The 111333-nt window shown below is 65.1% G+C and carries 110 protein-coding genes, 1 pseudogene and 1 riboswitch (1 of these 112 only partly in view); of the genes and pseudogenes, 74 read left to right on the plus strand and 37 right to left on the minus strand.

Annotation, left to right across the window (positions count from 1 at the left end; all coding sequences use genetic code 11):
• From urtE to ACE10X_RS05165, 15 genes are all read left to right on the plus strand, one after another.
• Positions 1 to 439, plus strand: the 3' portion of a protein-coding gene (urtE, locus tag ACE10X_RS05095) for an urea ABC transporter ATP-binding subunit UrtE (protein ID WP_024581870.1). 257 nt of this gene lie to the left of the window's left edge; the window shows 439 of its 696 coding nt (coding positions 258-696); its start codon lies off the left edge, out of view; the stop codon is at positions 437 to 439.
• 49 nt (positions 440 to 488) lie between these two features.
• Positions 489 to 1325, plus strand: coding sequence for an urease accessory protein UreD (locus ACE10X_RS05100; protein ID WP_038387567.1), 837 nt, complete (start codon positions 489 to 491; stop codon positions 1323 to 1325).
• A 27-nt stretch (positions 1326 to 1352) separates the two neighbouring features.
• On the plus strand, positions 1353 to 1655 hold the full coding sequence (locus tag ACE10X_RS05105; protein ID WP_028342275.1) for an urease subunit gamma: 303 nt from the start codon (positions 1353 to 1355) through the stop codon (positions 1653 to 1655).
• Positions 1656 to 1664: 9 nt separating this feature from the next.
• Positions 1665 to 1970 carry an urease subunit beta gene (locus tag ACE10X_RS05110; RefSeq protein ID WP_038387566.1) on the plus strand — a complete coding sequence of 102 codons (306 nt, stop codon included), beginning with the start codon at positions 1665 to 1667 and terminating at the stop codon, positions 1968 to 1970.
• A gap of 67 nt (positions 1971 to 2037) precedes the next feature.
• Entirely contained in the window at positions 2038 to 2487 is a 450-nt protein-coding gene (locus ACE10X_RS05115) for an endonuclease domain-containing protein (RefSeq protein ID WP_304557463.1), read from the plus strand.
• 176 nt (positions 2488 to 2663) lie between these two features.
• Entirely contained in the window at positions 2664 to 3218 is a 555-nt protein-coding gene (locus ACE10X_RS05120) for an HD domain-containing protein (RefSeq protein ID WP_038386108.1), read from the plus strand.
• A gap of 1 nt (position 3219) precedes the next feature.
• Positions 3220 to 4935 carry an urease subunit alpha gene (gene ureC / locus ACE10X_RS05125; protein ID WP_028342272.1) on the plus strand — a complete coding sequence of 572 codons (1716 nt, stop codon included), beginning with the start codon at positions 3220 to 3222 and terminating at the stop codon, positions 4933 to 4935.
• A 110-nt stretch (positions 4936 to 5045) separates the two neighbouring features.
• Positions 5046 to 5345, plus strand: coding sequence for a putative quinol monooxygenase (locus ACE10X_RS05130; RefSeq protein WP_024581875.1), 300 nt, complete (start codon positions 5046 to 5048; stop codon positions 5343 to 5345).
• 24 nt (positions 5346 to 5369) lie between these two features.
• Positions 5370 to 5669: a putative quinol monooxygenase gene (locus ACE10X_RS05135; protein ID WP_028342270.1), complete on the plus strand. Its 300-nt coding sequence runs from the start codon at positions 5370 to 5372 to the stop codon at positions 5667 to 5669.
• Positions 5670 to 5676: 7 nt separating this feature from the next.
• Positions 5677 to 6294: an urease accessory protein UreE gene (locus ACE10X_RS05140; protein WP_038386109.1), complete on the plus strand. Its 618-nt coding sequence runs from the start codon at positions 5677 to 5679 to the stop codon at positions 6292 to 6294.
• Positions 6275 to 7012: an urease accessory protein UreF gene (locus ACE10X_RS05145; RefSeq protein WP_038386110.1), complete on the plus strand. Its 738-nt coding sequence runs from the start codon at positions 6275 to 6277 to the stop codon at positions 7010 to 7012. Before ACE10X_RS05140 ends, ACE10X_RS05145 begins: the two co-directional genes overlap by 20 nt.
• Before the next feature lie 172 nt (positions 7013 to 7184).
• Complete coding sequence (gene ureG, locus ACE10X_RS05150) at positions 7185 to 7823, plus strand: urease accessory protein UreG (protein WP_028334695.1); 639 nt, start codon at positions 7185 to 7187, stop codon at positions 7821 to 7823.
• A gap of 398 nt (positions 7824 to 8221) precedes the next feature.
• Positions 8222 to 9883, plus strand: a complete 1662-nt coding sequence (locus ACE10X_RS05155; RefSeq protein WP_038386111.1) for an HWE histidine kinase domain-containing protein — start codon at positions 8222 to 8224, stop codon at positions 9881 to 9883.
• 179 nt (positions 9884 to 10062) lie between these two features.
• A complete protein-coding gene (locus ACE10X_RS05160) occupies positions 10063 to 11091 on the plus strand; it encodes a cytochrome-c peroxidase (RefSeq protein ID WP_051003091.1) in 1029 nt (342 codons plus the stop codon).
• Between the two features lie 504 nt (positions 11092 to 11595).
• Entirely contained in the window at positions 11596 to 12579 is a 984-nt protein-coding gene (locus tag ACE10X_RS05165) for a hypothetical protein (RefSeq protein ID WP_038386112.1), read from the plus strand.
• A 20-nt stretch (positions 12580 to 12599) separates the two neighbouring features.
• Here ACE10X_RS05165 and ACE10X_RS05170 read toward each other — a convergent pair whose 3' ends face one another.
• Positions 12600 to 12965, minus strand: coding sequence for a methylamine utilization protein (locus ACE10X_RS05170; RefSeq protein ID WP_038386113.1), 366 nt, complete (start codon positions 12963 to 12965; stop codon positions 12600 to 12602).
• Positions 12966 to 13181: 216 nt separating this feature from the next.
• Here ACE10X_RS05170 and ACE10X_RS05175 point away from each other — a divergent pair, with 216 nt between their 5' ends.
• Positions 13182 to 16091, plus strand: a complete 2910-nt coding sequence (locus ACE10X_RS05175) for an EAL domain-containing protein (protein ID WP_038386114.1) — start codon at positions 13182 to 13184, stop codon at positions 16089 to 16091.
• 88 nt (positions 16092 to 16179) lie between these two features.
• Here ACE10X_RS05175 and ACE10X_RS05180 read toward each other — a convergent pair whose 3' ends face one another.
• Complete coding sequence (locus tag ACE10X_RS05180) at positions 16180 to 16728, minus strand: sigma-70 family RNA polymerase sigma factor (protein WP_016847265.1); 549 nt, start codon at positions 16726 to 16728, stop codon at positions 16180 to 16182.
• A complete protein-coding gene (locus tag ACE10X_RS05185; RefSeq protein WP_018269610.1) occupies positions 16728 to 16931 on the minus strand; it encodes a NepR family anti-sigma factor in 204 nt (67 codons plus the stop codon). The genes ACE10X_RS05180 and ACE10X_RS05185 overlap by 1 nt, the downstream gene beginning before the upstream one ends.
• 270 nt (positions 16932 to 17201) lie before the next feature.
• Between ACE10X_RS05185 and ACE10X_RS05190 the strand changes: the two genes are divergently transcribed.
• Entirely contained in the window at positions 17202 to 18014 is an 813-nt protein-coding gene (locus ACE10X_RS05190) for a response regulator (RefSeq protein WP_016847263.1), read from the plus strand.
• Between the two features lie 84 nt (positions 18015 to 18098).
• Here the strand turns inward: ACE10X_RS05190 and ACE10X_RS05195 are convergent, their stop codons facing one another.
• On the minus strand, positions 18099 to 19298 hold the full coding sequence (locus tag ACE10X_RS05195; protein ID WP_375764063.1) for a cytochrome P450: 1200 nt from the start codon (positions 19296 to 19298) through the stop codon (positions 18099 to 18101).
• 115 nt (positions 19299 to 19413) lie between these two features.
• On the opposite strand from ACE10X_RS05195, the gene ACE10X_RS05200 reads away from it, so the two are divergent.
• The 3 genes from ACE10X_RS05200 to ACE10X_RS05210 all read left to right on the plus strand — a co-directional run bounded on the left by ACE10X_RS05200 (position 19414) and on the right by ACE10X_RS05210 (position 21340).
• Positions 19414 to 20136, plus strand: coding sequence for a TetR/AcrR family transcriptional regulator (locus ACE10X_RS05200; protein ID WP_244435872.1), 723 nt, complete (start codon positions 19414 to 19416; stop codon positions 20134 to 20136).
• Between the two features lie 124 nt (positions 20137 to 20260).
• Complete coding sequence (locus ACE10X_RS05205) at positions 20261 to 21142, plus strand: DMT family transporter (RefSeq protein ID WP_375764064.1); 882 nt, start codon at positions 20261 to 20263, stop codon at positions 21140 to 21142.
• Between the two features lie 57 nt (positions 21143 to 21199).
• Positions 21200 to 21340: a hypothetical protein gene (locus ACE10X_RS05210; RefSeq protein ID WP_155258615.1), complete on the plus strand. Its 141-nt coding sequence runs from the start codon at positions 21200 to 21202 to the stop codon at positions 21338 to 21340.
• Positions 21341 to 21366: 26 nt separating this feature from the next.
• On the opposite strand, the gene ACE10X_RS05215 is transcribed toward ACE10X_RS05210, so the two are convergent.
• A complete protein-coding gene (locus tag ACE10X_RS05215; RefSeq protein ID WP_038386118.1) occupies positions 21367 to 21609 on the minus strand; it encodes a hypothetical protein in 243 nt (80 codons plus the stop codon).
• A 322-nt stretch (positions 21610 to 21931) separates the two neighbouring features.
• Between ACE10X_RS05215 and ACE10X_RS05220 the strand changes: the two genes are divergently transcribed.
• From ACE10X_RS05220 to crcB, 3 genes are all read left to right on the plus strand, one after another.
• Complete coding sequence (locus ACE10X_RS05220) at positions 21932 to 22126, plus strand: hypothetical protein (protein ID WP_038386119.1); 195 nt, start codon at positions 21932 to 21934, stop codon at positions 22124 to 22126.
• A 59-nt stretch (positions 22127 to 22185) separates the two neighbouring features.
• A riboswitch (Fluoride riboswitch) is annotated at positions 22186 to 22246 on the plus strand.
• A gap of 68 nt (positions 22247 to 22314) precedes the next feature.
• Entirely contained in the window at positions 22315 to 22488 is a 174-nt protein-coding gene (locus tag ACE10X_RS05225) for a hypothetical protein (RefSeq protein WP_157788034.1), read from the plus strand.
• Positions 22485 to 22871, plus strand: coding sequence for a fluoride efflux transporter CrcB (gene crcB, locus ACE10X_RS05230; protein WP_304557464.1), 387 nt, complete (start codon positions 22485 to 22487; stop codon positions 22869 to 22871). Before ACE10X_RS05225 ends, crcB begins: the two co-directional genes overlap by 4 nt.
• A 191-nt stretch (positions 22872 to 23062) precedes the next feature.
• Here crcB and ACE10X_RS05235 read toward each other — a convergent pair whose 3' ends face one another.
• Positions 23063 to 23317, minus strand: a complete 255-nt coding sequence (locus ACE10X_RS05235; RefSeq protein ID WP_375764065.1) for a hypothetical protein — start codon at positions 23315 to 23317, stop codon at positions 23063 to 23065.
• Positions 23318 to 23514: 197 nt separating this feature from the next.
• On the opposite strand from ACE10X_RS05235, the gene ACE10X_RS05240 reads away from it, so the two are divergent.
• The 5 genes from ACE10X_RS05240 (at position 23515) to ACE10X_RS05260 (ending at position 26887) form a co-directional block, all read left to right on the plus strand.
• A complete protein-coding gene (locus ACE10X_RS05240; protein ID WP_038386121.1) occupies positions 23515 to 23736 on the plus strand; it encodes a hypothetical protein in 222 nt (73 codons plus the stop codon).
• 168 nt (positions 23737 to 23904) lie between these two features.
• A complete protein-coding gene (locus ACE10X_RS05245; protein WP_038386122.1) occupies positions 23905 to 24585 on the plus strand; it encodes a transglutaminase family protein in 681 nt (226 codons plus the stop codon).
• Between the two features lie 20 nt (positions 24586 to 24605).
• Positions 24606 to 25556 carry a DMT family transporter gene (locus tag ACE10X_RS05250; RefSeq protein ID WP_244435873.1) on the plus strand — a complete coding sequence of 317 codons (951 nt, stop codon included), beginning with the start codon at positions 24606 to 24608 and terminating at the stop codon, positions 25554 to 25556.
• Positions 25557 to 25639: 83 nt separating this feature from the next.
• Positions 25640 to 25822 (plus strand): hypothetical protein, encoded by a 183-nt coding sequence (locus tag ACE10X_RS05255; RefSeq protein ID WP_016842983.1) that lies wholly within the window; start codon positions 25640 to 25642, stop codon positions 25820 to 25822.
• Positions 25823 to 26494: 672 nt separating this feature from the next.
• A complete protein-coding gene (locus ACE10X_RS05260; RefSeq protein ID WP_038386124.1) occupies positions 26495 to 26887 on the plus strand; it encodes a hypothetical protein in 393 nt (130 codons plus the stop codon).
• A 173-nt stretch (positions 26888 to 27060) separates the two neighbouring features.
• Here the strand turns inward: ACE10X_RS05260 and ACE10X_RS05265 are convergent, their stop codons facing one another.
• The 3 genes from ACE10X_RS05265 to ACE10X_RS05275 form a co-directional block, all read right to left on the minus strand.
• Positions 27061 to 27501, minus strand: coding sequence for a hypothetical protein (locus ACE10X_RS05265; protein WP_038386125.1), 441 nt, complete (start codon positions 27499 to 27501; stop codon positions 27061 to 27063).
• 166 nt (positions 27502 to 27667) lie between these two features.
• On the minus strand, positions 27668 to 28003 hold the full coding sequence (locus ACE10X_RS05270) for a YqjD family protein (protein ID WP_375764066.1): 336 nt from the start codon (positions 28001 to 28003) through the stop codon (positions 27668 to 27670).
• A gap of 113 nt (positions 28004 to 28116) precedes the next feature.
• Positions 28117 to 29229, minus strand: coding sequence for an AI-2E family transporter (locus tag ACE10X_RS05275; protein ID WP_038386126.1), 1113 nt, complete (start codon positions 29227 to 29229; stop codon positions 28117 to 28119).
• A gap of 210 nt (positions 29230 to 29439) precedes the next feature.
• Here ACE10X_RS05275 and ACE10X_RS05280 point away from each other — a divergent pair, with 210 nt between their 5' ends.
• From ACE10X_RS05280 to ACE10X_RS05290, 3 genes are all read left to right on the plus strand, one after another.
• Entirely contained in the window at positions 29440 to 30249 is an 810-nt protein-coding gene (locus tag ACE10X_RS05280) for a L,D-transpeptidase (protein WP_038386127.1), read from the plus strand.
• A gap of 281 nt (positions 30250 to 30530) precedes the next feature.
• Positions 30531 to 31163 (plus strand): DUF2865 domain-containing protein, encoded by a 633-nt coding sequence (locus tag ACE10X_RS05285; protein ID WP_038386128.1) that lies wholly within the window; start codon positions 30531 to 30533, stop codon positions 31161 to 31163.
• A gap of 112 nt (positions 31164 to 31275) precedes the next feature.
• The gene (locus tag ACE10X_RS05290) at positions 31276 to 31431 is read left to right on the plus strand and encodes a Thivi_2564 family membrane protein (RefSeq protein WP_085970696.1); all 156 of its coding nucleotides are present in this window, start codon (positions 31276 to 31278) and stop codon (positions 31429 to 31431) included.
• 399 nt (positions 31432 to 31830) lie between these two features.
• Here the strand turns inward: ACE10X_RS05290 and ACE10X_RS05295 are convergent, their stop codons facing one another.
• From ACE10X_RS05295 to cysD, 3 genes are all read right to left on the minus strand, one after another.
• On the minus strand, positions 31831 to 33993 hold the full coding sequence (locus ACE10X_RS05295) for a malate synthase G (RefSeq protein WP_038386129.1): 2163 nt from the start codon (positions 33991 to 33993) through the stop codon (positions 31831 to 31833).
• A 146-nt stretch (positions 33994 to 34139) separates the two neighbouring features.
• Positions 34140 to 36059, minus strand: a complete 1920-nt coding sequence (gene cysC, locus ACE10X_RS05300; protein WP_304557465.1) for an adenylyl-sulfate kinase — start codon at positions 36057 to 36059, stop codon at positions 34140 to 34142.
• A gap of 63 nt (positions 36060 to 36122) precedes the next feature.
• A complete protein-coding gene (cysD, locus tag ACE10X_RS05305; RefSeq protein WP_038386140.1) occupies positions 36123 to 36917 on the minus strand; it encodes a sulfate adenylyltransferase subunit CysD in 795 nt (264 codons plus the stop codon).
• Between the two features lie 247 nt (positions 36918 to 37164).
• On the opposite strand from cysD, the gene cysG reads away from it, so the two are divergent.
• The 14 genes from cysG to ACE10X_RS05375 all read left to right on the plus strand — a co-directional run bounded on the left by cysG (position 37165) and on the right by ACE10X_RS05375 (position 51795).
• Positions 37165 to 38616 (plus strand): siroheme synthase CysG, encoded by a 1452-nt coding sequence (gene cysG / locus ACE10X_RS05310; protein ID WP_038386133.1) that lies wholly within the window; start codon positions 37165 to 37167, stop codon positions 38614 to 38616.
• On the plus strand, positions 38613 to 38930 hold the full coding sequence (locus ACE10X_RS05315; RefSeq protein ID WP_028334721.1) for a DUF2849 domain-containing protein: 318 nt from the start codon (positions 38613 to 38615) through the stop codon (positions 38928 to 38930). The genes cysG and ACE10X_RS05315 overlap by 4 nt, the downstream gene beginning before the upstream one ends.
• Before the next feature lie 12 nt (positions 38931 to 38942).
• On the plus strand, positions 38943 to 40598 hold the full coding sequence (locus tag ACE10X_RS05320; protein WP_038386134.1) for a nitrite/sulfite reductase: 1656 nt from the start codon (positions 38943 to 38945) through the stop codon (positions 40596 to 40598).
• Entirely contained in the window at positions 40585 to 41100 is a 516-nt protein-coding gene (locus ACE10X_RS05325) for a DUF934 domain-containing protein (protein WP_016845212.1), read from the plus strand. Before ACE10X_RS05320 ends, ACE10X_RS05325 begins: the two co-directional genes overlap by 14 nt.
• Positions 41097 to 41825: a phosphoadenylyl-sulfate reductase gene (locus ACE10X_RS05330; protein ID WP_038386135.1), complete on the plus strand. Its 729-nt coding sequence runs from the start codon at positions 41097 to 41099 to the stop codon at positions 41823 to 41825. The genes ACE10X_RS05325 and ACE10X_RS05330 overlap by 4 nt, the downstream gene beginning before the upstream one ends.
• A gap of 204 nt (positions 41826 to 42029) precedes the next feature.
• Entirely contained in the window at positions 42030 to 43019 is a 990-nt protein-coding gene (locus ACE10X_RS05335) for a sulfate ABC transporter substrate-binding protein (RefSeq protein ID WP_038386136.1), read from the plus strand.
• A 71-nt stretch (positions 43020 to 43090) separates the two neighbouring features.
• Positions 43091 to 43876 (plus strand): sulfate ABC transporter permease subunit CysT, encoded by a 786-nt coding sequence (gene cysT / locus ACE10X_RS05340; protein ID WP_035632094.1) that lies wholly within the window; start codon positions 43091 to 43093, stop codon positions 43874 to 43876.
• 8 nt (positions 43877 to 43884) lie between these two features.
• Positions 43885 to 44847 (plus strand): sulfate ABC transporter permease subunit CysW, encoded by a 963-nt coding sequence (gene cysW / locus ACE10X_RS05345; RefSeq protein WP_375764067.1) that lies wholly within the window; start codon positions 43885 to 43887, stop codon positions 44845 to 44847.
• Entirely contained in the window at positions 44837 to 45886 is a 1050-nt protein-coding gene (locus ACE10X_RS05350) for a sulfate/molybdate ABC transporter ATP-binding protein (protein WP_375764068.1), read from the plus strand. Before cysW ends, ACE10X_RS05350 begins: the two co-directional genes overlap by 11 nt.
• Positions 45887 to 46283: 397 nt before the next feature.
• On the plus strand, positions 46284 to 46781 hold the full coding sequence (locus ACE10X_RS05355) for a CAP domain-containing protein (protein WP_016845206.1): 498 nt from the start codon (positions 46284 to 46286) through the stop codon (positions 46779 to 46781).
• A 163-nt stretch (positions 46782 to 46944) separates the two neighbouring features.
• Positions 46945 to 48114, plus strand: coding sequence for a DUF3734 domain-containing protein (locus tag ACE10X_RS05360; protein ID WP_038386137.1), 1170 nt, complete (start codon positions 46945 to 46947; stop codon positions 48112 to 48114).
• 12 nt (positions 48115 to 48126) lie between these two features.
• Positions 48127 to 48915 (plus strand): 3-hydroxybutyrate dehydrogenase, encoded by a 789-nt coding sequence (locus ACE10X_RS05365; protein WP_038386138.1) that lies wholly within the window; start codon positions 48127 to 48129, stop codon positions 48913 to 48915.
• Positions 48916 to 49192: 277 nt separating this feature from the next.
• Entirely contained in the window at positions 49193 to 50590 is a 1398-nt protein-coding gene (locus tag ACE10X_RS05370) for an FAD-binding oxidoreductase (protein ID WP_051003094.1), read from the plus strand.
• A gap of 23 nt (positions 50591 to 50613) precedes the next feature.
• Positions 50614 to 51795 (plus strand): CynX/NimT family MFS transporter, encoded by a 1182-nt coding sequence (locus ACE10X_RS05375; protein WP_304557466.1) that lies wholly within the window; start codon positions 50614 to 50616, stop codon positions 51793 to 51795.
• A gap of 84 nt (positions 51796 to 51879) precedes the next feature.
• On the opposite strand, the gene ACE10X_RS05380 is transcribed toward ACE10X_RS05375, so the two are convergent.
• Both ACE10X_RS05380 and ACE10X_RS05385 read right to left on the minus strand, forming a co-directional pair.
• On the minus strand, positions 51880 to 53283 hold the full coding sequence (locus ACE10X_RS05380; protein ID WP_375764069.1) for an oligosaccharide flippase family protein: 1404 nt from the start codon (positions 53281 to 53283) through the stop codon (positions 51880 to 51882).
• 248 nt (positions 53284 to 53531) lie between these two features.
• On the minus strand, positions 53532 to 54371 hold the full coding sequence (locus ACE10X_RS05385) for a protein-disulfide reductase DsbD domain-containing protein (protein WP_038386145.1): 840 nt from the start codon (positions 54369 to 54371) through the stop codon (positions 53532 to 53534).
• Between the two features lie 136 nt (positions 54372 to 54507).
• Between ACE10X_RS05385 and ACE10X_RS05390 the strand changes: the two genes are divergently transcribed.
• Complete coding sequence (locus ACE10X_RS05390; RefSeq protein WP_028342624.1) at positions 54508 to 55164, plus strand: YqgE/AlgH family protein; 657 nt, start codon at positions 54508 to 54510, stop codon at positions 55162 to 55164.
• A 580-nt stretch (positions 55165 to 55744) separates the two neighbouring features.
• On the opposite strand, the gene ACE10X_RS05395 is transcribed toward ACE10X_RS05390, so the two are convergent.
• On the minus strand, positions 55745 to 56632 hold the full coding sequence (locus ACE10X_RS05395; protein ID WP_038386146.1) for a TauD/TfdA family dioxygenase: 888 nt from the start codon (positions 56630 to 56632) through the stop codon (positions 55745 to 55747).
• Positions 56633 to 56733: 101 nt separating this feature from the next.
• Positions 56734 to 57513 (minus strand): SDR family NAD(P)-dependent oxidoreductase, encoded by a 780-nt coding sequence (locus ACE10X_RS05400; RefSeq protein WP_038386147.1) that lies wholly within the window; start codon positions 57511 to 57513, stop codon positions 56734 to 56736.
• Between the two features lie 181 nt (positions 57514 to 57694).
• Between ACE10X_RS05400 and ACE10X_RS05405 the strand changes: the two genes are divergently transcribed.
• Together ACE10X_RS05405 and ACE10X_RS05410 are read left to right on the plus strand one after the other, a co-directional pair.
• Positions 57695 to 58429 (plus strand): SDR family NAD(P)-dependent oxidoreductase, encoded by a 735-nt coding sequence (locus tag ACE10X_RS05405; RefSeq protein ID WP_038386156.1) that lies wholly within the window; start codon positions 57695 to 57697, stop codon positions 58427 to 58429.
• Positions 58430 to 58598: 169 nt separating this feature from the next.
• Complete coding sequence (locus ACE10X_RS05410) at positions 58599 to 58976, plus strand: CsbD family protein (RefSeq protein ID WP_028334740.1); 378 nt, start codon at positions 58599 to 58601, stop codon at positions 58974 to 58976.
• Between the two features lie 242 nt (positions 58977 to 59218).
• Here ACE10X_RS05410 and ACE10X_RS05415 read toward each other — a convergent pair whose 3' ends face one another.
• Both ACE10X_RS05415 and ACE10X_RS05420 read right to left on the minus strand, forming a co-directional pair.
• Complete coding sequence (locus tag ACE10X_RS05415; protein WP_375764070.1) at positions 59219 to 60916, minus strand: SGNH family hydrolase; 1698 nt, start codon at positions 60914 to 60916, stop codon at positions 59219 to 59221.
• A 324-nt stretch (positions 60917 to 61240) separates the two neighbouring features.
• Entirely contained in the window at positions 61241 to 62620 is a 1380-nt protein-coding gene (locus tag ACE10X_RS05420) for a lytic murein transglycosylase (protein WP_051003095.1), read from the minus strand.
• 223 nt (positions 62621 to 62843) lie between these two features.
• Here ACE10X_RS05420 and galU point away from each other — a divergent pair, with 223 nt between their 5' ends.
• The gene (galU, locus tag ACE10X_RS05425; RefSeq protein ID WP_016845617.1) at positions 62844 to 63719 is read left to right on the plus strand and encodes a UTP--glucose-1-phosphate uridylyltransferase GalU; all 876 of its coding nucleotides are present in this window, start codon (positions 62844 to 62846) and stop codon (positions 63717 to 63719) included.
• 261 nt (positions 63720 to 63980) lie between these two features.
• Here galU and ACE10X_RS05430 read toward each other — a convergent pair whose 3' ends face one another.
• On the minus strand, positions 63981 to 64937 hold the full coding sequence (locus ACE10X_RS05430; protein WP_028342619.1) for a hydrogen peroxide-inducible genes activator: 957 nt from the start codon (positions 64935 to 64937) through the stop codon (positions 63981 to 63983).
• 118 nt (positions 64938 to 65055) lie between these two features.
• On the opposite strand from ACE10X_RS05430, the gene katG reads away from it, so the two are divergent.
• Positions 65056 to 67221 carry a catalase/peroxidase HPI gene (gene katG, locus ACE10X_RS05435; protein WP_038386149.1) on the plus strand — a complete coding sequence of 722 codons (2166 nt, stop codon included), beginning with the start codon at positions 65056 to 65058 and terminating at the stop codon, positions 67219 to 67221.
• Between the two features lie 100 nt (positions 67222 to 67321).
• On the opposite strand, the gene ACE10X_RS05440 is transcribed toward katG, so the two are convergent.
• From ACE10X_RS05440 to ACE10X_RS05450, 3 genes are all read right to left on the minus strand, one after another.
• On the minus strand, positions 67322 to 67522 hold the full coding sequence (locus tag ACE10X_RS05440) for a hypothetical protein (protein WP_038386150.1): 201 nt from the start codon (positions 67520 to 67522) through the stop codon (positions 67322 to 67324).
• Positions 67523 to 67641: 119 nt separating this feature from the next.
• Positions 67642 to 68652 (minus strand): aldo/keto reductase, encoded by a 1011-nt coding sequence (locus tag ACE10X_RS05445; RefSeq protein ID WP_038386151.1) that lies wholly within the window; start codon positions 68650 to 68652, stop codon positions 67642 to 67644.
• A gap of 24 nt (positions 68653 to 68676) precedes the next feature.
• Positions 68677 to 69102: a PaaI family thioesterase gene (locus ACE10X_RS05450; protein ID WP_028334748.1), complete on the minus strand. Its 426-nt coding sequence runs from the start codon at positions 69100 to 69102 to the stop codon at positions 68677 to 68679.
• A gap of 92 nt (positions 69103 to 69194) precedes the next feature.
• Here ACE10X_RS05450 and ACE10X_RS05455 point away from each other — a divergent pair, with 92 nt between their 5' ends.
• The gene (locus ACE10X_RS05455; protein ID WP_038386152.1) at positions 69195 to 69824 is read left to right on the plus strand and encodes a CoA pyrophosphatase; all 630 of its coding nucleotides are present in this window, start codon (positions 69195 to 69197) and stop codon (positions 69822 to 69824) included.
• Positions 69825 to 69835: 11 nt separating this feature from the next.
• Here ACE10X_RS05455 and ACE10X_RS05460 read toward each other — a convergent pair whose 3' ends face one another.
• A complete protein-coding gene (locus ACE10X_RS05460; protein WP_016845606.1) occupies positions 69836 to 70114 on the minus strand; it encodes a hypothetical protein in 279 nt (92 codons plus the stop codon).
• A 75-nt stretch (positions 70115 to 70189) separates the two neighbouring features.
• On the opposite strand from ACE10X_RS05460, the gene ACE10X_RS05465 reads away from it, so the two are divergent.
• Positions 70190 to 71386: a hypothetical protein gene (locus ACE10X_RS05465; RefSeq protein ID WP_051003096.1), complete on the plus strand. Its 1197-nt coding sequence runs from the start codon at positions 70190 to 70192 to the stop codon at positions 71384 to 71386.
• 16 nt (positions 71387 to 71402) lie between these two features.
• Here ACE10X_RS05465 and ACE10X_RS05470 read toward each other — a convergent pair whose 3' ends face one another.
• Positions 71403 to 71702: a hypothetical protein gene (locus ACE10X_RS05470; protein ID WP_038386153.1), complete on the minus strand. Its 300-nt coding sequence runs from the start codon at positions 71700 to 71702 to the stop codon at positions 71403 to 71405.
• Between the two features lie 205 nt (positions 71703 to 71907).
• Between ACE10X_RS05470 and ACE10X_RS05475 the strand changes: the two genes are divergently transcribed.
• Both ACE10X_RS05475 and ACE10X_RS05480 read left to right on the plus strand, forming a co-directional pair.
• A complete protein-coding gene (locus tag ACE10X_RS05475; RefSeq protein ID WP_028342613.1) occupies positions 71908 to 72387 on the plus strand; it encodes a hypothetical protein in 480 nt (159 codons plus the stop codon).
• 19 nt (positions 72388 to 72406) lie between these two features.
• Positions 72407 to 73303: an HpcH/HpaI aldolase/citrate lyase family protein gene (locus ACE10X_RS05480; RefSeq protein ID WP_375764071.1), complete on the plus strand. Its 897-nt coding sequence runs from the start codon at positions 72407 to 72409 to the stop codon at positions 73301 to 73303.
• A 20-nt stretch (positions 73304 to 73323) separates the two neighbouring features.
• Here ACE10X_RS05480 and ACE10X_RS05485 read toward each other — a convergent pair whose 3' ends face one another.
• Together ACE10X_RS05485 and ACE10X_RS05490 are read right to left on the minus strand one after the other, a co-directional pair.
• Positions 73324 to 74538, minus strand: a complete 1215-nt coding sequence (locus ACE10X_RS05485) for an EAL domain-containing protein (RefSeq protein WP_038386155.1) — start codon at positions 74536 to 74538, stop codon at positions 73324 to 73326.
• A 361-nt stretch (positions 74539 to 74899) separates the two neighbouring features.
• Positions 74900 to 76185, minus strand: a pseudogene (locus tag ACE10X_RS05490) (MFS transporter).
• Positions 76186 to 76332: 147 nt separating this feature from the next.
• Here ACE10X_RS05490 and ACE10X_RS05495 point away from each other — a divergent pair.
• From ACE10X_RS05495 to ACE10X_RS05510, 4 genes are all read left to right on the plus strand, one after another.
• Positions 76333 to 77280 carry a TAXI family TRAP transporter solute-binding subunit gene (locus tag ACE10X_RS05495; protein ID WP_038386161.1) on the plus strand — a complete coding sequence of 316 codons (948 nt, stop codon included), beginning with the start codon at positions 76333 to 76335 and terminating at the stop codon, positions 77278 to 77280.
• Positions 77281 to 77458: 178 nt separating this feature from the next.
• Positions 77459 to 79567 (plus strand): TRAP transporter permease, encoded by a 2109-nt coding sequence (locus ACE10X_RS05500; protein WP_375764072.1) that lies wholly within the window; start codon positions 77459 to 77461, stop codon positions 79565 to 79567.
• Positions 79528 to 79941, plus strand: a complete 414-nt coding sequence (locus ACE10X_RS05505) for a DUF1850 domain-containing protein (RefSeq protein WP_038386163.1) — start codon at positions 79528 to 79530, stop codon at positions 79939 to 79941. Before ACE10X_RS05500 ends, ACE10X_RS05505 begins: the two co-directional genes overlap by 40 nt.
• Positions 79942 to 80050: 109 nt before the next feature.
• Positions 80051 to 80857, plus strand: a complete 807-nt coding sequence (locus ACE10X_RS05510) for an SDR family NAD(P)-dependent oxidoreductase (protein WP_038386164.1) — start codon at positions 80051 to 80053, stop codon at positions 80855 to 80857.
• Between the two features lie 103 nt (positions 80858 to 80960).
• On the opposite strand, the gene ACE10X_RS05515 is transcribed toward ACE10X_RS05510, so the two are convergent.
• Complete coding sequence (locus ACE10X_RS05515; protein WP_375764073.1) at positions 80961 to 81731, minus strand: hypothetical protein; 771 nt, start codon at positions 81729 to 81731, stop codon at positions 80961 to 80963.
• 53 nt (positions 81732 to 81784) lie between these two features.
• Positions 81785 to 83329 carry a sodium:proton antiporter gene (locus ACE10X_RS05520; protein WP_038386166.1) on the minus strand — a complete coding sequence of 515 codons (1545 nt, stop codon included), beginning with the start codon at positions 83327 to 83329 and terminating at the stop codon, positions 81785 to 81787.
• Between the two features lie 135 nt (positions 83330 to 83464).
• Between ACE10X_RS05520 and ACE10X_RS05525 the strand changes: the two genes are divergently transcribed.
• From ACE10X_RS05525 to ACE10X_RS05535, 3 genes are all read left to right on the plus strand, one after another.
• On the plus strand, positions 83465 to 84235 hold the full coding sequence (locus ACE10X_RS05525; protein WP_080583425.1) for a tetratricopeptide repeat protein: 771 nt from the start codon (positions 83465 to 83467) through the stop codon (positions 84233 to 84235).
• A gap of 207 nt (positions 84236 to 84442) precedes the next feature.
• Positions 84443 to 86350: a propionyl-CoA synthetase gene (locus ACE10X_RS05530; RefSeq protein WP_375764074.1), complete on the plus strand. Its 1908-nt coding sequence runs from the start codon at positions 84443 to 84445 to the stop codon at positions 86348 to 86350.
• Between the two features lie 368 nt (positions 86351 to 86718).
• Positions 86719 to 86991, plus strand: a complete 273-nt coding sequence (locus ACE10X_RS05535; protein ID WP_375764075.1) for a hypothetical protein — start codon at positions 86719 to 86721, stop codon at positions 86989 to 86991.
• A gap of 109 nt (positions 86992 to 87100) precedes the next feature.
• Here the strand turns inward: ACE10X_RS05535 and ACE10X_RS05540 are convergent, their stop codons facing one another.
• Positions 87101 to 87799, minus strand: a complete 699-nt coding sequence (locus tag ACE10X_RS05540; protein ID WP_018269648.1) for a DUF1013 domain-containing protein — start codon at positions 87797 to 87799, stop codon at positions 87101 to 87103.
• A gap of 241 nt (positions 87800 to 88040) precedes the next feature.
• Between ACE10X_RS05540 and ispH the strand changes: the two genes are divergently transcribed.
• Genes ispH through rnhA form a run of 3 tightly spaced genes read left to right on the plus strand, consistent with a single transcriptional unit; the run spans position 88041 to position 90450 of the window.
• Positions 88041 to 89015, plus strand: a complete 975-nt coding sequence (gene ispH, locus ACE10X_RS05545; RefSeq protein WP_038386168.1) for a 4-hydroxy-3-methylbut-2-enyl diphosphate reductase — start codon at positions 88041 to 88043, stop codon at positions 89013 to 89015.
• A gap of 5 nt (positions 89016 to 89020) precedes the next feature.
• Positions 89021 to 90001, plus strand: a complete 981-nt coding sequence (locus ACE10X_RS05550) for a homoserine kinase (RefSeq protein WP_038386169.1) — start codon at positions 89021 to 89023, stop codon at positions 89999 to 90001.
• Positions 89998 to 90450: a ribonuclease HI gene (gene rnhA, locus ACE10X_RS05555; protein ID WP_038386181.1), complete on the plus strand. Its 453-nt coding sequence runs from the start codon at positions 89998 to 90000 to the stop codon at positions 90448 to 90450. The genes ACE10X_RS05550 and rnhA overlap by 4 nt, the downstream gene beginning before the upstream one ends.
• 276 nt (positions 90451 to 90726) lie before the next feature.
• Here rnhA and ACE10X_RS05560 read toward each other — a convergent pair whose 3' ends face one another.
• From ACE10X_RS05560 to ACE10X_RS05585, 6 genes are all read right to left on the minus strand, one after another.
• Complete coding sequence (locus ACE10X_RS05560; RefSeq protein ID WP_028342598.1) at positions 90727 to 91212, minus strand: peroxiredoxin; 486 nt, start codon at positions 91210 to 91212, stop codon at positions 90727 to 90729.
• A gap of 108 nt (positions 91213 to 91320) precedes the next feature.
• Complete coding sequence (locus tag ACE10X_RS05565) at positions 91321 to 91878, minus strand: DUF924 family protein (RefSeq protein WP_038386170.1); 558 nt, start codon at positions 91876 to 91878, stop codon at positions 91321 to 91323.
• A 22-nt stretch (positions 91879 to 91900) separates the two neighbouring features.
• Complete coding sequence (locus ACE10X_RS05570; RefSeq protein ID WP_038386171.1) at positions 91901 to 93583, minus strand: long-chain fatty acid--CoA ligase; 1683 nt, start codon at positions 93581 to 93583, stop codon at positions 91901 to 91903.
• 177 nt (positions 93584 to 93760) lie between these two features.
• The gene (locus ACE10X_RS05575) at positions 93761 to 95161 is read right to left on the minus strand and encodes a D-alanyl-D-alanine carboxypeptidase family protein (protein ID WP_244435875.1); all 1401 of its coding nucleotides are present in this window, start codon (positions 95159 to 95161) and stop codon (positions 93761 to 93763) included.
• A gap of 248 nt (positions 95162 to 95409) precedes the next feature.
• Positions 95410 to 97188, minus strand: coding sequence for a glucan ABC transporter ATP-binding protein/ permease (locus tag ACE10X_RS05580; RefSeq protein ID WP_375764076.1), 1779 nt, complete (start codon positions 97186 to 97188; stop codon positions 95410 to 95412).
• Positions 97189 to 97487: 299 nt separating this feature from the next.
• Positions 97488 to 98498: an ABC transporter substrate-binding protein gene (locus tag ACE10X_RS05585; RefSeq protein ID WP_375764077.1), complete on the minus strand. Its 1011-nt coding sequence runs from the start codon at positions 98496 to 98498 to the stop codon at positions 97488 to 97490.
• Between the two features lie 310 nt (positions 98499 to 98808).
• On the opposite strand from ACE10X_RS05585, the gene ACE10X_RS05590 reads away from it, so the two are divergent.
• The 7 genes from ACE10X_RS05590 to ACE10X_RS05620 all read left to right on the plus strand — a co-directional run bounded on the left by ACE10X_RS05590 (position 98809) and on the right by ACE10X_RS05620 (position 105509).
• Positions 98809 to 99243: a hypothetical protein gene (locus ACE10X_RS05590; RefSeq protein WP_038386174.1), complete on the plus strand. Its 435-nt coding sequence runs from the start codon at positions 98809 to 98811 to the stop codon at positions 99241 to 99243.
• A 118-nt stretch (positions 99244 to 99361) separates the two neighbouring features.
• Complete coding sequence (gene hisE, locus ACE10X_RS05595) at positions 99362 to 99757, plus strand: phosphoribosyl-ATP diphosphatase (protein ID WP_038386175.1); 396 nt, start codon at positions 99362 to 99364, stop codon at positions 99755 to 99757.
• A 69-nt stretch (positions 99758 to 99826) separates the two neighbouring features.
• Positions 99827 to 100408 carry a YqaA family protein gene (locus tag ACE10X_RS05600; RefSeq protein ID WP_038386176.1) on the plus strand — a complete coding sequence of 194 codons (582 nt, stop codon included), beginning with the start codon at positions 99827 to 99829 and terminating at the stop codon, positions 100406 to 100408.
• 54 nt (positions 100409 to 100462) lie between these two features.
• Entirely contained in the window at positions 100463 to 101068 is a 606-nt protein-coding gene (locus ACE10X_RS05605; protein ID WP_080583426.1) for a hypothetical protein, read from the plus strand.
• 174 nt (positions 101069 to 101242) lie between these two features.
• Positions 101243 to 102214 carry an NAD(P)H-dependent flavin oxidoreductase gene (locus tag ACE10X_RS05610; protein ID WP_375764078.1) on the plus strand — a complete coding sequence of 324 codons (972 nt, stop codon included), beginning with the start codon at positions 101243 to 101245 and terminating at the stop codon, positions 102212 to 102214.
• Positions 102214 to 102987, plus strand: a complete 774-nt coding sequence (locus ACE10X_RS05615; protein WP_038386178.1) for a thioesterase family protein — start codon at positions 102214 to 102216, stop codon at positions 102985 to 102987. The genes ACE10X_RS05610 and ACE10X_RS05615 overlap by 1 nt, the downstream gene beginning before the upstream one ends.
• Before the next feature lie 398 nt (positions 102988 to 103385).
• Positions 103386 to 105509: a hybrid sensor histidine kinase/response regulator gene (locus tag ACE10X_RS05620; RefSeq protein ID WP_304557467.1), complete on the plus strand. Its 2124-nt coding sequence runs from the start codon at positions 103386 to 103388 to the stop codon at positions 105507 to 105509.
• Positions 105510 to 105661: 152 nt separating this feature from the next.
• Here ACE10X_RS05620 and ACE10X_RS05625 read toward each other — a convergent pair whose 3' ends face one another.
• The gene (locus tag ACE10X_RS05625; RefSeq protein WP_038386184.1) at positions 105662 to 107224 is read right to left on the minus strand and encodes an AMP-binding protein; all 1563 of its coding nucleotides are present in this window, start codon (positions 107222 to 107224) and stop codon (positions 105662 to 105664) included.
• A gap of 66 nt (positions 107225 to 107290) precedes the next feature.
• On the opposite strand from ACE10X_RS05625, the gene ACE10X_RS05630 reads away from it, so the two are divergent.
• The 3 genes from ACE10X_RS05630 (at position 107291) to ACE10X_RS05640 (ending at position 109498) form a co-directional block, all read left to right on the plus strand.
• The gene (locus ACE10X_RS05630) at positions 107291 to 108289 is read left to right on the plus strand and encodes a nitronate monooxygenase family protein (RefSeq protein WP_304557468.1); all 999 of its coding nucleotides are present in this window, start codon (positions 107291 to 107293) and stop codon (positions 108287 to 108289) included.
• A 126-nt stretch (positions 108290 to 108415) separates the two neighbouring features.
• Positions 108416 to 108658 carry a hypothetical protein gene (locus ACE10X_RS05635; RefSeq protein ID WP_038386187.1) on the plus strand — a complete coding sequence of 81 codons (243 nt, stop codon included), beginning with the start codon at positions 108416 to 108418 and terminating at the stop codon, positions 108656 to 108658.
• 108 nt (positions 108659 to 108766) lie between these two features.
• Positions 108767 to 109498 carry a hypothetical protein gene (locus ACE10X_RS05640; RefSeq protein WP_038386188.1) on the plus strand — a complete coding sequence of 244 codons (732 nt, stop codon included), beginning with the start codon at positions 108767 to 108769 and terminating at the stop codon, positions 109496 to 109498.
• 41 nt (positions 109499 to 109539) lie between these two features.
• Here the strand turns inward: ACE10X_RS05640 and ACE10X_RS05645 are convergent, their stop codons facing one another.
• Complete coding sequence (locus ACE10X_RS05645; protein ID WP_038386189.1) at positions 109540 to 110964, minus strand: toll/interleukin-1 receptor domain-containing protein; 1425 nt, start codon at positions 110962 to 110964, stop codon at positions 109540 to 109542.
• Positions 110965 to 111333 lie beyond the last annotated feature (369 nt).

The raw sequence follows: 111333 nt of genomic DNA on the forward strand, positions 1-111333 counted from the left end.
GATATTTCCGTTGCTGACGGTGGAAGAGAACCTCAAGACCGGCTTCGGTCCGCTGAAGCGCGAAGACCGCAACATTCCCGACGACGTGTTCTCGCTGTTTCCGGTGCTGGAGACCATGCTGGGCCGCCGCGGCGGCGACCTTTCCGGCGGCCAGCAGCAGCAGCTCGCGATCGGCCGCGCGCTGGTGATGCGGCCCAAGCTCCTGCTGCTCGACGAGCCGACCGAGGGCATCCAGCCCTCGATCATCAAGGATATCGGCCGCGCCATCTCCTATCTGCGCAACCTCGGCAACATCGCGATCGTGCTGGTCGAACAATATCTCGACTTTGCCTGCGAACTCGGCGACAGTTTTGCCGTGATGGACCGGGGTGCGGTGAAATATGCCTGCGACCGCGCAAGCCTCGATCCCGCCGAGATCAGCCGCCAGATGGCGCTGTGAACAGGATGTGACGCCGCCTGTTGTGGCGCGTGAAGGGAGCGTCGGGGGAATGCGGACCGGGATCGCAGGCGCGGCAGCGGCGACGTTTGCGGCAAACCGCGCCCAGGGTGCGGTCCGGTTCGGCGTGCATCTGAAAGACGGCGCCACCCGCCGCGGCGACCTGCATGAGTCGGGCTCGCTGCGCGTCCGCTTCCCATCGCCGGAGGACGACGGTCTCTCCGCCATGTTCGTCAACACCGCCGGCGGCATTGCCGGCGGGGACCATTTCGAGATCGCGATCGCGGCGGGCGAGGGCGCGCGTTTGACGCTGACCACGGCGGCGGCTGAGAAAGTCTACCGCGCACCGGCAGCGGCGGCACGGCTCGACATCGCGCTGACCGTTGCCGCAGGCGCGCATCTCGCCTGGCTGCCGCAGGAAACCATCCTGTTCGACCGTGCCCGCATTCACCGCGGCTTTGATATCGACCTTGCCGAGGGTGCCTCGCTCCTGCTCTGCGAGATCGTGGTGTTCGGCCGCGCCGCGATGGGCGAGACCATGCGCCACGGCGAATTTGTCGATCGCTGGCGGATGCGGCGTGGCGGCAGGCTGGTGTTTGCCGAGACGGTCAGGCTCGACGGCGAGATTGGCGAGAAGCTGGCAAGGCCGGCGATTGCCAAAGGCGGCTGCGCGATCGGCACGGCGCTGATCGTGCCGGGCGACGAGGCCTTGGTCGAGCGCATCCGCGAGGCGTCGGACAGCTTCGGCGGCGAGGTCGGCATCTCCGCCTGGAATGGCTTTGCAATGGTCCGCTTCTGTGCCCAAGATGCGGCCCGGCTGCGCGCCGACATGATGACGGTGCTCGGCCGCGCCTCCACTGTCCCGCTGCCGCGGCTGTGGCTCAACTAATCCTTTCAGAACGATCAGAGTGCTCGCATGAATTTGTCTCCCCGCGAAAAGGACAAGCTCCTGGTATCTATGGCGGCCATGGTGGCGCGGCGCCGGCTCGAGCGCGGCGTCAAGCTGAACCATCCGGAAGCGGTGGCCTTGATCACCGACTTCATCGTCGAGGGCGCGCGTGATGGCCGCACCGTCGCCGATCTGATGCAGGCCGGCGCCAAGGTCCTGACCCGCGCGCAGGTGATGCATGGCATCCCGGAGATGATCCACGACATTCAGGTGGAAGCGACATTTCCCGACGGGACCAAGCTCGTCACCGTGCACGAGCCGATCCGATAGGAGCGCGACATGATCCCCGGCGAACTCTTCATCAAGGACGGCGAGATCGAGCTCAATGCCGGCCGCAAGACCGTGACGCTCTCGGTCGCCAACACCGGCGACCGTCCGATCCAGGTCGGGTCGCACTACCATTTCTTCGAGACCAATCCGGCGCTGAAATTCGACCGCAAGAAAGCCCGCGGCATGCGCCTCGACATCGCCGCCGGCACCGCCGTCCGTTTCGAACCCGGCCAGACCCGCGACGTCCACCTCGTCGCGCTCGCCGGCAAGCGCGTGATCTACGGCTTCCGCGCCGAGGTGAAGGGGAAGCTGTGATCCGTCGTGAGGTGAGCACCCTGGTCAGGCTCCCTCCCCCCTTGCGGGGGAGGGTGGGGAGAGGGGTATGCCGCACACTCAAGTGAGCGACGTTCAGCGCAATCGCGCCAAGCAGCTCCGCCGAGCGATGACGCGCGCGGAGACGCTGCTGTGGCGTCATCTGAAAGCCGATCGTCTTGCGGGTCTCAACTTTCGCCGCCAGGCGCCGATCGGCAACTACATCGCCGATTTTGTCGCGCACTCGTGCAAGCTAGTGGTCGAAGTCGACGGCGAGAGCCACGATTTTGAGGAGCGTATCCGTCACGACGAACGGCGGGGTGCATGGCTGAAGTCGCGCGGCTATCGCGTCCTTCGTTTCACCAACGACGACGTGACCAAAAATCTCGAAGGGGTCGTTCTCAGCATCGCGGAAGCTGCGGAGCAAGCGGCACCCCTCTCCCTAACCCTCCCCCGCAAGGGGGGAGGGAACCCTACCGCTGGTAGCTCCCTTACATCTGATGGCGAGGTGCAGTCGTGACGCAAGCAGGAGCAGTTGTGATACGAGGTGAGGTGAGCACGCCGGTCAGGCTCCCTCCCCCCTTGCGGGGGAGGGTTGGGGAGAGGGGTAAGCCCCGGGCGCTGACCGGGGAGGCTTGGCAATCCGGTGCAGCGCGGATCTGCAACGCGTGCCTTCGCAGAGGAGCGCCGTAACCGATGCTCCCTCCAGTCCGCCTCGTCTCCGAAGCCGCCGAGCTTGCTGCGCGCCGTCACAACGGCATGGCGCGCAAGGGGCGAGGCAGCGAGCCTTACATCAACCACCTCGCCGAGGTCGCCAGCCTGCTTGCGGCCGTGACCGATGGCGCGGATGCCGAGCTGGTGGCGGCAGGCTGGCTTCACGACACCATCGAGGACACCGAGACCACGCGCGAGGAGCTCGCGCAGAAGTTCAGCGCGCGCGTTGCCTCGCTGGTGGTCGAGTGCACCGACGACATGAGTCTCTCGAAGTCGGTCCGCCGGCAAAAGCAGATCGAGGATGCTCCGCACAAATCTCCCGATGCAAAGCTGATCAAGATCGCCGACAAGATCAGCAATATCGGCGCGCGGATCGTGCCGCATCCAAGCAAGGACGATCGCGACGATCTCGCCGACTATGCGACCTGGGCCGACAAGGTCGTTGCCGGTTGCCGGGGCATCAATCCGCGGCTCGACCGCATTTTCGACGACACGATTGCGCGCGCCAAGGCCGCGCTGGCTGAAACTGGGGGCTGACATGTCCGTGAAGATCAAGCGTTCCGTCTATGCCGACATGTTCGGCCCGACCACCGGCGACAAGGTGCGGCTCGCCGACACCGACCTGATCATCGAGGTCGAGAAGGATCTCACCACCTATGGCGAGGAGGTGAAGTTCGGCGGCGGCAAGGTGATCCGTGACGGCATGGGGCAGTCGCAGGTGACCAACGCGCAAGGCGCGGCGGATACCGTCATCACCAATGCGCTGATCGTCGATCACTGGGGCATCGTGAAGGCCGACGTCGCGATCAAGGAGGGCATGATCGCGGCGATCGGCAAGGCCGGCAATCCGGACATCCAGCCCAATGTGACCATCATCATCGGCCCCGGCACCGACGTGATCGCGGGCGAGGGCAAGATCCTCACCGCCGGCGGTTTCGACAGCCACATCCATTTCATCTGCCCGCAGCAGATCGAGCACGCGCTGATGAGTGGCGTCACCTCGATGTTAGGGGGCGGCACCGGCCCGTCGCACGGCACCTTCGCCACCACCTGCACGCCCGGCCCTTGGCACATGGGACGGATGATCCAGTCGTTCGACGCCTTCCCGGTCAACCTCGGCATCTCCGGCAAGGGCAATGCCTCACGCCCGGCGGCGCTGGTCGAGATGATCAAGGCCGGCGCCTGCGCGCTGAAGCTGCACGAAGACTGGGGCACCACGCCGTCCGCGATCGACACCTGTCTCTCGGTGGCCGACGATTACGACGTCCAGGTGATGCTGCACTCGGACACGCTGAACGAGTCCGGCTTCGTCGAGGATACGATCAAGGCTTTCAAGGGCCGCACCATTCATGCCTTCCACACCGAAGGTGCCGGCGGTGGCCACGCGCCCGACATCATCAAGGTCGCCGGCCTGAAGAATGTGCTGCCGTCCTCGACCAATCCGACAAGGCCGTTCACGCGCAACACCATCGACGAGCACCTGGACATGCTGATGGTGTGCCATCACCTCGATCCGTCGATCGCCGAGGACCTCGCCTTCGCCGAGAGCCGGATCCGCAAGGAGACCATCGCCGCCGAGGACATCCTGCACGATCTCGGCGCGCTCTCGATGATCTCGTCGGACTCGCAGGCGATGGGCCGGCTCGGGGAGGTCATCATCCGTACCTGGCAGACCGCCGACAAGATGAAGAAACAGCGCGGCACGCTGCCGCAGGACAAGGGCAACGACAACGACAATTTTCGCGTCAAGCGCTACATCGCCAAATACACCATCAACCCCGCGATCGCGCACGGCGTGTCGAAACTGATCGGCTCGGTCGAGAAAGGCAAGCTCGCCGACCTCGTGCTGTGGTCGCCGGCGTTCTTCGGCGTCAAGCCGGACTGCATCATCAAGGGCGGCTCGATCGTGGCGGCGCCGATGGGCGATCCCAACGCCTCGATCCCGACGCCGCAGCCGGTGCATTACCAGCCGATGTTCGCCGCCTTCGGCAAGTCGCTCACCGCGTCCTCGGTGGTGTTCACCTCGAAGGCCGCGGCGAGCGGCGGTCTCGCCCGCAAGCTCGGCACAGCCAAGAAGCTCTACGCGGTGCAGAACACCCGCGGCAAGATCTCCAAGAAGAGCATGATCCACAACGACGCGACGCCCGAGATCGAGGTCGATCCCGAGACCTATGAGGTACGCGCAGACGGCGAGCTGCTGACCTGCGCGCCGGCCGAGGTGCTGCCCATGGCACAGCGCTATTTTATGTTCTAAAACCCGTCCCGGTAACCAGGGCGTTTTCGAGCGAAGCGGATTTCCGGTTCGCGGAAAGAAAGCGCGCCAAACAAGACTCGCGCCAAAAGAGAAAACCGGGAGGAATTTCCGTGATTTACGTCGTTGCCACGCTGACCATCAAGCCCGAGACCCGCGCCGAATTCATCGCCGCGGCGACGGCCTGCATCAAGGAAACCCGCAAGGAGCCCGGCAACATCGCCTACGATCTGCATGAGAGCGTCACCGACCACAGCAAGATGGTGTTCGTCGAGCAGTGGGAGAACGCGGAGGCGCTGGTGCCGCATCGCACCGCCGAGCACATGAAGACGTTCGGCCGGGTCGCGGTGAAATGCATGGCCGCGCCGCCGAAGATCGAGGTGATCACGCCCGAGAAGGTCGACGTCCGCTAACGAGAAAAAGAAGGGAGATAATCCATGATCTATGTCATCGCCACCACGCCGATGAAGCCGGAGAACAAGGACGACTTCATCAAGGGGCACAAGGCCTGCACGGTCGAGACCCGCAAGGAGAAGGGCTGCATCTCCTATGACGGCAATGTCAGCGTCAACGATCCCAACCTCTATGTGGTGGTCGAGCGCTGGGAGAGCCGCGAGGATCTCAACGGCCATGCCAGGGCGCCGCACATGAAGGTATGGCGCGAATATTCCGCTAACATGAAGACCGGGCCGACGGTGATCGAGATCATCAGCGACGCCAAGGTCGAGAAGCTCTGAGGCATCGATGATCCGCGCCACCAAAGTCCTGGGACAGCATCGCTGGAAGGAAGCGGCGGCCGACACCGTCGTGCTCGATTTCGACGACCGGCACCGGCGGCGGATGGTGATGTCAGGGACGCGCGGGCTCGAATTCCTGCTTGATCTCGAAAACGCCGTCGCGCTGCGCGGCGGCGATGCGCTGGTGCTGGAGGACGGCCGCCTCGTCGAGGTCGTCGCAGCTCCCGAGCCGCTCGCGGAAATCCGCGGCAGCGATCCGCATCATCTGATCCGGGTCGCCTGGCATCTCGGCAACCGTCATCTGCCGACCCAGATCATGCCGAAGGGCCTGCGCATCCGCAGGGATCACGTGATCGAGGCGATGGTGAAGGGGTTGGGGGCCCGTGTCATCGAGATCGAGGCGCCGTTCGATCCCGAGGGCGGCGCCTATGCCGAGCATGCGCATGCCGACGAGCACGCGCATGGTCACACCGGGCACGATCATGCCCATAGCCATGCGCATGATCACGGTCACCACCATGGCCATGATCATGGGCCTGACCATGACCACCACCATCATCATGATGAGCATTGCGAGCACGCCCATCATCACCACGACCACTCCCATGCTCATGACCACAAATGAGCCTGATCCCGCCGTGCTGCGCGGCGGGATGGCGGAGGACGAGGCGGCCGTGCTGTACCGGCTGATGACGTGGCTGTCGCCGTCCTTTCCAGTCGGAGCATTCGCCTATTCCAGCGGCATCGAATGGGCGGTCGAGGCCGGCGACATCACGGATGCCGCGTCGCTGCGCGATTGGCTCGCCACGATGCTCGCCGACGGCAGCGGATTTTGCGACGCCGTGTTTCTCGCGCAGAGTTTTCGCGCGGCGTCTGAGCATGATCCCGCCGGACTGAAGGAGATTGCCGAACTCGCGACCGCCTTCGTACCATCGCGCGAGCGGCAACTCGAGACCACGACGCAGGGGCGCGCCTTCATCGAGATTGCCCGTGCCGCCTGGAATTCGCCCGGCCTCGACGCGATGATCGCGGCTTGCGACGGACCGATCGTCTACCCGGTCGCAGTCGGCCTCGTCAGCGCCGCGCACGGCATTCGGCTTCCGCCTGTGCTGCACGCCTTCCTGCATGCCGTGCTCTCCAACTGGATTTCCGCGGGCAGCCGGCTGATCCCGCTCGGGCAGACCGACAGCCAGCGCGTGCTGGCCGATCTCGAGCCGGTCGTGGCCGCGACCGCGGCGCGGGCCGACGCGGCCTCGCTCGACGATCTCGGCAGCGCGACCTTTCGCGCCGATCTCGCAAGCCTGCGTCACGAGACGCAGTACACGAGGCTGTTCCGGTCATGATGCACCCTCCGCCGTCGACCCGGCGAAAGCCGGGACCCATAACCACCGGCCTTCGTGGTTATGCAAGTCTGCGGCCCCAGCTTTTCGCAACAATTGAATTCGGTGGTAATGGGTCCCGGCTCCGTGCGCAACTGCGCACTCGGCCGGGACGACGATAGAGGGACTTGTTGATATGCCCACTTCCCACGGCCCACTTCGCGTCGGCGTCGGCGGTCCGGTCGGCTCCGGCAAGACCGCGCTGATGGACCTGCTCTGCAAGTCGATGCGCGAGCGCTACGACATCGCCGCGATCACCAACGACATCTACACCAAATGGGATGCCGAGTTTCTGGTGCGCTCCGGCTCGCTGACGCCGGACCGCATCGCCGGTGTCGAGACCGGCGGCTGTCCGCACACCGCGATCCGCGAGGACGCTTCGATGAATCTCGCCGCGGTCGCCGACATGCGGGCGAAATTCCCCGACCTCGATCTGGTGCTGATCGAATCCGGCGGCGACAATCTGGCGGCGACCTTCTCGCCGGAATTGGCCGACCTGACGATCTACGTCATCGACGTTGCCGCCGGCGACAAGATCCCCTCCAAGGGAGGTCCCGGCATCACGCGATCCGACCTGCTGGTGATCAACAAGATCGATCTCGCACCCCATGTCGGTGCGTCGCTCGAGAAGATGGACACCGACGCCAGGCGGATGCGCGGCGAGCGGCCCTTCGTCATGACCAACCTGAAGAAGAGCGACGGCCTCGATCGCATCATCAGCTTCATCGAGACCAAGGGCGGCCTTCGGTCGCAGGGCAAGGTCAAGGCGGGTTAGGCGTTAATCATTGTGGCACGGGTCCCGTCACCCTGAGGTGCGAGCGTAGCGAGCCTCGAAGGGTGCACGGCCACCAGTCGGGCCGTTCACCCTTCGAGACGCGCGTGCCGCGCTCCTCAGGGTGACGGTCGATGAGAGGGGCGCGCACCTCGCCGCAAAAAAGCTGCGCAATAGCCGGAACAATTTCCAACTTTGACGATTAGCAACCGTTGGCGCCGCCAAAGACCGCCGGGTGGCGTCGTCGTTAATGTTGCCGACCGGCTCCTGTTGCGGACCGATGATCGCTATTCCATATTACTTTGCGGCGGGCTTTCATCGCATCCTGATTTGTCGCCGCCCTCGCAGAAGCCAGATGCCTTCCGTCCCCTTTCGCCACCCCCTGATTGCCGAGTAAGCGTGTGGTTCGACTGGGCTTCATCGTTGCCTTGATTGCACTGATCGGAGTTCTGCTCTCCGGTCTTGCCGCCTATCGGGTGCACGATCAGGAGCTCGCGATCGACGGCATCGCGCTGGCGCGGGCGATCGACGTCCATGCCAGCCTGGTGCAGGACCGCCTGACCGAGCGCGAGCTGCTGGCGCGGGTCGCCTCGGGGCTGTTCCGGGCGCCGTCGATGGTGAAGGCCAATATGCTGCAGCCGCTGCGCTCGGCGATCTACGCCTTCAAGACCGATTTCGTCGTCGCCGCCTGGATCGCGCGGCTCAAGCCGGACGAGCTCGCCGCGGCGGAGGCCGAGCTGAAGGCCAACGGCTTCACCAATCCGACCATCCGGGATTTCGACGACCAGGCGCTCGACCTCAAGGCGCTCGACAAGCCGATCAACGTGCTGATGGACGTCGAGCCGCGCAATCCGGAGACCTTGAGCATTCCGGGCCGCGCCTTCGACCGCCACTCGGTGGTGGGCCCGATGCTGGCGCGGGCGATGGCCAACGCCAAGCCGGTGGCCTCCGATCCGGTGCCGCTGTTGCGGCAGAACGGCCCGGTCGGGGTCGTGCTCGCCGCGCCGGTGTTCCAGGAGGGCGCATCCGAGCCGGCCGGCTTCATCACCTTCTCCTATGAGTTGTCGTCGCTGATGCTGACCAACGACGACAGCTCGCTGTTCGCGGTGGCGCTGAAGGACCCGCGCGATTCGAATGACGAGTTCACCGCCAACGAGCAGGGCATCGTCACCTCGCGCGCGGTGCGCCAGGACGGCCCGCTGCCGTCGATGGTGCGCACGGTGACGTTCGGCGGCCGTGACTGGTCGCTCGACTATTATGCCAAGAGCAACGCCACGGTGCGTGCGCAGCAGACCGCGACTATCGTCGCGGCGATCGGCCTCGCGCTGACCGGCATCGTCTGCGGCCTGTTCGGATATGTCGCCTACAACAATTTGCGCCTCAGCCGCGAGATCGAGGTCCGCATCGGCTTCGAGCGCCGGTTGACCGCCGTGATCGACGAGCTCAACCATCGCGTCAAGAACATCCTCGCGGTGATCCAGTCGATCGTGACCCGCACGCTGCGGCACGGCGCCGATATCGACGTCGCGCGCGAGCTCCTGATCGGGCGCATCCACGCGATGTCGAACGTCGTCACGCTGCTCAGCGAGAGCCAGTGGCAGGGCGTCAAGCTGAAGGGCCTGTTCGAATCGCGCTCGATCCCGCATGCCGACCGGATCGCGGTGAACGGTCCCGACATCACGGTCAGCGCTCGCGCCGCGCAATCGCTGTCGCTGCTGTTCTTCGAGCTCGCCTCGCATTCCGACGAAGGGCTGTCGCTGGTCGGCAAGCACCCGCACATCGTCGCCAATTGGGAGGTCGTCGGCGAGGATGCCGACGCGGTCTTCCATTTCCGCTGGGAGGAGTTCAACACCAGCCAGGCGACGCGGCGGGTCGACAGTGACTTCGGCCTGATCCTGCTCGACCGTGTCGCGCCCGAGGCGCTCGGCGGTACCGCGAAGCGCTACTTCACCGACGTCTCCTATGTCTATGAGCTGACCGCGCCGATGGACACCGTCGTCGACATGACTGAGCGCGACCGCACCGAACAGTTCTCCGCGCCGCTGCGCCCGGTGAAGAAGTAGCGGCTGCCTCAGGTTGTGTGACCAGACCGCCGCGCGGATTGATCGAAATCAAGCGCGCGCGCTAGCCCCCGCGCCATCGTGACCAATGCCCGGTATCCGTAATAGGCCGCAACCGTTTGTTAAAACTTCGTTGAACTTGCTTGGGCATATACCGAGCAGGATACCGTCTGAGGACCCCGATGAGGCTTTGGGTCAGCCTGACCTTGCTCGCGGCAGTTTTGCCGGTAGGGCTGTCGCTTGCCTTGACCCCGGCGACGGCGCCGGGCGACCCTGCGACAATCCGCGCCAGCTATCGGCGGCCGGACGTCGTGCCGTTCCCGAGCAGCAATCCCTATTCGGAGGCGAAATCCACCCTTGGGCAGCTGCTGTTCTTCGATCCGCTGCTGTCGAGGTCAAAGACGCACTCCTGCGCGAGCTGCCACAGGCCATCCCTTTCATGGGCCGACGGCCTTCCGCGCGCCATCGGTGAGGATCCCAAGGGCCTGCCGATCCGCTCGCCGACATTGATCGATGTGGCCTTCTTCGAGCCGCTGGGATGGGACGGCAAGTTCAAGGATCTGGAATCCGTTGCGTTCGGGCCGATCCTCAGTCCGGCGAACCTGAACATGACCGAGCCGGAATTGATCGCGCGACTGTCGGCGATCCCCGGCTATGTCGATGCCTTCACCCACGCGTTCGGAGACGGCGCGATCACGCGGCCGAGGATCGAGGCGTCATTGGCGACCTTCGAGCGCTCCATCATCGCAGGCGAGGCTCCGTTCGACCGTTGGATCAAAGGCGACGATACCGCCATCAGCAAGTCGGCCCAGCACGGCTTTGAGCTTTTCAACGGCAAGGCGCGTTGCTCGGCTTGCCACAGCGGCCCGTCGTTTTCCGACGGATCCTTCCAGGATATCGGTACCGCCAAGGGCCATGACATCGGGCGCGGCCGTTTCTTTCCGACCTCGGCGAAGCTGAAATACGCGTTCAAGACGCCGACATTGCGCGACGTCGCGCGCCGCGCGCCCTATATGCACGACGGATCGGTGGCGACGCTGGAAGATGTCATCGAGCTGTACAACAAGGGCGGGATCGATCGGCCGAGCCGATCGCCCGACATCAAGCCGCTGTCCCTGACGGCAGGCGAGAAGAACGACCTCATCGCCTTCCTGCAAACCCTGACTGCAACGGCCCCGCCGGTGGCAGGAGTCCCCAAACTGCCGCGCTGACCTCGGCCCAGCGCGGTTCAGAACGAGGTTCGTTCAGGACAGATGCGGCAGCGCCGCGCCCAGCAGGCCGAGCCCGACGATCACGAATGCGCCCGCGCAGGTCTCGAGGGTCGCTGCGCGCGCAGCGGACGATCTTGTCATGTAGGCGAGGGCCGACCCCACCCCGATACTTACGACGCTCAACGCTCCGAACACTGTACCGGCCTCCCGATCCGATTTTGTCCGGATTTCACTACGACAGTTGAATTGAGCTCCCGTGCCGGAATTAGCTAAAATTTGAGGGAACCGGCTGTAAAGACTGCACTAAGGGACAGGCCGGGGGCTCGCCCGCCATGATTAACCACAATGCAACCACGGGGTGTCCCGGCAGGCGCAAAGCGTAAAATTTGATATAAGTTAAACAAGTCCTTAAGTGTGTGGGCGGTTGGTTCAATGTTTAGTGGATGGGCGCGAGATACCGTCTCGGCGGTGCGCTCCTTTTTCGCCACGTGCCTTGCAGCGGTTTTGTTTTGTGTCGTAGCCGCGCGCAGTGCCGAGGCACATGTCAAATGGTTTTGTGCCTACGATGTCGCCGGTCAGCCCCGCGGACTCGAGAATGTTCTTTGCCTGGATTTCGAGCTGCTGCTCGGCGTCGCCATTTTCTGGCTGTTTGCGGGTTGCCTGATCGAGCCCACCTCGCTGGGTGATGCCACGATCCGGGTGATGGACCGCGTCACCGAGGGACTACGGCTGCGCACCGAATTGATGATGCGCGCCGTATGCGCGTTCTTCTTCATCTCGATCTGGGCCGTGGGCGGCATCCTGCTGACGCCCGAGTTGAAGACGACGTCGCCGTTCGTGGGCACGCTGCAACTTGCGATCGCTGCCGGGATGCTGTCACGCCGCACGCTGCCGCTGTCGGCGGCGGGGATGGTGGTCCTGTTCGGGATCGGCGTGCGCGACTACGGTGTCTTTCACCTCGCCGATTACCCGATCTTTCTCGGTGTTGCCGCCTATCTTGCGCTCGTCGGGCTGAACAAGGATCTGTTCGGAATCCGGCCGATCGACGTGATGCGCTACGCCGCCGCGGTGACGTTGATGTGGGCCTCGGTCGAGAAATGGGCCTATCCGGAGTGGAGCTTCCCGCTGCTGATCGAGCATTCCGCGATGACGCTGGGCTTCGACAACGAGTTCTACATGCGCGCTGCCGGCATGGTGGAATTCACGCTCGCCTTTGCCTTGATCTGGACCCCGCTGATCCGGCGCTGCGCCGCCACCGTGCTGACGGGGATGTTCATCAGCGCGTGCTTCGAATTCGGCAAGATCGACACGATCGGACACTCGGCGATCATCGCCGTCCTGCTTGCGATCGTCGCCGACAACAAGGTGTTGCCGCGCGACCGTCGTGCGCCGTGGCTTGCCCCGGTCGCGCTCTGTGCCGCGCTGTCGGTGACCCTGTTCGTCTACTATTTCGGCCACGCCGCGATCTTCAAGACGTCGGTCCTGTAAATCGCCGCCGCCTGGGGCGGTTATTTGGCGACGTGGACGGCGAGCTTCATCTTCGGATGAATACCGCACAGCACCGTGTAGTCGCCGGGCACCGAGAAGGTGACGTCGAACTTGCTGCCCGGCTGCTGGTCGCCCGAGTCGAAACTGAACGTATCGGTGCTCAAATAAGCGTGATGCAGCAGTTCACCGTCATCGTTAACGAATCGTAAAACCTCACCCCGCTTGATCGAGATCTGCGCGGGTTTGAATTCACGATCCTTCTGCGAAATGACATAAGGGGCTGCGCCCAAAGCGGCTCCCGCAAGCGCTCCAGTGACGATCGCCGCCGCAAATGGCAGGCGGCCGAACTGGCCCAGGCGCAAGGCGCGCAACAAGCCTGACTGCATGAGACCCCCGCTGAACCTCGAACACCAAATATCGGCTATCCCGGGCTGCAAGTGTGGGTCCCGGATTACCTGTAAGGGTGATTATCGCCAGCTGATCTTAACGATTTCAGCATGAGTTCCAGTCACTACTAAGGCAATTTTGAGCAGACAGTTATTTTCCGCAGTGCTGCGCGTTTCTGCGTAGCTGAGTATCGAGCACTACGGCGAAACGCGGGCATGGACAGCCTATTTGGCAACCTCAAGGTAAAGAGCGGTGCGGCCTTTCGGTTCGCAACCGGCCGGCTTTCGCGTCTTGCCCTGACCAAGGGTTCGATCCGCAGCCAGATTCTGATTTTTTGCCTTGCGATGAGCGCCGTTGCGGTCGCCCTCGGCGGGTACTCCATCCTCGGCATCCGCCATGCCGGCGATCTGGTGGCCAAGACGTTCGACGAATCCCTGATGTCGATCAACTATGCACGCGCGGCCGGTGCGGATTTCGCCACGATGCGGGTCGCCTCGTCGCAGCGCCTGCTGACCACGGATCCGGAGATCCGCGCCAATCTCGATGGCCAGATTGAAAAGCTCGCGAAGACGCTCTCGGAAGACCTGGCGATTGCCGCCGATCGGTCGCAATCCTCGCGCGCCGCGCAAGCCGCCGCAAAGGTCCAGGAAGCCGCCGACGCCTGGATGGCGCTGCACCGACGCGCGATCGGATCGTCCACAGAGGGAAGCGCGGCGGCCGATCCGCGCGCACCAGGTGCGACGGTCGGCGATGTCGATCGCTACTCCAAGATCGTTAGCCAGCAGGTCGAGCTGCTGGTCAACTATACGGCCGGCGATGGCTTTCTGTTCCGGCAAAAGGCGCTTTCGACGATCAAGCGGGACCTGCAGCTCAACGTGGCCGGGCTGACCGTCGCGCTGTTTCTGTCGGCCCTGTTCTCGTGGCTGCTGGCGCGCCGCATCATCGGACCGGTCGCGATCGCATCGCGGGCCGCGCGAAGCATCGCCGGCGGCGACCTCGACGCGACCATCCCGAAGGGCGGTACCGACGAGCTTGGCACGCTTCTGACCGCCATGGAAACGATGCGCGACAACATCCGGCGGATGGTCAATCAAGAGGTGTCGCAACGCCGCTCGGCGCAGGCACGGCTTTCCGATGCGCTTGAAACGTCGCGCGAGGGCGTCGTGCTGCTCGACGCTGATGGCCAGGTCGCGCTGGCCAACTCGCGCGCGAGTGAATTCATCCGTCTCTCGCCGCAGCTTCTGCAGTCGAATCCGCTCGATGCCGCCAGGCTGGCGCCGGCCGACGGTGACATCGACGGCTTTGCGAGCGAGGCGCAGCTTTCGGATGGACGCTGGCTGCGCGTCAGCCGCAGCGAGACGCAGGAAGGCGGCGTCGTTCTCGTCTACAGCGACATCTCCGCGCTGAAGCAGCAGAAGGCGGAGCTGCATGAAACTAATCTGCGGCTCGACGCGGCGCTCACGCACATGTCGCAAGGGCTGTGCCTCTACAACAGCGAGGCGCGGCTGCAGGTCGCCAACCGCCGGTTCTGCGAGATATTCGATATATCGCCGGAGCTTGTCGTTCCCGGAATGACCATGGAGGAGGTGCTCGACCTGAGCATCGCCGCCGGCAATCACGGCGAGCGGACCGTCGCCGACCTGCTGGCGGAGCGCGAGCGTTCGATGGCCCAGCACGACGGCAACTATCTGCAGCATCTCAGCGATGGACGGATCATTGCGATCGCGCAACGGCCGACATCCGATGGCGGCTGGCTCGTCACCTGCGAGGACGTCACCGAACAGCAACGGGCGGAATCGCAGATCGCGTTCATGGCCCGGCACGATGCGCTGACCAAGCTGCCGAACCGGACGTTGCTGGCCGAACGGATCGAGCTGGCGGTTGCGCAGGTCGGCCGCGGACTCGGCTTCGCGGTGTTCTGCCTCGATCTCGATAATTTCAAGCAGGTCAACGACACGCTCGGGCATCCGGTCGGCGACGAATTGCTGTGTGCGGTCGCGGACCGGCTCAACGCCTGCGTCCGTGAGGTCGACACCGTCGCGCGTTTGGGCGGCGACGAGTTCGCGGTCATCCAGTGTGGCGTCCAGGGCGGAGACGAGGCCGAGCGCCTCGCGCGCCGCATCGTGGAATGCGTGGGTGCGCCCTACGAGCTGAATGGGCATCGCGTCGTCGTCGGATGCAGCGTCGGCATCTCGATGTCGCCGGGCGACGGCACCACCGGCGAGAAGCTGCTGAAGAACGCCGACGTCGCTTTGTACCGCGCCAAGATGGAAGGCCGCGGCACCTGGCGCTTCTTCGAGCCTGCGATGGACGCCAGCCTGCAGCGGCGACGGGCGATCGAGCTCGACCTTCGCGAGGCGATGGCCAAGGACGAGTTCTCGTTGTTCTACCAGCCGCTCTACGATCTCCATCTCGACCGCATCTGCGGCTTCGAGGCGCTGCTGCGGTGGCATCACCCCAAGCGCGGGCTGGTGTCGCCGGACCAGTTCATCCCGATCGCGGAAGAGATCGGCCTGATCGGCCCGCTGGGAGAATGGGTGCTCAATCGCGCCTGCGAACAGGCGACGACCTGGCCCGGCGAGATGAAGCTCGCGGTCAACGTCTCCGCGGTCCAGTTTCGTGATGCCGACTTCATCGACGTCGTTGTCAACGCGCTCGCGGCGTCAAAATTGTCGCCGCGCCGGCTGGAGCTCGAAATCACCGAGTCCGTGTTCCTCGCGAACAGCAACGAGACGCTTGCAACGCTGCACAAGTTGAAGGCGCAGGGGTTGCGCATCGCTCTGGATGATTTCGGCACCGGCTATTCGTCGCTGAGCTATCTGCGCAGCTTCCCGTTCGACAAGCTCAAGATCGACAAATCCTTCGTGCGCGACGCGACCGCGACGCATGGATCGAAGTCGATCGTCCGCGCCGTCATCAGCCTCGGCAGAAGCCTCGGCATGACCACGATCGCGGAGGGCATCGAGACCGTCGAGCAGCTGGATCATATGCGGGCCGAAGGCTGCAACGAGGCGCAGGGCTTCCTGTTCAGTCACCCGGTCCCGGTGACCGAAATCGCGGCCAAGATCCTCGAATTGAGAAACGGCTTCAAGCCGGCCTCCGTCAAGACGGCGATGGCCAGCTGATGGCGCGCTGAGCGTCACCGGGCCTTGCAGGCCAATATAAAAAGGCGGCCCGCGGGCCGCCTTTTCTCATTTATTGTTGTGGTCGCGCTTAGCCTCCATTGCCGCCGATCACGGCGCGCACGGTGTTGTCGGGGCCGAAATCCTCGGCGCTGTCGACATAAAGTAGCGCGGAGAGCTTCGATCGCGCGCGGTTGACGCGGCTCTTGATGGTGCCGACCGCGCAGCCGCAGATCGCCGCGGCATCCTCGTAGGAGAAGCCGGACGCGCCGACCAAAATCAGCGCCTCGCGCTGGTCCTGCGGCAGCTTTTCGAGCGCGGCGCGGAATTCCTCGAACTCCAGATGCGCCGCCTGCGAAGGCTGGCTCTTCAGCGTCTTGGCATAATTGCCCTCGGCATCCTCCACCTCGCGCCGCCGCTTCCGGTAGTCGGAGCGAAACAGGTTGCGCAGGATGGTGAACAGCCACGCGGGGAGGTTCGAGCCGGGCTGAAACGAGTCGATGTTGGCGATCGCGCGCAGCAGGGTCTCCTGCACCAGATCGTCGGCGCGGTCACCATTACCGGAGAGCGAGATCGCGAACGCGCGCAGGCTCGGGACCGACGCAAGGATATCGTCGCGAAGTTCATTCGTGAGAGGCATTAGTCCCCTCCATTGTTCTTGTCGGTATCGCCCCCGGCGACGGCCGCCGCCGCTGCCTCCGGCCCGTCGAGTTTGCGGATCAGCTCCGCAAAGCGGTCGGGTACGCCCTGTCGCACCACGTCATCGTACATGGCGCGAAGCTGGTGGCCGATTCTCGATTGAATCTCGGCGTTGAGACCGCCCTGCTTCTTTACTTCCTTCATGATGTGATCCACGCTTCCCCGGGAGTTAAGTCTCTGATTTCCAAGTCGTTTCCTCGAAAAAAGAGGCTGGCCGCGTTGCCTCGTCGGTCTGGAGCTAATGCAAAGTTGCGCAGAAAGTTCCGGAATGCTGGAACTATTTCGTGGAACTTTTTCGGCTTTCGCGCGTAGTCGGGCATGCAGGGGAACCGGGGGCGCCCCAGAACTGGATTCTGGCGCCCCCAGACAACGGGTTTCAGGCCACCAGGCCTCACGAACAAGGATGGAGTGGGAATGTCCCGATCGCAGATCGTTGCCGAACACCTTCCGCTGTTGCGCCGTTACGCTCGCGCACTGACCGGAAATCAGGCGTCGGGGGACGCCTATGTCGGGGCCATGCTCGAGGCCCTGTTGCAGGATGGATCGTTACTGGACCAGACCCACGGGCCGCGCGCCGGCCTGTTTCGGCTGTTCACCCAGATCTGGAATTCGGTGTCGGTGAACAACAACGACAATGCCGACGTGGCGACGCTGTCGCTGCCGCCGGAGCGGCGGCTGTCCAACATCACGCCGCTGCCGCGCCAGGCCTTCCTGCTGCTGTCGCTGGAGGGCTTTTCGGAGGAGGAGGTCGGCTACATTCTCGGCACCGATATCGCCGAGACGCGCAAGCTGACCGATGCCGCCGGCCGCGAGATGGCCGCCGAGATCGCCACCGACGTCCTGATCATTGAGGACGAGACCTTCATCGCCATGGACCTCGAGAGCCTGGTGAAGAATCTCGGCCACAACGTCATCGGCGTTGCGCGCACGCATTCCGATGCGGTGGCGCTCGCCAAGAACAAGAAGCCCGGCCTGATCCTCGCCGACATCCAGCTCGCCGACGGCTCGTCGGGCCTCGATGCCGTGAACGAGTTGCTGCGGACCTTCGAGGTGCCGGTGGTGTTCATCACCGCCTATCCCGAGCGCTTCCTGACCGGCGAGCGGCCGGAGCCGGCATTCCTGATCTCAAAGCCGTTCCAGCCGGCGATGGTGTCGGCGGTGGCGAGCCAGGCGCTGTTCTTCCAGCGCAACTCGCGCAACCGCACGCCGCGCGCGGCATCGGCATGAGCTGAATTTACGCAAGCGGCAAAATCCAGGCCGGCGTGCCGAAAGGTACGCCGGCTTTTTTTGAGCGAGCCTTCGATAGCGACGTTACTTCGGCATCACGCGGACCGGCATTGTGCTGAGCGCCCGCAGGCCCGAGCTGTCGCGGAAGGCTGTGGGGCCTGCAATCTCGAACTGCTTGATGTGGCTGGCGAGCGCCGTGATCACGGCCTCGGCTTCCAGCCGCGCCACCATCTGCCCGACACAGCCGTGGATGCCGACGCCGAAGCCCATGTGTCCGGAGAGCCGCCGTCTGACGTCGAATTGGTCGGCATGTTCCCAGCGCGTCTCGTCGCGGTTGGCGGAGGCGAGCAGCAGCAGCACCTTCTCGTGCTTGCCGATCCTGACGCCTGCAATCTCGGTGTCATGCGGCGTGGTACGGAACACGAACGGCGCCGGTGAATCGAAGCGCAGGGTCTCGTCGAATGCCGCGCGCGACAACGACGGATCGCCTGCAAGCAGCGACCATTGCTCGGGATGGCGCGCAAGCGTGTACAGCGCCATGCCGATCGCACTGATCGTGGTGTCGAGCCCGGCCGAGAGCAGCGAACGCACCAGCAATGGCGCTTCCTCCGCGCTGATCTCGCCGGCGTCGGCCGCCTCATAGACCTGCGCGCCAAAACTGCCCGGGCGCAGCGCCTCGCGCTGGCAGCGCGCCGCGACCCAGGGCAGCACGCGGGGCGCCTGCTGCATCAGATCGCGAAAATAGTCGTTCTCGGGCCCGAAGCCGGCGAACACCATCGCGCCATAGGTCAGGAAGTTCTCGCGGCCCTCCTGGTCGATGCCGAGCGCGTCGGGAAACACGCTGACCGGAAACACCTCGGCGATGTCCTTGATGGCGTCAAACGATTTGCGTTCGACCAGCCCGTCGACCAGCCGCGTCGCCGTCGCCTTGAAGTCATCGGCAAGCCGCCGCATCGCGCCGGGCGAGAGGATCCGCGCCAGCACCGCACGGGTTCGCGTGTGCAGCGGCGGATCGGCTTCCAGCACGATGCTTGGCGGCCGCCACGGCTTGTCCTTGAAGTGGTTCGCAAGCCCCGCGCCGCCGGCGTTGCTGAAATTGACATGGTCTCCGAAGATCGTCTTGACCTCGGCAAAGCGCGGCACCGCCCAGATGTCATATTTGGTCAGGCGGATGACCGGCGCCGCGGCACGCAGCTCCGCATAGGTGCCGTAGGGATCGGCCCGCGTCGCCGCGCTGAACGGATCGAAATCGCTGCGGACAATTTCGCCTACAAAGGGGCTCATCGGATCCTCCCGTCTTGTCATTATTTAATTGACCATAGTCAATTAACTTGCATATTGCAAGGGCGGGGTTGCCATCGGGGCGGGTGCGCGGCATGGAGGCGCGAGGCGGATGGGGATGTCGATCGTGGAGCGAGCCAAAGGCGCACGGCGCTTTCAGCGCAGGGCGCGCCAGGAGGCCGACAAGGAGGCGCTGAAGGCGCTGATCCTCGAGACCGCGCGCACGGAGTTCGCCGCCGGCACGCTGGAGACCGTTTCGATCCAGAAGATCGCCGACGCGATCGGCTACTCGAAGGGCACCGTCCTCAAATATTACCCGACCAAGCTGCTGCTGCTGCTCGCGGTGAAGCAGCAGAACCTCGAGGCGGTCGCCGAACGCCTCGAGCGGGTCCACGCGGAGACGGCCGACAGCGATCTGCGGCTGCGGCGCGTGATGGAAACCTATCTCGATTACTGGGCCGACAATCCCGATCACTTCCGCTCGCTGTTTTCGATGTCCGGTACGATCGAGGACCGCCGTTTTCCCGACGGCGTCTATTTCGGCGAGACCGAGATCGCGCGCCGCAGCTACGAATTGTTCGTGATCTCGGTGCGGGAATTTCTGGCGGCACATGGCGCCGAGCCGGCGCCCGGCCTGCCGCAGCGGCTCGCGACCGCGCTTTTGGCGGCGACCCACGGCGTGGTCGCGCTGACGCTCGGCACGCCGACCATGAAACTGCCCGACATGCGTGGCACCGGCCGCCTGCTCATCGCAAGCCTGATCGATGCCTGGACGGCCAGGCTTGCCGCCGCGCGGAAAACCGACGGCTGGCCGCGGGTCACGATCGGCACCTTCGCCTGACGGAGCGATATCCGAAGGTCAACGCCCGGTTATTCGCGCGTGCCACGCGTCCCTGCATACGCGCCGCGCCCCTCATACGCCAAGCGATGTGGAATCGCGGGCCTTCGCCTGCTAAGCGCGGCCCATGGATACGACGCAGCGCGATAGAACGGTGGGCTTTCTCTGCCTGGTGGTGACGGCCTTCGGCTGGGCCCTGAACTGGCCGCTGATGAAGCTGTTGCTGCAGCAATGGCCGCCGCTGTTCGCCCGCGGGCTTGCCGGCACCTGCGCGGCGGTGATCCTGGGCACGCTGGCGCTGGCCCGCGGACAGTCGCTCGCCGTGCCGCGCGAGGCGATCCCGCGGCTGCTGTTCGCTTCCTTCACCAATGTCTTCGCCTGGATGGGCTTTGGCACCATCGCGATGAAGTTCGTCACGGTCGGCGAGGGGGCGCTACTCGCCTACACGATGCCGATCTGGGCGATGCTGTTCGCCTGGCCGGTGCTGCACAGCCGCCCGACGCTGCGGGATCTTGCGGCGCTGGTGCTCGGCGTCGCCGGCGTTGCGCTCCTGCTCGGCGGCAATGGCTTTGCGTTCAGCGCCGACAAGCTGACCGGTATCGCGCTGGCGCTCGCCTGCGCCATCCTGTTCGCGCTCGGCAACGTGCTGAACCGCAAGCCGCTGCCGATGCCGCCGCTCGCGGTGGTAGCCTGGCAGGTCGGCATCGGCTGTCTCGTGATGCTTCTGCTCGGCATTCTCTTCGAGCATCCGAATTATGCCGCGATCACGCCGCTCGGCCTCGGTTGCTTTGCCTACATGACGCTGTTGCCGATGGGCATCTGCTATCTCACCTGGTTCGAGACGCTGCGCCGCCTGCCGCCGACATCGGCGTCAACGGGCATGCTGCTGGTGCCGGTCATCGGCGTGGTGTCGGCCGCGATCATTCTCGGTGAGCCGCTGGGCTTGCGCGAGATCGGCGCCATGGCACTGACGCTCGGCGGCGTGACGCTGGCGCTGCAGCGGGCCTGATGCAAAGGAGGGAACGGACATCGGCGCATTGCGTTCTCCCGAAAAGGGAGCTTGGCCATGCGCAAAGCGATCGCGCGGCTTGATGCTGAGCAGAGGGCACAACTGCTTTATCTCGCAGATCTCGGCACGGCGATGTTCACGTCGGCCCTCGTGGTGTGCATCCTGAAGGCGATTGTGGACCTGTTCGCCGCCGGCTGAACCGCAGCGTCTGCGCCAACGCGCCGTCAGTCCTCTTGCGGCGCGTCGCTCTGGGTGTGCCCATCGGGCCCCCGGTCAAACACTCCATAATCGCTCGATTTCACTCCTGCCGCCCCATCAGTGGCGCCGCCGGCCAGACCGAGCTTGAGCAGCTCGCGGACCGCCGCAGCGCGGGTCGGCATGCGGTGCTTAAATCGGAAATCGTCGAGGGCCGATAATTCTTCGGGAGAGAGCATGACTTGAAGACGTTCAGCGCGAAGCTCATTCATCGCAAACCGCCTAGAATTAGCTTGTTGAGTAACTTGCTAAACGAACCAATTCGGGGTGTGTTCCCCAGGTTGAGATAAAAACATCGATTTAGTAAGTTTATTAAGTAATATCAATGGCTTAGATGAAAAACTAAGGGAACGATCCGGCTGGCCTTCTCGTTATCTTGCGGGAGTGATGCCATGACCAACCACGTCAAGCTTCCCCGCAAGCTATCCGAGGAGCCGGAAGCCCCGAAACCGCGACGTCCGAGCCACGCGCAGGTCATCGATCAACTGGACCGTTGGGCTAACAGTCCCGGTCTGCAACCGCCAAGGGTGAGTAATGCAGAAGACGATTCAGAAACGGAAGCGATCTGAGCCCCATACGTTCGAGCAACGGCTTGAGGAACATCGCGCGCGGCTCGAGAGCCAGCTCGCGCAGCTGCCGCGCGGCGCCGAACGCGAGCAGGTCGCCGCGCGCATCGAGCAGCTCCGCACAGCCGTCGAGCTGAGTGCGATGCTGTCGGCGAATGCATGAGCCGACACCTGGAACGGGGATGCCCACTTGCTCCCGCGGTTCCGCTCGCCTACCATCCCCGTGTTGATGGGGATGGAGTCCCCCGATAACCGCCGCAAGGCTGATGACTCCTACCGGGCGCGACAGCGTCGGTAGGAGCATGCGCCCCCGCCGACCCGCCGTGTCCCGCGAATGAGAAGGGACAGCGCATGTCGGGTCTTCCTGGTTCACTCTCAATCGCATTGTCGCTGGTCGGGTCGATCTGGCTCGTCGGTGTCGTCGCCCTGCTGGTCGGCGCGCCGGGCGAGCTGGTTGCCGCGACCTTCGTGCTTGGGGTGCTGGCGGGCTTCGTCGAATGGCGAGCCGGAAAGGCGGAGCATTGAACGTTCAGTTGTTGGCGGCGGTCGCGATCGGCGGTTCGCTGGGATCGGTCGCGCGCTATCTGGTGGCGATCGGCGCGGGGCGCCTGGTCGGCACGGAATTTCCCTGGGGCACGCTGGTGATCAATATCGTAGGCTCGTTCCTCATCGGCGTCTTCGCGGAGTCGTTCGCGCTGAGCTGGAATGCCAGCCAGGCGATGCGGGTGTTTCTCACCGTCGGCATTTGCGGCGGCTTCACCACCTTCTCGACCTTCTCGCTCGATGCGATCGTATTGATGCAGCGCGGCGAGCTGTGGGCGGCCGGCGCCTACGTCACAGCCTCCGTCGCGCTCTCGATTCTCGCGCTGTTCGGCGGTCTGCTGCTGGTGCGGGCGTTCACGACTTGATGGTCAGCTAAGCGGTCGCTTTTCCGTCATCCTGAGGAGCGCGGAACGCGCGTCTCGAAGGATGCACGGCCCGGCTAGCGGCCGTCGACCCTTCGAGGCTCGCCCAGCGGCGCAATTGCGCCGCAAGGCTCGCACCTCCAGCGACAAAGGCGAAGCCTTTGCGCGGGGGTGACGGGTCGTCTCGCCAGACGCTAATCGGTCGGATGGCGGCCGGTGCGCGGATTGATCGGCGACGTCGGGCGCCGCCGCAGCGCCTCGGGCAGGAACGGCTCGCCGCGCTTCGGCGAGGGGTCGGCACGCACATCGGCGGCCCATTGCGCGCGTTCGTGCGGCGTCTGGTTGTCGTTGAAGGTTCGCTTCACATCGACCCCGTCGACGGGGTCGTTGACGCCGTTCCGGCTGGCGGGACGGTCGACGCCGCTGTGGATGTCACTGGAGTTGCCCATCGCGGCCTCCGAACTCGGTTGATCAAGGTCTGATCTGGATAAACGTGGCCCGCGCAGGCGCCGTTCCAAACAAGCGCCGTTCCAAAAAAGTGAAGGGCCGAAGGTACCGTCTGCCGCCCGGAATCCTTGGCGCGTCAGGGACCAGCCGGTAGGATGGAACCCGGATGGTAGCCAGGGACCAAGGGAAAGACCGGGGAATGAAGCATGTCGACGTCGCGGTGATTGCTGCCACGCTGTGGCTGCTGGCGTCGATGGTGCTGGACATCCTGACGCCGAAGTCGATCACCGCGCTCATGATCGCGGCAGCGCTTGCGCCGCCGTTCCTGATCGGGATCGGCATCCATTTCGCACGCCAATATTTCAAGGCGAAGCGGCGCAGCTACCCGTCACCGCGGTTGGACGAACACTTCGAGAACTAGAGCGTTTTCGAGCGAAGTGGGCGCCGGTTCGCGTGAAGCGAACTCGTCAAGACTAAAATCCAGAGCCCCGTTTCGATCTAATCGGAGCAGGGCTTCGGCGGGGCAGGGCTGCGGGCGGGGCCGCACGTGCTGCATTGAACTGCGCAGATGGCTTGCTAAGCTTATGCCATGACCGAGCATCTTCCCGATACGATCAGCCGCCTCTACACCGACCCTGGCGAATATGTCGATAGCGACCATCCCGCCGTCGAGGCGTTCGCCCGCGCCGCCGTTCCGTCTGACGCCAGCGTGCGCGACAAGGCGCGCCGGCTCTACACCGCGGTGCGCGACGGCATCCGCTACAACCCCTATGTCAGCATGCGCTCGCCCGAGAGCTACCGGGCCTCCAGCGTGCTCGCCGCCGGCAATGGCTACTGCGTCGGCAAGGCGGCGCTCTATGCCGCTGCCTGCCGGGTCCACGGCATCCCGGCGCGTGTCGGCTTCGCCGATGTGCGCAACCATCTCACCACCGAGAAGCTGCGCCTGAGCATGGGCTCGGACCTGTTCACCTGGCACGGCTTCACCGACGTGTTCGTCGATGGCGCCTGGCGCAAGGCGACCCCGACCTTCAACGACACGCTGTGCGCCAAGCTTGGCGTCAAGCCGCTCGATTTCGACGGCCACGTCGACGCGCTGCTGCATCCCTTCGACGGCGAAGGGCGCGCCTACATGCAGTATGTCAGCGACCACGGCAGCTATCACGACGTCCCCGCCAAATTCCTGATGCGCGAGATGGCGCGCGAATACGCCAACATGCAGGGCGAGGATCTCGCCGGCCGCGACATGGAGCGCGAGGCGGCCGAGCAGTAGCGGACGTGTGAGCCGATCGCGTGCCGGCCGAGGGGGGCGGTGTGATGGATGCGGAGCCGCCGAAAGCGCAGGTCAGCCGCCCCGCCAAAGGCTGGGAGGACGCGGTCGCGCTGACCGGCTTCATCCTGGTCGCGGTCGGGCAGGCCTCCAACCAGGTTCTGGCGCGCGGGCTTGCCGGCTCGGTGCCGCCGTTTTCGCTGGCCTTCTTTCGCTGGAGCATCATCGCCATCGGCCTCGCGCCGTTTGCGATCGCAGCGATCCGCGACGGCAAGATCCCGCTGGCGCAAAACCTCTGGCCGATCCTCGCCGCCGGTTTCCTCGGCATGTTCCTGTGCGGTGCCCCGGTCTACATCGCCGGCATCACGACCACGGCGATCCACATCGCGCTGATCTTCGCGCTGTCGCCGATCATGGTGCTGCTGATCTCGGCGGCGCTCGGCATCGAGCATATCGGCCCGCTGCAATGGCTCGGCACGGCGCTGGCGCTCGGCGGTGCGCTCTTGATCGTCTCGGGCGGTCATCTGGAAACGCTGACGCAATCGAGCGCGGCCTGGGGCGATCTCCTGGTGGTATGCGCGATGCTCGGCTGGTCCGGCTACACGCTGCTGCAGTCGCGCGTCGCGCCGCGCGCCTCGCTGCTGGCGCGGGTCAGCCTGTTCTCGGCGGCCGGCGCGCTGTGCTCGCTGCCGCCGGCGCTCCAGGAGATGTGGGCCACCCCGGCAGAGGTGTTCAACACCCGGGCGTTCGAGGCCTATGTCTTCGCCGGCCTCGTGCCCGGCCTGATCGCCTATGCCGGCTTCGCCTGGCTCGGCGCGAGATTCGGCTCGGTGCGGAGCTCGCTGGTGCTCTACGTTGCACCGATCGCAAGCGCGCTGCTGTCCTGGATCATCCTCGGCGAGCCGCCGAAGCTGATCCATCTGGTTGGCGGTCTTTTGATCCTCGGCGGTGTCTGGGCGAGCCTGCGCAAATAGACCCAGCTCCTTCCCAAGGTGCAACCTTTTCCGGCCTTGTGCGTTGAATCCAGCGTTGATTCAAGAGCTTAGTCGGAGGCCGTATGAATCTTACTCCCCAGCAGCGCAAGGACCGTGATGCGCAGCGTCAGCAAGACGCATCGCAGGCGATGAAGGAGCATCGCGCCAACGAGAAGGCGTTCTACGACAACTTCCAGCGCCTCAAGGCCGAGCGGCAGGCGCGCGAAGCCGCGGAATCACGGAAGGCGCAATCCGCTTCGAAATAAGCGCCAGGAGCCACACCAACCATCCGGATGGCCCGGATCTGACCGACCGAGAAGGAGCGGAAGCGAGGGGGCGAGCACGGCGCAAACGAGCTCGCCCCGAAGACGAGAAATCTCCAGGCTTATGGAGGACGTCAGATGTACTTTGCCGATCAGAAAACGGTCACATGCAAATGCGGTGAGCCCTTGAGCGAATTGATGCTCGTCGACGACCAGACAACCGGAATCAAGTTTCACGTCGGTCGTTGCCCGTCATGCCGTGAAGTGACGGTTGTTCGATCCCAGGACATGCCAGCGAACGACAATGTCTGACGCGGACGGACCTCTCGCTAGTGCGAGCACCGGACCTTTGGTTTCAGGTTTTCGATTGCGACCGGTGAGCGACAGGCCGGCTGACGCATCGTTTGAGGCACACCAGAAAAAGAGCAGGGCGCGACCGGCATCACCACGGTCGCGCCCTACGTCGCCGGTCAATGGGGCAGGGGGAATAACCGGCTCTTCCAATGACTCGCAGACCCCCTGAGTCGTTCCGCGCAAGTGAAAATATTTTCGTACACGGTTAAGTGATGGCTGGACGCGAGAACCCCGCAGGTTTCGTTCGCGTTGTGTCCGGGATCGCCAAGGGATCGTCGAGCGAATTTCCGAGCGAATTTCCATGGGGCGAGGGACATCATCATGTCAAAGATACAGATGGGAATTTTCGCTGCGCTGGCGGCTGGGCTGACGCTTGGCGCCGTCCAGCTGGCATCTGGCCACGATCTCATCGGCGGCCAGCAGGTCACCACCGCACTGGCGCCGGAGAGCGCCGTCAATCGCGCCGCCAAGACCGACCGTGCCACGGTTCCAGTCACCGGCCTGCCGAGCCGGACCGTTGCGCTGAAGGTCGAGCGGCTTCCCGATACATCGGTGCTGGTCCGCGTCCCCGTGGCCAAGGAAGAGGCGCGCCATCGCCCCGCAGCGCCGGCTCGGGCCCGGCCCGGCGACACCCGCAAGGTGGCCTGCGAGCCCGTGGTCAGCGTGCTGACCGAAGTGGCCAAGCTGCTGCAGCCCGGCCGCTGCGTGACCTGAGAAGGGCGCACAGTCGTCTAATATCGACGGCGCCATCGCCCGGCTTGACCGGGCGATCCAGTACGCCGCGGCCCATCGGCTCAATCACAATCGTCTCTGGAATACTAGATCGCCCGGTCAAGCCGGGCGATGACATCGTTGGTTGCGGTTTGCACCCTACCGGGCAACGCAGGCTATTCCTCCTCGTCCGCCTCGCCGCTGCGGGCAGCGCTGCGGCTTGCCATCAGGCCGAGCGCGAGGCCGCCGACCGCCAGGAGCGGGATCAGCCGCTTCACGCCGATGGCCCGCACGATCTGCAGGCCGGTGGCGACCACCACCGGATCGGCGAACACATTGGCCGCGGCGGCCTTTGCCGCCTTCTCGGCGCGGCGGCGCATCTCGCGCTTGCGCACCACGTAGACGCTGGCGGCGATCACCGTGACGACAAGAAACAGCGCGGCGCCGGCGAGGCACGCTTCCACCGGCCCGTAGTGCTGCAGCACGTAGACGAAGGCGGCCGCGCACAGAAAGGCGATGGTGATGAACAGCGCGATCGCAGCGGCCGCGGCCAGCGACGTCAGCCGCAGCGCGTTGCCGGTGGAATCCTTGACGTCATTGATCAGCCGCTGAAGCATCGACCAGCCCTGCCTTGAATCCTGCCTTGAATCTTGCCCTGAGCCTTGCCCTGAAGAGCGCATCAACAAACGCGGCGGCGGCGCGCCAGCGCCGCCATCGCGTCCAGAAGGGCGGTTTCCGCATGGCCGCTACCATGGGGCTCATCCCCCGGAGACTGCAGATTGCCTAGCGGCGCCAGCTGACGCCGATCAGGAAGCCGAGACCGAGCGCAAGGCCGACCGTCGCCAGCGGCCGCTGCGTGATCATATCTTCCAGCGATTCCTCGATCGAAGATGCGGCATCCTGCGCTGCGCCCATCATCGCGCTGCCGCGCTCCGACATGTCGTCGAGCGTCGATTCCGCGTTGGCGCGCACATCCTTGTAGCGGCGGCGGGCCTGCTTGCCTGCGTTGTTCGCAAACGAGTTCAGCGCGTCGGTGATCTGTTCGGTGAGGGCTGCGATATCGTTCTTCACGGCGGTGACATCCTTTTCGAGGCGTTCGTAGGTCGCGTTATCCGTCATGGTCCTGATCCCAAATGCGCTGTCCGTGCTCGAAATCGAAAGCTCCCGGAGAACGTGTGCGTCTGGAGAAAAACGCTTCGCACCATGCAAAGGTTCCAGATGCGAAACCGAGGTTAATCTTCGGGCAGCTGCGGCGAATTGTCCGGCATCAAATGCTCCTTCACGATCAACGCCACGATCAGCAGCGGCGACGACAGGAAGGCGCCCATCGGGCCCCACAGCCAGGTCCAGAAAGCGAGCGCGAGAAAGACCGCGAGCGCATTCAGCGACAGCCTGCGACCGACGATCGTCGGCGTCACGAAATGACCTTCCATGAAGATCACGATGGCAAAACAGGCCGGCGCGATCAGCCCCGCGCCGATGGTCGGCGAGGAGATGATGCCGACCACAACCAGCACCACGAACATCGCGACCGGGCCGATGATCGGAATGAAGTTCAGTGCTGCGGCGAGCGCGCCGAGCCCGGCTGGGGTCGGCATGCCGGTCGCCGCGCAGATCGCGCCGGTGATGATGCCGACGCCGACATTGATCATCGTGACGGTCAGCAGATAATTGCCGAGGTGTGTTTCGAGCTCGTTGAGGATTCGCAGCGTGCGCAGCCGCGCCGCGCGGTCACGGAAGGTCATCACCAACCCGCGGCGCAGATCCTTCCAGCTCGCGATGAACAGGATCAAGGTTACGATGAACAGCAGGAATTCGGCGAAGGTGGGCGACAGGAATTCCAGCGTCGGCTGCACCCATTCGAATTTCGGTATCTGGAGCGTCGCCAGCGTATCGGTGCCGCCGACCATGCTCTGCAACTCCTGCCACAGTGCGAGCGGCCGGTCGAACACATGCAGCTTCTCCCTCAGGATCGCGCCGAGTTCGGGCAGCCGCGAGCTCCATTGGATCACAGGCGAGGCGATCAGTCCGACCATGAAGGCGACGGCGGCGCCGACCGCGACCACGATCAGCATGGCGCCGAGCGCGCGCGGAATCCGGTAGCGCTCGAGCAGGCTCGCCGCCGGCGACAGCATGGTGCCGACGATGAAGGCCATGGTGATCGGCAGGAAGAAGGCGCGCGCCAGATAGAGCACCGCCACCACGACGATCACCAGCAGCGCGACCAGCGCGAAGGCCACGACCTCGGCGCGGCTGATAATCGGCGGCGTTTCGGCTTTGCTGTCGGGGAGGGGCGTGCCTTCGGGCGCGTTGCCAAGCATACGTTCACCCGGAAAGGCGCGCACCAGTTTCCTCCCGCACGAGGACAAATGAATTTCGCACTAAATTGCGCGTGACAACGGCGTTGCCTCGGCAAAGGTTCCATCGCGGCTTCGTGAGACGTGACGGGTTGACAATCGCGGCTTCGCGACGATTCGCGGCGGAACCGTCTTGCGGCCACGCGCGTTGGCTTGGCATCGCATCACCATGATGCGCATCCCGTTCAGGGGCAGCACATGACACAGCAGTCTCTCTCCAGCCGCCGGCTAGCGTCGCGCGCCGCGCGCATCGTTGCCTTCGCCAGCGTCCTGTTCGCGGCGCCGTTCATTGTCGCCAGTTCGGCCAGCGCTCAAGTCCGCTCTTCCGCGCTCGGCTATGCGTCGACGCAGCCAGGCGGATTCCCCTCCGACGAGGTGATGAGCGATCCCTCGACCGAGGACGGCGCGCTGCCGGAGCGGCTGCGCCGCACCACCGTCGTACTCAACACGTCAGAGGCGCCCGGCACCGTCATCATCGATACCGGCAACACCGCGCTCTATTACGTGCTCGGCGGCGGCCGCGCGATCCGCTACGGCGTCGGCGTCGGCCGCGAGGGGTTCACTTGGGCGGGTATCCAGACCATCAGCCGCAAGGCCGAATGGCCGGACTGGCATCCGCCGGCCGAGATGATCAAGCGCCAGCCCTATCTGCCGCGCTTCATGGCCGGTGGCCCGGGCAACCCGCTCGGTGCGCGCGCGATGTATCTCGGCTCCAGCGAGTACCGCATCCACGGCACCAACGATCCCTCGACGATCGGCAAGTTCGTCTCGTCCGGTTGCATCCGCCTGACCAATGAAGACGTCTCCGACCTGTTCAGCCGGGTCGATGTCGGCACCAGGGTCGTGGTGTTGCCGAAGAACGCGCCGCACCTCGCCGCGCGCGAGATCGGCCCGACCACGACGCAGATTTCGGTCCGGCCGGCCGCGGCACGGCCGCGACCCGCGATGACGACGCTGCCTTCCGGGCGTCAGGCGATGAACATCCCGACGGCTTCCTCGTTGTACTAGTGTGCTGAATGCGAAGTTCGTGCGATTTCGCGGCAGCCGCTTTCACGAACTTCGCATTCATAAAGCACACTAGAATCATAAGTTTCCTAGTGTCCTTATCGAATCCGAAGTTCGCTCCGAAGGTGCGGCAAATGATGCGAACTTCGGATTCGGGACACTAGAGCGTTTTCGAGCGAAGTGGATACCGGTTCGCGTGAAGAAAACGCGTCAGAACAAGAATCCAGAGCCGCGTTCCGATTCAAAACGGGGTTCCAGCGATCGGTATTGTACCGAGGTCGGTGATGGTGAAACGGCACGTAAGGCGCTGCGCGTTCGGGACGGCGGCATTGCTCGGCCTGTCCCTTGCGCCTGCAGCGCAAGCTCAGGACTTCTTCTCGCAACTGTTCGGCGGCTTCATGCATGGCCGCCCGCCGGTGATCCGGATGCCGTTCGACGACGGCCCGGCGCCGATGGCGCCGCGGGTCGAGCGCCGTCCGCGCTATGACGTCGGCCAGGCCTATTGCGTGCGGACCTGTGACGGCCGCTATTTCCCGCTTGCTGCGACCGGCAACCAGAGCAAGGCGGAAAGCTGCAACAGCTTCTGCCCGGCGAGCGCAACCGAAGTGGTCTATGGCGGCAATATCGACAACGCCGCGACGGAAGATGGCAAGCCGTATTCCGAGCTGCCGAACGCGTTCCGCTATCGCGACGAGCTGGTCTCGGGCTGCACCTGCAACGGCAAGGACTCGGTCGGCCTCGCCGCGGTGAAAATCGAGGACGATCCGACCTTGCGCAAGGGCGACATCGTTGCCGGCAAGGACGGGCTGATGTCGGTGAGCCGTCCGGACCGGCGCGGCGCGCAGCTCAACTTCACGCCGGCGCCGGATCGCATCCGCGCCAAATATGGCCGGCCGGCGGTGCTGGCGCGCGAGTAGCGTCGACCGCACCGCGGCGGCCGCTTTCGGTTCCTGGCGCGGAACCGGCCTGCCTCCTGCACGTTAGCAAAGGGCGAACAGCACATTCACCGATGCCATCAGGGGGCCCCGCATGCTCGTCGGCGTACTCGTCACCTTCCTTGTCGTTATTCTCGTTCTTTATCTCATCAACATGCTGCCGCTCGACGGCCGCGCCAAGCAGATCGCGCGCGCCGTCGTCATCATCATCGGCATCATCTCGCTGCTGAAGTATTTGGCGGTGTTTTAGAGCGCGATGGTTTTTGGTCGAAACAGCCGGTCCGCTGCCGAAGGCGAGACCCGGTGGCGGGTGATGGCACCGCGTGGTGTGACGCCTTGAATCGAGAACTATCCTCATCGTCGTCCCTGCCTAGTGCGCAATAGCGCACGGGAGCAGGGACGACGGGTTGGAGGAGCCGCAGACTCACATTGCGATTTCGGAATAATGGAATAATGCCGCTGATTTGCCCGACGAGTCAAGTTGCCGTGTCCGCAGCCAGCCGCCGGCACCTTTGCATGGGGTTGTTTTCGATAATTTGGCAGTGCGCCCCTGCGACGGCGGGCCATCGCATTTTCCAGCGTCATTCGCGGCGCCAACAAAAAAGCCCCGGCTCGCACCGGGGCTTTTGCTTGTCGTCGGGCTATTGGATCAGCCCGCGGCCTTGGCCTCGCGGCGGCGCGCGGTGAGGATGTATTCGGTGTAGCCGTTCGGCTGCGTGCGGCCCTCGAAGATCAGGTCGCAGGCCGCCTTGAAGGCGGTGCCATTGAACGCGGGCGCCATCGGCTTGTAGAGCGAATCGCCGGCGTTCTGCTTGTCGACGACGACGGCCATGCGCTTCAGCGACTCCATCACCTGATCCCTGGTGATGACGCCCTGATGCAGCCAGTTCGCGAGGTGCTGGCTCGAGATGCGGAGCGTGGCGCGGTCCTCCATCAGGCCGACATCGTGGATGTCGGGCACCTTGGAGCAGCCGACGCCCTGGTCGATCCAGCGCACGACGTAGCCCAGGATGCCCTGGCAGTTGTTGTCGATCTCCTGCTTGACGTCGTCGGGCGCCCAGTTCGACTGCGACACCGGGATGGTGAGGATGTCGGAGAGCTTTGCGCGCGGCCCGCCCTTGGCGAGTTCCTGCTGTCGGGCGATTACGTTGACCTGGTGATAGTGCAGCGCGTGCAGCGTGGCTGCGGTCGGCGACGGCACCCAGGCGGTGGTGGCACCGGCCTGCGGATGGCCGATCTTCTGCGCCAGCATGTCGGCCATCTTGTCGGGGGCGGCCCACATGCCCTTGCCGATCTGGGCATGGCCGGGCAGGCCGTCGATCAGGCCGTTGTCGACGTTCCAGTCCTCATAGGCCTTGATCCACGGTTGCGCCTTCATGTCGTTCTTGCGGATCATCGGACCCGCTTCCATCGAGGTGTGGATCTCGTCGCCGGTACGATCGAGGAAGCCGGTGTTGATGAACATGATGCGCTTGGAGGCGCGCTGGATGCAGGCCTTGAGGTTGACCGTGGTGCGGCGCTCCTCGTCCATGATGCCGACCTTCAGAGTGTTCTCCGGCAGGCCGAGCATCTTCTCGACCTCGGCGAACAGGTCGCAGGTCAGCGTCACCTCGTCGGGGCCGTGCATCTTCGGCTTGACGATATAGGCCGAACCGGTGCGGCTGTTCTTGACCTTCGAATTGCCCTTGAGGTCGTGGATCGCGAGCAGGCCGGCGACCGCGGCATCCAGAATGCCTTCCGGGATTTCCTCACCCTTGGCGTCGAGCACGGCGTCGGTGAACATGTGGTGGCCGACATTGCGCATCAAGAGCAGGCTGCGGCCGTGCAGCTTCAGCTCGCTGCCGTCGGGCTTCTTGTAGACGCGGTCGGCATTGAGCGAGCGGGTCAGCGTCTTGCCGCCCTTCTCGAAATCGGCCGACAGCGTACCGTTCATCAGGCCGAGCGTGTTGCGATAGACCAGAACCTTGTCCTCGGCGTCGACGGCGGCGACCGAGTCTTCCATGTCGAGAATGGTGGAGACCGCCGATTCCAGGATCATGTCGGCGACGCCGGCCGGGTCATCCTTGCCGATCACGTTGTTGCGGTCGATCTTGACCTCGACATGCATGCCGTTGTTGACGAGCAGGATCGCGGAAGGCTGGGCGGCGTCGCCCTGATAGCCGGCGAACTGGGCGGCGTTCTTCAGCGCGGTCGAATTGCCGCTCTTCAGCTTGACCGAGAGCTGGCCCGCGATCACGGCGTAGGAGGTCACGTCGGTGTGGCTTCCGGTCGCAAGCGGCACGGCGGCGTCGAGGAACGCCTTCGCCTTCGCGATCACCTTGTCGCCGCGAGCCTTGTTGTAACCGCGGCCAGCCTCGCTCGGATCCTGCGGGATCGCATCGGTGCCGTAGAACGCGTCGTACAGAGAACCCCAGCGCGCGTTGGCGGCGTTCAGTGCGTAGCGGGCGTTGGTGAGCGGCACCACCAGCTGCGGGCCGCAGATCTTGCCGATTTCCTCGTCGACATTTGATGTCTCGACCTTGTGGGTCGCGGGCTCGGGCAGCAGGTAGCCGATGTCCTTGAGGAACGCGGTGTAGGCGTTGATGTCGAACGCCTTGCCCTTGTTGGCGCGATGCCAGTCGTCGATTTTGGCCTGCAGCGCGTCGCGGACCGCGAGCAGCTCGCGGTTCTTCGGCCCGAGCTTCTGGATGATGGCGGCAAGTCCGGCCCAGAACGCATCCGGGGCGATCCCGGTTTTCGGCGTCGCCTCCTTGGCGATGAAATCGAACAGGACAGGGGCGATCTTCAATCCATGGGCATCGACACGAGTCATGATGGGCTTTCTCAAAGAAATGGGGCGTTTAGGGGCTGTTTTCAGAAGAAATCAGCAAAAAACGCGCCAAAGGGCCGCGTTCACGGCCCTTTTAGCCCTAAAGTCCCGGCTCTGAGAAGGCCCCCCAGAGGAGGAGGCCAGGCCGCCTAGATATTCGCCGCGAGGTCGGTCAGTTCGTCGAACAGGATGCCGGTCGTGGCCAGCATCCGCTCGATCTCGTCGGTGGCATCGCTGACCGAGCGGTTCGAGGTGTCGATGGTCAGTTCATTGCCGGTTGGCGGCTGGTAGTCATTGGTGATGCCGGTGAAAGATGGCAATCCGCCGGAGCGGGCCTTGGCGTAATGGCCCTTGGGATCGCGGGTCTCGCAGACCTCGGCCGGCGTCGCGACATAGATCTCGCGGAACGCGCTGTCGGCGATGCGGCGTGCGGCCGCACGGTCGGCGGACGATGGCGACACCGCGGCCACGATCGCGATATGGCCGTTGCGCGCCAGATGGGTCGCGACTTCGGCGAGGCGGCGGATGTTTTCAGCGCGGTCCTGCGGCGAGAAGCCGAGATCGCCGTTCAGCCCGGCACGCAGCGTGTCGCCATCGAGCAGGATCGGCGAGCCGCCATTGCCGAACAGGCGCCGCTCCAGCGCCCGCGCCAGGGTCGACTTCCCCGAGCCGGGCAGGCCGGTCAGCCAGATCACCGCGCCGTTGTGATGGTAGCGCGCCGAGCGCTCGTCCGGCCGCAGCGCGGACTCCACCGGCACGATATCGACCGGCACCGCCGGCCGGCCGGCGTCGACCGACAGCACGAGACCGCCGCCGGCGATCCGGCCGTTGACCTCGATGACGAGGCGGCCGGTGCGCGGATTGTCGGTGTAGGGATCGGTTGCAACCGGCTGCGCCAGCGAAATGTCGATCTCGCCGACATGGTTGCGTGCGATCGCGGTATTCTCTTCGTTGGACAGCGCGCCGGGATCGATCGCCTTCTCGATCGCGACCACGGTGGCGCGGCTTTCCTTGGTGCCGAGCCGGATCAGGATCTGCTCGCCCTTGGTCAGCGGCTTGTCGTGCAGCCAGAAGATCCGGGCGCGGATGCGGCGGGTATCGCGCGGGCTCTGCCCGGAATGTCCGATGATGTCGCCGCGCTCGAGGAACAGCTCGCGGTCGAGCGTGATGCCGACCGAGCGCCCGGCGCCCTGCGGGCCTCCCACCGGCGTCACCGGCCAGCTCTCGACGGTCTTGATCTGCGCGATCTTGCCGGTCGGCATGATCACGATCTCGTCGCCGGCTTTCAGGCTGCCGGATTCGATGCGGCCCGCCACGATGCGGCGGTCGTCGAACTTGTAGATCGCCTGCACCGGCAGCCGCAGCGGCAGCTCGGCCAGCGGGCGTGCCGGCTCGAGCGCATCGAGCGCCTCGACCACGGTCGGTCCCTGGTACCAGTCGATCCGTGCCGTGCGCTCGGCGACGCCGTCGCCGTCGCGCGCCGAGATCGGGATCACCGCCGTGGGCGTTACGCCGAGGCCGATCAGATGCGCGGAAATCTCGTCGCTGATCTCCCTGAAGCGGTCGGCGCTGAACTCGACGCGGTCCATCTTGTTGACCACGACCGCGACCTGCTTCACGCCGAGCAGATGCAGGAGATAGCCGTGCCGCCTGGTCTGGTCGCGCACGCCTTCGAGCGCATCGATGATCAGCACCGCGCCGTCGGCCTGCGAGGCGCCGGTGATCATGTTGCGCAAGAACTCTGCGTGGCCGGGCGCGTCGATCAGCACGACGTCGCGCGAGCGGGTGCGGAAGCGGATCTGGGTGGTGTCGATGGTGATGCCCTGGTCGCGCTCGGTCTGCAGCGCATCAAGCAGGAACGACCACTCGAACGGCATGCCGCGCCGCGCGCTCACCGCCTTCAGCATTTCCAGCTTGCCGTCCGGCAGGCTGCCGGTCTCATGCAACAGGCGCCCGACCAGCGTCGACTTGCCGTGATCGACATGGCCGACGATGACGATGCGCACCTGCGGCCGCGTCGTGCCGTTGGGCGTTGCCGAGATCGAGGCGGTGGGAAGGATCATGTTCATCGGAACGCTCGCACGAAGTGGGAAGCCAAGTTGCTTGGAGTCAGGTGTTGCTTCGAGTGTCGATCAGAGATAGCCGGCGACGCGCAGCCGCTCGAACGCATCCTCGGTCTCGTGGTCGAGCGCGCGGCCGGCGCGCTCCGGGACCTTGGTGCCGTCGAGCTCGGTGAGGATCTCGTCGATGTTGGAGGCGGTGGAGGCGACCGGGAAGGTGATGTCGGCATCACCCAGCGAGCGGTAGCGCTTGCCGTCCTTGGCGAGATAGAGCGGGATGATCGGAATGCCTTCGCGCTTGGTGTAGGCCCAGATGTCGGCCTCGGTCCAATGCAGGATCGGATGGATGCGCAAATGCGCGCCTTGCGGCGGCGAGGCGTTGAACTGGTCCCAGAACTCCGGCGGCTGGTCGCGGACGTCCCATTCGCCCTCGAGGCCGCGCGGCGAGAACACGCGCTCCTTGGCGCGCGTCGCCTCTTCGTCGCGGCGGATGCCTGCGATCAGTCCGTCAAAGCCGAATTTATTGAGTGCGAGCTTCAGCCCCTCGGTCTTGCGCGCGGCGGAACGCGCGGCCGGCGGCAGGGTCGGGTCGACGCTGTCGATCGGCGGGCAAGGCTCGACGCGCAGGTCGAGGTCCCATTCCTTTCCGAAGCGATCGCGGAACGCATACATCTCCGGAAACTTCTTGCCGGTGTCGACATGCAGCGCGGGGAACGGGACGCGGCCGAAGAACGCCTTGCGCGCCAGCCAGATCATCACGTTGGAATCCTTGCCGAGCGACCACAGCAGCGCGAGCTTCTTCAGCCGGGCGAACGCCTCGCGCAAAATATAGATGCTCTGGGCCTCCAGCTCGTCGAGATGATCCATCGACGGCGGTGCCTGATTGGCGGGAATCCCCGGCACGGAAGATGCATTGCTAAGGGCTGCGGACCGCGTCCTGGCGGCGACGGATTCGTTGTCGAGAAGATGCATCTCTTGGCCTTGGCCTGTGGAGTTGAAAATTCTAAAGTTGCGCTGCAATAGAGAAGAAATAATTTTCTCTTTGCTGGGCTTGATCGAGAGATAAATAGAAAATAATTTCAGTCAACCCCCAAATTGGGGAAGCGAGTGTCTGATGCGATATCTGCCGGTGTTTCTGGATCTGCAAAGCGGCAAGGTGCTGCTCGTTGGAGCGGGCGATCTCGCGCGCGCCAAGTTGCGGCTGCTTGCAGCCGCCGGCGCCGCAGTGCGCTGGTACGCGACTGACGGCGATCATGACATTGCCGGTCTCGCCACGGAGGACGCCGTGCGGATCGAGCGCGCCGAAGGCGATCCGCTCACCGCCGATCTCTCCGATGTCATCGCCGTCCTCTGTGCCGGCGCCGGCGAGATCGGTGTTGCGATGTCGGTGCGCGCCAAAGCGATCGGCCTGCCGGTCAATGTGATGGACGACCTCGTACACTCCACCTTCATCATGCCGGCGATCGTCGATCGCGGCGATGTCGTGGTCGCAGTTGGCACCGGCGGCACGTCGCCGGTGGTGGCGCGCCGCATCCGCGAGAAGATCGAGGCGGTGCTTCCGGCGCGGATCGGCGATCTCGCCGGCTTCATCGGCGGCGTCCGCAAATCGATCCACGCCCGCATCGAGGAGTTTCCGCTGCGCCGCCGCTTCTGGGAGCGCATCGTCGACGGCCCGATCGGCGCGCTGGTGCTGGCCGGCCGCAAGGACGAGGCCGAGCGGGCGCTGAACGCGATCACCGATCCCGCCGCATTCGCCGGCGCGAGCGCGGAAGGCAAAGCCATCGGTCACGTGACGCTGGTCGGCGCCGGTCCCGGCGATCCGGATCTGCTCACGGTGAAGGCGTTGCGCGCGCTGCAGGATGCCGACGTCGTGTTCTATGACGAGTTGGTGTCGCCGGAAATTCTCGATCGCATCCGACGCGATGCCACGCGGATCCCGGTCGGCCGCCGTGTCGGCAAGCCCGGCATCGGCCAGGACGCCATCAATGCACTGATGATCGAGGCCGCGCAGTCGGGCCAGCGCGCGGTGCGGCTGAAGGGCGGCGATCCCTTTATCTTTGGCCGCGGCGGCGAGGAGATCGAGGCGCTGCGCGACGCCGGCGTCGCTTACTCCATCATTCCGGGCGTCTCGGCCGGTCTGGGCGCGGCCGCGCAATTCGAAGTGCCGTTGACCTTCAGGCACGAGGCGCTGCGCATCACCTTCCTCACCGCGCACAAGGCGCGCGATGCCGAGGTCGTCGACTGGTCGGTGCTGACAGACAAGAAGATGACCGTCGTCGTCTATATGGGCATGACCGCGGCGCCTTCGATCCGCGAAGGCATGCTTGCCGCGGGCCGCTCGCCGGAGACGCCGGTCGGCGTGTTCGCGCGCGTGACGCGGCCGGATGCCAAGGCCGCGGTCGGCACGCTGGCGCGGCTGCCCGAACTGGTCAAACAGGTCGATGGCGGTCCCGCCATTCTCATCATCGGCGACGTGGTCGCGCATTCCGCGCCGTGGAGCCGGTCCAACGTCACCCAACTCTTCTCCAACCAGATGTTCTCCGAACTGCTGAAAGCTGCCGAATGACCTCTCCGCTTGAACAGAAGAAAATCAGGATCACGGGCCCCTCGGTGGTGACCGCCAACCGCACCTGGGATGGTGCCGTGGTGTACCGAACCGCCAAGCAAGGCTGGTCCACCGAACTGTCCGATTCCGCCGTCGTCAGCACCTCCGACGACGCGCGCGCTCTCTTGGCCGAAGCCACCGCCGACGATGTCGGCGCGGTCGGCCCCTACATCGCGCCGGTCGAGCTCAAGGACGGCGGCAAGCTCAAGCCGGGCAATCTTCGCGAACATATCCGCGCCAAGGGCGTCACGATCGATCTCCAGGTGCCGGCGTAAGGCTCATCCATCATGTATGCATATGACGAACTCGACCGCACGCTGATCAACGAGCGTGTTTCGGAATTCCGCGACCAGGTGAAGCGCCGCCTTTCCGGCGAGCTCACCGAGGACGAATTCAAGATCCTGCGCTTGCAGAACGGCGTGTACTTGCAGCTGCACGCCTACATGTTCCGCGTCGCGATCCCCTACGGCACGCTGTCGTCGAAGCAGCTGCGCCGGCTCGCCCATGTGGCGCGCCGCTACGATCGCGGCTACGGCCACTTCACCACGCGGCAGAACATCCAGTTCAACTGGATCAAGCTTGCCGAGCTGCCCGACGCGCTGGCCGATCTTGCCGAAGTCGGCATCCATGCGATGCAGACCTCCGGCAACAACATGCGCAACGTCACCTCGGACCAGTGGGCCGGCGTCGCGCCGGGCGAGATCGAAGATCCGCGGATCTGGTCGGAGCTGATCCGCCAGCACACCACGCTGCATCCGGAATTCTCGTTCCTGCCGCGCAAGTTCAAGATCGCGATCACCGCCGCCGAGCACGATCGCGCCGCGATCAAGATCCACGACATCGGGCTGCGCCTGCACAAGAATGCCGACGGCGAGACCGGCTTCGAGGTGCTGGTCGGCGGCGGCCTCGGCCGCACGCCGTTCATCGCCAAGACCATCAAGCCGTTCGTTTCGGGCCGCGATATCCTGAGCTACATCGAGGCGATCCTGCGCGTCTACAACCAGTACGGCCGCCGCGACAACATCTACAAGGCGCGCATCAAGATCCTGGTGCACGAGCTCGGCATCGAGAAGTTCGCCAGGGAAGTTGAGGAAGAGTGGAAGGCGATGGGCGATGTCGGGCTGACGCTCGATCACACCGCCATCGAGGAGGTCCGCTCACGCTTCTCCTATCCGCCGTACGAGAAGCTGCCGCACATGCCGGACGAGCTGAAGCAGGCCGCGCATGACAAGCTGTTCGAGCGCTGGCGCAAGAACTCGGTGTCGGCGCACAAAGTGCAGGGCTACTCGATCGTGACGCTGTCGCTGAAGCCGGTCGGTGGCCCTCCGGGCGATGCCACCGCGGAGCAGATGGACGCAGTCGCCGACCTCGCCGACAAATATTCGTTCGGCGAGATCCGCGTCGGCCACGAGCAGAACCTGGCGCTGCCGCACGTCGCCAAGCGCGACCTGCCGCAACTGTTCAAGGCGCTCGATCGCCTCGGCCTCGCGACGCCGAACGTCAACCTCGTCACCGACATCATCGCCTGCCCCGGGCTGGATTACTGCTCGCTGGCCAATGCGCGCTCGATCCCGATCGCGCAGGAGCTGACGCGCCGTTTCGCCAACCACGACACCGCCGACCTGATCGGCCGGCTGCACATCAACATCTCCGGCTGCATCAATGCCTGCGGCCATCACCATGTCGGCCACATCGGCATTCTCGGCGTCGAGAAGAACGGCGAGGAATTCTACCAGATCACGATCGGCGGCCGCGCCGACGAGAACGCGCAGTTGGGCACCTTGATCGGCCCGGCCGTGCCATATGCGGAAGTTGCCGATGTGATCGAAGACATTGTCGAAGCCTATCTCGCGCTGCGGGACCGTCCCGAGGAACTGTTCGTCGATACGGTGAAGCGTCTGGGCGTCGAGCCTATCAGGGAGCGGGTCTATGCCACTCGTTAAGCAGGGAAGAATCACCACCGATCTGTTCGTGCATGTCGCCGACGGCGCCGAGTTGCCGGGCGACGGCGCGGTGCTGGTGAGCGCCGAGCGCTTTCTCGCCGATCCGGAGGCGCTGCTGCGCCGTCCCGGCAAGCTAGGGGTGATCTGGCCGAACAACCGCAACCTCGACGATCTCGTGCCGCATCTCGACCGGCTGGCCTCGGTCGCGCTGGTGTTTCCGACCTTCCGCGACGGCCGCGCCTACAGCCAGGCGCGCCTGCTGCGCGAGCGTTATGGCTATGACGGCGAGCTGCGCGCCACCGGCCAGATCCTGCGTGACCAGTTCGTGTTCATGACGCGCGCCGGCTTCGACGCCTTCGAGGTGAAGAAGGATGCCGATGCCGACGCGTTTGCCGCGACCATGAAGCGCTATTCGGTGTTCTACCAGCCGACCGGCGACGGCCGCGTCACCGCACTCAACCGCCGCATGCAGCTGCGTCACTCGGAGAGCGCCGGCCAGTGAGCACGCTTGCACCAGAGCTCGCAGTGGCGCCGGCCGCATTGCCCGCGGCCGATGCGCTCGATCGCGCGCTGCGCACGGCGTCACCCGCCGAGGTGATCGCGGCCGCGGTCAAGACGCTCGGCCGCGAGAAGGTGGCGCTGGTGTCGTCGTTCGGCACCGAGTCCGCCGCGCTGCTCAAGGTGATGGCGGACGTCGATCCGGCTATCCCGGTGGTGTTTCTCGACACCGGCTGGCTCTTCGAGGAGACGCTGGCTTATCGTGACACTTTGATCAAGACGCTCGGCCTCACCGACGTGCGTTCGATCAAGCCCGATGAGGAAGCGCTGTCGCGACAGGATCCGGACCGCGAATTGTGGTTCACCGATCCCGACGCCTGCTGCCGCATCCGCAAGGTCGAGCCGCTGGCGCGCGCGCTGAAGCCGTTCGCCGGCTGGATCAACGGCCGCAAGCGTTTCCAGGGCGGTGCCCGCGCCGACATCCCGGTTGTCGAGGATGACGGCGTCAGGCTGAAATTCAATCCGTTCGCCAATGTCTCCCGCGAGGAGATCGAGGCGATCTACACGCTCGGCAAGCTGCCGCCGCATCCACTTGTCGCATCGGGATATCAGTCGGTCGGGTGTATGCCTTGCAGCAGCCGGTCCGCTGCCGGCGAGGATGCGCGCGACGGCCGCTGGCGCGGCCGGGCCAAGACGGAATGCGGCATCCATACAATGAAGATGTCATAGAGCATGGAGCAGGGCGCTCGATCGCGATGACGGGTCATCGCGATTTGGCGACGCGACAAAGCCTTCGCAGTGCGGCGACTTCGTAGCACAAGCGCGCTGCGCCGCCGAAAACAAAGAAAACCGGTTTCGTTGACTTAAGACCACTTCGCCGTGAGTTATGTCTTGCGTGTTCCCTGACATTTCTCAGGTTGAATGGAGACAGAAATGATCCGTCGTATCCTGCCGCTGGTCGCGGGACTGTTGTGGGCGAGCTCGGCCTTTGCGGCCGACTACTCGCTGCTGAACGTGTCCTACGATCCGACGCGCGAGCTCTATGTCGATTTCAACAAGGCGTTCGCCGCGGCCTATCAGAAGGAAACCGGCAAGAGCGTCGAGATCAAGCAGTCGCATGGCGGCTCGGGCTCGCAGGCGCGCTCGGTGATCGACGGATTGCAGGCCGATGTCGTCACGCTGGCGCTTGCCTATGACATCGATGCGATCGCGGGCAAGGGCCTGATCGCCGCCGACTGGCAGAAGCGGCTGCCGCTCAATGCCTCGCCCTACACCTCGACCATCGTGTTCCTGGTGCGCAAGGGCAATCCCAAGGGCATCAAGGATTGGGACGATTTGATCAAGTCCGGCGTCAGCGTCATCACGCCGAACCCGAAGACCTCGGGCGGCGCGCGCTGGAATTATCTCGCCGCCTGGGGCTATGCGCAGAAGAAGTTCGGCTCGGCGGACAAGGCGAAGAAATTCGTCGCCGACCTCTATCAGAACGTGCCGGTGCTCGACACCGGCGCGCGCGGCTCGACCGTGACCTTCGTCGAGCGCGGCGTCGGCGACGTGCTGCTGGCGTGGGAGAACGAAGCTTTTCTGGCGCTGCGCGAATTCGGCGCGGACAAGTTCGAGATCGTGGCCCCGCCGCAGTCGATCCTGGCCGAGCCGCCGGTCGCCGTCGTCGACACGGTCGCCGACAAGAAGGGCACCCGGGCGGTCGCCGAAGCCTATCTGAAGTACTGGTACACCAAGGAAGGCCAGGAGATCGCCGCGCGCAACTCCTACCGGCCGCGCGATCCCGAGATCGCCAAGGAGTACGAAAAATCCTTCGCCAAGGTTGAACTTTTCACCATCGACGACGTTTTTGGTGGTTGGACCAAGGCGCAGAAGGAGCACTTCGCCGAGGGCGGCATCTTCGATCAGATTTACAAGAACTGATCGGATTATCAGGGGGATATGTGAGCACAGCGGTTGCACGGCGCAGTACCCTGCCGGGGTTCGGTCTCACCATGGGACTGACCCTGACATGGCTCTCCGTCATCATCCTGATTCCGCTGGCTGCGCTGTTCCTCAAGACGTTCGAGCTCAGCCTCGACCAGTTCTGGGGCATCATCACCAGTCGCCGCACCCTGAACGCGCTGAAGATTTCGTTTGGGCTTTCGTTTGCGGCCGCCTGCGTCAATCTGGTGATGGGCACCATCATCGTCTGGGCGCTGGTGCGCTACCGTTTTCCGGGCCGGCGGCTGTTCGACGCCATCGTCGATATTCCCTTTGCCTTGCCGACGGCGGTCGCCGGCGTCGCGCTGACGCAGCTGTTCGCCCAGAAGGGCTGGCTCGGCGCGCCGCTCGCCGAGCTCGGCATCAAGGTCGCGTTCACGCCGATCGGCATCTTCATCGCGATGATCTTCATCGGCATTCCGTTCGTGGTGCGCACGGTGCAGCCGGTGCTGATCGATCTCGATCCCGAGATCGAGGAGGCGGCGGCGAGCCTGGGCGCCAATCGCTGGCACACCGTGTTTCGCGTCATCCTGCCGAGTTTGATCCCGGCGCTGCTCACCGGCTTCGCGCTGGCCTTCGCCCGCGCCATCGGTGAATATGGCTCGGTGATCTTCATCGCGGGCAATCTGCCCAATGTCTCCGAGATCGCGCCGCTGTTGATCGTGATCCGGCTGTCCGAATTCCGCTATGCCGATGCCACTGCGATCGCGGTCGTGATGCTGGTGGCCTCGTTCCTGATCATCTTCCTGATCAACCGGCTGCAGCGCTGGGCGCAAGCCCGCATCCCCGTGCATTGAGGCTCAAGATGTCGATGCAGACGGGATTGGTGACCTCGACCACGCAACTGCGGACCTACGCACCCGCGACCGATGTCAGCGTGGCGGCGCCGGCGCCGCGGCTCGAGATCGCGCGCGCGGAGCCGGGGACGGCGCAGCGCAATTTGCGCACCGAGCCCGGCCCGGTCCGCTTCATCATCATCGCGCTGGCGATCGCCTTCCTCAGCATCTTCGTCGTGCTGCCGCTGGTCGTGGTGTTTGCGTCGGCGTTCTCGAAAGGTGTCGTCGCCTATTTCGCGGCGCTGGCGGAGCCCGAGGCGCTCGCCGCCATCAAGCTGACGCTCTTGATCGCCGCGATCTCGGTCACGCTCAACCTCGTGTTCGGCGTGATCGCGGCCTGGGCGATCTCGAAGTTCGAGTTCACCGGCAAGACCTTCCTGATCACGCTGATCGACCTGCCGTTCTCGGTCTCGCCGGTGATTTCGGGCCTGGTCTTCGTGCTGCTGTTCGGCGCGCAGGGCTATTTCGGGCCGTGGCTGCAGGCGCATAACGTCCACATCCTGTTCGCGGTGCCCGGCATCGCGCTGGCGACGATCTTCGTCACTTTCCCCTTCGTGGCGCGCGCGCTGATCCCGCTGATGCAGGAGCAGGGCACCCAGGAAGAGGAGGCGGCGATCTCGCTCGGCGCCTCCGGCCTGCAGACCTTCTTCCGCGTCACGCTGCCCAACATCAAATGGGGCCTGCTGTACGGCGTCCTGCTCTGCAACGCGCGCGCGATGGGCGAGTTCGGCGCGGTGTCGGTCGTGTCCGGCCACATCCGCGGCGAGACCAACACGATGCCGCTCTTGGTCGAAATTCTCTACAACGAATACCAGTTCGTCGCCTCGTTCGCGATCGCGTCGCTGCTCGCGATGCTGGCGCTGATCACCCTGGTGGCGAAAACCGTTCTCGAGCGGCGGCTCGACGAGGCAGAGGTGCCCGATGGCGATTGAAGTCAAGAATATCGTAAAGACGTTCGGCAGCTTCGCCGCGCTCGATAATGTCGATCTCAAGGTCGCCGACGGCGAGTTGCTAGCCCTGCTCGGTCCGTCGGGTTCCGGCAAGACGACGCTGCTGCGCATCATCGCGGGCCTGGACTGGCCCGACTCGGGCGAGGTCGCGATCGACGGCGAGAATGCGCTCTCGCGCGGCGCCAGCGAGCGCCAGGTCGGCTTCGTGTTCCAGCACTACGCGCTGTTCCGCCACATGACGGTGTTCGAGAACGTCGCCTTCGGCCTGCGGGTGCAGCCGCGCGCGATCCGCAAGGGCGAGGCGACGATCCGCGCCCGCGTCAAGAACCTGCTCGACCTGGTGCAGCTCGATTGGCTGGCCAACCGCTATCCCAGCCAATTGTCCGGCGGCCAGCGCCAGCGCATCGCGCTGGCGCGCGCGCTCGCGATCGAGCCCCGGATCCTCTTGCTCGACGAGCCGTTCGGCGCGCTCGATGCCAAGGTGCGCAAGGAGCTCAGGCAATGGCTGCGCTCGCTGCACAACGAGATCCACGTCACCTCGATCTTCGTCACCCATGACCAGGAAGAAGCGCTGGAAGTCGCCAACCGCGTCGTGGTGATGGACAAGGGCAAGATCGAGCAGATCGGCTCGCCCGGCGAGGTCTATGACAATCCGGCGACCGCCTTCGTGCACGGCTTCATCGGCGAATCCATCGTGCTGCCGGTCGACGTCGCCGGCGATGCGGTGCGGCTGGACGGCCGTCCCCTGAACATTCCGGCGCTCGGCGCGGCATCGGGCGCGGCCAAACTGTTCGTCCGCCGCCACGACATGGCGGTCGGCCCGGCTGGAACCGGCGCCCTGGAAGGCGCCATCCGGCATGTCCGTTCGTTCGGTCCGATCCAGCGCGCCGAGGTGGCCCTGTCGGGAAGCGAGGGCAAGACCGTGATCGAGATCGACGCCCCCCGCGACCGCGAGCTCCAGGCCGGCGAAATCGTCTCCCTGCAGCCCCGCCGCTACCGGATCTTTGCCGCGCAGGAGTAGGGCCCAACCGCTCTATCCGAACTCCCCTTGAAAGGGGAGGTCGCTTGGCTCGCCAGAGCGAAGCGGGTGGGGATCTTGCCTCCGCAGCATCGCTGTCGCCTGTGGCCGACCCCCATCCCGACATTCCCCCTTTCAGGGGGAAGGGGAAGCGGGCCGATCACCGAGGCTCCGTAGCCCGGAGAAGCCAACGGGTCGCGCGAACGCGCGCCCGATGACAGGCTCCGCGTAATGCGGGACTTCGTTCCGCGGATCGACCGTTCCCGGATTGCGCTCCGCTCCATCCGGGCTACGGGGCCCGGGGGTCGGTGGCCTTTGATGGCCAAAAGTTAGCCCCTGTTCACCATTCAGCCACGGTTGGTATGCAACAACGGCGGGCCAACCTTGGGGGTTCTCAAAAGTGAAACGGACGACGGTCGCCCTGTTCGGGCTTCTGGTGCTTGCCGGCTGCGCCGCCGACACCAAACTCCCGGAAGAACCGGCCATGTATCTCAACATGGCACAGCCCGGCGCGGTGCTGGATAGCCAGGCCGCCGCGATCATGTTCTCGCAGTACCGCCAGAACAATGGTCTTGGTACCGTGGTGGTGGATCCGGACCTGACCAAGCTCGCCGAGCAGCAATCGCAGGCGATGGCCGCCCGCAACAAGATGGACCATGACGTGAAGGCCCCGCTCGGCAAGCGGCTGCAGGCCGGGGGCTATCCTGCGACGGTGGCGGTCGAGAACATCTCGGCCGGCTATCACACGCTGGCGGAAGCCTTTTCGGGCTGGCGCGATTCACCGCCGCACAAGGCCAATATGCTGAAAGGCGGTGTCACAAAAATGGGCATCGCGGCGGTCTATGCACCCAACACCAAGTACAAGGTGTTCTGGACGCTCATTTTGGCGGCAACCTGATCTCGATAAACTCCGCGTGATCTGGAGCATGATCCGGAAAAGTGTGAGGCGGTTTTCCGGGAAGATCATGCTCAAACAAAGAGCCCCGCATCTCGTTGATTGACGCCGCGGCGAACAGCCGCCACGGTGCGCCTCAAGTCATTTCCTGACCCAACGGTTACGCATGGATACTTCGGATTCCGCGCCGGCCTCGACGCCCGCGCAAGCGCAGCGCGTGCTGGTTCTTCAGGGCGGCGGCGCGCTCGGCTCCTATCAGGCCGGCGCCTTTCAGGCGCTCTGTCACGCAGGCTTCGAGCCGGAATGGATCGCCGGCATCTCGATCGGCGCCATCAATGCCGCGATCATCGCCGGCAACGAGCCGGCCAAGCGCGTGCCGCGGTTGAAGGAATTCTGGGAGATGGTGTCGGCGCCGGTGCCGTGGAATCCGGTCTCCAAGCATGAGCGCGCCCGCTCGCTGTTCAACGAGACCAGCGCCGCCATCATCGCGACCTTCGGCGTGCCCGGCTTCTTCACGCCGCGGATTCCGCCGGCGCCGCTGTGGCCGCCCGGCAGCTCGCAATCGCTGAGCTATTACGACACCGCGCCCCTGAAGAACACGCTGGAGCGCCTCGTTGATTTCGACCGCATCAACGATCTGAAGACGCGCCTGTCGGTCGGCGCGGTCAGCGTCACCTCGGGTAATTTCCGCTATTTCGACAATTACGAGTTCAGGAAGCTCGGCAAGAAGATCGGCCCCGAGCACATCATGGCCTCGGGCGCGCTGCCGCCGGGCTTTCCGTCCGTGGTGATCGAGGGCGAGCATTACTGGGACGGCGGCATCGCCTCCAACACCCCGCTCGACTTCGTGCTCGACGAGGAGACCAGCCGCGATCTCCTGATCTTCCAGGTCGATCTGTTCAGCGCACGCGGGCCGTTGCCGGAGACGCTGCTGGAGGCCGCCGAGCGCGAGAAGGACATCCGCTATTCCAGCCGGACGCGGATGAACACCGACAAGAACAGGCAGATCCACAACGCCCGCATGGCGGTGCGCGACCTGATCGGCAAGCTGCCCGATTACCTGAAGAACGATCCGTCGGTCGAGCTGCTGCGCAAGGCGTCCAAGGAGAACACCGTCACGGTGGTTCACCTGATCTACAAGAGCAAGAACTACGAGAGCTCCTCGAAGGATTACGACTTCTCCCACGTTGCGATGGTCGAGCACTGGGGCGCCGGCGTGCGCGACGTGCATTTGTCGATGCGTCACAAAGAATGGCTAGAACGGCCTCAGTCCGGGGAAACCATGGTGACTTACGATCTCACGGGGGACGAACCCAAGCCCCCGGCAAGCAAATAGGAGCGAAGAACAATGGGTACGTTGACAGGCAAGACCGCCGTTGTGACCGGCTCGACCAGCGGCATCGGATTGGCTTATGCCCGCGCCTTTGCCGGCGCCGGCGCCAATATCGTCCTCAACGGCATGGGCGTTCCGGCCGATATCGAGAAGGAGCGTTCCGGCATCGAGACCGACTTCAAGGTCAAGGCGGTGCATTCGCCGGCCGACATGACCAAGCCGGCCGAGATCGCCGAGATGATCGCGCTCGGTGAGAAGACCTTCGGTTCGGTCGATATCCTGGTCAACAATGCCGGCATCCAGTTCGTGTCGCCGATCGAGGAATTCCCGCCGGAGAAGTGGGAAGCGATCATCGCGATCAATCTGTCGTCGGCGTTCTACGGCATCCGCGCCGCGGTGCCCGGCATGAAGAAGCGCGGCTGGGGCCGCATCATCAACACCGCCTCGGCGCATTCGCTGGTCGCTTCGCCGTTCAAGTCGGCCTATGTCTCGGCCAAGCACGGCATTGCCGGCCTCACCAAGACGGTGGCGCTGGAGCTCGCGCAGCACAAGATCACCTGCAACTGCATCAGCCCGGGCTATGTCTGGACCCCGCTGGTCGAGCACCAGATCCCGGAGACCATGAAGGCGCGCAACATGACCAAGGAGCAGGTCATCAAGGACGTGCTGCTCGCCGCGCAGCCGACCAAGGAGTTCGTGACCTCCGATCAGGTCGCAGCGCTTGCGCTGTTCCTGTGCAGCGACGACGCCGCGCAGATCACCGGCTCCAACTACTCGATCGACGGCGGCTGGACCGCGGAGTAATTTCCCGGCGGGATTTGGCGGCCTCAGAACAAGCCGGCCCTGATTGGATCAGGGCCGGCTTTTGTTTTGCGGCAGCGAGCCAGGGTGGACGACATCGCAGGCCGTGCGCGTGTCGGCGTGTGCCTCGAGACGAAATGGACCGACCTCGCAGATCGTCGCCAGCGCCTGGAGCCATCCCTTTTCCGGCGAAATTTCGCAACTTTTTCCGATCGGATTCAGGACGATTTGGCACGCCGTGAGATGATGGCATGGGCATTCGTGGCGAGGAGCAAATCGGATGGAGCAGCGGCAGCCATATGACGAGGTGACGGGCAAATCGCATTCCGAGCGTCGGCCCGCCTCCCAGCTACGGCTCAAGGGGGAGGTGGTCCTCGCCGGGAGCGCCGGTTACGACGAGGCGCGCAGGGTCTGGAACGGCGCCGTCGACAGGCGGCCGGCCATGATCGCTTACTGCGCGGATACCCGGGACGTGGTCGAGGCGGTGACGTTCGCGCAGTCCCGCACGTTCCCGGTGGCGGTTCGCAGCGGAGGCCACAATGTCGCCGGCCTCTCGGTCTGTGACGGCGGCATGGTCATCGACCTGTCGCGGATGAAACGCATCGACATCGATCCGGTCCGGCGCACCGCGCGCGCGGAGGCCGGCCTCGATCTCGGCGAATTCGATCGTGCCACGCAGGCGCACGGCCTGGCGACCACCATGGGGGTCAACAGCGACACCGGCATCGCCGGGCTCACGCTTGGCGGCGGCTTCGGCAAGCTCGGGCGAAAATACGGGTTGACCTGCGACAACCTGATTGCCGCCGAAGTGGTGACGGCCGAGGGACAGGTCTTGAGGGCCAGCGCGACCGAACGCCCCGACCTGCTCTGGGGCTTGAGAGGCGGCGGCGGCAATTTCGGCATCGTGACTGCGTTCGAATACCAGTTGCATCCGATCGGCACGTCGTTGCCCGTCGCGTCAACGCTTTATCCTTACGATCAGGCGCGCGAGGCCATGCAGTTCTACGATGAATTCGCCCGAAACGCTGTCGATGAGATCAACGTCGATGCGGCCCTTGTGACGCTGCCGTCGGGCGACCGGTTCTTCAACATCTCCGGTTGTTATGTCGGCTCGCATCATGACGGTGAGCGCGCGCTTTCGCCGATCGTCAAGTTCGGCTCGCCCGTTGAGACGCGCCTCGCAACCGTCCCCTATCTCGAGATTCAGTCGGGTGGCGATGCCCTGTTTCCGCGGGGACGTCGCTATTACTGGAAGGCGCAGTTCCTGCGCGAGATCGGTGCGGGCGCGATCGACGCGCTGCTCGACGCCTATGCGAGAGCCCCCAACACCTCGTCCTTGCTGGTCCTCCAGCATGTCGGCGGCGCGATTGCACGGGTTCCGGTATCGAACTCGCCCTACGCAAACCGCGATGCGGCGTTCGACTGCTTTCCGGTCGCGATCTGGGACGATCCAGCCGGTGACGAGGCGAACATGCGTTGGGCCCGCGAGCTGTGGAGTGCCGTCAGGCCCTATTCGACGGGCGGTGTCTATGCCAACAACCTGGGAGATGAGGGCGAAGACCGGGTGCGCGACGCCTATGGCGAAAATTACGCACGTCTCGTCGCGCTCAAAGCCAAATACGATCCGACCAATTTCTTCCGCCTGAACCAGAATATCAGGCCGACGACACAATCATGATAACTGGAACTGGAGGAAACCAGATGCGCAGCCGCTGGACCATGCTTGCGGTCCTGTTCGTCGCCCGTGCCGCCATCGCCTTTCAGTTTCAGAGCGTCGCGGCCATCGCGCCACAGCTCAGCCAGAGTCTGGGCGCGAGCCTGGCCGATCTCGGCGTTCTGATCGGGCTCTATTTTGCGCCGGGCGCCCTGCTTGCCTTGCCTGGCGGCGCGATCGGCCGCCGCTATGGCGACAAGGTGGTGGTCGTTGCCGGTCTCCTGATGATGCTGGCAGGCGAACTGCTGATGACCGCGTCAACGTCGTGGAGCGTGCAGATCGCGGGGCGACTGACTGCCGGCATCGGCGGCGTCCTCCTGAACGTTCTGATGACCAAGATGGTCGCGGACTGGTTTGCCGGCCGGGAAATCGCCACCGCGATGGCCATTTTCATCAACTCATGGCCGGCCGGCATCGCAGTCGCTCTGATGCTGTTGCCGGCAATCGGAGCCACGCTCGGGCTCCATGCCGTCAATCTTGCCGTCGCCGGGATGATCCTGATCGGTCTTGGCTTCATCGCTCTGATTTATCGCGCGCCGGAAGCGGCCGTCGCGGTTGAAGGCGAGCCTAGCGGCCTGACCGCCGACACGATCTGCGCCGTGATTGCCGCCGGGCTGATCTGGTGTCTCTACAACATCGGTTTTGCGATGATCTTCAGTTTCGGTCCGTCGATGCTGGTCGAGCACGGCTGGTCCGGAGCTGCAGCCGGATCAACCATCAGTATCGTGCTCTGGCTCGCCGCCCTTTCGGTGCCGTTGGGCGGCTTCCTCGCCGATCGGACCAGGCGCGGCGAGGTCATCCTGGTCACGGGCTGCATCGCCTTCGCGCTCCTGACGCTGCTCCTGTCGCGCAGCGGCACGGTGCTTCCCGTCGTCATTGCTCTTGGAATCCTCTGCGGCCTGCCGGCCGGTCCGATCATGAGCCTGCCTGCGCGTGTGCTCGAGCAGAAGACGCGGCCGATCGGAATGGGAATATTCTACACCGTGTTCTACGCCGGCATGCTGGCCGGACCTGCGATCGGAGGAAAGCTTTCCACCGCGGTCGGCTCCGCGAGCGCGGCGCTCGACTTCGGCGCCGCCGTGCTCCTGGCTTGCCCGGCCGTGCTGTGGTTCTTCCGCCGTATGGTTGCCGGCCACGATTGGCAGCAGGCGGACGTCAGGCGCGCCTGACAGGCGCAAGGCTGAACGCGGTCAGGCAGGTTTTCCAGTCCAGCGGCGGTCATGCCATCGCATTGGGCCGCGTCCGGTGGAATGCTATGACGCCGGCCGCCGCTTGCCGAACGCCAGCACGTGCAGCCCGAGGCGCGAGCGCACCACATAGAACAAGAGGATCGTCTCGAAGGTCAGCGACAGCGAGGTCGAGGCCGCGGCGCCCATGCCGCCGTAGCGGGGGACGAGGGCGATGCAGAGCCCGACATTCATCAGGAACGACACCGCATAGGCGGTGGCGCAGATGCTCTGGTGGCCGAGCATGTTCAACAGGCGCTCGACCGGGCCGATCGCCGAGCGGACCACGAGCCCGATCGCGGCGACGAACATGATGCTGTAGCCGTCGACGAATTTCGGGCCGAACAGCCACAGCAGCGGCTTGCCGAACGCCAGCAGGGCGACGGTCGCGAGCAGCGAGGGCCAGAACGTCCAGCTGATGGCGTGCGCGACATAGGCCGACAGCCGGTCCTTGTCGCCGAGCGCGTTGTATTCGGCGAAGCGGTGCGCTGTGGTCGCCGCCATCGCGTAGTGCACGAACGACACCAGCGCCAGCGTCTTCACCACGGCGAAATAGATGCCGACCTCCTCGGACGAGCGGAATTGCTGCAGCATCAGCACGTCGGTGTAGCCGAGCAGGAGATAGAAGCTCTCGACCAGCATGATCGTCAGCGAGATCGCGAACCAGCCTTTGACGTCGTAGCTCTTCTCGCCGACCCCGAGATGGGCGGTGAGGCGGCGGTTGAGCACGACCATCTGGCCGATCGCTGCGATGTACACCGCGGCCGCGCTCGCGATCATCGCCGCGGTGGCGCCGAGATTGAGGCCGAGCGCCAGCGCACCGGCGGTCAGCGCGATGATCAGCCCCTGCCGCACGATGAACTGCGGCATCAGGCCGAGCTGCATCCAGTCATGCGCGCGGGAGATGCCGTCCTGGGTGTTGGCGACGACGAAGGGCGGCAAGGTCAGGCAGCCGATATAGAGCGGCACGATTGCGTTGGGATCGATCCAGGGCGAGGCGAGGTGGATCGCGCCGGCGAGCAGCAGCGCGACCATGCTGGACGTCGCCAGCACCACCCAGCGGCCGCCGGAGAGGAAGCCGCGCAGCGCCGCGAGGTCGCCGCGCGCGCGGTATTCCGGAATAATCTTCTGCGCGGAGGGCGCGATGCCGAAATCCATCGTGCTGCCGAGCAGCAGCACCCAGGTCCAGACATAAACATAGATGCCGTAGTCCGAGCCGCTCATCCAGCGCGCCAGCAGGATCTGCGCGAGATAGGCGATGGCGGCGCTGATGACGCGGATGGCGAAGATCATGCCGGCGAGGCGCTTGGTGACCGACGCCTCCTTAGTGCCGCCGAGAGCGCGCGCGGCGAGCCCACGCAGGCGTGCGGCCCGGCCCAATGGCGCGGAGGTTGCGGCAGGGGGGGCGGATTGTGTCTCCATCACAGCCAAGGCGGAAAAATTCCTAAAGCGCCGCGAGGCGGCAATGGCCTCCGATCTATCAACGAAACGTTAAGATTGGGTTGGGTGACGGATGTTCCCATCTTGCGTCATCCCGGCGAAAGCCGGGATCCATAACCACAGGGAACAGTTGGTGCGCACAGCCTGATCTCCAGCGCGCCTCAAACTGCCGCCGCGGAGTATGGGTCCCGGCCTGCGCCGGGACGACGACGGGATAGGCTGAAGCGCCGCCCGACGGCTCAATTCAAATTGATATTGAATTCGTAGCTTTTGTCGCCGCCGACCAGCGTCAGCTTCAGCGCGGCGCCGTCGGCCTTGGCGCCGGGCGGCAGGCCGTCGAGCTCGAAAGAGAAGCGCTTCACGCCCGGCGGCGCGTGCGCGACGAGCTTGGGCACCGGCAGCGCCCAGTCGGGCGTCGGCCCCTCGACGAACAAGCTGAGGTCTTTGCTCTCGGGCGCGCTGACATCGACCAGCACGTTGTTCTTGCCGTCGCGCTTGACGTCCCGGATCGAAAACGGGATGGCGTCGCCGATATTGGCGTGCTTCGGCACCGCGTTGAGCGCTTCCGACAGCGCGGCGTCCTCGGTCGATGCGACGCTCGCGAACGCCAGCTCGGCCTTCGCCTCCACCGGCACGCACAGCTTCTCGCACACCGCGTAGTTGATGTCGGCGCGCAGCACCAGCGGCTTGTCGGGATTCTTTGCCACGATGCGCAGCGGCAATACCACCTGGTGCTTGTAGCCGAGCGAGGTGCCGCCGGCGCCGTCGTCGAATTGCCGCGGCGCCGGCCACATTACGGTGACCGCCTCGACGTTATCCGACCTGGAGAAATCGAACCGCGGCGGCACGCCGGAATCGCCGGGCGTCCGCCAATAGGTCTTCCAGCCGTCCTGCAACTGGAACGCAATGCCGCCAAGCAGCACCGCGCCGCTGCGCGATCCGGCGAGCAGCCGCACCGCCGAATGCGTGTCCTCTTGCCACGGCGAGGCGTCGTCGGCGCGCACCTCCGTTGCCATACATGCGACGGAAAACAGGGCGGCAACGCCAAATGCGGCACGCAAGGGAACTATGACGATCATGAGACGTCTTTACCTGCAACTTTCGGTGCAAACCATTGAATTGCTTGTGATGCATCGCCGCACGGCGGTCGATGGTTGATTGACAGAACCGCCACCCGATATCAGGATGCCAAATCAGCAGGAAAGGCCTTTGCGGATGCGCCCTGAAGGCAAAACAGGCAAGACTCGCAAGACCGCCGGCAGAAGCCCGGCCGTCGGCGCCCATGCCGCCGAAGGCGGCTATCTCGACGGCCAGATGCTGATCGCAATGCCTGTCATGAACGACCCGCGCTTCGAACGCTCCGTGATCTACATGTGCGCGCATTCCTCCGAGGGCGCGATGGGCATCATCGTCAACCGTCCGGCCGGCAGTATCGATTTCCCCGGGCTGCTGGTGCAGCTCGACATCATCGAGAAGTCGGACCAGATCCAGCTGCCCGAGAATGCCGAGATGATGAAGGTGATGAAGGGCGGGCCGGTCGACACCGGCCGCGGCTTCGTGCTGCATTCCAGCGACTTCTACATTCAGGATGCGACGCTGAACATCGACGACGGCATCTCGCTCACCGCGACCGTCGATATTCTCAAGGCGATCGCCAAGGGCGCCGGCCCCAAGCACGCGATCCTCGCGCTCGGCTATGCGGGCTGGGCGCCGGGCCAACTCGAGAACGAGATCCAGCACAATGGCTGGCTGCATTGCGACGCCGATCCGGAGCTGATCTTCGGTACCGACGTCGACGAGAAGTACGCGCGCGCCTTGCGCAAGATCGGCATCGAGGCCGGCATGCTGTCGAACGACGCGGGCCACGCGTAGCGCCCCGCTGACGTCGTCGACCATCCGTCCACATTCACGGTGTCGTGCCTGCGAAAGCAGGGACCCATAACCGCCGCGTGCGGTTGTGATGCCGCGCTGGGGCCACAGCGTCGCGCAGCAACGGCGCCCTGTGGTTATGGGTCCCGGGTCGCGCGGAGCCTGTCATCGGGCGGCGCTTCGCGCCGACCCGTTGGCTTGCCCGGGACGACAGCGGTGGTTTGGGTTACTCCGCCGCCTCCTGCGCCTCCTCCAGGTGTCGTCCCTGCGAAAGCAGGGACCCATAACCACCGCATGCGGTTGTGATGCCGCGCTGGGGCCACAGCGTCGTGCAACAACGGCACCCGGTGGTTAGGGGTCCCGGGTCGCGCTTCGCTTGCCCGGGACGACAGCGGAGGTTTGGGTTACTCCGCCGCCTCCACCTCCTCCAGGAGGTGTCGTCCCTGCGAAAGCAGGGACCCATAACCACCGCATGCGGTTGTGATGCCGCGCTGGGGCCACAGCGTCGTGCAATAACGGCGCCCTGTGGTTATGGGTCCCGGGTCGCGCTTACGCTTGCCCGGGACGACAGCGGTGAGTTGGGTTACTCCGCCGCTTCCTGCGCGACCGTCGGCTGGGTGCCGGCGACGGTGGCGCGGCGCATGTCGCGGGGCTGCGACTGGTCGTAGCGGCGGACGCGGTGCACGGTCTGGCGGTTGTCCCACATCACGAGGTCATGCACCGTCCATTTGTGCACATAGACGAACTCGGGCTGCGTCGCGTGCTCGGTGAGGTCGCGCAGCAGCAGCCGCGCCTCCGGCATGCTCATGCCCCTGATGGCGCCGGCGTGCGACGACAGATAAAGCGACTTGCGGCCGTGCACCGGATGCGTCCGCACCAGGCGCTGCAGCACCGGCTTGAACATCGCCTTCTCCTCGTCGGTGTAGTCGAGGAAGCCGAGCGAGCCGCGCGAATACATCAGCGAGTGCTCGCAGATCATGTCCTCGAGCTCGGCCTTGGTCTCGTCGTCGAGCGCGTCATAGGCGGCGCGCATGTCGGCGAATTCGGTGTTGCCGCCCTTCGGGTTGACCACGCGCGCCGACAGCAGCGAGAATTTCGCCGGGATCGGCCGGAACGAGCTGTCGGAGTGCCACAGGCAGTTGCCGAGGTTGAACAGGTGGGTGCGGTGGTCCTTCGGCAGCGGCTTGCCGTCCTTGCCGAGATTGGAGACGTCGTTGAGCCCCGCGGAGAGACGATAGTCCTCCTTCTTCGCCACGGTGCCGCCGCGCGCATCTTCGCGCTCGCCGAAGTTCAGCGCGAACGCCATCTGCTGGTCGTCGGTGATGTCCTGGCCGTGGAACACGAGCACGGCGTATTTGTCCATGCCGGCTTCGATGTCGATCGCTTCCTGCTTCGTCAGCGGCTTGCGCAGATCGACGCCGGAGACCTCGCCGACGAAGTGCTTGTGAAGCTGCCGGATCAGGACCGTCATTGGCGTATCTCCCCGTCTGTCGCGGGCGGTTTTCCCGCTTCGTTTGACAGGAAGGCTACTCGCCGCGCGCGCGCTGTCAACGCTTCGCGGCCGCGCGCGGATCAGGCATTCCGCGCCATCAACCCGCCGTCGACCGGAATCACGGCGCCGGTCAGGAACGATGCCGCGGGCAGGCACAGGCTCAGCGTCATGTGCGCGACCTCTTCCGGATCGCCGTAACGGGCGAGCGCGGTGCGGCGCTTGGCGTAGAGCGTCTTGTGCTCCTCGGAGATGCGGTCGGTGATCGCGGTGCGGATCGGGCCCGGGCAGATGCAGTTCACGGTGATGCCTTCGCGTCCCAGTTCCACCGCGAGCGAGCGCGTCAGGCTGGTGACGCCGCCTTTCGCCGCGGAGTAGGGGCTGTGCAGCGCGGTCGCGCCGAGCGCCTCGGTCGAAGCGATGTTGACGATGCGCGGCGAGCGCGACTTGCGCAGGTATGGCAGTGCCGCGCGGATGATGCGCGGATGCGCCGTCAGCATCACCGCGATGCCCTTGGCCCAGGCGTCCTCGTAAGCGGGATCGTCGATCGGCACCCGCACCGAGATGCCGGCATTGTTGACGATGATGTCGAGCCCGCCGAAATGCGCGGCGACGTCGTTGACGACTTTGGTGATGGCGTCGCGGTCGCCGACGTCGAGCGTCCAGGCCTTCGCCGAGCCGCCGCTTGCCGAAATCTCCTTCGCCACCGCCTGCGTGCCTTCTTCGGTCAGGTCGGTGACCGCGACATTGGCACCTTCTTCGGCAAACACCCGCGCGGTGGCGCGGCCCATGCCGCTGGCGGCGCCGGTGACGAGAACGGTGAGGCCCTTCACCGAACGGCTGAGCTGCTTGTATTCGGACATGACGGACCCCCCGTTGATTTTTTGCGTTGTAAGAGACGGCAACGCTGGCACCGATCGCAAGATACGTCAAACCACCGACCCGATATCGGCATGCGCGCAGCGCGTTAACGCAAGTTTCCCGGTTGGCTTTCCGAAAATGATCATGCTCAATCAAGACAACAGCACGAGAGAGGAACGCGCGATGAACGAGCTCGATTTCGGCGGCAAGCAAATATTAGTGGTCGGCGGCTCCAGCGGCATCGGCAACGGCATCGCGCAGGCGTTCCGCGCCAAGGGCGCGCGCGTCGCGATCTGCGGCACCCGCGCGCAGGCGAGCGATTATTCCACCGAGGAAGGCTCGCATCTCGAGGGCCTCGCCTACGCGCAGCTCGATGTCAGCAACCCGCAGGCGATCGAGGCCTTCAGGCCGTCGTTCGACCGGCTCGACGTGCTGGTGTTGGCGCAGGGCGCGGTGATTTACCGCCGCGGGGAATTCGAAATGGAGGGTTTTCGCAAGGTGCTCGAGGTCAACCTGATGAGCCTGATGGCCTGCGCGACCAAATTCCAGGCGATGCTGAGCGCAGCCAAGGGCTCGCTGATCATCGTGAGCTCGACCGCGGCCTATCATTCCACCATGGGCAATCCGGCCTACAACGCCTCGAAGACCGGCGCCGTCGGGCTGACGCGCACGCTCGGCGAGGCCTGGGCCGAGAACGGCATCCGCGTCAACGGCATCGCGCCCGGCCTCGTCAACACCAAGATGACCAAGGCGACGACGGCAAATCCGAAGCGTCTCGAAGGCGCGCTCGAGCGCATTCCGCTGAAGCGTCTCGGCACACCCGCCGACATGGCCGGCGCCGCGCTGTTCCTGGCCTCGCCGCTTGCCTCCTACATCGTCGGCCAGACCATCGTGGTCGACGGCGGGCTGATCCTCTAGAGCATGATCCGGAAAAGTGTGGAGCGGTTTTCCCTCGCGACAAACGCGGAGCGTTTGCGCGGAGATCATGCTCGAATAGGGAGGCCAAAGCGCGAGTATTGCGCTTTGGCGCACAGGAACCTGCGCGCCGTTTCCCGGTTAGCTCCCGGACAGATCAGGGAGCGTGACGATGGACAAGGATCGGATTTTCGGAACAGCGAAGGAGTTCGCGGGCAAGGCCGAGGGCGCGGTCGGCGATGCGACCGGCGATGCGCAGACCCAGGCCTCGGGCCGCGTGCGCGAAGCCGCAGGCTCGGTGCAGGATCTCTACGGCCAGGCCAAGGACGCCGCGCGCGACGCCGCCGACACCGCGGTCAACTACGCCAAGGACGCCTATGAGCATCGCGGCGAGACGGTTCGCAGCGGACAAAAGGCGATGGCACATGCGGTGCAGGAGAACCCGCTGGGATCGCTGCTGATCGCCGGCGGCATCGGCTTTGCGCTCGCGCTCCTGATGACGCGCCAGCCGCGCCGTCCGCCGCCGTCGCGCTGGCGCTATTACGGCTGAGCCATACGATGAAATCGCAGGGCGGGTTGGCAACAGCGTAACCCGCCATCTCGCCGCGCAAGACATCGGCGGGTTACGGCTTCGCCTGACCCGCTCTCAAATTTCCAGTCATCGGTCAGCTAGAGCTTTTCCCGTTCCGATGGAATCGGAACGGGGCTCTAGATTCTTGTTTTGACGCGTTTTCTTCACGCGAACCGGTATCCACTTCGCTCGAAAACGCTCTAGTCGCGCGTGTGCGCGGCTTACTGCCACGGATTCCCCGGCCCTGCGGCCCGCTGTCCGACACCGCGCGGCGGGCGCGGTGGTGGAGCGACCAGCGGGCGCTGCTGCGGCGCACCGAACCCGAACAGATCGCGCAGCCAGGGCTGTGTCTGCGGCTGCTGTTGCGGCTGGGCCTGGGTCTGGGCCGGACGGAACACGCGCCTGGGCGGCTTCGGCGCGGTGATGATCGAGCCGTCGGGCGCGATCGCCGTGGTCGAGGGTGGCGGATTTGCCGGCCCGCCTGCCGGCGCGGTGGCGGCAACCGGCACATCGCCCTTGGCCTGCTCGCGGCCCATCTCGCGGCGCGGCCAGACGAAATCATCGGCGCGGCCGGCGGGCGGCGCCAGCGCCTCACCCTTCACCAGCGTGCGCGCGGCGAGCGCATCGACGGCGGCGGGCCGCGAGCCCGGTCCGCCGAGCAATTGATCGGTGCCGACCGTGGAGGCGACCAGCGGCAGCACCGGGCCTGCCAGCGGCCGCGGCGCGGGCTTGCCGGGCTCGGCGCTGGTATCCGGCGTCGCCGGTTCGCTCGGCAGCGCGATCGGCCCGGAGCGCACCGCGAGCAGGCGCGTCACCTCGCGCTCGACATAATGCGCGAGCTTGCGCGCGCCGGCCTTGGTGAAGAACACGCCGTCATCGGTACGCAGCTTGCGGGGCTGGCCTTCGAAGTCCGGGCCCTTCTGCATGAAGCGGCCGGCCTCGTCGACAAAGCCGTCCCAGACGTCGACATAGGTGATGCCGGCCTTGCCGGCGCCGTCGCGATAGAGCGCGTCGAGGAACAGCATATCCGACGTGCCCTTCTGGCCGCGGATCGCGGGCAGGCCGACCCACAGTACCGGCACGCCCTTGCTCTTCAGCACGTTGATCAGTTCCTCGATCTTCTTGCCGTAGAGCTCGACCCAGCGGTCGTCGCGGAATTCATAGAGGCCGTTGGGCGAGCGCGCGGTCTTTTCCGGTGCGGCCTGCTGATCGTTGTCGGCGTCGTCGGCCGGCGGCTCGGCCTCGACCGGCTTGCCGTCCGTCTTGGCGGCGGCATCGGGCTTGTCGCCCGGCTTGGCCTCGGGCTTGCCGCGCGCGTCCTTCTTCTCGTCCTTCTTGTCGACCTTCTTCTCCACGACGGATTCGCGGATCGCGGTGCGATCGTTGAGGCCGAGCATCACGACGATGGCGTCGGGGTTCTCGGTGGCGAGAATGCCCTTCGCGGCCGCGGCCCAATCCGCCGGGTCGCCCTTGGGCTGATAGCGGATCAGGCCGGAGACCGTCTTGTGCTTGCGGATCACGCCCATGTCGGGCTGGTCGGAATAGGCATCCTCCAGGCCGTAGCCGAGCCAGTCGGCCATGGCGTCGCCGATGACGAGCACGTTGCGCTCGGCGGCGGCCTCGCGCTTGGCCGGTGCCGGAGCACGCGAGAAATCCTCGCGCGGCCGCTGCGGCTGCGATGATTGGGGCTGCTGCTGCTGGAACGGCGCGAAGAAATCGCCGCCGAACCAGCCGCCACCGCCATGCTGCGGTGGAGCGCGGCGCTGTGGTTGCGGCGGTCCGCCGCCGAAGCCGGGGAAGCCGAAGAATTGCGCCGAGGCGGGCTGGGCAATACCGATCAACAGCGCAAGCGCCACCGTCAGCGCGACCAGCGGGCCGGCTTCGGTGAATATGCGCAAAAAGGACTTTGGCTCTCGCATCGCGTTCGGTCGCAAATGATCTGGAAGTACGTGAGCATACTAGCGGAATCGGGCCGCAAGCGGGCCGCTTTTCCACCATAAATCGGGTGCCTCCGGCCGTCGTCAAGGCAGCCGGCAAATATCGGATTTCACGGTTACTTTTGGAGGGGAGGACCGAGCGGTCGCAGCGACGGAACTGCGCCCCCTCTCCCGCTCGCGGAGGGGGAGGGAGCGCCGTAGCCCGGATGGAGCGAAGCGTAATCCGGGACCAGACCAGCCGCACGGAGAACCCCGGATTTCGCTGCGCTGCATCCGGGCTACGGGAGGCAGCCCTGCGGCTCGGCCCTACCGCCCCCGCAGCCGCTCCAGCACCTCGGCGGTGGCAAAGCCGTCGGCCGGCGCCCCGATCGACACCTGGAAGCCGCGCAGCGCCTCACGGGTCTGGCCGCCGAACTGGCCGTCGGGCGTGCCCTTGTAGAAGCCGCGCTGGGCGAGCAGCTGCTGCAGTTCCAGCCGCTCGGCGCGCGACAGCACCCGTTCCTGGCGCGGCCAGGGCTGCGCGAAGGGCTGGTCGCCGCGCAGGCGGTCGGCGAAATGGCCGATGGCGAGCGCATAGGCCTCGGCCGGGTTGTACTTCATGATCACCCGAAAGTTCTGCAGCATCAGGAAGCCCGGCCCCTCGGCGCCGGCCGGCGCCAGCAGATAGGCCTTGTCGGACGGCCGCGGGAACGGCTGGCCGCCTGGCCGCTTGAGGCCGAGATGCTCCCATTGCGACAGCGACATCGCCTTGGCGCGGTCGGCCAGCATGTAGTTGAGGCCTTGCGGCAGCACGACCTCATAGCCCCAGCTCGCGCCGGTCTGCCAGCCGTCCTTCTTCAGATTGTTGGCGGTCGAGGCGATCAGGTCGCTCGGATTGTCGACGACGTCGCGGCGGCCGTCGCCATCGCCGTCGACGGCATATCGCTTGAACGCGGTCGGCATGAACTGGGTCGGGCCGAACGCGCCGGCCCAGGAGCCGCGCATCTGCTCGGGCCTGAGATCGCCGCGGTTGAGGATTTCCAGCGCCGACAGGAACTCGTCCTTGAAGTAGGCCTGACGGCGGCCGATGCAGGCGAGCGTCGCGGTCGACTGCACCACGTTGCGATCGCCCATCTGGGTCGAGTAGTTCGACTCGATGCCCCAGATCGCCGCGATGATGTAGCGATCGACGCCATAGGCCTTCTCGGTGGCATCGAACTGCGGCTTGTATTTCGCAAGGACCTCGCGGCCCTTGGCGAGCCGCGTGTCGCTGACGAGGATGTCGAGATAATCCCAGATCGCCTTGGTGAACTCCGGCTGCGAATCCATCAGGTCCATGATGCGCAGATCGGGCGTGAGGCCGGCGGTGAAGCGCTCGAAATTCTCTTGGCTGATGTTGCGTCGTGCGGCATCTGGCCACATCGCTGCGACGCAGTTCGGGAAGTCCGACGCGGCCTGGCGGATCGCCGCAGCCGTCATCAGCGGATGGCCGGAGGCGCCGTCTTCACCGCTCCACGGCGGCGCTGCGCCATCCTGTCCGGTGGCGGCCTGCGGCGGCGTCGCATTCGGTCCGGAAAAGATGCTGTCGATCAGGTTGGTCAGGCCGTTGCCCGCCGACTGGGCTTGCGTGCTGCCGGGCAGCAGCAGGGCCAGCGCGATCAGGCTCGCGCCGAAAAGCTTGGTCCTTGATGTTCCCATCGCGCGCATTTGTCGTGTGCCTGTCAAAATCGTGCTGTTCCAGAAGGCCCCGGCACGGTTTCCAATAACTTAACAGGGGCGAGATTTTGTTGCGGCCCGCATTGGCTGACGGGAACGGCGGAATTAAGCCGCACCACACATCCGCCTTTGTTGGCGGCTGCAAAACGGGGTACCAAAGGCATGATTCATTTCGTGCCGCCGTCCCACCCATTTCAAGGCTTCCGATAATCCCATGAAGATCCGCAAAGCCGTATTCCCCGTCGCCGGTCTCGGTACCCGTGTGCTGCCCGCCACCAAGGCGATGCCGAAGGAGATGCTGACGATCGTCGACAAGCCGCTGATCCAGTACGTGGTCGACGAGGCACGGGAAGCCGGCATCGAGCATTTCGTGTTCGTCACCGGCCGCAACAAGGGTGTCATCGAGGATCACTTCGACCGCATGTTCGAGCTCGACACCACGCTGGCGCAGCGCGGCAAGAAGACCGAGCAGGATATCCTGGCGCAGAACCAGCCTGAGGCCGGCGCGATGAGCTTCACCCGGCAGCAGGCGCCGCTCGGGCTCGGCCACGCGGTGTGGTGCGCGCGCGATATCGTCGGCAACGAGCCGTTCGCGGTGGTGCTGCCGGACGAGCTGGTGCTGAACACGCCGGGCTGCCTCAAGCAGATGATCGACGCCGCGAGCAGGCTTGGCGACAAGTCGAACCTGATCGCGGTCGAGGCGGTGCCCGACGAACTCACCCATCAATACGGCATCTGCAGCGTCGGCAAACGCACCGGCAACATCTTCGAGGTCGACCGCATGGTCGAGAAGCCGCCGCAGGGCACCGCGCCGTCCAACCTGTCGATCACCGGCCGCTACATCCTGCAGCCGGAGATCTTCAACATCCTGGCCACGCAGGAGCGCGGCGCCGGCGGCGAGATCCAGCTCACCGATGCGATGATCGGTCTTGCGAAGACGCAGAAGTTCTACGGCGTGGAGTTCGAGGGTGAGCGTCACGATTGCGGCTCCAAGCCCGGCTTCCTCCGCGCCAACATCGCCTTCGGCCTCAAGCGCCCCGAACTGCGCGATGGCCTGATCGCCGAGATGAAGAAGTACCTGGAGAAGTAGGGGCGCTGCCTCATCTCGTCATTCGCCGCGAGAATGCGGACGTATGATTCACAGACACCGCAACATATTCGATGTCGTCCCTGCGAAAGCACGGACCCATACTCCGCAGCAGGCGTGGTAAATGGAACTCGTCGTTCCAGCGTTGCTCAACAATGAGCATTCGTGGTTATGGGTCCCTGCTTTCGCAGGGACGACAGCTGTAAGCGTGGCGCGCTTGGTGCGGTAAACACGGACGGCATCGTCTCCACTGCACAGCCGAGATCACGCCACCTTCCTTCGCCCCGCACGTTTCGCCGGCTCCTTGGCGCCGTCCTGCTTCGGCGCGCGCAGGGCGCGGGCGGCGAGGCTGACGACCTCGGAGATCTGCTGGAGCTGCGCGGCGAGCGGAGAGGTCTTGCGCCAGACCATGCCGATGGTGCGCGACGGCTGCGGGTGCTTGAAGCGCGAAACCGTGACCGGCGCGGAGCGCGTCTCCACCGTCACCGCCATCTCGGGGATCAGGGTGACGCCGATGCCGGCGCCGACCATCTGCACCAGCGTCGACAGCGAGCTCGCGTCCAGCACCTCGCGCGGCGGCGAGGACTGCATGTTGCAGAACGACAGCGCCTGGTCGCGGAAGCAGTGGCCCTCCTCGAGCAGCAAGAGCCGCATCTCGCGCAGCATCTCCGCGCTCGGCACCGGCGTCTTGGCGTCCTCGCCCGGCCGCACCAGCAGGAAGTTTTCCGAGAACAGCGCGACCTCGGTCAGCGACGGTTCCGATACCGGCAGCGCCACGATCGCGGTGTCGAGCCGGCCTTCGGCGACCTCCTTGATCAGCTTCGGCGTCAGCGTCTCGCGGACATGGATGTCGAGCTCGGGATGCAGCCGCGCCAGGTTCTCGATCACCTTCGGCAGCAGATATGGTGCAATCGTCGGGATCATGCCGACCCGCAGCCGCCCGGCAAGCTTGTCGCGCGAGGCGCGCGCGAAGTCGCCGAGCTCGTCGACCGAGCGCAGGATGTCGCGCACGCGGCGCAGCAGGTCCTCGCCGAATGTCGTCAGCGTCACCTGCCGCGCATTGCGTTCGATCAGCACGCCGCCGACCGCCTGTTCCATCTCGCGGATCTGCATCGACAGCGCCGGCTGCGACACCGCGCAGGCATCCGCGGCACGCCCGAAATGGCGGTGGTGGGCCAGAGCATCAAAATACCTGAGTTGCCGGAGTGTGACATTTATCATCAGATAATCTTATCGACGCGATCACTAAAGTCAATTTCCTCTGATGGATTGGGTTGCGTAGAATCGTTCTTGGAAGAGCTCCAGCGCATTCCAGAATCCATCACCTCGGAGAAGAAACATGGACGCAAAAACCGACGAAGGCGCGGGCAAATGCCCATTCACAGGCGGGCCTCGCGGGCACTCGAATCGTGACTGGTGGCCGGAGACGCTCGACGTTCAGGTGCTGCATCGCAACTCCAGCCTGTCCGATCCGATGGGCGAGGGCTTCGACTACGCCAAGGAATTCAAGAGTCTCGATCTCAACGCCGTGATCAAGGATCTCACGGCCCTGATGACGACGTCGCAGGAATGGTGGCCGGCCGACTTCGGCCATTACGGCGGCCTGATGATCCGCATGGCCTGGCACTCGGCGGGCACCTACCGCACCACCGACGGCCGCGGCGGCGCCGGCGCCGGCCAGCAGCGTTTCGCCCCGCTGAACAGCTGGCCCGACAACGCCAACCTCGACAAGGCGCGCCGGCTGCTGTGGCCGATCAAGCAGAAGTACGGCCGCAAGATCTCGTGGGCCGATCTGATGGTCCTCGCCGGCAACGTCGCGCTGGAATCCATGGGCTTCAAGACGTTCGGTTTTGCGGGTGGCCGCGCCGACGTGTGGGAGCCGGAAGAGCTGTACTGGGGTCCGGAAGGCACCTGGCTCGGCGACGAGCGCTACAGCGGCGAGCGCCAGCTCTCCGAGCCGCTCGGCGCGGTGCAGATGGGCCTGATCTACGTCAACCCGGAAGGCCCGAACGGCAATCCGGACCCGGTCGCTGCCGCGAAGGACATTCGCGAAACGTTCTTCCGCATGGCGATGAACGACGAGGAGACCGTTGCGCTGATCGCCGGCGGCCACACCTTCGGCAAGACCCACGGCGCAGGTGATCCGTCGCTGATCGGGCCGGAGCCGGAAGGCGGCGCGCTCGAGGATCAGGGCCTCGGCTGGAAGAGCAAGCACGGTACCGGCGTCGGCGCCGACGCGATCACCGGCGGCCCCGAGGTCACCTGGACCCAGACGCCCACGAAGTGGAGCAACCACTTCTTCGATAACCTGTTCAAGTACGAATGGGAGCTCACGAAGAGCCCCGCAGGTGCGAAGCAGTGGAAGGCGAAGGGCGCGGCGGCCGACATTCCGGACGCGTACGACCCGTCGAAGAAGCATGTCCCGACCATGCTGACCACCGACCTCTCGCTGCGCTTCGACCCGGCCTATGAGAAGATCTCGCGCAGGTTCTACGAGCATCCCGATCAGTTCGCGGACGCTTTCGCTCGCGCCTGGTTCAAGCTCACGCACCGCGACATGGGTCCGATCCAGCGTTACCTCGGCCCGCTGGTGCCGAAGGAGACGCTGATCTGGCAGGATCCGGTGCCGACGCTCGATCACGCCGTGATCGACGACAATGATATCGAGGCGCTCAAGGCGAAGATCCTCGCCTCGGGTCTGTCGGTGTCCGAACTGGTGTCGACCGCCTGGGCGTCGGCCTCCACGTTCCGCGGCTCCGACAAGCGCGGCGGTGCCAATGGTGCACGCATCCGCCTTGCGCCGCAGAAGGACTGGGACGTCAACGAGCCGGCCCAGCTCAAGACTGTGCTGTCCAAGCTCGAGGCCATCCAGAAGGAGTTCGGCAAGAAGGTCTCGCTCGCCGATCTGATCGTGCTCGGCGGCGCGGCTGCGATCGAGAAGGCGGCGAAGGACGGCGGCACCAATGTGAAGGTCCCCTTCACGCCGGGCCGCACCGATGCGACGCAGGACCAGACCGACGTCGAGTCCTTTGCTCCGCTCGAGCCGCGGGCTGACGGCTTCCGCAACTATATCGGCGGCAAGCATCAGTTCCTGCAGCCGGAAGAGGCCTTGGTCGACCGTGCGCAGCTCCTGCGGCTGACCGGACCGGAATTGACGGTCCTCGTCGGCGGCCTGCGCGTGCTCGGCGCCAATGCCAAGAAGTCGAAGCACGGCGTCTTCACCAGCAAGCCGGGGACGCTCACCAACGACTTCTTCCTCAACCTGCTCGACATGGGCACGGTGTGGAGCGATGCCGGCCAGGGCGTCTATGAGGGCCGCGACCGCAAGACCAAGGCCGTGAAGTGGACCGGCACCCGCGTCGACCTGATCTTCGGCTCGCACTCGCAGCTGCGGGCGTTCGCCGAGGTCTACGGCCAGTCCGACTCCAAGGAGCAGTTCGTGAAGGACTTCGTCGCGGCCTGGGCCAAGGTGATGAACGCCGACCGCTTCGACCTCGCGAAGTAAGCGGCGAGCAAACGGCAATCAGGGCAGGGCGGCGCTTCGGCGCCGCCCTGTTTCATTTGGGGGACGACGAGGAAGGATTTTCGCGGTTTGCCGATTCCGTTCAATCATGCAGCTTCATGTCGCGGATCATCTCCTCGAACTCCGCTTGCGTCGGGGTCGCCAGTGAGGCTTGCGGGGCGCTGCTTGTCGCGGTGGACACGTCGCATTGCCAGACGCCGCGCCGCGGCTCGAAGATTGCAGTCAGGCTCGCCCAGCAGACGAGGAGGGCCACGATCCAGTCCAGTACATTGGATGCCGTCATTGCAGCACCAGCATCAGCATTTCCATGTCCTGATGCTGCAGCCGAGTCGGGCTTCGCGCAATTCGGAAGCTACGAAACGTAACTTCGGCGCTGCCGAGACGAGCGCCGAAGCCTGGGCGCTATCCGGTCCGCGCGCGGCGCCCCTCGATCGGATAGGCGGGGTCGTTGAAGCCCGGCGTCGAGGGATGGCCGGTGACGACGAGGCGGTCGATCAGCGCTTCGTCCTCGGCGGTGAAGCGATAATCGAGCGCGCGGATGTAGTCGTCCCATTGCGCTTCGGTGCGCGGCCCCGCGATGACGGCGCTGACGAACGACGAGTTCAGCACCCAGGCCACCGCGAACTGCCCGGCGGTGATGCCGCGGCTCTCGGCGTGGCGCTTGATCTCCTGTGCGAGCTCGAGCGATTCCGGCCGCCACTCGGTCTGCATCATGCGCTTGTCGTTGCGCCCCGCACGCGTGTCCGCGGCCGGCGCCGCGTCGGGGGCGTATTTGCCGGTGAGCACGCCGCGCGCCAGCGGGCTATAGGGCACGATGCCGAGCCCGTAATAGGCGCAGGCCGGAAAATGCTCGACTTCGGGCATGCGGTTCATCGCATTGTAATAGGGCTGGCTCGCGACCGGACGATCGATGCCGAGCCGGTCGCAGATGTTGCAGATCTCGGCGACGCGCCAGGCGCGGTAGTTGGAGACGCCGAAATAGCGCACCTTGCCGGCGCGGATCAGGTCGCCCATCGCGCGCACGGTCTCGTCGAGCGGCGTCGTGTGATCTTCCTTGTGCAGATAATAGACGTCGATGTAGTCGGTGCCGAGCCGCCTCAGGCTCTCATCGGCGGCCTGGAACACCCAGCGCCGCGACAGCCCGCCGTGGTTGGGATCGTCGCCGATCGGATTGGCGAGCTTGGTCGCAAGCACCCAGTTCGACCGGCTGTTCGAGATCGCGCGTCCGACGACCTCCTCGGACTTGCCGCCATTATAGGCGTCGGCGCTGTCGATGAAGTTGATACCGGCCTCGCGCGCCTTCGCCACGATCCGCGCCGAGGTCGCCTCGTCGGTCGGTCCGCCGAACATCATGGTGCCGAGGCAGATCGGCGAGACCTTCAGGCCGTTACGGCCAAGCTGGCGATATTGCATCGATCGTTCCTCCGGAATGACGCGTCAGCTGTCGTTCTTCAGGATCTTGAACACGCCGTTGGCCATCGCGATACAGCGCTTGTCGACGGTCACCTCGGCCGTGATGAAGATCAGGCTGCGGGTCGAGCGTACCACGCGCGGCCGCGTCGTCAGGATCTCGCCGATCTTGCCGGCCTCGACGAAATGGGTGTCGAGCTGCACGGTCGCAAGTGTCGGCTTGCCCGAGACGAAGCGTGCGGCCATGCCGCAGGCGCGGTCGGCGAAGGTCATGATCACGCCGCCCTGCACGAGGCCGCGGCGATTGTGGTGCTTGTCCTCGGTGATCAGCGCGAGTTCAAGCGCGCCGTCCTTCAACCGTTCCCACAACGGGCCGATCAGCGTCAGGAATCCCGTGGTTTCGGCGATCTTCCAGCCGTCGGATTTGAGCTTGTCCGCGGCCTTGGCCGTCATGAGGTGGGGTCCGTTGCTTGCTGATGATTGATCGCAGGAGGCATGTGGTAGCAGTCATTTCATCAAACGCTGTTGTGTTGTAGTCAAGGTCAATGGCCCGCACATTTGACGATGCCACCCGGCGGAATATCGCAGAGCTCTGTGCCGCGTTCGCGCGCCTGGCGCCGGCGGACGCCGCGCCGACGCTGAAGCGCGCGGCGGTCGCGATCGCGCTGACCGAAGGCGACGACGGCAACGGCACGGCCTTCCTGCTGACCCGCCGCAGCGCGCGCCTGCGCGCCCACAGCGCGCAATGGGCGCTGCCGGGCGGGCGCTGCGATGCCGGCGAGACGCAGGCCGAGGCCGCGCTGCGCGAACTGCATGAGGAGCTCGGGCTCGCACTGTCGGAGCGCGACGTGCTCGGCATGCTCGACGATTATCCGACGCGGTCCGGCTATCTGATCACGCCGGTCGTGGTCTGGGCCGGCGCGCATGCGGCGATCACGCCGAACCCGGATGAGGTCGCCTCCGTCCATCGCATCGGCCTTGATACGATCGAGCTCGAGGACGCGTTCAGCTTCGCCACGATCCCGGAGAGCTCGCGGCGCGTGATCCGCTTCCGCCTCGGTGGCCAGCAGATCCATGCGCCGACTGCTGCGCTGATCTATCAATTTCGCGAGGTGCTGGCCGGCCGCAGCACCCGCGTCGCCGAACTGGAGCAGCCGGTGTTCGCATGGAAGTAGCGACGATGACGCTATTTGTGACGCCGCTTGCGGGCGTTCATCTTCATTGATTTCCCCTGCGCACCAGGCGAATGCGCCGCGGCCTCCGGTTCCGGAGGCGCCCGCGACACATTCTCGTAACAGGTGAAGCGTGAACGCGTATCCGGGAACGACCCGCAGTCCGGACGCTCGGCGCGCGCCGGTGCGGCGAGCGTCAACGCGCAGGCGGCAACCAGCCAGACGGTCATCCTCATGGCAGTCTCTCCACTGCTTCGTTCCGAAAACACCGCATTGTGGCGAATATTCTGCACTGATCGCGGCATCCGGCCGCTGCGATCCGGACAATTCCGGGCTGACTTCGCAGCCGTGCTTGCTACAACGAGGCCATGCGCCCGCAATTGATTCGCCTGTGCCCGGGATTTGTCGCGCTCGCGCTCGCCGCCAGTGCGCCGTCCGTCTATGCTGGCGAGGCCGGCGCGTTGCCGCCTTCCGTCGCCAATGCGATGGCGCAGGCATCGCCGCAGGCGATCATGGAATATCGCCGCAAGCTGCAGGAATATCAGGAGGCGCGCGCCGCCTTCGAGCAGGACGCGAGCGCCTACTGGAACGCGGTCGCCGAGAAGAGGCGCGGCCGCAACGCCAAGCGCCGCGACCGCGTGCAGATCTCGCTGGACGATTACGTGCTGCAGCAGCCGCCGGTCTATGAGGGTCCGAAGCGGCCGGTCAATCCGGCTCCGGAAGAGGAGGAAGGCAAGCCGCCGCGTCCGCCCAAGACGCTTCCGGTGGCCTCCGATCTGGTCAGGGCGGCGGCCGAGCAATTCCAATTCACGCCGCAGCGGCCGGCCAGCGAGGTCGAGTTCAAGCGCGCCTATGCCCGCTACGCGCGCGCGGCGGGGCTGACGCCGGAGCAGGCGGTGCGGGTCTATTCGTTCGAGACCGGCGGCACCGGCACCTATGATGTACAGGCGGGTATCGAGCATGGCGGCAAGCGCGCCATCTCCACCGCGATGGGCTACAACCAGCTGCTCACCACCAACACCGTCGAGCTATTGGCCGAGCAGGGCCATGAATTCGTGCGGGATCTGACCGAGCGGGTTGCGAGGACGCAGGGGCCCGCGCGCAAGGCGATGGAGCACAAGCTTGCGGTGCTGAAGAAGATGGTCGCGTTCACGCGCACCGTGCCTGACGATTGGTCGGCGCATCAGCGCCTCGCCGACACGCCGCAAGGCTGGGCGTGCCATGCCATGGTGCTCGACATTGATGTCGGTCCGATGCTGCAGACCCACAAGCTGCTGACCTCGGTGATCTTCGCCCGCAACAAGGGCTACGGCCGGCCGCTGACCGCGGCCGAGCTCGAGATGATGAACCTGACCGGCGACGGCACCGGGCTCGACATGGTGACCATGCCGCAGGCGATGCGCGAGCAGGTGCCGACCTCGAACTTCTTCCAGCGCTCAGGCTACGAGCGCAACCCGGTCGCCATCCGCCACAACACGGTGGCCAGGCTGCTTGCCGTCACCAATGAGCGGATGGATTTCAACAGCAACAAGCCCGGCGCGAAGGAATTGGCCGCAGCGTTCTGATGCCTGCCGAAACCCGTTAGTTCGAGCCGAACTTGAACTTGCCGTCGCCCTCGAGATAGGGCCCGGAGCGCATGTAGAGCTGGCCGTTCTGGCCGATGAAGAACAGCGTCCCCTTCGGCACCTTCTTGGCGCCCTTCAGCAGCGTGCCGGCGTTGTTGGTGCCCATCTTGTAGGACCAGGTCTTGCCGTCCTTGTCATAGGCGTAGCCCATGTCGGGCTTCAGCTCCCAGGGCGCAGCCTCCTGCGCGAATGCGCAGGTCGTCATCGCGGCAAACGCTGCAGTCGCAATAAAAGTCTTGGTCAAAAAATGCGTCATGATCCACCTCCGGCCGAGAAAACGGCGTCGTCCCCACGTTTCTGAACAAATCACGAACGATATTCGCGCGTCAATACGACAATCGGCGCGACCGCTCGCGCGGATCGGCGACTTTGTGAATTCCCGCATCAAGCTTGGCGACTATTTTCGCGTTACCGTTTACAAACGCTTTGATTGCCGGAAACACGACCTTGGGATGATCAGGATGAACCACGTCATGAAGATCGGTATCGGTGTCGCTCTGTCGTTCATGACGCTGGCGTCAGTCGCGCAAGCGGACGAGTTCAAGCTCTCCAACAACCAGCGGATCTCCTGCAGCCGCGGCCTGTCCGCCGGCAAGCTCAACACCGCGACCTGCAAGTCCTACGCCTATTTGTTCAACGCCAAGACCTCGGAATACTTCCGCTGCCAGGTCTCGCTGGCGCTGACGCGGGACAACAAGGAGGTCATCAATGTGCAGGCTGACGGCGGCTGCACCAAGAAGCCGCGCATCTTCGAGACCGACGGCAATTACACGTTCGACGCCACCGAGACCGAGCCGCCGAACACCAACTCGTTCTTCGGTCCGGGCGGCTATGCGATCTGGGCGAGCGACGTCAACACCCAGAAGATCCGCGGCTGCATCACCATCTCGTCCGGCCTCGGCTCCGACATCTCGAAATGCCTCGACATGACGTTCCAGTGACGGCGGCGCGGGTCGCGTGATGCGCAAGCTGCGTCCGGCCCCGCTGTGCCGCTCCTGGCTGTTTCTCGAGGGCGCCAACGAGGACGTGCTGCAGCACGCGGCCACCAGCGGCGCCGACGTGCTGATCCACGAGCTCGAGGATTTTACCCCGCCGCCGCTGCGCCCGAAGGCGCGGGCCCTGGCCGCCGAGCTCTACGCGGCATGGCGTGACCGAAGCATGGTGGTCGCGGTCCGCGTCAATCCGCTGGACCAGGACGGCATGGATGATCTCGCCGCCGTGATGCGCGGACGTCCCGATATCGTCGCGCTGCCGAAAGTCGCCGAGCCGCACCATGTCGTGAGGCTTGACGAGGCGGTGACGCGGTTCGAGCGCGACTACGGTATCGCCGAGGGATCGACGTCGCTGCTGCCGAATATCGAGTTCGCGCGCGGTCTGGTGCAGACCGGTGCGATCGCCATGGCGAGCCGGCGCATCATCGGTTGCTTGATGGCCTCCGAAGACCTCGCCGCCGATCTTGGTGCCGAGCGCGGCAGCGATGGCCTGGAGCTGGCTTACGCGCGGCAGCGCTTCATCGTCGAATGTCGCGCCGCCGGCGTCGTCGCGGTCGATTGTCCCTACACCTGGAGCGACGCTGAAGGCGTCGAGCGCGACACGATCTGGGCGCGACGGCTGGGCTACACCGCAAAGAGCCTGGTCGATCCCGCGCATGCCTCGATCGTCAACGGCGTCCTGACGCCGGGCGAGGAGGAGATGCGCCGGGCGCGCAGGATCGTCGCGGCGTTCGAAGCGGCGCGGACGCAGGGCTTTGGGCGCGTCGAGCTTGACGGCTCGTTGCTGGAGGTCCCGACCTATTCCAACGCAAAGCGCCTGATCGCGCGCGGCGAAGCGCTGCGCGCGATCGATCGCGACGCATGAGCCGGACCAGAGGCGATGCCTCAGGAGGCCGACTCTTTCTCCGAGAAGTGCATACGTGAGCGGGCGAACTTCTTGACGCCCATCGGCTTGCCGAACAGGTAGCCCTGGACCTGATCGAAATCCATTTCGTGCGCGGCGAGAAAGTCCGCGCGCGTCTCGACCCCCTGGGCCACGACCTGCGCGCCATTGTCGTGGGCCAGCTCCACGACACGCCGGCATACCGTCTGCTTCAGGCGCTGATCCGCGCAGCCGGTGACGAATTGATGGTCGACCTTGAGCTGGACGAACGGAAAGTTCGGCAGTCCCAGCAAAGACGGCCAGTTCGCGCCGACATTGTCGATCGAGATGCCGATATTGTGCAGCCGAACGCGCCGGGCGACATCGATCGCGAGATCCAGATTATCGACCACCTCGGTGCTGTCGATCTCGATCAAGAGGCCCGCGAAGGCCGCATGATCCGGCATTCGGTAGCAGAGCTCGCGCACGGCATGATCGTCGGCGAGGAAGGAGATCGGCAGGTTGATCGAGAGATTGACCGGCCCGGTCTGCTCGAGGAGATAGCGCCAGTCCTCGATTGCGCGCTCGATCACGAACTCGGACAGCGCATGAAAATGCGGATCGCTTTCGTCCGGGATGAAGTAGGCCGGCGGCACGACGCCCCAGGCCGGATGGCGCATCCGGATCAGCGCCTCGGCGCCGCTCGGCACCAGCGTCCGGAGATGAATTTTCTGCTGATACCACAGCTCGAGCCAGCCGGCCTTCAGCGCTTCGGGCACGTCCACCGCCGGGCTCGGGGCGGGTTCGAGCGGCATCAATGACGCAAGACTGTCGCGAAGGGTTCCGGCGCTGAACGGCGTCGACAGCGCCGGCAGCATGGCGATGCCGTACTCATCGCCGATTTGCCGGACCGCCTTGACGATGATCGAGTCCGGCTGCCCGATGACGAGGACCTTGCCGCCATAGTCCTTTCTCACCAAAGTCTCGAGAATTTTACTGACTTCGATGCCGTCCACGGACACGCCGAGCACCAAAAGATCGGGCCGTTCCGCGTCCAGAACAGTGTCGAGTTCCAAAGCCTGGCTGCATTCACTGGTGATGAAGCCGAGGTCATCCAGCGCCTCGGCGAGGAAGGTCCGAAGGTGTTTTTTGCTGTCCGCAATGCATGCGCGTGGGGTCAGCTTGCGATGTCCGAACCAGCCGGCTCGCGTGCGTTCGATGTGACTGATGTGATTCATGCCCCGCCTTATCCGTAATTACCCCGGCTTGACTCGTACATCCTAGAGCGGCGGCAATCATGGAAATTTCTGGTTCATACATTGATTGCCTCGCTAACCTTAAAGGATTCAATTCGATTCAAATCACGCTGGAATCGCGACGTCTCACCGCTGTTACACGTGCAACAAATGCGTCATCTGACATTCATAAGCGCGATCGCGTCCGACTTTGCACATCGGCAGAAATACTGTGCGCGTGTGTCATCGAGAGACGGCGTTAATGACTGTGTTGTCGCGTCGATGCAGCCGCGGAACTGCGTCATTGTCGGACATCGGATCGCATCATGCAGAGTGCTCAGCAGAGCGCCGATGGCGAATCAGATCACTTGTTTAGCGATGCCAACGCAGTTGTGCGTGACGTCGTCGTTGCCGCTCGCAACGTCTCCGGCATCAGCGCGCAGTAGCCGATCAGCCCGGCACAAGCGACGGCTGCCAGGAACAGGAATGCGGCGCGGTAACCGGCATGGACAATAATGAATCCGGCGACAGCCGTGCTCAGCGCGGCGCCGAGGCCGGTCGCGGTGGCGATCGCGCCCTGGCTGATGTTGAAATGCCCGGTGCCGTGCGTGAGATCGGCAACCACGAGCGGGAACAGCGCGCCGAAGATCCCGGCGCCGATGCCGTCGAGCAATTGCACCGACACCAGCCAGTACGGGTTGTCCGACAACGGATAGAGCGCGCCACGGATCGCCAGCACCGCGAGCGCCACAGCGAAGATCGGCTTGCGACCCCAGACGTCAGCCTTGCGTCCGACCGCATCGCGACCGGCACCATCACGATCTGTGCCGCGATGATGCAGACCGACATCAGCGAGGTCCCGAGGTTGCGGTTGACCAATGCGAGCTTCTGTCCGACCAGCGGCAGCATCGCCGCATTGGCGAAATGAAAGATCACGGTCGAGACCGCGAAGATCAGCAGCGGCCTGTAGGTCAGCAGCACGCGAAAGCCGGATGGCCGGTCCTGCGACGCGCCGTGCTCCTCCATGTCGTCGAGCCCGCGTGCGACCTCGTGATCGATGGCGGTGGGTGGGATCGACAGCGTCGCGGCGATGCTGGCGAGCGCCATCGCCGCGAGCAGCCAGAACACGACCACGGGACCGAACCAGTAGGCAGTGCCGCCGGCGATTGCGGCGGCCACCGCGTTGCCGGCGTGATTGAACGCTTCGTTGCGGCCGGTCCGTGCCGCGAACGCCTTGGGCCCGACAATGCCAAGCGTCACCGCGGCGATCGCCGGCGCGAACACCGAGCCGCTAGCGGCCGCCAGTGCCTGGGTCGCGGCGAGCAGTTCGAACCGGTCGAGCAGCGGCAGCAGGAGGCACGCGGCGGTCACGGCAATGGCGGCCGCGATCATCAATCCGCGCTTGGCGGGGCTGCGGTCGATGAGGGCGCCGGCCGGGGTCTGGGCGAGGATCCCGGCGGTGGCCGCGATCGACATCACCGAGCCGATCGAGGCCTCGTCCCACTTCCGTTCGGTCAGGAGGTAGATCGCAAGATAGGGGCCAAGCCCGTCCCGCACGTCGGCGAGGAAGAAGTTCAACGCATCAAGCGCGCGCTCAACGGTCGTCGTCCCGGACGGCTGCAAGTCATACCTCGCGGCGGGATTGCGCATCTCAACCCGCCCGCGGGCGGAGAGTTCCCGCGCAGGTAAAGTGGTGTTGCTATCAGGGATTTCCGCCGCGCATGCGTCATTTGGATGGGTTGACCCGGCGGGGGCGTCCGGCCAATTTCCGGCCGGCCTAAGGGGAGAATAATACTCATGAATTCCAAGTTGATGGCTGCTGCGATCGTGGCAGCCAGCGTTTTGTCCGCGCCTGTCGCACAGGCCGAGCAGTTCATTAACGTGCTCACCGGCGGCACCTCCGGCGTCTACTATCCGCTCGGCGTCGCGATGGGGAAGATCTACGGCGACAAGATCCCCGGCGTGAAAACCCAGGTGCAGGCGACCAAGGCTTCGGTCGAGAACCTGGTGCTGCTGCAGCAGGGCCGCGGCGAGATCGCCTTCACGCTCGGCGATTCGCTGAAGGCGGCCTGGGAAGGCGACACCGAGGCCGGCTTCAAGAACAAGCTCGACAAGCTGCGCACCATCGGCGCGATCTACCCGAACTACATTCAGATCGTGGCAACCGCCGAGAGCGGCATCAAGACGCTGGCCGATCTCAAGGGCAAGAGCCTGTCGGTCGGCGCGCCGAAGTCCGGCACCGAGCTCAACTCTCGCGCGATCCTCGCGGCCGCCGGCATGAGCTACAAGGATCTCGGCAAGGTCGAGTACCTGCCGTTCGCCGAATCGGTGGATCTGATGAAGAACCGCCAGCTCAACGCCACGCTGCAGTCCGCGGGCCTCGGCGTCGCCTCGCTGAAGGACCTCTCGACCTCGAGCGAGATCACCGTCGTCGCCGTGCCGAAGGAGACCGTCGACAAGATCGGCCCGCCCTTCGTCTCCGTGATCATCCCGGCCAACACCTATACCGGCCAGGACAAGGACGTGCCGACCGCCGCGGTCGTGAACTACCTCGTGACCTCGAGCGCGGTGTCGGATGAGCTGGCCTATCAGATGACCAAGCTGGTCTACGAATCGCTGCCGGAACTTGCCAACGCCCACGCTGCGGGCAAGGAGATCAAGCTCGAGGCCGCCGCGACCGGCAGCCCGGTGCCGCTGCATCCCGGCGCGATCCGCTATTACAAGGAGAAGGGCCTGATCAAGTAGGGCCAGTTACGCTTCGAGGATGTCATGGCCGGGCGCCCGTCCCCGACTTGAACGGGGATGACCCGGCCATCCATCTTTCTAGAGATGGTGATTTTTCGATGGATGCGCGGGTCGAGCCCGCGCATGACGTGCGATGGGGCGCTATAAGCGCCATGGGCACGGCGGGGGACTTAATTCGATGCAGCAGCAGGTTGAGGGCGAGCAGCCCATCAAGGTTGAATTCGACAATTTCGAGCATGGCTTTCCGGAAGGCTTCGGCCCGGGCGCCTGGGGGCATCTGGCCTATGCCATCGGTCTCGCCTTTGCGGTGTTCCAGCTCTATGTCGCGGCCTTCAACTACCTGCCGAGCCAGGTGGTGCGCGGCGTTCATGTCGGCTTCCTGATCCTCCTGACCTTCGGCCTGATCGGCAATTTCACCGCCAAGACCGATTTCGGCCGCGCTGTGAGCTGGATCGTCGGCGTGGCCGGCTTCCTCTGCGGGCTCTATCAGTGGATCTTCTATGCCGACCTGATCGCCCGCGACGGCGATCCGACCAACATGGACCTCGCGGTCGGCACGCTGCTTGCGGTCCTGATCTTCGAAGGCACGCGGCGGCTGATGGGGGCGGCGCTGCCGCTGATGTGCGGCGCCTGTCTGCTCTACTGGTTCTTCGGGCAATATCTGCCGTCGCCGTTCAATCACCGCGGCTATGACTTCGACCAGATCGTCACCCATCTCTCGTTCGGCACCGAAGGCTTCTACGGCGTGCCGATCTACGTCTCGGCGACCTACATCTTCCTGTTCATCCTGTTCGGCTCGTTCCTGGAACGTGCCGGCATGATCCAGCTGTTCACCGACGTCTCGCTTGGCCTGTTCGGCCGCACCCGCGGCGGCCCCGCCAAGGTCGCGGTGTTCGCTTCGGGCATGATGGGCACGATCTCGGGTTCGGGCGTCGCCAACGTCGTTACCGTCGGCCAGTTCACGATCCCCTTGATGATCAAGTTCGGCTATCGCCGCGCCTTCGCCGCGGGCGTCGAGGCCACCGCTTCGATGGGCGGCCAGATCATGCCGCCCGTGATGGGCGCGGTCGCCTTCATCATGGCCGAGACACTCGGTGTGCCCTATTCGGAGATCGTCAAGGCCGCGGTGATCCCGGCGGTCCTCTACTTCGCCTCGGCGTTCTGGATGGTGCATCTGGAAGCCGGCAAGCACGGCCTCGTCGGCATGAAGCGCGCGGAGATCCCAAGCGCCTGGAAGGCGCTGGTGGCGCGCTGGTATCTCGTGCTGCCGCTCGCGGCGCTGGTCTACATGCTGTTCGAGGGCTTCACGCCGCTCTATGCCGGCAGCATGGGACTTGCGCTCACGGTCGCGTTGATCCTCGGCGCCAGCATCACGCTCGGCTTCTCCAACACCGTCTTGCGCTACATCTTCTGGATCGGCCTCGCGCTGGTGGTCGCCGCGGTCTCGCGCCACGGCATCGAGATCGTTCCGGTCGCCGGCGTCGTCGCCGGGCTGATCGTGATCGCGGCGATCACCCGCGGCGGCCGCGCCACGCTGAAAGCCTGCCGTGACTCGCTCGCCGACAGCGCCAAGTCGGCGCTGACCGTCGGCATGGCCTGCGCCATCGTCGGCACCATCATCGGCATGATGACGCAGACCGGCGTCGGCACCATCTTCGGCAGCTGGATCATCGGGCTCGGCGCCAAGAGCCTGTTCCTGGCGCTGATTATGACCATGCTGCTGTCGATCCTGCTCGGCACGGGCATCCCGACGATCCCGACCTACATCATCACCGCGGCGCTGGCCGCGCCGGCGCTCGCCAAGCTCGGCGTGCCGCTGATCGCAAGCCACATGTTTGCGTTCTACTACGGCATCATGGCCGACCTCTCGCCGCCGGTCGCGCTCGCCGCCCTGGCGGCGGCGCCGATCGCCAAGGAGAATCCGGACAAGATCGGCTGGGAGGCGATGCGGATCGCGCTGGCCGGCTACGTCATTCCCTTCATCTTCGTCTATTCGCCGGCGCTGATGCTGCAGACCGGGGATCCGATGCAGGCGCAGCTCGGCTTCTACGGCGCGGTAGCGCTGGCGACCTTCAAGGCGCTGGTGGCGATCGGATTGTTCGGCATCGTCGCGATCGGATTCCTGTTCACGCGGCTGACCTTCATCGAGATCCTGGTCGCGTTCGGCGCCGCGCTCTGCCTGCTCGGCGATTTCCCGTTCTCGGATACGGCGGGCTTCACGCTCGCCGCTGCTGTCGTGCTGTGGCAATGGCGGCAGCGTCCGCGCAATGCGGTGGCGGCGGCTTGAGCCTCTGCCTCGCTTCCGCGGGTGTCGTGAAGGCGCTGTCGATTGCGGCGTTCACGCTCGCCTGGACGCATTCGATCGAGAAGAGCGCCTGGCAGGAGGACTGGCTGGTCACGCCGGCCGGGCTCACGCTGCAGCAGGCGCGGGTCAAGGGCACGGGCGCCGGCATGGAGCCGCCGCCGGAGGCGCGCCTCATTGGTGGCTGGTTTCAATGGTCGCCCCCGCCGGTGCCAAGGCCGGAGGTCGTGCTCGGCAATTCCAGCGCCGCGGGTGAATGGCACCTGTGCCAGGAGGGACACTGCCAGACGCTATCGGAGATTTTCGGCCATCCGATCGGTGCTAATGTCACGACGATGAGTGTTTGCAAAAATCCGTAGGGATCCGTAGCCCGCATGAGCGAAGCGATATGCGGGGATAGTGCCCCGGATATCGCTTCGCTCATCCGGGCTACGGTCCGGCAGCAAGAACAACAAGGGAGAAAGACCGATGGATCGGCTCAAGGGCAAGGTTGCGATGGTGGTCGGCGCGGGTTCGATCGGGCCCGGCTGGGGCAATGGCAAGGCGACCGCCGTCACCTTTGCGCGCGAGGGCGCCAGCGTGTTCTGCGTCGATCGCAACGGCGCCGCGGCGGAGGAGACCGTCGGCATCATCACCGGTGAGGGCGGCAAGGCGGTCGCATTCACCGCCGATGTCTCGCGCGCCGGCGAGGTGGAGGCGATGGTCGCGGCCTGCCTCAAGACCTATGGCCGCATCGACGTGCTCGACAACAATGTCGGCATCGCCGAGGTCGGCAGCGTGGTGGAAGTTGGGGAAGCGGAGTGGGATCGCGTCTTCGCGGTCAACCTCAAGAGCGCCTATCTGTCGATGAAGCACGTCATTCCCGTCATGATCAAGCAGGGTGGCGGCTCGATCATCAACATCTCCTCGATCGCCTCGATTCGCCATGTCGGCATTTCCTATGTCAGCTACAACGCGAGCAAGGCCGCGATGAACCAGATGACGCGCTCGACCGCGGTCGAGTTCGCCTCCAAGCATGTCCGCGTCAACGCGATCCTGCCCGGGCTGATGAAGACGCCGATGGTCGCGCATTCGGCCGGGCTGGCGCAGAGCTACGCCAAGGGCGATGTCGAAGCGATGTGGCGTGCCCGCGACGCGCAGGTGCCGATGGGGCATATGGGCGACGCCTGGGACGTCGCCAACGCCGCGCTGTTCCTGGCGTCGGATGAATCGAAGTATGTCACCGGCATCGAGCTCGTGGTCGACGGCGGCATCACCTCCAAGTCGGGGGCGTGAAGGGTGATCATGATGCGTTCGGATGGGACCGCATCATGATCTCACATTCTTGATCGAGCATGATCTCTTCGGAAAACCGGTTCCCACTTTTCCGGATCATGCTCTATTGCGCCAGCGCCAGGATGCCGCCGGCAACGGAATGCCACGCCGCCGAGGTGCTGATCGGCCAGTTCAACAGCTTCACCGCGACCAGTGCCAGCCCGCCATAGACGTAGACCGGGTGGGGACGGCCGCGGGTGCGCCAGTCGAACACGATCGCGACGACCAGCAGCAGATAGGCGACGAACGCCGGTGCGATCGTGACCGGGACCGGCGGTGGGCCGGGCGGTCCCGGCGGCGCGAGGAAGGTCAGGAACCAGCGCGCGACCGCCGCATCGAGGATCGAGATCGACGCCAGCAGCATCAGCCGCTTGTGCGTCTCGCGGTCGCGCAGGTAGATGATCGCGAGCGCGAACATGACGGCGAAGAACAGGATGCCGCTGATCGGAACGATGGCAAACGTAAGGCCCTCATTGGCCTGTCCGATCGCAGCCGAACGCTTCATGACGCTGATCGAGGCCACGATGCCCATCATGGTCATCGCGGTCGCCAGCGAGATGCCGATCAATCCGACGCTGCGATGCCGTGCAATCCGTCCCGAGGCGGCGAGCCAGCTCTGGAACACGAAATAGAGCGTCCAGGCGAAGAACAGCAGCCCATGCAGGTGCACCACGGGCGGCGACGACAGCGAGCCTCTCGCCATCGGCATCCAGTAGGTCGGTGCAAAGCCGAGAAAGGCAACCGCCATGCAGGACAGCGCCATATAGAAATAGAAGAACTTCGCCTCGACTTTCGCCGCGGCGCGCGGGGAATTGCGATCAATGAGGATTGTCATGATGTTAGGTCTGACAAACCCTGTGATGGTTCAAAGGATATTGCGGCCCGGCGCTACGCCTCCACGCTGAGCTCGGCGCGGTCGAGCTCTTCCTCGACCAGATGGAATGCATCGTCGCCGATCGCCTCGGTGCGGCGCAGATTGAGCAATGCCTGACGCGCCGCGGCGATGGCGCGGCGGCGCAGCGGATCCGACGGCAGCTCGCGCGAGGTCAGGCCGCCATCGGGATCATTCTCGGCGCGCAGCAGCACGGCGCGATATTCGAGCCGGAGGATCTCGGCCTCTTCCGACGGGTCGGCGTCGATCTCGTCGAGCGCGGCGCGAAACACCACGCCGCGGGCATGGGCCGCCTCGCGTCCGACCGGATCGTCGTCGGCGAAATTCAACGCCAGGATCAACGGCCGCAGCGTCAGCCCCTGGATCACGAGCGAACCGAGTACCACGGCAAACGCCGTCAGCAGGATCAGATCGCGATACGGAAACCATTCCGGCAACGCAAACGCCGCCGCCAGCGTGACGATGCCGCGCATTCCGCACCACGACACGATGAAGCCGCGCTTCAAGGTCGGCACGGCGTCCACCACATGGGCGGGCAGCAGGTTGCGCGCCTTCAGTGTGCGCAGCAGCGCGCCGTAAGGCATCACCCAGAGGATGCGGGCGAGGATCACGACGGCGAGGATCGCGGCGGCAAAGCTGCAATATTTCCACCGCACCTCGTCGTCGAGCCCGGACCAGATCGGGCGCAACTGCAGGCCGATCAGCATGAAGGCGAGCACGTTGAGCACGAACACCACGGTTTCCCACACCGCGTAGGACGACACGCGCAGCCGCGCCGATGTGCGGGCCGGCGCGGTGCGCGAGATGGTGATCGCATAGGCGATGATGGTGAGGATGCCGGACAGCCCGAGATGCTCGGCAATGATCCACACCATGAAGGTGCCACCGAACTGCGTGATGATCGCGCTCGGCGCCTCGGTGATGCGGCGCGTGATCATCATCCAGACTTGTGCGAACAGGAAGCCGGCGGCGAGGCTGCCGACCAGCGCAATCGTGATGGACGGCATGAACTCGCGGATCTTCATGTGCTCGGCGGCGACGAGGCCGACCGCAACGCGATAGATCAGCAGCGCGCTGGCATCATTGAGCAGGCTTTCGCCTTCGAGGATCTTCTGGATGCGGTAGGGCAGGTTGACCTGGCGCAGGATCGCGGTCGCCGCGGCCGCATCCGGCGGCGCCACGATGGCGCCGAGCGCGATCGCAACCGCCCACGGCATGTCCGGGCGCAGCCAATGCGCGACCACCGCGACCGCCGCCGTCGTGACGCCGACCGCGACCACCACCAGCGTCGAAACCGGCAGCCAGTTGTTGCGGAGATCGCGCAGCGAGGTGTCGAACGCGGCATCGAGCAGCACCGGCGCGACGAACAGCGCCAGCGCCAGTTTGGGTTCCAGCGCCCAGGTCGGGGCCCACGGCAACAGCGTCAGCAGCACGCCGCCGAGCGCCAGGAAGGTCGGGTAGGGTACCTTGATCCGCCGCGCCAGCGCCGACAGCGCCACCGCTGCGAGCAACAGGCCGATGATCCATTCGAATGTGAGCAAGCCGAACCCCCGATGCAGCTGATCGTCGCAATTGACGTATAATCCAGCGTGTGGTTTTGCGGCAAATGGCGCGCTGCCGGGCATCAGGGGCCTGTGGTTCGGGCGCAAGAGAGGGATGTCTTGTCGGCGACCGGGATGCGACACAAACGCGCAAATCTGGCCGTGATGCTGGTCTGCGTTGGCCTGTCGGGCGGGCTGATGTCGGGCGTTGCGCGCGCCACCGGCAGCGAGCCGGGCGAGGATGTGCAGGCCAATGCCGGCCCCTGCATCGCGGCGGCAGCGGCGGCCGATGATGACAAGATCATCGACGTCTGCGGCGCGCTGATCGACAATGAGAAGGCGGCGCGGCCCGATCGCGTCAAGGCGCTGATGGCGCGGGCGGGCGCCTATGACCGCAAGCAGATGATCGATCGCGCGATCGCGGACTACGACACCGCGCTCAAGCTCGATCCATCGCTTGCCGATGCGCATAATGCGCGCGGCGAGCTGTGGCGCCGCAAGGGCGACCGGCCGAAGGCGATCATGGATTTCGGCGCCGCCGTCAAGCTCGACCCCAATCACGCCGCGGCCAAGGCCAACTACAAATCGCTGTCGCTGGAGCTGGAGCGGATCGGCGCCATGATGGCGGTTGCCGGCAAGCCGAGCTTCGATTGCCGCAAGGCGCGCCGACCGGTGGAGAAGGCGATCTGCGCCAATCCCACGCTTGCCGATCTCGATCGCGAGATCGTCGCATCGACGTTCCGCACGGTGCGCGAGGCGCAGAATCCGCACCAGGCGCGCGACCTGCAGCGCGCGCAGGATCAGTTCGTCGCCCGCCGCAATTCCGAGTTCGGCAAGCCGGGCTACGACCTGGAAAAGGCGATGCGCGAGCGTCTGCAGCGGATCAACGGCGTCGACGGCTACTAGTGCTCCGTTTCGATTGAAGCGGAACGGGGCTCTAGATTCTTGAGATTCTTGTCTTGACGCGGCTTCTTCACGCGAACCGGTACCCACTTCTCTCGAAACGCTTTGCTCCGACCGGGCCGAAGGTCGCGGTCATTTCGGCTTGAAACGGCGCCACTTCCCGTGACAATGGTCGGCAAATGACGCGCGACCGCGCGAGGGAGAAACGCGATGAATATCCAGCAGAGCCGGTATCATGAGGTGTATGCCCGCTCGCTTCGGGACCCCGAGGGCTTTTGGGCGGAAGCGGCGCGCGAGATCGACTGGATCGAGCCGGCCAAGAAGATCTTCGATCCCTCCGTGGGCGCCTATGGGCGCTGGTTCGCCGGCGCCGTGGTCAACACCTGCTACAACGCGCTGGATCGCCATGTCGCAGGCGGCCGCGCCAGTCAGGTCGCGCTGATCCACGATTCGCCGCTCACCAACACGATCACCAAATTCACCTATTCCGAATTGTTGGCGGAGGTGCAGACGCTGGCCGCGGTGATGCAGGATTTCGGCGTCACCAAGGGCGATCGCGTCATCCTCTATATGCCGATGGTGCCGGAGGCCGTCGTCGCGATGCTCGCCTGCGCGCGGATCGGCGCGGTGCATAGCGTGGTGTTCGGCGGCTTCGCGGCCAAGGAGCTTGCGACCCGCATCGACGACGCCAAGCCGAAGCTGATCTTCTCGGCGAGCTGCGGCATCGAGCCCGGGCGCATCGTGCAATACAAGCCGCTGCTCGACGAGGCGATTCGCCTCGCCGGCAGCAAGCCCGAGACCTGCATCATCCTGCAGCGGCCGCAGCAGGCTTGCGAGCTCACCGCGGGCCGCGATCATGATTGGGCGACGCTGCGCCAGGTCGCGTTCGACGCCGGCAAGGCCGCGCCGTGCGTGCCCGTAGCCGCCACCGATCCGCTCTACATCCTCTACACATCGGGCACGACCGGAATCCCGAAGGGCGTGGTGCGCGACAATGGCGGTCATCTCGTCGCGCTGAAATGGTCGATGCACAATCTCTACGGCGTGAAGCCCGGCGAGATCTGGTGGTGCGGCTCGGACATCGGCTGGGTGGTCGGCCATTCCTACATCGTCTACGGCCCGCTGATCCACGGCGCGACCACCATCATGTATGAGGGCAAGCCGGTCGGCACGCCGGATGCCGGCGCTTTCTGGCGCGTGATCAGCGAGCACAAGGCGGTCGCCTTCTTCACCGCGCCGACCGCGTTCCGCGCGATCAAGAAGGAAGACCCCGAGGGCAAGTTCATCCGGAATTACGACCTCTCGAGCTTCCGCACCCTGTTCCTCGCCGGCGAGCGCGCCGATCCGCCGACGGTGGAGTGGGCGGAGCAGCAGCTGAAGGTGCCGGTCATCGACCACTGGTGGCAGACCGAGACCGGCTGGTGCATCGCCGGCAATCCGGTCGGGCTCGGCCAGCTGCCGGTCAAGCACGGTTCGCCGACGGTGCCGATGCCGGGCTATCAGGTCGACATCGTCGACGAGGCGGCAAAGCCGGTGGCGGCCGGCACGATGGGCTCGATCGTGATCAAGCTGCCGATGCCGCCCGGCTGCCTGCCGACGCTGTGGCAGCAGGACGATCGCTTCAGGGACGCCTATCTCTCGGAATTCCCCGGCTACTACAAGACCTCGGATGCCGGCTACAAGGATGCGGACGGCTATGTCTGGGTGATGGGTCGCACCGACGACATCATCAACGTCGCCGGCCACCGGCTCTCCACCGGCGGCATGGAGGAGATCCTCGCCTCGCATCCCGACGTCGCCGAATGCGCCGTGCTCGGCGTCAAGGATGCGATCAAGGGCGAGGTGCCGTGCGGCTTCCTGGTGCTGAAGGCCGGCGTGACCAAGGCGCCCGCCGAGGTCGAGAAGGACATCGTGGCGCTGGTGCGCGACAAACTCGGCCCGGTCGCCGCGTTCAAACTCGCGATCACGGTGGCGCGGCTGCCGAAGACCCGCTCAGGCAAGATCCTGCGTGGCACCATCAAGAAGATCGCCGACGGCGAGCCCTGGACCATGCCGGCGACGATCGAGGACCCGAAGGTACTCGACGAAATCGGCGAGGCGCTGAAGGGGAAGGCGTAGTAGCTCGTCGTCGTGTTGCTGGCTCGCTGTTGAGACAGCATGTCGTGTGGCACCCCTCTCCCTAACCCTCCCCCGCAAGGGGGGAGGGAACCCTTCCGCTGGTGGCTCCATCACGTAAGACGAGCTGGCTGGCAAGCAGTTTGCGCTGCGTTACGTGAGGTGAGCACGCTCGTCAGGCTCCCTCCCCCCTTGCGGGGGAGGGCTGGGGAGAGGGGTGGCCCCGGGGCGCGATGGACGATGAGGGCACCATAGCGCAATCCGGCCGCGCACCCGCGAAACCCATCGGAAGCAAAACGGCCTTGATTTTGATGGATTGCCGGGTCATCCCGGCCTTCCCTGTCATATGCCACGAGATACGGACCCCACGGATGCGATCCATTTCCGCACGCGCGCCACTCGCCTTGCTGCTCGCCCTGCCGCTGCTTGCAGGCTGTCTCGAGCGCGGCCGATCGCCGATCGCGGAGAGCATGGGCGACGACGACCAGTACTGCCAGGCGGGCGGCAAGGTGGCGGTCGGCTCGCCTGATTATGTCGCCTGCCGCAAGAACCGCGACGTGCAGCGCCAGAACGCCGAGGCCCGCACCGATCGGCGGCAGCGCTATCTCGGCGAATACATGATGAACAATCCCGACAGGCATTGAGCTGCGCCGACGGTCGCCGTCACGTCCGTTGCGTGCGCTACCAAGCAAAAACGCGGCAGGTTGCCCTGCCGCGTTTCGTGTTCTGCGCTTCGAGTTGCGCGATCCGCGCTTACTCCTCCTCGTCGTCGGGCTTCTTGCCGCCGATCGTCTTCAGCTTGGCGAACACCGCGTCGACGTTGAGATCGTCGTGGCGCTCGATCGGCTGGTCGTCCAGTTCGTCCTTGCGCGTGGTCTCGGAGGCCGGCAGCAGCGTGGCACCGCCGTAGACGGTGGTGGTCGGCTTCTCCTTGGCGGCGCGCTGCACCTCGAAATCGAGCTCGATCTGCGAGCACAGGCCGAGTGTCACCGGGTCCATCGGGGTCAGGGTCGAGGCGTTCCAGTGGGTGCGGTCGCGCACGCTGGCGATCGTGGTCTTGGTGGTGCCGACCAGACGCATGATCTGGGCGTCCTTCAACTCGGGGTGGTTGCGCACCAGCCAGAGGATCGCGCTCGGCCGCTCATGGCGGCGCGACACCGGGGTGTAGCGCGGGCCCTTCTTCTTGGCGGCGGAGGGCAGCACCACCTTGCTCTCCTGGAGCTTGAGGCGGTAGTTCTGGTCGCGCTCGCCGCGCTCGATCTCCTCGCGGGTCAGCTGGCCGTTGGAAATCGGGTCCATGCCCTTGATGCCCTGGGCGGCGTCGCCGTCGGCGATGGCGCGGACCTCGAGGGGGTGCATTTTGGTAAAATCGGCCACCTGATCGAAGGTCAGGGCGGTATTGTCGACCAACCACACGGCAGTCGCCTTCGGCATCAGCGGTGCGTTGCTCATGGCAAATCTCCTTTGTGCTTCGCCCACCTCTGTCGAGGCGAAGCTGGTAGTCATCGGCGATGACGGGAATTATAGGGCCTATATAAGCCCTCCGGGGGGAATGGCGCAATGGGCCAGCAAAATCGCCTTGACAGCGCCCGAAAGCAGTCCCAAGTCCTTACCGTAACTGGCCGTTCCCCGCCCGCCGGCGAGGGGTGATTCGGTCCCGAGATTGCTCCGAGACAGCCCCAAGACAGCCCCCATGTCAGCGAAAAAACCCGACCTTAGAATCGTGCTTTGTTCCCCCCGCGGCTTCTGTGCCGGGGTGGTCCGCGCCATCGACACGGTCGAACGTGCCCTCACCATTTATGGCGCGCCGGTCTATGTCCGGCACGAAATCGTCCATAACAAGTATGTGGTCGACAGCCTGAAGACCAAAGGCGCCATTTTCGTCGAGGAATTGGCCGAAATCCCCGACGATACCGACGCGCCGGTGGTGTTTTCCGCCCACGGCGTTCCGAAATCGGTTCCCGCCGAGGCCAAATCCCGCAATTTCTTCTCGCTGGACGCGACCTGCCCGCTGGTGACCAAGGTCCACCGCGAGGCAGCGATCCATTTCAAGCGCGGCCGCGAGATTCTGCTGATCGGACATTCCCATCACCCCGAGGTGGTCGGCACCTTGGGCCAGCTGCCGGCCGGCGCCGTGACGCTGATCGAGACCGCCGAGGATGCCAAGACCTTCGTCCCGAAGGACCCCGACAACCTCGCCTTCGTGACCCAGACCACGCTGTCGATCGACGACACCGCGGAGATCGTGGCGCTGCTCAAGCAGCGCTTCCCGAACGTCAATGGTCCGCACAAGGAAGACATCTGCTACGCGACCACCAACCGCCAGCTCGCGGTGAAGAAGGTGGCGCCGGTGGTCGACGCCCTGATCGTGGTCGGCGCGCCGAACTCGTCGAACTCGCAGCGCCTGCGCGAGGTCGCCGAGCGCGAGGGCTGCCCGATCGCCGTGCTCGCCCAGCGCGCCAGCGACATCGACTGGAGCAGGTTCGAAGGCATCAGGAGCCTCGGCATCACCGCGGGCGCATCGGCGCCGGAGGTGATCGTCGAGGAGATCATGGGCGCCTTCGCCGAGCGCTACGAACTGCACGTGGAGACGGTCTCGGCCGCGGAAGAGAACGAGTTCTTCCCGCTGCCGCGTTCGCTGCGGCCCGACGCTGCCGCGGCGGAATAGACCATATGGCGGTCTACACCGACGTTGCCGCCGAAGACCTCGCGGAATTCCTCAAAAGCTACGACATCGGCGAACTGCTCTCCTACAAGGGCATCGCCGAGGGCGTCGAGAATTCGAACTTCCTGCTGCACACCAGCCAGGGCGCCTACATCCTCACGCTCTATGAGAAGCGCGTGGCGGAGGACGACCTGCCGTATTTCCTGTCGCTGATGGCCCATCTCGCCGAGCGCGGCGTGTCGTGCCCGCAGCCGGCGCGCAACCGCAAGGGCGAGGTCACTAGCCGGCTCGCCGGCCGGCCCGCGGCGATCATCAACTTCCTCGAGGGCGTGTGGCCGCGGCGGCCGAACGTGGCGCATTGCTCCGGCGTCGGCGAGGCGCTGGCCAAAATGCACGTTGCCGGCCGCGATTTCCCGCTGGTCCGCAACAATCCGCTGTCGGTCGCCGGCTGGCGGCCGCTGTTCGATCTCGCCGCCGCGCGGGCCGACAGCGTGCAGGCCGGATTGCACGACTTCATCGCGCGCGAGCTCGATCATCTCGAAGCCGCCTGGCCGACCGATCTGCCGGTCGGCGTCATCCATGCCGACCTGTTTCCCGACAACGTCTTTTTTCTGGGCGACAAGCTCTCGGGCCTGATCGACTTCCCGTTCGCCTGCAACGACATCCTGGCCTACGACGTCGCGATCTGCCTCAACGCCTGGTGCTTCGAGCCGGATCATTCCTTCAACGTCACCAAGGCGCGCGCGTTGCTCAACGCCTACGGCCGCGAGCGCCCGCTGTCGGCGGCGGAAGAGGCTGCGCTGCCGTTGCTCGCGCGCGGTGCCGCGATGCGTTTCCTGCTGACGCGGCTGGTCGATTTCCTCAACGTGCCCGAAGGCGCGCTGGTGCAGCCGAAGGACCCGCTGGAATATGTCCGCAAGCTGCGCTTCCAGCAGAACGTCGCGAGCCTGCGCGATTACGGCATCACGCCGGCCGGGTGCGCGGCGTGAGCGACAAGCCGCATGTGATTGTCTTCACCGATGGTGCCTGCTCCGGAAATCCGGGGCCGGGCGGCTGGGGCGCGATCCTCCGGTTCGGCGAGGTCGAGAAGGAATTGAAGGGCGGCGAACCGCACACCACCAACAACCGCATGGAGCTGATGGCGGCGATCTCGGCGCTGGAAGCCCTGAAGAAGCCCTGTGTGGTCGATCTCACCACCGACAGCCAGTATGTCCGCCAGGGCATCACCGGCTGGATCCATGGCTGGAAGCGCAACGGCTGGCGCACCGCCGACAAGAAGCCGGTCAAGAATGTCGAGCTGTGGCAGCGCCTCGATGCCGCGCTGAAGCCGCATGAGGTGCGCTGGCACTGGATCAAGGGCCACGCCGGCCACGCCGAGAACGAACGCGCCGACGAGCTGGCGCGCGAGGGCGTGGCGATGGCGAAGTTGAAGAGTTAGGGTGCCGCTTGTTGGCTGCGTAGCTGCGTAGGATGGGTAGAGCGCAGCGAAACCCATCATTCGTTCCGCGGCACCAAGGCGATGGGTTTCGCTGCGCTCTACCCATCCTACGAAGCCGCGACCCCGGCTATCACCATGCCCATGACTGTCATCGCCCGCGAAAGCGGGCGATCCAGTATCCCAGAGACCATGGTGATTGAAACGAGAGGCCGCGGCGTACTGGGTCGCCCGGTCGAGCCGGGCGACGACAGCTATGTTTGCGGCGAAAGCGTCGGCTCAGAGCTGCCCGAGCAGCGTGTCGCCGCCGGAGACCTCGACCTTGCCCGGGGCGGGCTCGAGGTTGAGCTTCTTCACCACGCCGTCCTCGACCAGCATCGAGTAGCGCTTGGAGCGGATGCCGAGGCCGTTGCCGGAGGCGTCGAGCTCCATGCCGATCGCCTTGGCGAAGTCGGCATTGCCGTCGGCGAGGAATACTGCTTCGTCGCGCTGGTCGGTGTCGCGCTTCCACGCGTTCATCACGAAGGCGTCGTTGACCGAGACGATCGCGATGGTGTCGACGCCCTTGTTCTTCAGGGCATAGGCGTTGAGGAAGATGCTCGGCAGATGCATCTTGTGGCAGGTGCCGGTGTAGGCGCCGGGCACGGCGAACAGGGCGACCTTCTTGCCCTTGAAAATATCGTCGGTGGTTTTGACCTGCGGACCCTCGGCGGTCATCACGCGAAACTTGGCTTCCGGCAGCTTGTCGCCAACATTGATCGTCATCGTTGTTCTCCCTCGGTGAAGCGGAACTGTCTTAAACCTGGCTACAGCACGGCACAATACGGGCTCGCCGAAGAACGGCAATGCCCGACCGTCGTCACCGTTCCGTCATCAGCCGGAAAACCCGCCGGCGTCGAGAAAGGCCTTCTCCTCGGCCGTGGTCTGCCGGCCCAGCACGCGATTCCGGTGCGGGAAGCGGCCGAACCGGCGGATGATGTCGGCGTGGTCCTCGGCATATTTCAGGTTGTCGGGATGGCAGTCATATTGCCGGAACAGCGTCACGCAGCGCTGCTGGTCGTCGAGGTCCTCCGAATGCTCGAAAGGCAGATAGAGGAATTCGCGCAGCACCGGGGCGGTCCGCGCATCGACGCCGTGGTCGATGGCACGGCTTGCAACCTCGCGCGCCAGCTTGTCGGTGGAGAAGGTTCTGGCGTCGCCTCGAAACAGGTTTCGCGGAAACTGGTCGAGCACGATGGTCAGCGCCAGCGCGCCCTGATCGCTCGCCTCCCATGACGACAATTCGCCGGCAGCCGCCTTCTGCCAGGTGGCGAGGAAGCGGCTGCGGATCTCGGCATCGAAGGCGTCGTCGTGCTTGTACCAGCGGTCGCGGCCGGCATTCCGCCAGAAGCCAAGCACGTCAGCCGGCGTCGCGAGGCTTGCGTCAGACATCGAACGTCAGTCCACTCACGCCTTAAGCCGCGGCCTTCTTCTCGTCGCGCAGCTCGCGACGCAGGATCTTGCCGACATTGGTCTTCGGCAGGTCGGTCCTGAACTCGATCTGCTTCGGCACCTTGTAGGCGGTGAGCTGGGTGGCGCTGAACTTGATGATGTCCTCGGCGGTGACGTTCGGGTCCTTCTTGACCACGAAGGCCTTCACCGCTTCGCCGGACTTCGCATCGGGCACTCCGATCACGGCGCATTCGAGCACGCCCGGATGGCTCGCGATCACTTCCTCGATCTCGTTCGGATAGACGTTGAAGCCGGAGACCAGGATCATGTCCTTCTTGCGATCGACGATCTTGGTGTAGCCCTTCTCGTCCATCACGCCGATGTCGCCGGTGCGGAAATAGCCGTCCGCCGTCATCACGCGCGCGGTTTCGTCAGGCCTGTTCCAGTAGCCCGCCATCACCTGCGGGCCCTTGGCGCAGATTTCGCCGGCCTCGCCGATCGGCAACTCATTGCCGTCGTCGTCGCGGATCGAGAGCCAGGTCGAGGGGACGGGAAGGCCGATCGTCCCGGAGAACTCCTCGATCGTCGCAGGATTGCATGTCAGGGTCGGCGAGGTCTCCGACAGGCCATAGCCTTCCGACAACGAGATGCCCGTGACCTTCAACCATTTCTCGGCGACCGGCCTTTGCGTCGCCATGCCGCCGCCGTTGGCGATCTTCAGCTTGGAGAAGTCGAGCTTGTCGAATCCGGGCGTGTTCAGCAGGCCATTGTAGAGGGTGTTGACCGCCGGGAAGAAGCTGACCTGGTACTTCGACAGCTCCTTGACGAAGCCCGCCATGTCGCGCGGATTCGGAATCAGCAGATTGGTGCCGCCGGCCCGCATGCCCAGCAGATAGCAGGCGGTGAGCGCGAAGACGTGATAGAGCGGCAGCGCGCAGACGATGACCATCTGTTCGACGATCGGCGGCTTCGCCAGCGCCGGCTGCAGCCAGGCGTCGTTCTGCAGCACGTTGGCCAGGATGTTGCGGTGGAGCAGGGTGGCGCCCTTGGAGACGCCGGTGGTGCCGCCGGTATATTGCAGGAAGGCGACGTCATCGAGCGTCAGCGCGGGCTTGTTGAGCTTCAGGCCGCGGCCGGCTGACAGCGCCTCGTTGAAGCCGACGGCGCCGGGGATCGACCAGGCCGGCACCATCTTCTTCACCCGGCGCACCACCAGATTGACGATCACGCCCTTGAAGCCGAGCAGGTCGCCCATGCTGCCGACGATGACGTGCTTGACCGCGGTGTTGGGCAGCACCTTCTGCACGGTGGTGGCGAAGTTCTCCAGCACGATGATCGCCTCCGCGCCGGAATCCTTCAGCTGGTGCTCGAGCTCGCGCGGGGTGTAGAGCGGATTGACGTTGACCACCGCAAAGCCGGCGCGCAGGACGGCGGCGGTCGCGACCGGGTATTGCAGCACGTTCGGCATCATCAGCGCGACCCGCGCGCCCCTCTGCAGGCCCTTGCTCTGCAGGTAGGCGCCGAGCGCCGCCGACATCTCGTCGAGCTCGCGATAGGTGATCGCCTTGTCCATGCAGATGAACGCCTTGCGATCGGCGAATTTCTTGAAGCTCTCTTCGAGCAGTTCGACCAGCGACGAATATTGCGTGACGTCGATATCGGCGGGCACGCCGGCCGGATAATGCTTGAGCCAGATGCGCTCCATGATGGTCAATCCCCTCTCTCAAATTTGGCTGATGTCCCGGATTGCTTCCGGGTTTTCCGACGTTTGGCCGCGTTATTTCAGGCAGTATTGAGCGATGCCGCGGCCAATGGCAAGCCGCTGCGCGTTATCGACGCATTGGGGGAAATGACGGTCGGAAAATGACGGGCGGGCGCCCTGCTAGCCGGCCGGCTTGGCGTCGGCTTTCGGCTTGTCGGCAGCCTTGGGTTTGTCGGCCGCAGTCTTGGGCTTGGCAGCCGGCTTTGCCGCCGCCGGCTTGCCGGCAGGCTTTGCGGCGGCGGGCTTGTCCGCGGCCGACTTCGCAGCTGCGGCATCCGGCTTGGCGTTGGCGTGACGCACGGGCTTGGCCGCCGGCTTGTTGTCCGACTTGGAGGCGCTCTTGGCGTCGGCCTTCGCGTCATCGGCCGCATCGGGCTTCTTGCCCGCGACGCGGCTGTGCTTGCCTTTGGCCCGCTTGACCGGCTGCATCTTCTCGGTGTCGGCCTCGACCGCGGCGATCAACGCAGCACCGGTCTTGGTCGGCCCCGTATAAACCACGACCGGTTCGGAGACCGCCGCCGGCTGCGCCAGCATGTCGGCCGGCTTGGTCGGCATCGCGGCCTGCAGGCCCGAGGCGAAGAAGCTGACGCCGCCGTCGCCGTTGATGCTGGAGCTTCCGGCGCTGGCGACGGTGTCTTCGGCGTCCTCGTCGCTCGCGGGCCGCTTGTGCTTGGGGCCGCACATCTCCTCGCGCAGGTTCGGCGGCGTGGAATCGATCGGCACCAGATTGTCGACGGTGCCGAGCGAGGGCCGCAGCCACGCCAGCCCGTTATTGGCGAAGCCGCGATCCAGGAGCTGCGCGGCGCGGATCGCGCGCATGCGGCCCGAGGAGGCGCCGAGCACCACGGCGATCAGCCGTTTGCCGTCGCGCGTCGCCGACGCCACGAGATTGTAGCCGGAGGCGCAGATGAAGCCGGTCTTGAAGCCGTCGGCGCCGGGATAGCGGCCGATCAGCTTGTTGAAGTTCTGGGTGATGCGGCGGCCGAAGCGGATCGAGGGGATGTGGACGAAATACTCGTATTCCGGCAGGTCGCGGATGATGGCGCGGGCGAGGATCGCCATGTCGCGCGCCGAGGTGATCTGGCCGTCGGCCGGCAGGCCGTTCGGATTGACGTAGCTGGTTTGCGTCATGCCGAGCTTTTGCGCGGTCTGGTTCATCATCCCGGCAAAGCCGTCGATCGAACCGCCGAGGCCCTCGGCCAGCACCACGGCCATGTCGTTGGCCGACTTCACCAGCATCATCTTCAGGGCGTTGTCGACGGTGACCTGGGTGCCGGGCCGGAAGCCCATCTTCGATGGCGACTGCGACGACGCGGTCGGCGACACCGTGAGCAGCGTGTCGAGCGAGACGCGGCCGTCCTTGACCGCCTTCAACGTCACATAGGCCGTCATCATCTTGCTGAGCGAGGCCGGGTACCACGGCATCGTCGCATTATCGGCCTGCAGCACCTTTCCGGAATCGGCCTCGACAACCAGCAGCGCCTCGGCTTGCGCCATTTGCGGCGCGGCGACGGCGAGCATCGCAACGGCCAGAATCCATTTCAATGATGGGCGAGGAAGGTGCACGAATCCGGTTCCGGTCCTTTGAGACCCGCCTTGAAAAAAGGAGGTCTTGCGATTGTGACGTACGGGTTTCAAGCGTGTCCGGCGCCGCATTGCGGCAATGCAAACCCTATACCGGCTTGCCAGCAGAGAACAGAGGCCGGGGAATTATATCGTGGACGAAATCGGCTGAATTTCGGCAGCCGCCTCAATTGGAAAGGCGGGAATTATGGTGTCTCGATGCCGGCGCGCCCCTGTTCCTGGACCATGAACTGGGCCCGCGCGAGCTCGGCAAAACGCCCGCCTTTCGCCACCAGTTCATCGAAAGTTCCGCTTTCGATCACCCGCCCCTGGTCGAACAGCAGGATGCGGGTGGCGTGGCGGATGGTGGAGAGGCGGTGCGCGATCACGAAGGTGGTACGGCCCTTCATCACTTCATCGAGAGCGGCATTCACCTTGGCCTCGGTGACGGCGTCGAGGGCGCTGGTGGCCTCGTCGAGGATCAGGATCGGCGGATCCTTCAGCAGCGCACGCGCGATCGACAGCCGCTGGCGTTCGCCGCCGGACAGCATGCGGCCGCGCTCGCCGGCATGGGTGTCGAACTTCTTTTCGCTGCGCTCGATGAAATCCAGCGCCTGTGCGCGCGCCGCGGCGGTGCGCAGCTCCTCATCGGTCGCGTCGGGCTTGCCGACGCGCAGATTGTCGGCGAGCGAGCGGTTGAACAGCAGCGCCTCCTGGAACACCACGCCGATGTTTCGACGCAGCGCCGTCAGCTTCAGCGCGCGTATGTCCATACCGTCGATCCTGATGATGCCCGATTGCGGATCGAACGCGCGGTGCAGCAGCGCGATCGCGGTGGATTTGCCGGCGCCGGTCGAGCCGACCAGCGCGATGGTCTGGCCCGGCAGGGCGGTGAAGCTGAGATCCTCGATCGCCGGCCGCTTGCCGTCATAGGAGAACGAGACGTCGTCGAACTCGACGAGGCCGGACAGCCGTCCGGGATCGACCGCGCCGGGCCGGTCGCGCACCGCCGGCACCGCATCGAGCACGTCGAAGAACTCCTGCAGGCGCGGCGCTTCCATGAACACGTTGTTGATGAAGCTCACCACCTGCTCGAGCTTCTGGATCAGCATGGTGGCGAATGAGACGAACATCACGATCTCGCCGACCGTGGTGAGGTCCTGGTTATGCAGCGCGATGCCGACGGTGAAGATCGCAAGCACCGTGATCGTGGTCGAGGCGCGCGTGATCACGGTGACCAGCGCCCACCATGACAGCACCGGCATCTGCACCGCGAGCAGCTTGTCGGCGACGTAGCGCAGGCCCTGCACCTCGGAATCGATCCGCACGAAGCTCTGCACCAGCGCGACATTGCCGAGTGCGTCCGAGGCGCGCGCCGAGAGGTCGCTGTAATAGGCCTCGACCTCGCTCTGCATGCCGTAGGTCTTGCGCACCACCAGCGTGGTCAGCACGGTGAACACGACGCAGAGCCCGAACAGCAGGATCGCCAGCCGCCAGTTGATGTAGAGCGAAAGCGGCAACAGCACGATCAGAGACATGATCGCGGCGAAATGCTCGCGGAAGAAGCCGAGCCAGAGCCGCCACAGCGCGTCGGTGCCGTTCAGCATCACCTTCATCAGCCGCCCGGAATGGGTGCCGGAATGGAAGGTCAGCGGCAGCTGCAGGATGTGCTCGAAATAATCGGTCAGCACCGCCTGGCGCTGGCGGTGCGCCAGGCGGTCTGCCTGCAGCGCCACGATCGCGCTGCAGCCGATCGTGAACAGGCCGAACGCCGCCCAGGCGACGAGCAGCGGCCATGCCGAGGAGGTCGCGAACAGTCCGGTGACCGGCCGGCCCGACAGCACGTCGACGATCTTGCCGAACAGCACAGGCTCGGCGAATTGCGCGCCGGCGAGCAGCACGTTGGCAATGGCCAGGATCCAGCCGAGCCGCGCCTCCTTGCCGAGCAGTTCGAGGACGCGGGTATAGAGGCGAAGCATGGACATGCCGGCGGCACTCGTAAGCGGTGGGCGCCCGGTCAGGCGGGATGCAATTTAATCAGGGTTCGCCAGCGAGGGCCAGCGGTGACAGCGCGTCATGCTCAGGGTGACGGGCTGAACAGTGGTGCAACATATCCGCTGTCGTCCCTGCGAAAGCAGGGACCCATAACCGCGGGCTTGGATCGTTGAGGAAGGCTGGAGCCCCAGCGCTACGTAACAATGGCCTTCGGTGGTTATGGGTCCCTGCTTTCGCAGGGACGACACTGAGCGTTGGTGCCGCTCGTCAGTCATCCATTCGCATGCTCTCAATTCACCAGGCGGGCGTCGATCGGCGGCAGGAAAGCCTCGTCGAAGATGTCGGCGGCGTGCGGCCGCTTCTGGAATTTGAAGTCCTCCGCGAGCTGGTCGACCGAGCGCTCGAAGCGCTCCGCCTCGATGCCGCCGATGCCGTCGCGCTTCACCTCGCTGGTCAGGATGTTGTCGCGGATGATGGCGTTCAGCCGCTCCAGCTCCAGATCGCGCGAGCCGCCATCCATCCGGCTCGCGACCTCGCCGGCGGCGCGGGCCGGATCCTTGACCGCGAGGTTGGTGCCGCCGATCGCCGCGCGCACGAACCCTTTCACCGCATCCGGCTTCGCGGCGGCAAGGCGCGGGCTGACGATCACGGCAAAGCCGTAGGCCTCGCAGCCATAGTCGGCGAAGCGCAGCACCGCGAGATCGTCGGCGGGCACGCCGCGATCGCGCAAATTGATCGCCGAGAGATAGGAGAAGCCGGTGACGGCATCGACTTGGCCGGCGGAGAGCATCGGCTCGCGTACCGCGGCGCTGATCGTGCTCTGCTTCACGCTCGACAGCTTGATGCCGTTCTGCTTCGCGACCGCGGGCCACAGCCGGATCGAGAGGTCGCCGTCGGCGACGCCGAGGCTCTTGCCCTGCATGTCGGTCAATGTCCGGATGCCGCGGCTCTTGCGCGCGATGATCGCATAAGGCGCCTGGTTGAACAGCACGAACACCGCCTTGACGGCGGCCGCGCCAGGCTTGTCGCGAAAGCGGATCAGCGAGTTGATGTCGACGAGGGCGAAATCGCTCGAGCCGTCGGCGACGCGCGCGATGGCATCCGCCGAGCTGGTCGCGACGTTGGTGCCGACCGCAAGGCCCTCGGCGCTGAACAGGCCGCCGGTCGACGCCATCACGAATGGCGCTGCGGCGGCATCAAGCGGACGGTCGAGCGTGAACTGGATGGTGAGCGGCGGCGGCAGATCGCTGGCGCGCAGCGGCGTCAACGCCGGCCACACGCCGCCCGAAAGGCCGATCATGCCGGCCAGTATCCAGCGGAGAACGGTGGTCCGACTTACCTGCATCATGACATCCGGGAGGCGAGACAAAGTGCCGCGCCGGCGCGCCTGCTTCATGACATCGAATGCGCCAGAGCAAGCATCAATTTCAAGCGTTATTTGCAGGCATTTTGCCCCAGGCAAGGTGAACGGTCGATGACTGCCAAGCTTCGGCTTGCCATGTTTTCACCTCAGGTCGTTCAGCTTGCATTCGGTTTGGGGAACCTAATCTGGAGGCAGTGGGTTAGCTAACCAAGGCCCGTCGGGCCGGTTTCCACAAAGGATGACTGCAATGTTTGCGCGAAAAGGTGTTTTTTCGTCCATTGGCCGCGCAGCCACATTGGCAACGGTTGCCGCGGTGGCGTTGACGGCCGTCGAGCCGACGATGGCATTTGCAGGCTCTGCTCAGACAGGCAAGGCAACCGCTGTGACGACGTCACAAGGCACGAGCGGCGCGACCGACATCAGTGCCCGCCGTCGCTACTATGGCGGCGGTGGCGCAGCCGCTGCGGCTGCGTTCGCCGGGATCGTCGGCACAGGTCTCGCGATCGCCGCAGCCCAGAGCCGCCGCGACTATTACGACTCCTACGGCTACTATGGTGGCCCGGGCTACTACGGTGGTCCCGTCTACTATGGTGGCGGTCCGGTCTATTACGGCGGCGGACCGTACTATGGTTACCGCGGCTATTACGGGCGGCGGTCGCAACTGCCGTATCAGCCGTACTGACCGCCGTCGGCGGTTCTCGGAACTGTCACAAAGCATCCGATCCACCGGCCGCGGGCCGGTGGATTTTTTCGTCGTCGCCGTTAACACGCTGGCGACGCGTTTCGACTAGGCTCGAAGCATGAATGATTCGATCGAGCGGCTTTACCAGGCGGTGATCGCGGCCAAGGATCTTGATCCGGCTACGTCGCGCACGGCACGGCTGTTCCAGCGCGGGCCGGCCAAGATGGCCAAGAAGCTCGCCGAGGAAGCGATCGAAGTCGTGATCGACGCCGTCAGCGGCAAGTCGGATGCCGTCATTCGCGAAAGCGCCGACCTGTTCTACAACCTCGCCGTTCTCTGGGCGTCGGCCGGCGTGAAGCCGGAGGATGTCTGGCGCGAGATGGAGCGGCGCGAACGGCTGCTCGGGATCGCCGAGAAGCTGCCGAAGTCGCCGGTCAAGCTGCCCAAACCGGCGCCGGTCCCGGTGGTTCGGCGCCGAATTGTCGCGCTGGAGAACCGGCTGCGCAAACGGTAGCCGTAAATCAACCAAATTCAGCTCAATCCCGCCATGGACAAATCCGCTCCATGATGGTTCATCGCGCCCATGTTGAAACGGACTTACGACTGGTGCGTCGAGGCGGCCGACAAGCCCTATGCGCTGTGGATTCTCGCGGCCGTCGCCTTCGCCGAGAGCTCCTTCTTTCCGATCCCCCCCGACATCATGCTGCTGCCGATGTCGCTGGCGCGGCCGAAGCGGGCGTGGTGGTTCGCCGCGGTCTGCACGGCAGCGTCAGTTGCCGGCGGCGTGCTCGGCTACGCGATCGGCGCGCTGCTCTATGACTCGCTCGGGCAATGGCTGATCCATCTCTACGGCCTCTCCGACAAGGTCGACGCGTTCCGCGCCTCCTACGCCGAATGGGGTGCCGTGATCATCCTGCTGAAGGGACTGACGCCGATCCCCTACAAGCTCGTGACGATCACCTCGGGCTTTGCCGGCTACAACATCTGGCTGTTCATCCTGTGCTCGATCGTCGCGCGCGGCGGCCGCTTCTTCTTCGTTGCGGTGCTGCTCAACCGCTATGGCGATTTCATCCGCGCCGAGCTCGAGAAGCGGCTCGGCCTGTGGGTCGCGATCGGCGCGATCGTGCTGGTGCTGGGTTTTGTTGTCGCATTCAAGTTGATCTAGCGACGGACCGCTTGCGGCTTTGCCTGCGCGCGGCTTCGGGTTACGCTTGCCGCGATGGCTGATGGAATCGCGGACCTGCTCGATCCTGCCGGGCTCACGCTCGTCAGATTCACGCGTGCAAAGGCGCGCATTGCGCTGGCGGGTCTTGTGCTGTCAGGTCTTGTGCTTTCGGATCTTGCGCTGTCGATGACACTGATGACCCTCGACAGCAGCTGGGCCCAGACAGCGCCGTCGGCGCTTGGCGTGCAGTCGCCGGCGCAGCAGCCGATCCCGCCTCAGCAGCAGATCGAGCTGCCGCCGGCGCCGGTCGAGCGCGAGAATCCCGGGCTGATCAACGAAATCGGAAAGCTGTTCGAGAAGTCGAAATCGGCGTTGCCGCCGCTGAAGAGCCCCGGCGAGACCATCAACGACCTGTCGAACATCGCGCGCCCCTCGACGGTGGTGACCGGACGCGCGGCCTGCGTGTTGGCCTCGAACGGTGCGCCGGACTGCAAGATCGGCGCCGACCGGCTGTGCCAGAGCAAGGGGTTTCGGGAAGGCAAGAGCATCGACACCGACGCCTCCGAGAAATGCTCGCCACTGGTCTATCTGCCGGGCCACAAGCGCGGCCCGAACGACTGCAGGACGGAAAATTTCGTGACACGGGCCGTCTGCCAATAGCGGCGACCAAGCCTTGCGTCTGGGATGCCAGGCGCTTGCGAAAACACGGTTTCAGGATGAGGATTTGTCATCCTTTTTGCAGCGCCAAAACGCAATCCTTGACACTGGAAAGATTGCCTTGTTGGTATGACGGTCAGCATTCGAGACCAACCAACACTTGAGGATCCGCTTCCAATGTCCATGCCTGCTCTGTTCAAGGGCCGCCTGTCTCTTCCCGTGATCGGGGCGCCGCTGTTCATCATCTCCGTGCCCGACCTCGTTATCGCGCAGTGCAAGGCCGGCGTGGTCGGCTCGTTTCCGGCGTTGAACGCGCGGCCACCGGAGCTGCTCGACGAATGGCTGTACCGGATCAAGGAAGAGCTCGCCGCCTATGACAAAGCGCATCCGGAGCGGCCATCGGCGCCGTTCGCGGTGAACCAGATCGTGCACAAGTCGAACAACCGGCTCGATCACGACATGGCGCTTTGCGAGAAGCACAAGGTGCCGATGATCATCTCCTCGCTCGGCGCGCGCGAGGAGCTCAACCAGGCGGTCCATGGCTGGGGCGGCATCGTGTTCCACGACGTGATCAATCAGAAGTTCGCACACAAGGCGATCGAGAAAGGCGCCGACGGCCTGATCCTGGTCGCGGCCGGCGCTGGCGGTCATGCCGGTACGCTGTCGCCGTTCCCGTTCGTGTCGGAGACGCGGCAGTGGTTCGATGGGCCGATCGCGCTGTCGGGCACCATCTCCAACGGCCGCGCCATCCGCGCGGCCCGCATCATCGGTGCCGACTTCGCCTATATCGGCTCCGCCTTCATCGCGACCAAAGAGGCAAACGCGGTCGAGGGTTACAAGAGCATGATCACCAATTCGTCCGCCGAGGACATCGTCTACTCCAACCTGTTCACCGGCGTGCACGGCAACTACCTGAAGCCGTCGATCGTCGCGGCCGGCATGGATCCGGAAAACCTGCCGACCTCCGATCCCTCGAAGATGAGCTTCGGCACCGATTCGTCCGGCGAGCGCGCCAAGCCGAAGGCCTGGAAGGAGATCTGGGGCTCGGGTCAGGGCGTCGGCAGCATCTCCAAGGTGGTGCCTGCAGCCGAGCTGATCGCCCGGTTCAGGAAAGAGTATGAGGAAGCGATCGATCCGGCGCTTGCCTGATGGAGCCGATCTTTCGCGTCGACGGCGACCGCGTCGTCACCAGTCCCGATGCCGCGGGTCCTTGGGATCCTCGGATGCAGCATGGCTCCGCACCGGCGGCGCTGGTGGTGTGGGCGGCCGAGGCCATTCCGACGCCGGTGCCGATGCGGATCGCGCGCGTCACCATCGACCTGATGCGCCCGGTGCCGGTAGCGCCGCTGACGGTCTCGAGCGAGATCCTGCGCGACGGCCGCAAGATCCAGCTCTGCGGCGTCAGGCTGCTTGCCGACGGTGTCGTGGTCGTTTCGGCCAGCGTGCTGAAGATCAAGCAACAGGCGGCCGAGTTGCCGCCCGACGTCGCCGCGCTTGCGGTCGATCTGCCGGGCCCCGACGAAAGTATGATCGAGCCGGGCAACCTTGCGAACAGTCCGTTCGTGAAATGCATCTCGATGCGGGCCGCGCGCGGCCGCTTCGGCGTGGTGGGACCCGGCGCGATCTGGTTCCGCGTCGAACGCCCGCTGATTGCGGGCGCCGCCGTCTCGCAGGCGATGCGGGCAGTGGTTGCCTCGGACTTCTCCAACGGCACCTCGCCGGCGCTCGATTTCAGCCAATGGACCTTCATCAATGCCGATCTCTCGGTGAGTCTCGCGCGCGAGCCGGTCGGCGACTGGATTCTGCTCGACGGCCAGTCCTGGATCGGGTCCGACGGCGCCGGGCTTGCAATGTCGCGGCTCGCCGATCAGCGCGGCTATTTCGGCCAAGCGGTCCAGAGCCTGGTCATCGAACGGCGCTAGCTCGGGCTATGTCTCTTCGACCTCCCCTTGAAAAGGGGAGGTCGCTTTGCTCGCCAGAGCGAAGCGGGTGGGGATCAGCTCTCTCCACTTGCGGCATCGCCCGGGGCTGCCCCCCATCCCGACCTTCCCCCTTTCAGGGGGGAAGGTGAAGTCCAGTCACGTCTACGGTGCATGGGGTTGTTTCACCGATTCGCAGTGCAGGAGCGCCAAGCGACTGCCCCTGCGGCAAAAATAACTCCGCTTCCCGGGAACGGTTGGCGGCACGTGAGAGTTTCGCTCCCGTTAGGGGGTCCCATGATGCGTATTGATCCCGCCGCCGGCATCGTGGCCATGGCCGTCCGGCGGTTGTGTGATGTGCCGGCCGGTGTCGACGGCCGGCCGCCGCAGGGACAGACGCGATGAAGCCTGGTCCGTCCTCGGAACGCGCGGTCATCCTCGCCGCGAGCGAGCGGGACGCCGTCAAGACTGCCCACCTGATCAAGGAAGCCGGCTATTACGCCAACATCTGCGGTGACCTCGCCGAGCTCGAACGCCAGATCGCAAACGGGGCGGGCCTTGCCATCATTGCCGACGAGGTGATCAGGGCCGCCGACCTCGCCGGCCTGACGCACTGGCTGAATGAGCAGCCGTCTTGGTCGGACTTTCCTATCGTGCTGATCAGCGAGAAGGGGGGACCCGAGCGCAATCCCGAAGCCGCGCGGCTCGGCCGGGCGCTCGGTAATGTCACCTTCATCGAGCGGCCGTTTCATCCGACCACGCTGGTAAGCCTGGTCGCCGCGACGGTGCGCGGCCGCCGCCGCCAATACCAGACCCGCCAGATCCTCGAGGATCTGACCGAGAGCGAGGGGCTGCTGCAGACCGCGCTCAATGCCGGTCATCTCGGCGCGCTCGAGCTTCATCTGCCGGATTTCGAGCTCGAGGCGTCGCCGACCTGCAAGACCTATTTCGGGCGCAGGCCGGGCGATCCCTTCACCTATCAGGATCTCTTGGACGCGGTGCATCCCGACGACCGCGCCCGCCGGAGCGAGATCGTCGAACAAACGTTGCGCACCGGCTCGGATTATCGGATCGAATACCGCAACATCTGGCCCGACGGCACCGAGCACTGGGTCGACGTCCGCGCCCGTGCGGTGCGGCGGCCCGACGGCGTCCTCCGCTCGCTGGTCGGCGTCTGCTCCGACATCACCGCGCGCAAGACCGCGGAGATCGAACGCGAGGCGTTGCTGGCGCAGCTTGCGGCCGAGCGCACTGCACTCGCCGAACTCACCGCGACGCTGGAGCAGCGGGTCGAGCAACGCACCGCCGACCTGATGAAGGAGGTCGCCGCGCGCGAGCGGGCGCAGGAACAGCTCCGCCATGCGCAGAAGATGGAGGCGATCGGCCAGCTCACCGGCGGCGTCGCGCACGACTTCAACAATCTGCTGATGGCGGTGATGGGCAATCTCGATCTGCTGCGCAAGCGCATGCCGGAGGATCCGCGCCTGCGTCGCCTGGTCGACGGCGCATTGCAGGGCGCCGAGCGCGGCGCGTCGTTGACGCAGCGGCTGCTGGCATTTGCGCGGCAGCAGGATCTGCGCGCGGTGCCGGTCGATCTCGGCGCGCTAGTGCGCGATATGAGCAATCTGCTCGAGCGCTCGCTCGGACCTCGCATCATGCTGCGGCTCGACATTCCCGAGGGGCTGCCGCTGGCCTGTGTCGACAGCAACCAGCTTGAGCTTGCGGTCCTCAACCTTGCGATCAATGCACGCGACGCGATGCCGGATGGCGGCGTGATCGAGATCCGCCTCGCGACCTGGCAGGCGAAGAATGATCCGACGCTGCAGTCTGGCGACTATTTGAAGCTCTCGGTGATCGACAGCGGCACCGGCATGTCGCCGGACGTGCTGAAGCGTGCGATCGAGCCGTTCTTCTCGTCGAAGCCGGTGGGCAAGGGCACCGGGCTCGGCCTGTCGATGGTGCATGGGCTCGCCGTGCAGCTGGGCGGCGAGCTGCAGTTGTCGAGCGCGGTCGGCAAGGGCACCACGGCTGCGCTGGTGCTGCCGGTTGCAACGGCGGTGCCGGAAGTCGAGAGCCCGGCGCCCGCGGCGCAGACGGTCAAGCGCTCGGCGGTGATCCTGCTGGTTGACGATGATCCGTTGATCGCGATGTCCACCATGGAAATGCTGGAGGACCTCGGTCACCGCGTGATCGGCGTCAATTCCGGACCGCAGGCGCTCGAGATCCTCAGGAGCGACCAGGAGATCGACCTGATGATGACCGATCACGTGATGCCCGGCATGACCGGCATCGAACTCGCCGCGGCTTCGCGCAAGGTGCGGCCGCAGCTCCTGGTCCTGCTCGCCACCGGCTATGCCGAACTGCCCGACGGCACCCAGGTCGACCTGCCGCGGCTGGCCAAGCCCTACCACCAGGATCAGCTGCGCGACCGGCTCGATCGGTTGCTGTCGCAGGGTGTGAAGCGACCGGAGGCGGCTGGCACCGACAGTCTTGCCGCGCCTTCCACTCTCTCCCCGTCACCCTGAGGTGCGAGCGGAGCGAGCCTCGAAGGGCGCCGGCCCGGCTGGTGCCGCAAGCGGAGATAGCGCGCGCTGAAACATCGGGGCCGTGCATCCTTCGAGGCGCGCGAGAGCGCGCACCTCAGGATGACGGGACCAGCAATGGTCGTACGAGCATCCTACCCCACCATGCGGTCGCGGCCGGTCCAGAAGCGCGCCTTCAGCACCTTCTTGTCGACCTTGCCGACGCCGGTCATCGGCAGCTCCTTGACGAACTGGATCTGCTTCGGCGCGTGTGCCGAGCCCTTCTTCGCCTTCACCAGTCCGATCAGCTCGTCGGCGTCGGGCGCAGCGCCCTCGCGCGCGACCACGACGGCGGTGACGGCCTCACCCCATTTGTCGTCGGGCACGCCGACCACGGCGACCATCGCGACGTCGGCGTGTTGCGACAAGACATCTTCGACTTCGCGCGGAAAAATGTTGAAGCCGCCGGAGACGATCATGTCCTTCTTGCGGTCGAGGATGAACATGTAGCCGCGCTCGTCCTTGCGCGCGATGTCGCCGGTGTGCAGCCAGCCGCTCTTCAGTGTCTCCGCCGTGATGTCGGGCCGCTTCCAGTATTCGGCCATCACATGCGTGGCACGCACGCAGATCTCGCCGGCCTCACCGATCGCGACCTCCTGGTCGTCCTGATCGAGGATCTTCACCTGGCAGGCGGTGATCGGGAAGCCGCAGGACAAAAACAGGTCCGGCGTTTTCGGGTCATGATCCGCCTTGCGCAGCACCGAGACCGGATAGCATTCGGTCTGGCCGTAGAGCTGGGAGAACACCGGGCCGATCCGCTCGATGCCTTCGACCAGCCGGCTCGGCGACATCGCCGAGGCGCCGTAGAGCAGGAGCTCGAGCGAGGAGAGGTCGGTCTTGTCGAGCGCGGGATGATCCAGCATCACATAGATCATGGTCGGCACGAACAGCGTGAAGTTGATCTTCTCGCGCGCGATGGTCGTGAACACGGCCTCCGGGTCGAACCCTTTCAGCATGTGCACGGTGCCGCCGCGCATCAGCGTCGGCAGCACCTTGGTGCCGGCGACATGGCTGATCGGCGCCACCGTGAGATAGCGCGGCGTCTCCGGGATCTCGAAATCGGCGAGGATGGCGGCGGCGAAGCCGCCATATTCGCGGTGATAGCGCAGCGCGCCCTTGGATTTGCCTGTCGTGCCGCCGGTGTAGTTCAAGGTCGAGATGTCGTCCTCGCGGGCGAAGCTCTTCGCGCTCGCGCTGCCGGCATCCTCAGCCACCTGCAACAGGTCGGCGCCGTAATCCGCCGGGCCGAGCGTGAACACGGTCTTGAGGCCCTGTGCCTTCGTCGCGAGCTCGCCGCCGCGATCGCGAAACGTGATGCCGTCGACGATCAGCATCTGCGCTTCGGAATCCTCGATCTGGAACAGCTGGTCGTCGAGCGAGCCCAGCGGATGCAGCCAGGTGATCGCGAGCCGCGACAATTGCGCGGCGACGCCGGCGCACCAGCTGTCGGCGCGGTTGGCGGTGAGCAGCGCGACGCGGGTGCCAGGCGCAAAGCCGAGCCGCATGAACACGCTCTGCATTCGTCCGATCAGGTCGGTCGCGCCCTGATAGCTGAGCGAGCCGCCCGGCCATGCGAAGGCGGTGCGCGACGGATAGCGCGCCAGCGCCCGCAAGGTCTGTTCGCACACTGCCGGAAATGCATAGAGCGGATTGCTCATCTCGTTGTCCCTCCCGCCTTTGTCTTTGGCTTTTGTCGTGCCAATGTTGGCGGCAACGCTAACACAATGATGATGGGAAGAAACAACTTGTCCGCCGATCTTCTCGCGCGTCTTCGCGATCGCCTGCGGCTGCCGCTGATTGCAGCACCAATGTTCTTGGTCTCCGGTGTCGAGCTGGTGGTAGCCGCCTGCCGCAACGGCGTGATCGGTTCGTTTCCGACGGTGAATTGCCGTGAGACGGAACAGCTCGATGCCTGGCTCGGCGACATCGCGCGCCGCCTGCAGGCGCATGCCGATGCAAGCGGCCAGGCGGCCGCGCCGATCTGCCCGAACCTGATCGTGCATCGCTCCAACACGCGGCTGGCCCAGGATCTCGCCGTGCTGCTGCGGCACCAGCCGGAGCTTGTGATCACTTCGGTCGGCTCGCCCGCGCCGGTGCTTGGCCCTCTGCACGATGCCGGCGCGCTGGTTTTCGCGGACGTCGCCTCGATCCGCCATGCCGAGCGCGCGGTCGCGGCCGGCGCCGACGGGCTCGTGCTGCTCACTGCGGGTGCCGGCGGGCAGACCGGCTGGCTCAATCCGTTCGTGTTCGTCCGGGCGGTGCGCGGCTTCTTCGATGGACCGATCGTGCTTGCCGGCGGCATCAGCGACGGCCACGCGCTGCGCGCCGCAGAGGCGCTCGGCTGCGACCTCGCCTATATGGGCACCAAGTTCATCGCGACGCGCGAGAGCATGGCGGATGGCAGGTACAAGCAGATGCTGGTCGACTCCACCGCCGACGATATCCTGCTGACGACGGCGTTCACCGGCCTGCAGACCAACATGCTGCGGCCCTCGATCGAGGCCGCCGGTCTCGATCCCGACGACCTGCCGGCACGCGGCGCGATCGACATCGGCAAGGACATCGACATCGGCGCCCGCGAAAGCCGCCCCAAACGCTGGCGCGATATCTGGAGCGGCGGTCATTCCACCTCCGGGGTCGCCGGGGTGCTCGGCGTCGACGAGCTCGTGGCGCAGACGATCGCGGAGTATGAGGCGGCGAGCGGACGGGTGCGGCTCGCCTGATCCGCCGCGAAACCGCAGCCGCTCAAATCCCGCCTATCCCCTTAACGCGGCATTAACCATGCCAGTCCCAACAATACAGTCACGGGCCGCCACGGCTGGCCGCCCGGCAGTTTGTGGGAATGCGACATGGCCCTTGAGGCGCTCTCCAAGACCCCGGCAACGCTCGACGAGCTCCGGACCCGGGTGTTCTACGCCCTGCAGCGGCATCCGCTGTGCCGTCAGGTCGAATTCGACATTGTCAGCACGCCGCGCACCCGCCGCACCAACTGGACGGTCAGCCTGCACACGGTCCAGCCCGGCGCGCTCTGGACGGCGCACGAGATCGTCGCCGACATCCAGGAGGCCTATGAGCTTGATGCCGCGGCCTGATTTTCCGGCCGTTTCGGGACAATTTCACCTATTTGGCGTCGTCACGGCACGGTACCGCCGCATTTCACGCGCAGTTTGCAGTGACACCGGCCGGCAATGGAGTAGTTTTTGACCAGAGCCATCACCCTCGCCGCGCTGACATGCTTCCTGCTCGCCGGCGTCGCGATAACAGCCATTTTGGGCCGTGACAGCCTGCCGGCGGCGCAGGCCGACATTGGCCCGGTCGCCAACCGTGCCAGCAAGCAGGACAAGCTCGCGGTCAGCACGCTTGCCGCGGCCTCGTTTGAGGCGCCCCAGCCGATTGAGCCTTCCGCCAATCCGTCTCCGCTCCTGTTGCGGGCGCAAGCCGCGATTCCGGGCGCGACCGATACCGTGCGCCAGGCCTATGCCTCCGTCGAGCCCGCCGATATCGGCCTGCCGAAGATCACCGACCCCGTCGATGCGGCTCAGCCGAAGATCGCCGAGCCCGCACCCGCGCTGGTCGCCCCCGCGCCGCCGAAGCCCAAGGCTGCGGCCAAGCCGGCGCCGCAGAAAACCTACGCGCTGCTGAGCGACGCCCAGATCGCCGGCATCAAGGACCGGCTGAAGCTGTCGTCGTCGCAGGAATATTACTGGCCGGCGGTCGAGACCGCATTGCGCGCCGTCGCCCGCAAGATCCACGCCAAGCGCCAGGGCGATCCCGCCGTGGGCAACATACCGATCGATCCGGACTCCGAGGAGGTCCAGCAGCTGAAGTCGGCGGCGATGCCGCTGCTGTTTCAGCTCCGCGAGGATCAGAAGAACGAGGTCCGTTCGCTGGCGCGCCTGATTGGCCTGGAACGCGTCGCTGCGATGATCTGAGCGGCAGGCTCCGGCCGAACCGGATCTGCGCTCCTTATGCTCTAGCGGGCCTCCAGCGGCCGCAGCTTCTCCACCTTGCCCTGGGTTTCGACGAGCAGCTGTTTCATGAAGTCCTTGTTGCGCTTCAGCCAGGGCTCGAGCGTCTGCCTGACGTCGCTTGGCGACTTCTTCTCGATGGCCTGCGCCAGCCGGGTCTGAAACGTCCCCCAATCCTTGAACATCTCCTTCAGCAGCGCATCGTCGGAGATGTTGATCGCCGACTTGATGTCGCCGACGGTTTCGAGCTCGCGCATATTGCCCTGTCGCAGGATCGAATCCAGGTTTTCCAGGCATTCGTGGTAGCGCTCCAGCAGATCGTCCCATCGCTTGGCGCTGAAGTCATCGTCCAGGCCCTCGACGGCGTTGTATAGCGGCTCGAGGAACGACCACCGGAAGCGTCGCGCCAGTCGCAGCAGGATCGACAGGAAGACGATGTCCTTCGGCATGTTCTGCGCGACCATCAGGCGAGGATCCTCGCTGAATGGCGGCATCGGCACGAAGATGATGACGATCGAGAACGGCGTGCTATCGAGATATTCGAGCCGGGCGATGACAGGTTGATACAGCTTCAGATCGCGGAAGATCGGACTGAGGACCTGCTCGCGGCTGCGCCGGCTGGCGATATCCACGTCGGCGAACGAGTTCGCGACATAGCTCGTCAGCTCGTCGAGCCAGGCCCCGCTGTCGTAGCGGTTTTGCGCGCGGAGCAGATCCTCCCAGTCGAGCTCCGCCGTGTCGGGACCGGACAACAGCGTGGTGGTGCCGGCATCCGCCTCCAGCACGGCATCCTTCAGGAAGCCGCGCGCGCGATCGGCGGGGGGCAATGGCCTGAGCGTTTCGGCCTTTTGCCGGAACGACAATTCGTCGCTGAACACGATGCGAAGCCGCAGGCGAAACAGCTCTTCCGGCCGGGTGATCTGCAGGAACTGCGCGTGAATGTCCTTCGCCGCCTCGTTGAACTTGGGCGCGTAGTTGGCGTTCAGTCGCGGCCGCAGCGGCGCAGGACCGAAGATCGGCTTCACGAACAGGTCTTCGAGGAATCGCCGGACGTCGTCCTCGCCGATTCCGTAGAACTCGTTCTCCGCCAGCATCGGAAACGAAGGCGAAGAGTCGACCGAGAACCACAGCACCTTGGAGATGAGCTTCAGCGCGCGCTTGTAACCGTCGAACTGGGCAATCTCGGATGCGCACCAGGTCCAATTGTGCTCGGCATTGGTGTGGATGAAGATCAGGCAATCGGCCTTCGCCGTGTTGTCGATCATCCATTGCCGCCATTCGGAGCCGCCGGGAATTTCCTCGCAGACGAAGCATTCCACCGGACGCTGGCCGTCCAGGCTGCTGAGATATTCGAGCCGCGCCTTGAGCAGGCGCGCGAGAAATCTGTCTTCGGCGCGATGGCTGATAAAGACCGAGAAATCATTTGGCATGGCAAAACCCGATCTGCATGAATCTTATGCGACGGCTGGCCGTGTCTCATCGGCCGAATGCCGCGGCTGCACATCCTGCCGCGAGCTCAATGATAGCTCGTCTCTGAAATCTGCGATCGCCGGGCGCGAAAAAGAAAAACCGCCTGCCAGTGATTTATCTCACTATACCTTAGGGTGTGCCATGTGCAAGATACCCAGGGACCCGGAGCGCGATCGAGCTCCGGGATGGACTGGCTAAAATTTTTCGAAACTCAGCTGATGTGTCGAACGCATCGCTTCATTTTATGCCCTGGCGCCGTTTGCGCGGGCGCGCGACCAATTGAGCCTTCGGCCGTGATCGGTCGGCCGTATCAAGATCAGCAAAAGTCA

It is taken from the genome of Bradyrhizobium sp. Pha-3, assembly GCF_042258325.1.
Lineage (GTDB): Bacteria > Pseudomonadota > Alphaproteobacteria > Rhizobiales > Xanthobacteraceae > Bradyrhizobium > Bradyrhizobium elkanii.

Coding starts and splice junctions, on each gene's coding strand:
- ACE10X_RS05140 (WP_038386109.1), top strand. CDS start 5,677: ATGATCCGCGCCACCAAAGTCCTGGGACAGCATCGCTGGAAGGAAGCG.
- ACE10X_RS05205 (WP_375764064.1), top strand. CDS start 20,261: ATGGATACGACGCAGCGCGATAGAACGGTGGGCTTTCTCTGCCTGGTG.
- ACE10X_RS05475 (WP_028342613.1), top strand. CDS start 71,908: ATGAACCACGTCATGAAGATCGGTATCGGTGTCGCTCTGTCGTTCATG.
- ACE10X_RS05600 (WP_038386176.1), top strand. CDS start 99,827: ATGTTGAAACGGACTTACGACTGGTGCGTCGAGGCGGCCGACAAGCCC.
- ACE10X_RS05135 (WP_028342270.1), top strand. CDS start 5,370: ATGATCTATGTCATCGCCACCACGCCGATGAAGCCGGAGAACAAGGAC.
- ACE10X_RS05365 (WP_038386138.1), top strand. CDS start 48,127: ATGGGTACGTTGACAGGCAAGACCGCCGTTGTGACCGGCTCGACCAGC.
- ACE10X_RS05580 (WP_375764076.1), bottom strand. CDS start 97,188: ATGTCCATGCTTCGCCTCTATACCCGCGTCCTCGAACTGCTCGGCAAG.
- ACE10X_RS05560 (WP_028342598.1), bottom strand. CDS start 91,212: ATGACGATCAATGTTGGCGACAAGCTGCCGGAAGCCAAGTTTCGCGTG.
- ACE10X_RS05195 (WP_375764063.1), bottom strand. CDS start 19,298: ATGAGCCCCTTTGTAGGCGAAATTGTCCGCAGCGATTTCGATCCGTTC.
- ACE10X_RS05480 (WP_375764071.1), top strand. CDS start 72,407: ATGCGCAAGCTGCGTCCGGCCCCGCTGTGCCGCTCCTGGCTGTTTCTC.
- ACE10X_RS05635 (WP_038386187.1), top strand. CDS start 108,416: ATGGCCCTTGAGGCGCTCTCCAAGACCCCGGCAACGCTCGACGAGCTC.
- ACE10X_RS05200 (WP_244435872.1), top strand. CDS start 19,414: ATGTCGATCGTGGAGCGAGCCAAAGGCGCACGGCGCTTTCAGCGCAGG.
- ACE10X_RS05510 (WP_038386164.1), top strand. CDS start 80,051: ATGGATCGGCTCAAGGGCAAGGTTGCGATGGTGGTCGGCGCGGGTTCG.
- ACE10X_RS05100 (WP_038387567.1), top strand. CDS start 489: ATGCGGACCGGGATCGCAGGCGCGGCAGCGGCGACGTTTGCGGCAAAC.
- ACE10X_RS05610 (WP_375764078.1), top strand. CDS start 101,243: ATGTCCATGCCTGCTCTGTTCAAGGGCCGCCTGTCTCTTCCCGTGATC.
- ACE10X_RS05485 (WP_038386155.1), bottom strand. CDS start 74,538: ATGAATCACATCAGTCACATCGAACGCACGCGAGCCGGCTGGTTCGGA.
- ACE10X_RS05105 (WP_028342275.1), top strand. CDS start 1,353: ATGAATTTGTCTCCCCGCGAAAAGGACAAGCTCCTGGTATCTATGGCG.
- ACE10X_RS05410 (WP_028334740.1), top strand. CDS start 58,599: ATGGACAAGGATCGGATTTTCGGAACAGCGAAGGAGTTCGCGGGCAAG.
- ACE10X_RS05645 (WP_038386189.1), bottom strand. CDS start 110,964: ATGCCAAATGATTTCTCGGTCTTTATCAGCCATCGCGCCGAAGACAGA.
- ACE10X_RS05395 (WP_038386146.1), bottom strand. CDS start 56,632: ATGACGGTCCTGATCCGGCAGCTTCACAAGCACTTCGTCGGCGAGGTC.
- ACE10X_RS05220 (WP_038386119.1), top strand. CDS start 21,932: ATGCAGAAGACGATTCAGAAACGGAAGCGATCTGAGCCCCATACGTTC.
- ACE10X_RS05285 (WP_038386128.1), top strand. CDS start 30,531: ATGGTGAAACGGCACGTAAGGCGCTGCGCGTTCGGGACGGCGGCATTG.
- ACE10X_RS05350 (WP_375764068.1), top strand. CDS start 44,837: ATGGCGATTGAAGTCAAGAATATCGTAAAGACGTTCGGCAGCTTCGCC.
- ACE10X_RS05405 (WP_038386156.1), top strand. CDS start 57,695: ATGAACGAGCTCGATTTCGGCGGCAAGCAAATATTAGTGGTCGGCGGC.
- hisE (WP_038386175.1), top strand. CDS start 99,362: ATGAATGATTCGATCGAGCGGCTTTACCAGGCGGTGATCGCGGCCAAG.
- ACE10X_RS05145 (WP_038386110.1), top strand. CDS start 6,275: ATGCTCATGACCACAAATGAGCCTGATCCCGCCGTGCTGCGCGGCGGG.
- ACE10X_RS05280 (WP_038386127.1), top strand. CDS start 29,440: ATGACACAGCAGTCTCTCTCCAGCCGCCGGCTAGCGTCGCGCGCCGCG.
- ACE10X_RS05270 (WP_375764066.1), bottom strand. CDS start 28,003: ATGACGGATAACGCGACCTACGAACGCCTCGAAAAGGATGTCACCGCC.
- ACE10X_RS05180 (WP_016847265.1), bottom strand. CDS start 16,728: ATGCCTCTCACGAATGAACTTCGCGACGATATCCTTGCGTCGGTCCCG.
- ACE10X_RS05625 (WP_038386184.1), bottom strand. CDS start 107,224: ATGAGCAATCCGCTCTATGCATTTCCGGCAGTGTGCGAACAGACCTTG.
- ACE10X_RS05585 (WP_375764077.1), bottom strand. CDS start 98,498: ATGATCGGCCTTTCGGGCGGCGTGTGGCCGGCGTTGACGCCGCTGCGC.
- cysD (WP_038386140.1), bottom strand. CDS start 36,917: ATGGATCATCTCGACGAGCTGGAGGCCCAGAGCATCTATATTTTGCGC.
- ACE10X_RS05550 (WP_038386169.1), top strand. CDS start 89,021: ATGGCGGTCTACACCGACGTTGCCGCCGAAGACCTCGCGGAATTCCTC.
- cysC (WP_304557465.1), bottom strand. CDS start 36,059: ATGAACATGATCCTTCCCACCGCCTCGATCTCGGCAACGCCCAACGGC.
- ACE10X_RS05360 (WP_038386137.1), top strand. CDS start 46,945: ATGGATACTTCGGATTCCGCGCCGGCCTCGACGCCCGCGCAAGCGCAG.
- ispH (WP_038386168.1), top strand. CDS start 88,041: ATGTCAGCGAAAAAACCCGACCTTAGAATCGTGCTTTGTTCCCCCCGC.
- ACE10X_RS05400 (WP_038386147.1), bottom strand. CDS start 57,513: ATGTCCGAATACAAGCAGCTCAGCCGTTCGGTGAAGGGCCTCACCGTT.
- ACE10X_RS05260 (WP_038386124.1), top strand. CDS start 26,495: ATGTCAAAGATACAGATGGGAATTTTCGCTGCGCTGGCGGCTGGGCTG.
- cysG (WP_038386133.1), top strand. CDS start 37,165: ATGCGATATCTGCCGGTGTTTCTGGATCTGCAAAGCGGCAAGGTGCTG.
- ACE10X_RS05390 (WP_028342624.1), top strand. CDS start 54,508: ATGCGCCCTGAAGGCAAAACAGGCAAGACTCGCAAGACCGCCGGCAGA.
- ACE10X_RS05210 (WP_155258615.1), top strand. CDS start 21,200: ATGCGCAAAGCGATCGCGCGGCTTGATGCTGAGCAGAGGGCACAACTG.
- ACE10X_RS05470 (WP_038386153.1), bottom strand. CDS start 71,702: ATGACGCATTTTTTGACCAAGACTTTTATTGCGACTGCAGCGTTTGCC.
- ACE10X_RS05295 (WP_038386129.1), bottom strand. CDS start 33,993: ATGACTCGTGTCGATGCCCATGGATTGAAGATCGCCCCTGTCCTGTTC.
- ACE10X_RS05565 (WP_038386170.1), bottom strand. CDS start 91,878: ATGTCTGACGCAAGCCTCGCGACGCCGGCTGACGTGCTTGGCTTCTGG.
- ACE10X_RS05465 (WP_051003096.1), top strand. CDS start 70,190: ATGCGCCCGCAATTGATTCGCCTGTGCCCGGGATTTGTCGCGCTCGCG.
- ureG (WP_028334695.1), top strand. CDS start 7,185: ATGCCCACTTCCCACGGCCCACTTCGCGTCGGCGTCGGCGGTCCGGTC.
- ACE10X_RS05255 (WP_016842983.1), top strand. CDS start 25,640: ATGAATCTTACTCCCCAGCAGCGCAAGGACCGTGATGCGCAGCGTCAG.
- ACE10X_RS05420 (WP_051003095.1), bottom strand. CDS start 62,620: ATGCGCGCGATGGGAACATCAAGGACCAAGCTTTTCGGCGCGAGCCTG.
- ACE10X_RS05615 (WP_038386178.1), top strand. CDS start 102,214: ATGGAGCCGATCTTTCGCGTCGACGGCGACCGCGTCGTCACCAGTCCC.
- ACE10X_RS05540 (WP_018269648.1), bottom strand. CDS start 87,799: ATGAGCAACGCACCGCTGATGCCGAAGGCGACTGCCGTGTGGTTGGTC.
- galU (WP_016845617.1), top strand. CDS start 62,844: ATGAAGATCCGCAAAGCCGTATTCCCCGTCGCCGGTCTCGGTACCCGT.
- ACE10X_RS05505 (WP_038386163.1), top strand. CDS start 79,528: ATGGCGGCAGCGTCCGCGCAATGCGGTGGCGGCGGCTTGAGCCTCTGC.
- cysW (WP_375764067.1), top strand. CDS start 43,885: ATGTCGATGCAGACGGGATTGGTGACCTCGACCACGCAACTGCGGACC.
- ACE10X_RS05315 (WP_028334721.1), top strand. CDS start 38,613: ATGACCTCTCCGCTTGAACAGAAGAAAATCAGGATCACGGGCCCCTCG.
- ACE10X_RS05535 (WP_375764075.1), top strand. CDS start 86,719: ATGCGATCCATTTCCGCACGCGCGCCACTCGCCTTGCTGCTCGCCCTG.
- ACE10X_RS05385 (WP_038386145.1), bottom strand. CDS start 54,371: ATGATCGTCATAGTTCCCTTGCGTGCCGCATTTGGCGTTGCCGCCCTG.
- ACE10X_RS05225 (WP_157788034.1), top strand. CDS start 22,315: ATGTCGGGTCTTCCTGGTTCACTCTCAATCGCATTGTCGCTGGTCGGG.
- ACE10X_RS05590 (WP_038386174.1), top strand. CDS start 98,809: ATGTTTGCGCGAAAAGGTGTTTTTTCGTCCATTGGCCGCGCAGCCACA.
- ACE10X_RS05120 (WP_038386108.1), top strand. CDS start 2,664: ATGCTCCCTCCAGTCCGCCTCGTCTCCGAAGCCGCCGAGCTTGCTGCG.
- ACE10X_RS05325 (WP_016845212.1), top strand. CDS start 40,585: ATGCCACTCGTTAAGCAGGGAAGAATCACCACCGATCTGTTCGTGCAT.
- ACE10X_RS05190 (WP_016847263.1), top strand. CDS start 17,202: ATGTCCCGATCGCAGATCGTTGCCGAACACCTTCCGCTGTTGCGCCGT.
- ACE10X_RS05445 (WP_038386151.1), bottom strand. CDS start 68,652: ATGCAATATCGCCAGCTTGGCCGTAACGGCCTGAAGGTCTCGCCGATC.
- ACE10X_RS05185 (WP_018269610.1), bottom strand. CDS start 16,931: ATGAAGGAAGTAAAGAAGCAGGGCGGTCTCAACGCCGAGATTCAATCG.
- ACE10X_RS05245 (WP_038386122.1), top strand. CDS start 23,905: ATGACCGAGCATCTTCCCGATACGATCAGCCGCCTCTACACCGACCCT.
- ACE10X_RS05240 (WP_038386121.1), top strand. CDS start 23,515: ATGAAGCATGTCGACGTCGCGGTGATTGCTGCCACGCTGTGGCTGCTG.
- ACE10X_RS05455 (WP_038386152.1), top strand. CDS start 69,195: ATGGCCCGCACATTTGACGATGCCACCCGGCGGAATATCGCAGAGCTC.
- ACE10X_RS05630 (WP_304557468.1), top strand. CDS start 107,291: ATGATGATGGGAAGAAACAACTTGTCCGCCGATCTTCTCGCGCGTCTT.
- ACE10X_RS05605 (WP_080583426.1), top strand. CDS start 100,463: ATGGCTGATGGAATCGCGGACCTGCTCGATCCTGCCGGGCTCACGCTC.
- ACE10X_RS05265 (WP_038386125.1), bottom strand. CDS start 27,501: ATGCTTCAGCGGCTGATCAATGACGTCAAGGATTCCACCGGCAACGCG.
- ACE10X_RS05500 (WP_375764072.1), top strand. CDS start 77,459: ATGCAGCAGCAGGTTGAGGGCGAGCAGCCCATCAAGGTTGAATTCGAC.
- ACE10X_RS05110 (WP_038387566.1), top strand. CDS start 1,665: ATGATCCCCGGCGAACTCTTCATCAAGGACGGCGAGATCGAGCTCAAT.
- ACE10X_RS05320 (WP_038386134.1), top strand. CDS start 38,943: ATGTATGCATATGACGAACTCGACCGCACGCTGATCAACGAGCGTGTT.
- ACE10X_RS05235 (WP_375764065.1), bottom strand. CDS start 23,317: ATGGGCAACTCCAGTGACATCCACAGCGGCGTCGACCGTCCCGCCAGC.
- ACE10X_RS05370 (WP_051003094.1), top strand. CDS start 49,193: ATGGAGCAGCGGCAGCCATATGACGAGGTGACGGGCAAATCGCATTCC.
- ACE10X_RS05495 (WP_038386161.1), top strand. CDS start 76,333: ATGAATTCCAAGTTGATGGCTGCTGCGATCGTGGCAGCCAGCGTTTTG.
- cysT (WP_035632094.1), top strand. CDS start 43,091: ATGGGACTGACCCTGACATGGCTCTCCGTCATCATCCTGATTCCGCTG.
- katG (WP_038386149.1), top strand. CDS start 65,056: ATGGACGCAAAAACCGACGAAGGCGCGGGCAAATGCCCATTCACAGGC.
- ACE10X_RS05450 (WP_028334748.1), bottom strand. CDS start 69,102: ATGACGGCCAAGGCCGCGGACAAGCTCAAATCCGACGGCTGGAAGATC.
- ACE10X_RS05430 (WP_028342619.1), bottom strand. CDS start 64,937: ATGATAAATGTCACACTCCGGCAACTCAGGTATTTTGATGCTCTGGCC.
- ACE10X_RS05375 (WP_304557466.1), top strand. CDS start 50,614: ATGCGCAGCCGCTGGACCATGCTTGCGGTCCTGTTCGTCGCCCGTGCC.
- ACE10X_RS05515 (WP_375764073.1), bottom strand. CDS start 81,731: ATGACAATCCTCATTGATCGCAATTCCCCGCGCGCCGCGGCGAAAGTC.
- ACE10X_RS05175 (WP_038386114.1), top strand. CDS start 13,182: ATGGACAGCCTATTTGGCAACCTCAAGGTAAAGAGCGGTGCGGCCTTT.
- ACE10X_RS05115 (WP_304557463.1), top strand. CDS start 2,038: ATGCCGCACACTCAAGTGAGCGACGTTCAGCGCAATCGCGCCAAGCAG.
- ACE10X_RS05440 (WP_038386150.1), bottom strand. CDS start 67,522: ATGACGGCATCCAATGTACTGGACTGGATCGTGGCCCTCCTCGTCTGC.
- ACE10X_RS05160 (WP_051003091.1), top strand. CDS start 10,063: ATGAGGCTTTGGGTCAGCCTGACCTTGCTCGCGGCAGTTTTGCCGGTA.
- ACE10X_RS05570 (WP_038386171.1), bottom strand. CDS start 93,583: ATGGAGCGCATCTGGCTCAAGCATTATCCGGCCGGCGTGCCCGCCGAT.
- ACE10X_RS05620 (WP_304557467.1), top strand. CDS start 103,386: ATGAAGCCTGGTCCGTCCTCGGAACGCGCGGTCATCCTCGCCGCGAGC.
- ACE10X_RS05335 (WP_038386136.1), top strand. CDS start 42,030: ATGATCCGTCGTATCCTGCCGCTGGTCGCGGGACTGTTGTGGGCGAGC.
- ACE10X_RS05525 (WP_080583425.1), top strand. CDS start 83,465: ATGCGACACAAACGCGCAAATCTGGCCGTGATGCTGGTCTGCGTTGGC.
- ACE10X_RS05215 (WP_038386118.1), bottom strand. CDS start 21,609: ATGAATGAGCTTCGCGCTGAACGTCTTCAAGTCATGCTCTCTCCCGAA.
- ACE10X_RS05170 (WP_038386113.1), bottom strand. CDS start 12,965: ATGCAGTCAGGCTTGTTGCGCGCCTTGCGCCTGGGCCAGTTCGGCCGC.
- ACE10X_RS05415 (WP_375764070.1), bottom strand. CDS start 60,916: ATGCGAGAGCCAAAGTCCTTTTTGCGCATATTCACCGAAGCCGGCCCG.
- ureC (WP_028342272.1), top strand. CDS start 3,220: ATGTCCGTGAAGATCAAGCGTTCCGTCTATGCCGACATGTTCGGCCCG.
- ACE10X_RS05530 (WP_375764074.1), top strand. CDS start 84,443: ATGAATATCCAGCAGAGCCGGTATCATGAGGTGTATGCCCGCTCGCTT.
- ACE10X_RS05575 (WP_244435875.1), bottom strand. CDS start 95,161: ATGCTCGCCGTCGCCGCGCCGCAAATGGCGCAAGCCGAGGCGCTGCTG.
- ACE10X_RS05290 (WP_085970696.1), top strand. CDS start 31,276: ATGCTCGTCGGCGTACTCGTCACCTTCCTTGTCGTTATTCTCGTTCTT.